Origin of the sequence: Natrialba sp. SSL1 (assembly GCF_001861355.1) — an archaeon.
GTDB lineage: Archaea > Halobacteriota > Halobacteria > Halobacteriales > Natrialbaceae > Natrialba.
Genome location: NZ_MASN01000035.1, coordinates 283,701 through 399,043, shown reverse-complemented (window position 1 = coordinate 399,043; position 115,343 = coordinate 283,701). Strand labels below are relative to the sequence as shown.

At 62.7% G+C, this 115,343-nt stretch carries 104 protein-coding genes and 1 tRNA gene (2 of these 105 cut by a window edge); 52 read left to right on the top strand and 53 right to left on the bottom strand.

The window, feature by feature from the left end; translation table 11 throughout:
• Positions 1-512: the 5' portion of an SCO family protein gene (locus BBD46_RS12865; RefSeq protein ID WP_071402085.1), read on the bottom strand. Its footprint begins 409 nt before the window's first position; the window shows 512 of its 921 coding nt (coding positions 1-512); the start codon lies at positions 510-512; its stop codon lies beyond the left edge, outside the window.
• 446 nt (positions 513-958) lie between these two features.
• Between BBD46_RS12865 and BBD46_RS22665 the strand changes: the two genes are divergently transcribed.
• From BBD46_RS22665 to BBD46_RS12850, 4 genes are all read left to right on the top strand, one after another.
• Positions 959-1,135, top strand: coding sequence for a hypothetical protein (locus BBD46_RS22665; RefSeq protein ID WP_171908196.1), 177 nt, complete (start codon positions 959-961; stop codon positions 1,133-1,135).
• Positions 1,136-1,341: 206 nt separating this feature from the next.
• Positions 1,342-3,165, top strand: a complete 1,824-nt coding sequence (locus tag BBD46_RS12860; protein WP_071402084.1) for an alpha,alpha-trehalose-phosphate synthase (UDP-forming) — start codon at positions 1,342-1,344, stop codon at positions 3,163-3,165.
• Positions 3,166-3,300: 135 nt separating this feature from the next.
• Entirely contained in the window at positions 3,301-4,305 is a 1,005-nt protein-coding gene (gene otsB / locus BBD46_RS12855) for a trehalose-phosphatase (RefSeq protein ID WP_071402083.1), read from the top strand.
• A 215-nt stretch (positions 4,306-4,520) separates the two neighbouring features.
• The gene (locus tag BBD46_RS12850) at positions 4,521-4,898 is read left to right on the top strand and encodes a winged helix-turn-helix domain-containing protein (protein WP_071402082.1); all 378 of its coding nucleotides are present in this window, start codon (positions 4,521-4,523) and stop codon (positions 4,896-4,898) included.
• A 115-nt stretch (positions 4,899-5,013) separates the two neighbouring features.
• Here BBD46_RS12850 and BBD46_RS21645 read toward each other — a convergent pair whose 3' ends face one another.
• The 3 genes from BBD46_RS21645 to BBD46_RS12840 all read right to left on the bottom strand — a co-directional run bounded on the left by BBD46_RS21645 (position 5,014) and on the right by BBD46_RS12840 (position 8,550).
• Entirely contained in the window at positions 5,014-5,301 is a 288-nt protein-coding gene (locus tag BBD46_RS21645; RefSeq protein ID WP_253184564.1) for a hypothetical protein, read from the bottom strand.
• A 361-nt stretch (positions 5,302-5,662) separates the two neighbouring features.
• Complete coding sequence (locus BBD46_RS12845; protein WP_071402081.1) at positions 5,663-7,960, bottom strand: bacterio-opsin activator domain-containing protein; 2,298 nt, start codon at positions 7,958-7,960, stop codon at positions 5,663-5,665.
• 338 nt (positions 7,961-8,298) lie between these two features.
• Positions 8,299-8,550: an MTH865 family protein gene (locus BBD46_RS12840; protein WP_006654449.1), complete on the bottom strand. Its 252-nt coding sequence runs from the start codon at positions 8,548-8,550 to the stop codon at positions 8,299-8,301.
• A gap of 208 nt (positions 8,551-8,758) precedes the next feature.
• Between BBD46_RS12840 and BBD46_RS12835 the strand changes: the two genes are divergently transcribed.
• Positions 8,759-9,154, top strand: a complete 396-nt coding sequence (locus BBD46_RS12835; protein ID WP_006168358.1) for a ribbon-helix-helix domain-containing protein — start codon at positions 8,759-8,761, stop codon at positions 9,152-9,154.
• A 29-nt stretch (positions 9,155-9,183) separates the two neighbouring features.
• On the opposite strand, the gene BBD46_RS12830 is transcribed toward BBD46_RS12835, so the two are convergent.
• From BBD46_RS12830 to BBD46_RS12815, 4 genes are all read right to left on the bottom strand, one after another.
• Positions 9,184-10,851: a cobyric acid synthase gene (locus tag BBD46_RS12830; protein ID WP_071402080.1), complete on the bottom strand. Its 1,668-nt coding sequence runs from the start codon at positions 10,849-10,851 to the stop codon at positions 9,184-9,186.
• Positions 10,852-10,982: 131 nt separating this feature from the next.
• On the bottom strand, positions 10,983-11,243 hold the full coding sequence (locus BBD46_RS12825; protein WP_071402079.1) for a hypothetical protein: 261 nt from the start codon (positions 11,241-11,243) through the stop codon (positions 10,983-10,985).
• 151 nt (positions 11,244-11,394) lie between these two features.
• A complete protein-coding gene (locus BBD46_RS12820) occupies positions 11,395-12,960 on the bottom strand; it encodes a hypothetical protein (protein ID WP_084777749.1) in 1,566 nt (521 codons plus the stop codon).
• Entirely contained in the window at positions 12,957-13,715 is a 759-nt protein-coding gene (locus BBD46_RS12815) for an ABC transporter ATP-binding protein (protein WP_071402078.1), read from the bottom strand. The genes BBD46_RS12820 and BBD46_RS12815 overlap by 4 nt, the downstream gene beginning before the upstream one ends.
• A 167-nt stretch (positions 13,716-13,882) precedes the next feature.
• On the opposite strand from BBD46_RS12815, the gene BBD46_RS12810 reads away from it, so the two are divergent.
• Positions 13,883-14,629: a hypothetical protein gene (locus tag BBD46_RS12810; RefSeq protein WP_071402077.1), complete on the top strand. Its 747-nt coding sequence runs from the start codon at positions 13,883-13,885 to the stop codon at positions 14,627-14,629.
• 20 nt (positions 14,630-14,649) lie between these two features.
• On the opposite strand, the gene BBD46_RS12805 is transcribed toward BBD46_RS12810, so the two are convergent.
• From BBD46_RS12805 to BBD46_RS12795, 3 genes are all read right to left on the bottom strand, one after another.
• Complete coding sequence (locus BBD46_RS12805; protein ID WP_071402076.1) at positions 14,650-15,369, bottom strand: cob(I)yrinic acid a,c-diamide adenosyltransferase; 720 nt, start codon at positions 15,367-15,369, stop codon at positions 14,650-14,652.
• A gap of 212 nt (positions 15,370-15,581) precedes the next feature.
• Positions 15,582-16,553: a transcription initiation factor IIB gene (locus tag BBD46_RS12800; protein WP_071402075.1), complete on the bottom strand. Its 972-nt coding sequence runs from the start codon at positions 16,551-16,553 to the stop codon at positions 15,582-15,584.
• 171 nt (positions 16,554-16,724) lie between these two features.
• The gene (locus BBD46_RS12795) at positions 16,725-17,483 is read right to left on the bottom strand and encodes an SDR family NAD(P)-dependent oxidoreductase (protein WP_071402074.1); all 759 of its coding nucleotides are present in this window, start codon (positions 17,481-17,483) and stop codon (positions 16,725-16,727) included.
• A 168-nt stretch (positions 17,484-17,651) separates the two neighbouring features.
• Between BBD46_RS12795 and BBD46_RS12790 the strand changes: the two genes are divergently transcribed.
• On the top strand, positions 17,652-18,041 hold the full coding sequence (locus BBD46_RS12790) for an STAS/SEC14 domain-containing protein (protein WP_071402073.1): 390 nt from the start codon (positions 17,652-17,654) through the stop codon (positions 18,039-18,041).
• Positions 18,042-18,092: 51 nt separating this feature from the next.
• Here BBD46_RS12790 and BBD46_RS12785 read toward each other — a convergent pair whose 3' ends face one another.
• The 5 genes from BBD46_RS12785 to BBD46_RS12765 all read right to left on the bottom strand — a co-directional run bounded on the left by BBD46_RS12785 (position 18,093) and on the right by BBD46_RS12765 (position 22,023).
• The gene (locus tag BBD46_RS12785) at positions 18,093-19,319 is read right to left on the bottom strand and encodes an FAD-dependent oxidoreductase (RefSeq protein ID WP_071402072.1); all 1,227 of its coding nucleotides are present in this window, start codon (positions 19,317-19,319) and stop codon (positions 18,093-18,095) included.
• 215 nt (positions 19,320-19,534) lie between these two features.
• Positions 19,535-20,068 carry a peptide-methionine (S)-S-oxide reductase MsrA gene (gene msrA / locus BBD46_RS12780; RefSeq protein WP_071402071.1) on the bottom strand — a complete coding sequence of 178 codons (534 nt, stop codon included), beginning with the start codon at positions 20,066-20,068 and terminating at the stop codon, positions 19,535-19,537.
• Between the two features lie 65 nt (positions 20,069-20,133).
• Entirely contained in the window at positions 20,134-20,796 is a 663-nt protein-coding gene (locus tag BBD46_RS12775; RefSeq protein ID WP_071402070.1) for a 2,5-diamino-6-(ribosylamino)-4(3H)-pyrimidinone 5'-phosphate reductase, read from the bottom strand.
• Between the two features lie 56 nt (positions 20,797-20,852).
• Positions 20,853-21,434 carry a hypothetical protein gene (locus BBD46_RS12770; RefSeq protein ID WP_253184563.1) on the bottom strand — a complete coding sequence of 194 codons (582 nt, stop codon included), beginning with the start codon at positions 21,432-21,434 and terminating at the stop codon, positions 20,853-20,855.
• Positions 21,435-21,522: 88 nt separating this feature from the next.
• Positions 21,523-22,023, bottom strand: a complete 501-nt coding sequence (locus BBD46_RS12765) for an Lrp/AsnC family transcriptional regulator (protein ID WP_071402069.1) — start codon at positions 22,021-22,023, stop codon at positions 21,523-21,525.
• Positions 22,024-22,288: 265 nt separating this feature from the next.
• Here BBD46_RS12765 and BBD46_RS12760 point away from each other — a divergent pair, with 265 nt between their 5' ends.
• The 9 genes from BBD46_RS12760 to BBD46_RS12720 all read left to right on the top strand — a co-directional run bounded on the left by BBD46_RS12760 (position 22,289) and on the right by BBD46_RS12720 (position 32,463).
• Positions 22,289-23,278, top strand: a complete 990-nt coding sequence (locus tag BBD46_RS12760; protein ID WP_071402068.1) for an ornithine cyclodeaminase family protein — start codon at positions 22,289-22,291, stop codon at positions 23,276-23,278.
• A 156-nt stretch (positions 23,279-23,434) separates the two neighbouring features.
• Complete coding sequence (locus BBD46_RS12755) at positions 23,435-24,751, top strand: Single-stranded DNA binding protein (protein WP_071402067.1); 1,317 nt, start codon at positions 23,435-23,437, stop codon at positions 24,749-24,751.
• Positions 24,748-26,544, top strand: a complete 1,797-nt coding sequence (locus BBD46_RS12750; protein ID WP_071402066.1) for a hypothetical protein — start codon at positions 24,748-24,750, stop codon at positions 26,542-26,544. Before BBD46_RS12755 ends, BBD46_RS12750 begins: the two co-directional genes overlap by 4 nt.
• 9 nt (positions 26,545-26,553) lie before the next feature.
• Positions 26,554-27,501 (top strand): metallophosphoesterase, encoded by a 948-nt coding sequence (locus tag BBD46_RS12745; protein WP_071402065.1) that lies wholly within the window; start codon positions 26,554-26,556, stop codon positions 27,499-27,501.
• 78 nt (positions 27,502-27,579) lie between these two features.
• Positions 27,580-27,882 carry a hypothetical protein gene (locus BBD46_RS12740; protein WP_071402064.1) on the top strand — a complete coding sequence of 101 codons (303 nt, stop codon included), beginning with the start codon at positions 27,580-27,582 and terminating at the stop codon, positions 27,880-27,882.
• A gap of 369 nt (positions 27,883-28,251) precedes the next feature.
• A complete protein-coding gene (locus tag BBD46_RS12735) occupies positions 28,252-29,364 on the top strand; it encodes a branched-chain amino acid ABC transporter permease (RefSeq protein WP_071402063.1) in 1,113 nt (370 codons plus the stop codon).
• Complete coding sequence (locus BBD46_RS12730) at positions 29,361-30,869, top strand: branched-chain amino acid ABC transporter permease (RefSeq protein WP_071402062.1); 1,509 nt, start codon at positions 29,361-29,363, stop codon at positions 30,867-30,869. The genes BBD46_RS12735 and BBD46_RS12730 overlap by 4 nt, the downstream gene beginning before the upstream one ends.
• Complete coding sequence (locus BBD46_RS12725; protein ID WP_071402061.1) at positions 30,866-31,759, top strand: ABC transporter ATP-binding protein; 894 nt, start codon at positions 30,866-30,868, stop codon at positions 31,757-31,759. The genes BBD46_RS12730 and BBD46_RS12725 overlap by 4 nt, the downstream gene beginning before the upstream one ends.
• Positions 31,759-32,463, top strand: a complete 705-nt coding sequence (locus BBD46_RS12720; protein ID WP_071402060.1) for an ABC transporter ATP-binding protein — start codon at positions 31,759-31,761, stop codon at positions 32,461-32,463. Before BBD46_RS12725 ends, BBD46_RS12720 begins: the two co-directional genes overlap by 1 nt.
• Before the next feature lie 253 nt (positions 32,464-32,716).
• Here BBD46_RS12720 and BBD46_RS12715 read toward each other — a convergent pair whose 3' ends face one another.
• Together BBD46_RS12715 and BBD46_RS12710 are read right to left on the bottom strand one after the other, a co-directional pair.
• A complete protein-coding gene (locus tag BBD46_RS12715) occupies positions 32,717-33,994 on the bottom strand; it encodes an ABC transporter substrate-binding protein (protein ID WP_071402059.1) in 1,278 nt (425 codons plus the stop codon).
• A 171-nt stretch (positions 33,995-34,165) separates the two neighbouring features.
• Positions 34,166-35,551, bottom strand: a complete 1,386-nt coding sequence (locus tag BBD46_RS12710; protein ID WP_071402058.1) for a sodium-dependent transporter — start codon at positions 35,549-35,551, stop codon at positions 34,166-34,168.
• A gap of 157 nt (positions 35,552-35,708) precedes the next feature.
• Here BBD46_RS12710 and BBD46_RS12705 point away from each other — a divergent pair, with 157 nt between their 5' ends.
• From BBD46_RS12705 to BBD46_RS12695, 3 genes are all read left to right on the top strand, one after another.
• On the top strand, positions 35,709-37,253 hold the full coding sequence (locus BBD46_RS12705; RefSeq protein ID WP_071402201.1) for an acyl-CoA carboxylase subunit beta: 1,545 nt from the start codon (positions 35,709-35,711) through the stop codon (positions 37,251-37,253).
• A 1-nt stretch (position 37,254) separates the two neighbouring features.
• The gene (locus tag BBD46_RS12700; protein WP_071402057.1) at positions 37,255-37,626 is read left to right on the top strand and encodes a hypothetical protein; all 372 of its coding nucleotides are present in this window, start codon (positions 37,255-37,257) and stop codon (positions 37,624-37,626) included.
• 117 nt (positions 37,627-37,743) lie between these two features.
• Positions 37,744-39,579, top strand: coding sequence for an acetyl-CoA carboxylase biotin carboxylase subunit (locus BBD46_RS12695; RefSeq protein ID WP_071402056.1), 1,836 nt, complete (start codon positions 37,744-37,746; stop codon positions 39,577-39,579).
• An 18-nt stretch (positions 39,580-39,597) separates the two neighbouring features.
• Here BBD46_RS12695 and BBD46_RS12690 read toward each other — a convergent pair whose 3' ends face one another.
• The 3 genes from BBD46_RS12690 to BBD46_RS12680 all read right to left on the bottom strand — a co-directional run bounded on the left by BBD46_RS12690 (position 39,598) and on the right by BBD46_RS12680 (position 41,831).
• The gene (locus tag BBD46_RS12690) at positions 39,598-40,065 is read right to left on the bottom strand and encodes a pterin cluster protein (RefSeq protein WP_071402055.1); all 468 of its coding nucleotides are present in this window, start codon (positions 40,063-40,065) and stop codon (positions 39,598-39,600) included.
• A gap of 144 nt (positions 40,066-40,209) precedes the next feature.
• Positions 40,210-40,833 carry a universal stress protein gene (locus BBD46_RS12685; protein ID WP_071402054.1) on the bottom strand — a complete coding sequence of 208 codons (624 nt, stop codon included), beginning with the start codon at positions 40,831-40,833 and terminating at the stop codon, positions 40,210-40,212.
• A gap of 98 nt (positions 40,834-40,931) precedes the next feature.
• Positions 40,932-41,831, bottom strand: coding sequence for a class I SAM-dependent methyltransferase (locus tag BBD46_RS12680; protein WP_071402053.1), 900 nt, complete (start codon positions 41,829-41,831; stop codon positions 40,932-40,934).
• A gap of 174 nt (positions 41,832-42,005) precedes the next feature.
• Here BBD46_RS12680 and BBD46_RS12675 point away from each other — a divergent pair, with 174 nt between their 5' ends.
• Both BBD46_RS12675 and BBD46_RS12670 read left to right on the top strand, forming a co-directional pair.
• Positions 42,006-43,631, top strand: coding sequence for a long-chain-fatty-acid--CoA ligase (locus tag BBD46_RS12675; RefSeq protein ID WP_071402052.1), 1,626 nt, complete (start codon positions 42,006-42,008; stop codon positions 43,629-43,631).
• Positions 43,628-44,443, top strand: coding sequence for an enoyl-CoA hydratase/isomerase family protein (locus tag BBD46_RS12670; RefSeq protein WP_071402051.1), 816 nt, complete (start codon positions 43,628-43,630; stop codon positions 44,441-44,443). Before BBD46_RS12675 ends, BBD46_RS12670 begins: the two co-directional genes overlap by 4 nt.
• 30 nt (positions 44,444-44,473) lie before the next feature.
• On the opposite strand, the gene BBD46_RS12665 is transcribed toward BBD46_RS12670, so the two are convergent.
• Positions 44,474-44,932: a dCTP deaminase gene (locus tag BBD46_RS12665; protein ID WP_071402050.1), complete on the bottom strand. Its 459-nt coding sequence runs from the start codon at positions 44,930-44,932 to the stop codon at positions 44,474-44,476.
• A 124-nt stretch (positions 44,933-45,056) separates the two neighbouring features.
• Between BBD46_RS12665 and BBD46_RS12660 the strand changes: the two genes are divergently transcribed.
• The gene (locus BBD46_RS12660; RefSeq protein ID WP_071402049.1) at positions 45,057-46,451 is read left to right on the top strand and encodes a M20 family metallo-hydrolase; all 1,395 of its coding nucleotides are present in this window, start codon (positions 45,057-45,059) and stop codon (positions 46,449-46,451) included.
• A 48-nt stretch (positions 46,452-46,499) separates the two neighbouring features.
• The gene (locus BBD46_RS12655; RefSeq protein ID WP_071402048.1) at positions 46,500-47,204 is read left to right on the top strand and encodes an O-methyltransferase; all 705 of its coding nucleotides are present in this window, start codon (positions 46,500-46,502) and stop codon (positions 47,202-47,204) included.
• On the opposite strand, the gene BBD46_RS12650 is transcribed toward BBD46_RS12655, so the two are convergent.
• A complete protein-coding gene (locus BBD46_RS12650; protein WP_071402047.1) occupies positions 47,189-47,647 on the bottom strand; it encodes a hypothetical protein in 459 nt (152 codons plus the stop codon). The genes BBD46_RS12655 and BBD46_RS12650 overlap by 16 nt on opposite strands.
• A gap of 122 nt (positions 47,648-47,769) precedes the next feature.
• Complete coding sequence (locus BBD46_RS12645; RefSeq protein WP_084777748.1) at positions 47,770-48,570, bottom strand: creatininase family protein; 801 nt, start codon at positions 48,568-48,570, stop codon at positions 47,770-47,772.
• A 136-nt stretch (positions 48,571-48,706) separates the two neighbouring features.
• Between BBD46_RS12645 and BBD46_RS12640 the strand changes: the two genes are divergently transcribed.
• From BBD46_RS12640 to BBD46_RS12630, 3 genes are all read left to right on the top strand, one after another.
• Positions 48,707-49,135 carry a CopG family ribbon-helix-helix protein gene (locus BBD46_RS12640; RefSeq protein WP_071402046.1) on the top strand — a complete coding sequence of 143 codons (429 nt, stop codon included), beginning with the start codon at positions 48,707-48,709 and terminating at the stop codon, positions 49,133-49,135.
• A gap of 89 nt (positions 49,136-49,224) precedes the next feature.
• Complete coding sequence (locus BBD46_RS12635; RefSeq protein ID WP_071402045.1) at positions 49,225-49,641, top strand: cupin domain-containing protein; 417 nt, start codon at positions 49,225-49,227, stop codon at positions 49,639-49,641.
• Between the two features lie 307 nt (positions 49,642-49,948).
• The gene (locus BBD46_RS12630) at positions 49,949-52,474 is read left to right on the top strand and encodes a PAS domain S-box protein (RefSeq protein ID WP_071402044.1); all 2,526 of its coding nucleotides are present in this window, start codon (positions 49,949-49,951) and stop codon (positions 52,472-52,474) included.
• Between the two features lie 140 nt (positions 52,475-52,614).
• On the opposite strand, the gene BBD46_RS12625 is transcribed toward BBD46_RS12630, so the two are convergent.
• On the bottom strand, positions 52,615-54,588 hold the full coding sequence (locus BBD46_RS12625; RefSeq protein ID WP_071402043.1) for a 3-hydroxyacyl-CoA dehydrogenase/enoyl-CoA hydratase family protein: 1,974 nt from the start codon (positions 54,586-54,588) through the stop codon (positions 52,615-52,617).
• A gap of 115 nt (positions 54,589-54,703) precedes the next feature.
• Here BBD46_RS12625 and BBD46_RS12620 point away from each other — a divergent pair, with 115 nt between their 5' ends.
• Both BBD46_RS12620 and BBD46_RS12615 read left to right on the top strand, forming a co-directional pair.
• Positions 54,704-55,855 (top strand): acyl-CoA dehydrogenase family protein, encoded by a 1,152-nt coding sequence (locus tag BBD46_RS12620; protein WP_006654492.1) that lies wholly within the window; start codon positions 54,704-54,706, stop codon positions 55,853-55,855.
• A 309-nt stretch (positions 55,856-56,164) separates the two neighbouring features.
• Positions 56,165-56,647 (top strand): hypothetical protein, encoded by a 483-nt coding sequence (locus BBD46_RS12615; protein ID WP_071402042.1) that lies wholly within the window; start codon positions 56,165-56,167, stop codon positions 56,645-56,647.
• 21 nt (positions 56,648-56,668) lie between these two features.
• Here the strand turns inward: BBD46_RS12615 and BBD46_RS12610 are convergent, their stop codons facing one another.
• The 3 genes from BBD46_RS12610 to BBD46_RS12600 form a co-directional block, all read right to left on the bottom strand.
• Positions 56,669-58,093: a uracil-xanthine permease family protein gene (locus BBD46_RS12610; RefSeq protein WP_071402041.1), complete on the bottom strand. Its 1,425-nt coding sequence runs from the start codon at positions 58,091-58,093 to the stop codon at positions 56,669-56,671.
• Positions 58,094-58,296: 203 nt separating this feature from the next.
• Complete coding sequence (gene hpt, locus BBD46_RS12605; protein WP_071402040.1) at positions 58,297-58,842, bottom strand: hypoxanthine/guanine phosphoribosyltransferase; 546 nt, start codon at positions 58,840-58,842, stop codon at positions 58,297-58,299.
• A gap of 101 nt (positions 58,843-58,943) precedes the next feature.
• Positions 58,944-59,561 carry a hypothetical protein gene (locus BBD46_RS12600; RefSeq protein WP_071402039.1) on the bottom strand — a complete coding sequence of 206 codons (618 nt, stop codon included), beginning with the start codon at positions 59,559-59,561 and terminating at the stop codon, positions 58,944-58,946.
• A gap of 59 nt (positions 59,562-59,620) precedes the next feature.
• On the opposite strand from BBD46_RS12600, the gene BBD46_RS12595 reads away from it, so the two are divergent.
• From BBD46_RS12595 to BBD46_RS12585, 3 genes are all read left to right on the top strand, one after another.
• Positions 59,621-60,409, top strand: a complete 789-nt coding sequence (locus tag BBD46_RS12595) for a helix-turn-helix domain-containing protein (protein ID WP_071402038.1) — start codon at positions 59,621-59,623, stop codon at positions 60,407-60,409.
• Between the two features lie 177 nt (positions 60,410-60,586).
• Positions 60,587-61,774, top strand: coding sequence for a M48 family metalloprotease (locus tag BBD46_RS12590; RefSeq protein ID WP_071402037.1), 1,188 nt, complete (start codon positions 60,587-60,589; stop codon positions 61,772-61,774).
• Between the two features lie 283 nt (positions 61,775-62,057).
• Complete coding sequence (locus BBD46_RS12585) at positions 62,058-64,643, top strand: heavy metal translocating P-type ATPase (protein WP_394326830.1); 2,586 nt, start codon at positions 62,058-62,060, stop codon at positions 64,641-64,643.
• Between the two features lie 102 nt (positions 64,644-64,745).
• Here BBD46_RS12585 and BBD46_RS12580 read toward each other — a convergent pair whose 3' ends face one another.
• Both BBD46_RS12580 and BBD46_RS12575 read right to left on the bottom strand, forming a co-directional pair.
• The gene (locus BBD46_RS12580; RefSeq protein ID WP_071402036.1) at positions 64,746-65,009 is read right to left on the bottom strand and encodes a hypothetical protein; all 264 of its coding nucleotides are present in this window, start codon (positions 65,007-65,009) and stop codon (positions 64,746-64,748) included.
• A gap of 63 nt (positions 65,010-65,072) precedes the next feature.
• Complete coding sequence (locus BBD46_RS12575) at positions 65,073-65,627, bottom strand: metal-dependent hydrolase (protein WP_071402035.1); 555 nt, start codon at positions 65,625-65,627, stop codon at positions 65,073-65,075.
• Between the two features lie 132 nt (positions 65,628-65,759).
• Here BBD46_RS12575 and BBD46_RS12570 point away from each other — a divergent pair, with 132 nt between their 5' ends.
• Positions 65,760-66,389, top strand: coding sequence for a DNA-3-methyladenine glycosylase family protein (locus tag BBD46_RS12570; protein ID WP_071402034.1), 630 nt, complete (start codon positions 65,760-65,762; stop codon positions 66,387-66,389).
• Between the two features lie 315 nt (positions 66,390-66,704).
• Positions 66,705-68,420, top strand: coding sequence for a hypothetical protein (locus tag BBD46_RS12565; RefSeq protein ID WP_071402033.1), 1,716 nt, complete (start codon positions 66,705-66,707; stop codon positions 68,418-68,420).
• 134 nt (positions 68,421-68,554) lie between these two features.
• Here the strand turns inward: BBD46_RS12565 and katG are convergent, their stop codons facing one another.
• The 4 genes from katG to BBD46_RS12545 form a co-directional block, all read right to left on the bottom strand.
• Complete coding sequence (gene katG, locus BBD46_RS12560) at positions 68,555-70,741, bottom strand: catalase/peroxidase HPI (RefSeq protein ID WP_256374981.1); 2,187 nt, start codon at positions 70,739-70,741, stop codon at positions 68,555-68,557.
• A gap of 216 nt (positions 70,742-70,957) precedes the next feature.
• A complete protein-coding gene (locus BBD46_RS12555) occupies positions 70,958-72,301 on the bottom strand; it encodes a RimK family alpha-L-glutamate ligase (protein WP_071402031.1) in 1,344 nt (447 codons plus the stop codon).
• A 274-nt stretch (positions 72,302-72,575) separates the two neighbouring features.
• Positions 72,576-74,048 carry a flippase gene (locus BBD46_RS12550; RefSeq protein WP_071402030.1) on the bottom strand — a complete coding sequence of 491 codons (1,473 nt, stop codon included), beginning with the start codon at positions 74,046-74,048 and terminating at the stop codon, positions 72,576-72,578.
• 368 nt (positions 74,049-74,416) lie between these two features.
• The gene (locus tag BBD46_RS12545; protein WP_071402029.1) at positions 74,417-75,166 is read right to left on the bottom strand and encodes a GNAT family N-acetyltransferase; all 750 of its coding nucleotides are present in this window, start codon (positions 75,164-75,166) and stop codon (positions 74,417-74,419) included.
• Positions 75,167-75,365: 199 nt separating this feature from the next.
• Between BBD46_RS12545 and BBD46_RS12540 the strand changes: the two genes are divergently transcribed.
• The 6 genes from BBD46_RS12540 (at position 75,366) to BBD46_RS12515 (ending at position 81,582) form a co-directional block, all read left to right on the top strand.
• Complete coding sequence (locus tag BBD46_RS12540; protein ID WP_071402028.1) at positions 75,366-76,523, top strand: succinylglutamate desuccinylase/aspartoacylase family protein; 1,158 nt, start codon at positions 75,366-75,368, stop codon at positions 76,521-76,523.
• A 138-nt stretch (positions 76,524-76,661) separates the two neighbouring features.
• On the top strand, positions 76,662-77,093 hold the full coding sequence (gene sdhC, locus BBD46_RS12535) for a succinate dehydrogenase, cytochrome b556 subunit (RefSeq protein WP_071402027.1): 432 nt from the start codon (positions 76,662-76,664) through the stop codon (positions 77,091-77,093).
• Positions 77,093-77,458 (top strand): succinate dehydrogenase, encoded by a 366-nt coding sequence (locus tag BBD46_RS12530; RefSeq protein ID WP_071402026.1) that lies wholly within the window; start codon positions 77,093-77,095, stop codon positions 77,456-77,458. Before sdhC ends, BBD46_RS12530 begins: the two co-directional genes overlap by 1 nt.
• Before the next feature lies 1 nt (position 77,459).
• The gene (locus BBD46_RS12525; RefSeq protein ID WP_071402025.1) at positions 77,460-78,338 is read left to right on the top strand and encodes a succinate dehydrogenase/fumarate reductase iron-sulfur subunit; all 879 of its coding nucleotides are present in this window, start codon (positions 77,460-77,462) and stop codon (positions 78,336-78,338) included.
• Position 78,339: 1 nt separating this feature from the next.
• Positions 78,340-80,172: an FAD-binding protein gene (locus tag BBD46_RS12520; protein WP_071402024.1), complete on the top strand. Its 1,833-nt coding sequence runs from the start codon at positions 78,340-78,342 to the stop codon at positions 80,170-80,172.
• A gap of 105 nt (positions 80,173-80,277) precedes the next feature.
• Positions 80,278-81,582 carry a 5'-deoxyadenosine deaminase gene (locus BBD46_RS12515; protein WP_071402023.1) on the top strand — a complete coding sequence of 435 codons (1,305 nt, stop codon included), beginning with the start codon at positions 80,278-80,280 and terminating at the stop codon, positions 81,580-81,582.
• An 86-nt stretch (positions 81,583-81,668) separates the two neighbouring features.
• On the opposite strand, the gene BBD46_RS12510 is transcribed toward BBD46_RS12515, so the two are convergent.
• Entirely contained in the window at positions 81,669-81,863 is a 195-nt protein-coding gene (locus BBD46_RS12510) for a XapX domain-containing protein (RefSeq protein WP_071402022.1), read from the bottom strand.
• 155 nt (positions 81,864-82,018) lie between these two features.
• Here BBD46_RS12510 and BBD46_RS12505 point away from each other — a divergent pair, with 155 nt between their 5' ends.
• Positions 82,019-82,243 (top strand): helix-turn-helix domain-containing protein, encoded by a 225-nt coding sequence (locus tag BBD46_RS12505; RefSeq protein ID WP_071402021.1) that lies wholly within the window; start codon positions 82,019-82,021, stop codon positions 82,241-82,243.
• A gap of 13 nt (positions 82,244-82,256) precedes the next feature.
• Here BBD46_RS12505 and BBD46_RS12500 read toward each other — a convergent pair whose 3' ends face one another.
• The 3 genes from BBD46_RS12500 to BBD46_RS12490 all read right to left on the bottom strand — a co-directional run bounded on the left by BBD46_RS12500 (position 82,257) and on the right by BBD46_RS12490 (position 84,957).
• Positions 82,257-83,132 carry an HD domain-containing protein gene (locus tag BBD46_RS12500; protein WP_253184562.1) on the bottom strand — a complete coding sequence of 292 codons (876 nt, stop codon included), beginning with the start codon at positions 83,130-83,132 and terminating at the stop codon, positions 82,257-82,259.
• Between the two features lie 79 nt (positions 83,133-83,211).
• On the bottom strand, positions 83,212-83,691 hold the full coding sequence (locus BBD46_RS12495) for a redoxin domain-containing protein (RefSeq protein ID WP_006654517.1): 480 nt from the start codon (positions 83,689-83,691) through the stop codon (positions 83,212-83,214).
• A 90-nt stretch (positions 83,692-83,781) separates the two neighbouring features.
• Positions 83,782-84,957, bottom strand: a complete 1,176-nt coding sequence (locus BBD46_RS12490; protein WP_071402020.1) for an acyl-CoA dehydrogenase family protein — start codon at positions 84,955-84,957, stop codon at positions 83,782-83,784.
• 341 nt (positions 84,958-85,298) lie between these two features.
• On the opposite strand from BBD46_RS12490, the gene tatA reads away from it, so the two are divergent.
• Positions 85,299-85,604 (top strand): twin-arginine translocase TatA/TatE family subunit, encoded by a 306-nt coding sequence (tatA, locus tag BBD46_RS12485; protein WP_071402019.1) that lies wholly within the window; start codon positions 85,299-85,301, stop codon positions 85,602-85,604.
• Positions 85,605-85,616: 12 nt separating this feature from the next.
• A tRNA-Arg gene (locus tag BBD46_RS12480) sits at positions 85,617-85,689 on the top strand.
• Between the two features lie 281 nt (positions 85,690-85,970).
• Here BBD46_RS12480 and BBD46_RS12475 read toward each other — a convergent pair.
• On the bottom strand, positions 85,971-86,759 hold the full coding sequence (locus BBD46_RS12475) for an SDR family NAD(P)-dependent oxidoreductase (RefSeq protein ID WP_071402018.1): 789 nt from the start codon (positions 86,757-86,759) through the stop codon (positions 85,971-85,973).
• Positions 86,760-86,999: 240 nt separating this feature from the next.
• Here BBD46_RS12475 and BBD46_RS12470 point away from each other — a divergent pair, with 240 nt between their 5' ends.
• From BBD46_RS12470 to BBD46_RS12440, 7 genes are read left to right on the top strand one after another with little or no spacing between them, the layout of a single operon-like run.
• Positions 87,000-91,274 (top strand): type II/IV secretion system ATPase subunit, encoded by a 4,275-nt coding sequence (locus BBD46_RS12470; protein ID WP_071402017.1) that lies wholly within the window; start codon positions 87,000-87,002, stop codon positions 91,272-91,274.
• Complete coding sequence (locus BBD46_RS12465) at positions 91,271-93,331, top strand: type II secretion system F family protein (RefSeq protein WP_071402016.1); 2,061 nt, start codon at positions 91,271-91,273, stop codon at positions 93,329-93,331. Before BBD46_RS12470 ends, BBD46_RS12465 begins: the two co-directional genes overlap by 4 nt.
• Position 93,332: 1 nt before the next feature.
• Entirely contained in the window at positions 93,333-93,869 is a 537-nt protein-coding gene (locus BBD46_RS12460) for a DUF7287 family protein (protein WP_071402015.1), read from the top strand.
• 2 nt (positions 93,870-93,871) lie between these two features.
• Positions 93,872-94,519 carry a DUF7288 family protein gene (locus BBD46_RS12455; RefSeq protein WP_071402014.1) on the top strand — a complete coding sequence of 216 codons (648 nt, stop codon included), beginning with the start codon at positions 93,872-93,874 and terminating at the stop codon, positions 94,517-94,519.
• Positions 94,513-95,358: a hypothetical protein gene (locus BBD46_RS12450; protein ID WP_071402013.1), complete on the top strand. Its 846-nt coding sequence runs from the start codon at positions 94,513-94,515 to the stop codon at positions 95,356-95,358. Before BBD46_RS12455 ends, BBD46_RS12450 begins: the two co-directional genes overlap by 7 nt.
• The gene (locus BBD46_RS12445; RefSeq protein ID WP_071402012.1) at positions 95,355-95,846 is read left to right on the top strand and encodes a DUF7266 family protein; all 492 of its coding nucleotides are present in this window, start codon (positions 95,355-95,357) and stop codon (positions 95,844-95,846) included. The genes BBD46_RS12450 and BBD46_RS12445 overlap by 4 nt, the downstream gene beginning before the upstream one ends.
• Positions 95,843-96,619, top strand: a complete 777-nt coding sequence (locus BBD46_RS12440; protein WP_071402011.1) for a DUF7289 family protein — start codon at positions 95,843-95,845, stop codon at positions 96,617-96,619. Before BBD46_RS12445 ends, BBD46_RS12440 begins: the two co-directional genes overlap by 4 nt.
• Before the next feature lie 58 nt (positions 96,620-96,677).
• Here BBD46_RS12440 and BBD46_RS12435 read toward each other — a convergent pair whose 3' ends face one another.
• From BBD46_RS12435 to BBD46_RS12395, 9 genes are all read right to left on the bottom strand, one after another.
• Complete coding sequence (locus BBD46_RS12435; protein WP_071402010.1) at positions 96,678-98,078, bottom strand: hypothetical protein; 1,401 nt, start codon at positions 98,076-98,078, stop codon at positions 96,678-96,680.
• A 164-nt stretch (positions 98,079-98,242) separates the two neighbouring features.
• On the bottom strand, positions 98,243-99,181 hold the full coding sequence (locus BBD46_RS12430) for a CheR family methyltransferase (RefSeq protein WP_394326829.1): 939 nt from the start codon (positions 99,179-99,181) through the stop codon (positions 98,243-98,245).
• 56 nt (positions 99,182-99,237) lie between these two features.
• The gene (locus BBD46_RS12425; RefSeq protein ID WP_071402008.1) at positions 99,238-99,759 is read right to left on the bottom strand and encodes a chemotaxis protein CheD; all 522 of its coding nucleotides are present in this window, start codon (positions 99,757-99,759) and stop codon (positions 99,238-99,240) included.
• Positions 99,756-101,024: a chemotaxis protein CheC gene (locus tag BBD46_RS12420; protein ID WP_071402007.1), complete on the bottom strand. Its 1,269-nt coding sequence runs from the start codon at positions 101,022-101,024 to the stop codon at positions 99,756-99,758. The genes BBD46_RS12425 and BBD46_RS12420 overlap by 4 nt, the downstream gene beginning before the upstream one ends.
• Positions 101,021-101,626, bottom strand: a complete 606-nt coding sequence (locus tag BBD46_RS12415) for a chemotaxis protein CheC (RefSeq protein WP_006167721.1) — start codon at positions 101,624-101,626, stop codon at positions 101,021-101,023. Before BBD46_RS12415 ends, BBD46_RS12420 begins: the two co-directional genes overlap by 4 nt.
• 160 nt (positions 101,627-101,786) lie before the next feature.
• Positions 101,787-106,211 (bottom strand): ATP-binding protein, encoded by a 4,425-nt coding sequence (locus BBD46_RS12410; protein ID WP_071402006.1) that lies wholly within the window; start codon positions 106,209-106,211, stop codon positions 101,787-101,789.
• On the bottom strand, positions 106,208-107,548 hold the full coding sequence (cheB, locus tag BBD46_RS12405; RefSeq protein ID WP_071402005.1) for a chemotaxis-specific protein-glutamate methyltransferase CheB: 1,341 nt from the start codon (positions 107,546-107,548) through the stop codon (positions 106,208-106,210). Before cheB ends, BBD46_RS12410 begins: the two co-directional genes overlap by 4 nt.
• Positions 107,545-107,907 (bottom strand): chemotaxis protein CheY, encoded by a 363-nt coding sequence (cheY, locus tag BBD46_RS12400; RefSeq protein ID WP_004214542.1) that lies wholly within the window; start codon positions 107,905-107,907, stop codon positions 107,545-107,547. The genes cheB and cheY overlap by 4 nt, the downstream gene beginning before the upstream one ends.
• A 142-nt stretch (positions 107,908-108,049) precedes the next feature.
• Positions 108,050-108,889, bottom strand: a complete 840-nt coding sequence (locus BBD46_RS12395; protein ID WP_071402004.1) for a chemotaxis protein CheW — start codon at positions 108,887-108,889, stop codon at positions 108,050-108,052.
• Between the two features lie 142 nt (positions 108,890-109,031).
• On the opposite strand from BBD46_RS12395, the gene BBD46_RS12390 reads away from it, so the two are divergent.
• Entirely contained in the window at positions 109,032-109,682 is a 651-nt protein-coding gene (locus BBD46_RS12390) for a chemotaxis protein CheW (RefSeq protein ID WP_253184561.1), read from the top strand.
• A 737-nt stretch (positions 109,683-110,419) separates the two neighbouring features.
• Here BBD46_RS12390 and BBD46_RS12380 read toward each other — a convergent pair.
• From BBD46_RS12380 to BBD46_RS12365, 4 genes are all read right to left on the bottom strand, one after another.
• Entirely contained in the window at positions 110,420-111,190 is a 771-nt protein-coding gene (locus BBD46_RS12380; RefSeq protein ID WP_071402002.1) for a DUF5803 family protein, read from the bottom strand.
• A gap of 12 nt (positions 111,191-111,202) precedes the next feature.
• Positions 111,203-111,898: a DUF2110 family protein gene (locus BBD46_RS12375; protein WP_071402001.1), complete on the bottom strand. Its 696-nt coding sequence runs from the start codon at positions 111,896-111,898 to the stop codon at positions 111,203-111,205.
• Positions 111,899-111,902: 4 nt separating this feature from the next.
• Positions 111,903-112,439, bottom strand: a complete 537-nt coding sequence (locus BBD46_RS12370) for a transcription factor (protein WP_012996787.1) — start codon at positions 112,437-112,439, stop codon at positions 111,903-111,905.
• Between the two features lie 129 nt (positions 112,440-112,568).
• Entirely contained in the window at positions 112,569-112,892 is a 324-nt protein-coding gene (locus BBD46_RS12365) for an amphi-Trp domain-containing protein (RefSeq protein ID WP_071402000.1), read from the bottom strand.
• A gap of 154 nt (positions 112,893-113,046) precedes the next feature.
• On the opposite strand from BBD46_RS12365, the gene BBD46_RS12360 reads away from it, so the two are divergent.
• On the top strand, positions 113,047-114,255 hold the full coding sequence (locus BBD46_RS12360; protein ID WP_071401999.1) for an alpha/beta hydrolase family protein: 1,209 nt from the start codon (positions 113,047-113,049) through the stop codon (positions 114,253-114,255).
• A gap of 75 nt (positions 114,256-114,330) precedes the next feature.
• Here BBD46_RS12360 and BBD46_RS12355 read toward each other — a convergent pair whose 3' ends face one another.
• Positions 114,331-114,909 (bottom strand): tRNA (cytidine(56)-2'-O)-methyltransferase, encoded by a 579-nt coding sequence (locus BBD46_RS12355; RefSeq protein WP_071401998.1) that lies wholly within the window; start codon positions 114,907-114,909, stop codon positions 114,331-114,333.
• Between the two features lie 156 nt (positions 114,910-115,065).
• On the opposite strand from BBD46_RS12355, the gene BBD46_RS12350 reads away from it, so the two are divergent.
• A protein-coding gene (locus BBD46_RS12350) for a cupin domain-containing protein (protein WP_071401997.1) crosses the window boundary here: on the top strand, positions 115,066-115,343 show its 5' portion. 199 nt of this gene lie beyond the right edge of the window; 278 of the gene's 477 nt are visible here — the first part of the coding sequence; it begins with the start codon at positions 115,066-115,068; the stop codon falls past the right edge of the window.

Here is a 115,343-nt window from a genome sequence, read left to right as displayed (position 1 = left end):
TCCGGCCGGAGGAAATGCCAGTTCCCCGCATCGAGGTCAGCACCCTGTTGGTGGCCATACTCCTCGAGTACGTCGGCGGTGTCGCGTTCGGGATCGAACGTCAGTCCGAGAAGACTAATGTCGTCGCTATACCCCTCCTCGGCGGCGTCTTCCTGGACGCGCCGCAGGCGCAAGAGCAGCGCGGGACAGGCGCCGTCCGGGCAGGACGTAAAGAAGAACGTGATCACGAACGCACGCTCGCCGACGAAATCCTCGGTCGAGATCGTCTCGCCAGTCACCGGGTCCGGAACCGAGATTGCTGGGAACCGGTCGCCGTAGACTGGGTGTGAGTACTGGCTCGGATCCCCCGGTAGCGTCTGGGCGTCGAGAACGGTCTGATCCGCGTACTCGCCGTGTACCACCTCTTGATCCTCGCCGCCGGTGACGTTCAACTCGTCGAGACAGCCGGCAAGACCCGAGAGGCCAGCAGCGCCCGCTGCCCCAAGCGAGCCGAGATACGTACGTCGCTCCATACCTGTCCCTGTGGACGGCGTGAGCAAAGGTTCGTTGGTTCTCCTCCCGAAAGGCAGCGGCGGTTTCCCGAACATATACGCTCGAACGACTGGTCGGCGGCTGTGCCTGAGTGATGGGTTCTATAGTCGCCACTGAGACTCAGTGCACACCCAATCGAACCGCCTCCGTGCGAGTGGCGTGTACACAGTTTCAGTTGTTACTCTCACAGCTGCTCTCTCGAATACGTCACCAGCGTCCACACCACTCACAATCACCACCGTCAGTCTGCAATTTCCGCGTGAAATTGCCCTGCACCTGCAGGACTGATGATGGTGTACTTGACACGGCTGTTCCAGCGTTCCGAGCGCGTAAACCACACCATATCCGGCAGAACAGTGACAAACGGTCGAAAACCGTCACGGTACGGCGGTGATAACTAACCCCCATCCAACAGTATCGGTGTGGCATGTCTCGATCAGAATCTTCGACCATGCCGATTGGCTGCCCGGAGTGCGATGCAACCATCACTGCCGCCGTTCCGCCAGGTCCCGGCCTCGTCGCCGACCGCGAACCAACCCGACTGCGCGGAACCGAGACTGCCTGTCGCAACTGCGGCCACGAACTCGAGTTGTACTTTTACTGAGCCAGTCGGCGACTGTACTCGAGTGGACTGGCTGCTATCGTGGTGTGGACTGAACGGTGTATGATAGCTAGTGGCGTTTATTACTGTAGTGGATGCTCAGCCCGTGTGGACGGTCATTTCAGGGGACACAGTATCGGGAGAGTATTAGGCTACCTGCGGCTGCAGGCCACGAATCAACCAGTGGCGACGCTGTTCTGTTTCAGCGAATGCGAGTTCCCGACGAGCAGTCGTCGACGCACACGTATAATCTTCGAGTTGACGGGTCTGGGCGAGATCACGACCGAGAACAAGCGACTGACGCTGCGTTCGAATTCGAATCTGTCTCTGCGTCCGAATCGGAATCCGAACCTGAGTCCGAAGCCAACTCCGAGCGCGATTCGGACGACGATTCGGAGTCCGAGAACGCGACAGCCACCGATTACACGACCACCGCACGCACGACGCAGTCCGCTAACACCGACTGTCCCGACTCTCTCATCGTTGTCTCGAACCGACAGCCGTACCGACACACGTACGACGATGAGCGGAGTGTCGGCGATGGACCGACCACCGAAACCGAAGATGACCACGGTACAGACACGACGGAGACGTCCGAAACGGCGGGATCCCCGGCTCCATCGATCTCCGTCGACGAACCCACCGGCGGGCTGACCGCCGGGATCGATCCAGTCCTGCAGGAGGCCAACGGCACCTGGATCGCCTGGGGCGACGGCGACGCCGACTTCGACGTCACGGACGAACGCGACTGCGTTCGCGTTCCGCCGGACGACGAGGCCTACACACTCCGACGCATCGACCTCTCTGAGGAGGCCGTCGATGCCTACTATCGCGGGTTCAGCAACCGCGTCCTCTGGCCGCTCTGTCACGGTTTCGCCGAACTCGTCGAAGAGCGCTCCGACGATCTCGAGTGGTATCGAACTGTCAACGAGCGCTTCGCCGCAGCGGTCGCCGACCACGCGAGCGAGGAGTCGGTCGTCTGGTTGCAAGACTACCACTTCGCGCTTGCACCTCGCATGATCCGCCAGGCGATTCCCGACTCGGCCAGCATCGCGCAGTTCTGGCACATTCCCTGGCCGTCGCCCACAACCTTCGACTACTGCCCCGCGGGCGAGGAGCTACTCGAGGGACTCCTCGGTAACGACCTGCTCGGCTTCCACGTCGAACGCTACGCGAACGCGTTTCTCGACTGTGTCCGCCGGTTTTTGCCGGACGCGACGGTCGACCACGAGCGGGGAACGGTCCAGCACAACGGCCAAACGACCCGCGTCGTCGCAACGGCGATGGGTGTCGACGCCGAATCGTACGATCAACAGGCCCGCGAGACCGACGCAGCGCAGTTACTCTCGCTGTTCGACCGCTACGACATCCCGCGCAACTCGGCGATCGGACTCGGTGTCGACCGACTCGACTACACGAAGGGAATCCCCGAGCGACTGACCGCACTCGAGCGGTTCTTCGTCGAGAACCCGAGCTGGCACGGCGATTTCACGTTCATCCAGAAGGCGACGCCGTCACGCACCGAGATTCCGGCCTACGCGCGCCACGGCGACCTCGTCCGTAGCGAAGTCGACCGGATCAACCGCCGGTTCGGTACCGACGACTGGCAACCGATCGTCTACACGGAGGAGTACGTCGAACACGATGACCTCTGTGCGCTGTATCGCCACGCCGACGTGATGATCGTCAGCCCGCTGATCGACGGCATGAATCTGGTCGCCCAGGAGTACGTCGCCGCGTGTGTCGACACTGACGGCGTGCTGCTATTGAGCGATCGTGCGGGCGCACACGAACGCCTGAGTTCCCACGCGGTGAGTATCGATCCGACCGACGTGAGCGGCTTCGCAACTGCGATCGATGACGCACTTTCGATGGCGCCACAGGAGCGAACCGCGCGGATGAACGCCCTCCGGTCGAGCGTCTTCGACGGCGATATCGACGACTGGATGGCGACGCAGTTCGACCTGTTGCGCCGCGTCCACGACGGCCCCGGCGCAGGTGTCGAGTCACGCGAACGACCCTCCCCGCTGTAACGATCCGTGTTTCACACCCTGCCCGCCAGCCCGTCGCTCGACGCTCCCGACAACTCGAGTGACGACCATATCGAACACTCCCGAGCACCAGCCCATCTCGAGCAGTATCAGCCATCAGTTTCGAGGTAGAGAGCTATGTCTAAGCAGTACTCCACGACGGAACCGACCACCGAGTATCACGACGACGAGCCACAGTCATCGGAAGGAACTGCCGCGCCATCGGTCCCATCCCCACTCACCGGCGAGCAGTTGCCCCACCTTCGCGCGACGCTCGCGGACGCCAGCCATCTGCTCGTCTGTCTCGACTTCGACGGCACGCTCGCGCCGATCGTCGACGAGCCAGATGCTGCGGCGCTGACGGCCGCGAACGACGCCGCGGTGGCGTCACTGGCCGCGGCAGCCCCCGTCACTACCGCAATCGTCAGCGGCCGCAGCCTCGCGGACGTTCGCACGCGCGTCGATGACCCGCGGATCTATGCGGGCAACCACGGCCTCGAACTCGCCTGGGGCGATTCGATCGGCATCCATCCCGCCGCCGCCGAGCGCGCGGCTCGCGTCGAGGCCGTCTGTGAAACCCTCGAGACGGTTCTCGAGCCGATCCCGAACGCACGCGTCGAAAACAAACGACTCACCGGCACCGTCCACGTCAGAACCGTTCCCACCGGCGCGCGCCCCGTCGTTCGCCGGCTCACTCGTACCGTCGTCGACCGATTCGGTGACGGCGGCCTCGAGCTCTCACCCGGCAAGCGTATCCTCGAAATCGGCCCGGCTGTCAACTGGGGCAAAGGCGACGCGGTCGACCTCATCCGCGACGAACTTCCCGAGGACACCGTCCCCGTCTACATCGGCGACGATGTCACCGACGAATCCGCCTTCCGTGCCGTCGAACCAGCCGGAATCGGGATTTGCGTCGGTGGCACCGACCCGTCCGCTGCCAGCTACCGCGTCGACTCGCCCGACGATGTCGCGCGGGTACTCGAGTGGCTCGGTGCGTCCGGGGTGTCACTCGTTGGGACCGGCAGCGACACTGCTGGCTACGGCGATCGGTCTCAGCGTACGGATGCAGAACTGCAATCCGACGACGACCGGAGCTTCGATGGGGTTCCGAAGCAGTGGTCGGCGTCGGTGGCGAATGACTAGGTGTGCTGGGGAACGGCATGGTGGAGTACCGCACGGCAAACCCCGCTGTGAGTGGGTGATTGTAATTCACACGCGGCGTTCGCTTCCCCTTTGTTACGAACGCTCGCCAGACCATATACACTTTCCGATTCAAATTACCGTTGGATTCACATGAGAGAGAGCCGAAAGTCTTAGTTACCAGTGGAAATCAAGGTATAGTACGAGAGTGACTGAGAGTGAAGCTACGCCAACCAACTGACTTCCTGATCCTCGAGGCACTCGAGGACAAGGGTCGAAACGTCGCGACGAACCTGGCTGCACACACCGGCAAGAGCCGAAAGAACATCAACACGAGACTGCCAGTCCTCGAGGATTACGGACTCGTCGAGAAGATCGGACCAGCAGAGCGCTCCGGCCTCTACGAGATCACGTCGATGGGCAAGGCAGCGCTGGTCTACCAGGATCAGTACGACGAGGTCGACGACTTCGAGGAACTGATCGAAGGACCAAGCGCCGGCGACATCGATGTCGAGGCAGAGTCGGACGCACAAGCTGCGTTCGTCCGTGGTGAGGACGACGACGTCGAGGGCGACCTCGAAGCCGACGACGAATAACTGGTTGCAGGGGGCTGTGGGGATCGGGGACTCACTCCCCGGTCACTGCTTTGCCGTCGTGATCCCGACAGCGGTTGCGACGGTTTTCGGTTTCTAACCGACTTCTAACCCACTCTCAGTCACGACCAGCACGGTCAGGAGAACCACGCCGGCGCGTATCCACGACACGCGTCGTGTCTCCCGCAACTCTGATTTCGGCCCATCGGGGCAGCGAATCGGGCTCGACAGCAGTCAGCAACAGCAGCGCCTCACCCGGCAGTTCCACGAGCCACCGTTCCGACCGGCGCTCGCGCAAACACAGTCGCCAGGGACCACTCTCGAGTTTCGCCCGGACTTGCTTCGCTGTGTAGTAGCGCCCGTTCGAGCCAGCGAGCACCGTTTCGAGCGGTGATGTGCCTACCACGGATTCCCACGCTCCGATCCCCGCTTCCGGTCGCCATCTCCCGGCTGTCCTCGCTTGGCCTCCCGTCGACAGCCGTCTCGTGCTCGTCGCTGTCCGTCTCCCGCAGGGTGCCAGCACCACATCAGCCGATCCCGTCCTACCCGACCCGACCGAGCCAGCCACGTCAGCGTCACCATCGATCGAATACAGTCCCGGTGTCTCCATCCCCGCTTGGGTTTACATGGGCGACCTTTATGAGATCATGAGTGTCTGTCTTTCCTGACTCACACGGCGAGTGTTGCGTTGGCACTGGTCACAGCGAACTCGCAACAGACCGCACGCAGACTGGACTCGAGTACTGCCGAGGCTGTCAGCCGGCCGGTCAGCGCTGTGTGTTTGCCCCACCGACATCGCTGACGTCACCGTTCTCGTCGACATCCGTGGCAGCGTTTCCTTCCGCAAAGAACTCCGAGAGAACCGTCTTGAGCGCCTTCCGGAGGTGCTGGTGCATCGTCGGCGGTGTCACACCCAGCGCTTCGGCGATATCTTCGCCCGTACTCGAGCGGGGCCACTCGAAAAAGCCGCCGAAGTACGCCAGACGGAGGGTCGTCAACTGCCGGTCCGTGAGTTCGCCCAGAATCCGGTTTCGACGCTCGACGGCGGTATGCACCGGCCGATCGACCTCGCGGCGAGCGGTTAGCTCCGTATTCTCGTAGACGACCGAGAGGGCCTCTGCAATGTCCCGGACATCGCCGTGCTGTGGCACCTCGACGACGCAGGTTCCGACGCCGTCCTCGACGCGGACGTCCCTGATCGTCGCCCCGTGATTCGCGAGCGTCCGCACACCCGATTTGGTCAGGCGAATCTCGATCGTACAGTGGTCGTGTCCGTTGTGGATGAGCCGACACGACTCCACCGACTCGTGGGCCTCGGCTTCGTCCATCACCGTCTCGCCGTCGAGCCCATCGATGCGGACGTACTGGATCGGCTGTCCGTCCGAGGTCGTCCCCGACCACTCGAGTACGCAGGTGCAGTCGTAGGTCGACGACAGATCGAACGAGAAGGTTTCGCCGCCGTCGATCTGGAACTCGAGTTCGACGACGGTGTCGGCGAACAGGAGCTGGCGGTTCTTGACGGCCATGATCGAGAACCCCATCGTTTCGCCGAGCAGTCTGAACTCCTCCTGTTCGGTGTCGGAGAACGCTTCGGCGCGGCTGGCGAGGACGGTCAGGACGCCGTAGGTCGTCTGTTCGTGGACGATCGGGACCGTTATCGCAGCGCGGACATCGTCGGCGTGGGCGGCTTCCTGCAACGGCTCGGGGAGGGGCTCCGTTTTGAGAATGTGGTTGACGGTGATGATTTCGCCGGTAACGCCTGTGTGTTCGGTTGGCCGTAGCGGACGGTCTGTGCTGTCGACATCGGCGTCGGCGCTCACCCCTTCGTAGATCATCGCCGGCGGCAGCGTGCCCGCATCGTCCTCCAACTTGCGAATCTCGTCGAGGTAGGTTGTTGCCTCGCCCGCCCCTGTGCGGTAGGTGAACTCACCGGCTCCCGTCCGCTCGGCGATCCAACAACCACAGTACAGCTCCGAGTCGACGAGTTCCGCACAGACCTCCCGTTCGATCGCGTCGCGCGTCGGTGCGTCGACCAGCGTCTCGATCACCTGGCGGACGACCGCATTGATCCGGTTGAGCGTCTCGAGTTGGGACTGGCGCGCCCGGAGTTCGGCTTCGCGCTGTGCTCGCTCCGTAATGTCCCGGGCGAGCCAGATCACCGCCCGCTTCCCGTTGATTCGCTCGTCGATCGGCACGACTCGCGCCTCAAAGAGTCGTTCCCCGTCAGTCGTCTCAACAGCGTACTCGACCGTCTGAACGTCTTCGGTCTCGATGGCGTGATTCAGACACTCAGCAAGCGATGCCGCAGTCTCCTCGGGGAAGATGTCGTCCAGTGAGGTGCCAATGAGGTCTGTCGCCGACGACGTGTACAGTTCCGCAGAGACTGGCCGAAGCTTCGCTTCCAGGTAGACGCCGTCCTCGTCGATCACGAACGCCTCGTCGGGGAGCTCGTTGGCGATGATTCTGTGGTACTCGTCGTTGGGTGTCGAGAGGGCTGGTTTGGCAACCGTCTCGAGTACCCGGTCGAGCACATCGTCATCGGCCGGGACGTACTGCTCGACGTCCTGGCGAAGCGCCGTTGCCGCGAGTTCCTCGCTCCCCTCCTGTGGCGCAACAACACACGGTGCGGTCTCGAGTGCGGAATGCCGGTGGCCATCGACCCAGCCGATGGCCGTCTCGAGTGCAGTCGGTTCGTCGACATCGATGACGACGGCGTCAATGGTGTCTGGCAGACCGTTTGCCGTGCCGCCATCGGTGCACTCGAGCTCCGTGAGCGTCCGTTCGACGATTGTCAGGTGATCGGGCTCGATTTCGAGCGGAGTGGTGGCGTCGGAGTTGGGACTGGTGTCAGTGGTTGAGTTGGCCTCGGTATCGGTGGCTGGGTCTGCTGCAGTGTCAGTTGCAGTGTCAGATGTGGCATCAGTTGCAGTATCAGATGGAGCGCCAGACGCAGTGTCAGTGTCGGAATCGACGGTCGCTTCCGAAAGCGCGACAGACAGCCGGTGCTGTTTGTCCGCCGACTCTGTGACACAGATGAGTGCGTATCGCTGCTTCGATCCGTCCATCTCACTCCGATTTTCACTCTCGACGCGATTGCCACTCCGTACCCGATACCACCGCCGCCACGTCGTTCTTTCTACCTAACGCTGCGATATGCAATAAAACGTGGGGGTCAGCGCTACGCTCGGCGCGTCTCCGCCAGTCCGAGAGAACGGGGCGTCTGCCGCGAGAGACTCTCCCACCCGTGACAGGCTTCCGGGCGGGGTAGTCAGACGGAACGGGAGACGGATACTCGGTCCGGGGTCCGTCTCTGCCCACTCCTGACCCCGTACGTCTCCGCTGTGGTAGCCGTTTCAAACACCCCGGTGTGAGTTGGTGGCGCTTTGGCCACACGTACCGCGTCTTACAGTTCGCCCTGGTCTTTGAGGTCGTCGATGATGTCGTCGACGAACGTCTCCGCGTCGTCGTACGGGAAGTCCCCGCCAGACGTCTTCGTGTTCAGCTCCATTGCGGTCATCGAGAAGTCGCCCGACTCGAACTTCGTTCCCGGGCCGTTCGGGAGCGCGGGGACGAGGTCCATTGGACTCGAGATGGGGTAGTCGGCACCTTCGAACGCGTCGATCATCTGCTCACGGATTTCGTCTTCGTTTGCCATTGCGTCTCCCTGTTGCGTCCGATAAATAATAAATTTGTAGGTAGTTGCGTTCAACCCCCGGAGACTGAGAGTGCCGTTCGGCGTCGACTCTTGGACTCTCTTTAGAGCGATAGACATTCTCTTTCACTCTGAATCGGGGGTTATCACCGTCCGGTCGAGAAACACGTTCCCGAAACAGTAATTATGCCTCAGCGTGCACGTTGCGGACATGGCGAAAGATACCGTCAGGTACCCGGACGAGGTCGTCGACGAGATCGACGAACTCGTCGACGACGGTATGTTCGAGAGCAAATCCGAGTTCTATCGGTTCTCCGCGGAGTACGTCCTCACGCTGGTCGATCCCGACCACGACGTCAAGACGTTCAACTTCGACGAGATCAAATCCGAACTCGATATCAGCGATGCAGACCACGCGAAGGCCCTCGGCACGGACGGCGGCACGTTCTTCTTAGACGCCGTGATTACCGTCCGGAAACAGGGCCTGCGCGGCAACTACGAGGCTGCAGAGCGCTTCATCGATACACACTACGATCCAACCGATCAGGAGTGTATTATCCTCGAGGAACTGCTCGGAACGTACCGCGACGGGGCGAATAGCGCGTAACCGCTACCTCAATTCTCGGCTCCGGTCCGCTAGCTCGTCGCACCAGCGGCCAGCCGTTCGACTACCTCCGCATCGACGTTCTCCCGTAGCAACGACGCCGCTCGGTCGAACGGCGTCTGTCCATCCCGTCCACCAGCACGGTCAGTCTGTGACTCAGCCCTGCTCACCGGTGGCCACTCGAGTCCCGCCTCTCTCGCAGCGGCCTCGAGAAACGCCGTCCGAACTCCCTCGTTGTCGAATAACCCGTGAAGGTAGGTTCCGAGCACCAGCCCGCGTGCCGCGCTCGACTCACCGAGCGGTCTCGGAACGGACTCGTGCTCGAGTATCCGCGTTCGCCCAGCGTGGATTTCGTAGCCCGATGCGGTGCCGTCCGCGCCGGCGAGCAGGGGGCTCGCCGCGCCGTCGACGGGGACGGTCGTCTGTTCGAGCTGTTTCGTCTCGTCGAAGCGGGTTTCGACGGGGAGGAGACCGAGTCCCGAGATGGTGTCGCGCTGGCCGGTCCCCTCTAGTGCAGCGTTCGTGAGCCGCTCGCCGAGCAGCTGGTAGCCGCCACAGATGCCGACGATCGGGCCGTCGAACGAGCGCAGCGCGTCGGAGAGGCCGGCGGCGTGGAGCGCACGACAGTCGTCGACGGTGTTTTTCGTGCCGGGGATGACAACGGCGTCGGCATCGATGTCGTGATCGGCGTTGACGTCGGTGCTCGCGTCCGCATCGTCGACCGGCAGGTAGACCACCGAAACGCCCGGTTCCGCGGCGAGCGCCTCGAGATCGGTCGCGTTCGAAATTCGCGGAAGTCGCGGCACCGCGATCCGGAGGCGCTGTTCGGCGGGGACGCCGTCGTCATCGCCGCGTACCCCCTGCGAATCCGTATCCGGGAGGCCAACGCTGTCCTCTTCGGGTAATCCGGGATCGTCGTACGGCAGTATACCCAGGATCGGGACGCCGGTTCGGGACTCGATCTCAGTGATGCCGGACTCGAGTAGCGACGGGTCACCGCGGAACTTTGTGATGAGTGCACCGGTGACGCGTTCGCGGATATCGTCGGGGAGGAGTTCGATCGTGCCGTAGAGGCTGGCGAACGCGCCGCCGCGTTCGATGTCGACGAGCAGGATGATCTCTGCGTCGGCGAAGCGGGCCGTTTCGACGTTCGCAAGGTCACGGTCGTGGAGGTTGATCTCGGCGATGCTGCCCGCGCCTTCGGCGACGATTACGTCGTGGTCGGCGGCCAGTCGTTGGTAGGACTCTTCGGCGGCGGCGCGGGCGTCGTCCCAGTAGTCTTCGTAGTAGCTGCCTGCGGGGACGTGCTCGCGGGCCTCGCCCTGGATAACGAGTTGACTCTCGCCGTCGCCGCGCGGTTTCAGCAGGACGGGGTTGACGTCCGTCGTCGGCGTCAGTCGAGCCGCGCGGGCCTGGGTGAACTGGGAGACGCCGATTTCGCCCCACTGGTCGGCGGTTTCCGGCGCTGTTCTGTCACCAGCCGGACGCGATTTCTGGTCCTGCCTCTGCCCCTGACCTTGCCCTTCTTTTCCACCCGCGCCAGCCGCCCGCACGACGACCCGCGCGTTGTTGCTCATGTTCTGGGCTTTGAACGGCGCGACGGAGACACCACGGTCGGCGAGCAGGCGACAGAGGCCCGCGACGACGGTTGATTTGCCGACGTGACTGGCAGTTCCGGCGACGAGAAGCGTCCGCGTCATTCACACCCACGTGTTCCGGCGTGGGCTATCGACCTGTCGGTTCCAGCCGATTTATCGGTGCCGGCTGGTTTGTTGCCGGAATCGGCTCACCTGCCAGCATGGGCTGGCCCGACGGCTCTCACCGTGAACGGTCACCCGTCGTCCTCGTCGTCGCTGTTGCTCTCCTCGGTAGTACCGTCTTCCCCACCGCTCCCGCGAACCTCGAGTGTCTCCTCGCTCCCGAATACGACCGTCTCCTCGGGATGTGGTTCGATGTGACTCAGAATTTCGTGGGGAACATAGCCGATGTTGTACCCCTCCTCGTTGTGCAGGACGATCCCCTGCTCGTACTCGCGAAAGTCATAGCAGTTGATCTCCTCGTACGCGTTGCCCGGTTTGTAGACGACTTTCATATCTCATCCCTCTCCGTCCGGTCGGTTTTCCGCACTCCTTGCAGATGAAAGGGAGTTCTCCCTGTCCGATCGGTTCTCGTGTTGATGGGACAGGATGCCAACGAAGTGCTGAATCAGCGCATATAAGGACTGTTCCCCCTCATCTGGTCTCTTACTCGTGGCGATACTCAGCATCCCACTTCGGCCCCGCACGACTCGAGAGCACCGCGCCAATCGCACCGAACCCGATCCCGATACCGGCAAGCGCGAGCGCAATGTCCAGCGTCGGCGGCACGACGACGAAGCCAGCGACCAGCGCCGGAACGAGCGCGACCGCGGCACCGACGGTGAACAGCCCGAACCGGACCGAATCGAAGAGGAACTCGTTCGGGTCGAAGCCGGCGATGTAGACCGTGAGCCCGTAGTAGTACAGTCCGAAGCCAGCGAGCAATAACGCGCCGACGAGCGCATCGATGAGCGCTGCCTCGAACCAGAGCACTGCGGCGAGGTAGGGCACGGCCACCGCCGGCGCGCCGACGAGAACGAACGCCGTCCGCTTGGCCCGGAACACGTCCGCGATCGTCACCGGATACGCGAGGTAGGACTCGAGTGCGTCGAACTGCGTGAGCCAGTTGTAGGTGGTAAACGCCGAGAGGCCGAGCACGCCACCGAAGAAGATGCCGGGCGCGGGTTCGATCCCGGTAATCTCGTGGACGACGCCGACGAGTGCAGCGACGAGTGCGAGCAGGATGCCGGCGGAGACGAACGGCTTCCAGACGCCGCCGGCGGAGCGCGAGAGGTCGAGCAGTGTCTTGACGACCAGCGGATCGTTCACACCGGTTGCACCAGGGACGGTGTCGCCGAGTCTGCGAAGCCGCGCGAACTGGTCGGCTGCCGTTCGGGTCGGCTTCCCGTACGTCGGATCGTACACTGCAAGCGACGCGGCGGCGACGAGTGCGGTTGCACCCGCGAGCCCAGCGCCTGCCGGGAGCGACGCGGACTGTGGAACGACCAGCGTTTGAGCCGCCGCGAGCGTCGCCGACGCGGAGCCGAGGACGCCGCTTACGAGGGCGACGACGGCGACGAGAGCCAGAAGCGTCCACGTCGGAACGCCACGCGTTCGCAACGCGATCAGCGCGACTGTCACGGTCATCCCGGCGGCGAAGACGAGCGAGAGCGAGAGCCACAGCGTGGCGACGTCGACCGGTGTCGTCGCCGACACACCCTCGAGAGGAATCGCCGCGGTCGCCATCGGCAGGACGAAGACGACGGCGTAGAACAGCGCGTCCTTCACGAGAAAGATACCGAGCAGTCGTCGCCGCGAGAGCGGGAGCGTCGCGGCCGTGCCGAGGACGAGCGAGAGGCCGCCGAAGACGTTCTCGAGCATGCTCGAGCCCGCGAAGCCGGCGGTGCCGCTGTAGAGTCCGAAGCCGAGCGCGAGGACGTGGAGACCAAGCACGACCGTCGAGGCAGCGGTTCCCGTCTCCACGAGTGCAACCGTCGCGCCGGCGGCGAGCACGGCGATCAGCAGCGGGAAGGAGAGAAAGCGCCCGCCGCCGAACAGTTGGGTGTGTAGCCGCCACTCTTCGCGCAGCAGTGCGGCGAACAGCAGCCGGTTCGTCCCGTCGCCGACGAGGCTCGAGCCGCCGCGCTGAGGGCCGGTGCGACCTTGCTGGTAGCCGGAACTCCCTCGCTGGCCCTGTGCAGGTGACGGCGTGTCAGTACCGGCCCCGCTCATGTCTGAATCGCGTCCCGCTCGAGTGATGGGAGATCACGCGCGTTCGCGTCGTCGACGTGGTTAAGGAACGTCTCGAGGAGGTCGTCGCTCGTCTCGTCCGCAATCGAGCGTTCGGCGACGATTTTGCCGTCGGCGACGATGCCGACGCGGGTGCAGATGTCCGCCGCGACGTCGATGTTGTGCGTCGAGACGAAGACGGCGTTGTCCGCTGCGGCGTAGCTCGTGAGGAACTGCTTGACCTGCTCCTGGACGAGCGGGTCCAGATTCGCCAGCGGTTCGTCGATGAGCACCAGCTCCGGCTCGTGGATGAACGCCTGGGCGATCATCACCTTCTGTTGCTGGCCCCGTGAGAGGTCGGTGTGGAGCGTCTCGAGTTTGCTCCCGAAGCCGAGTCGTTCTGCCCAGCGGTCGATGCCGTCCGCGACGGTTTCCTTGTCGAGGTCGCGCACGTCGCCGACGAACTCGAGATACTCCCGTGGCGTGAGAAAGCTCGGCGGCGTCGCCTGTTCGGGGAGGATGCCGACGCGCGTTCGCGTTTCGATCGGCGCTGTCGTCGGATCGGTTCCGAGCACGTCGATCGTGCCCTCGTCGGGGACGATCTGGCCGGTCAGCGAGCGGATCGTGGTCGTCTTCCCGGCACCGTTGGGGCCGAGAAAGCCGAACAGTTCCCCGCGCTCGACGTCGAGGGACATGCCGTCGACAGCCCGAACGTCGCCGTACGACTTGCGCAACTCGTCGACTCGAAGGACTCCCATCAGTATCAGCTGACCGATCGTTCACAGTGGTTGGTAATAACTGTGCTGGCACCAGTTTCTGTCATACTGGTTTGGTTTTGTGCTATCGCTCCCAGGCGGAGACGTCGGGGTTTTGTACGCTGTATGTGATCCCGAAATTACTTGGTAATGCATACTATTCGTCATGTATGACTGTTCGGTGGTCCATCCTCCTCCTTCTCGGTATCAGTCTCGCGCTCGTCGGCGTCGGACTGTCTGACAGCGCCTATGCCTCACCGTACGAGGATCCGAGCGAGTACCCACACTACGTCGCACCCGAATCGACGGCGACGTTCGAGACGTACGTCGCCGACGCCGACCGAGACGAACCGATCCCCGTCGACGAACTCTCCCCACAGGCCCAGGAGTTCATCGAGCGGACACTCGAGGAGGGGACCAACAGCGGGGCAACACAGGGGGGGGTTCCCTACTGGGAACCGAACGTCTGTACGAATGTCGTGATCTACTGCGCCGACGGCTACGAAGCGCCCCCATCCTCGTTCGAGTATCATGACGCCGAAAACGGGACGGTTCTGGTCGAAGACGGCAACGAGGCGTTCCTCTTGCTGACGTACGACGCGTCACAGGACTCCGGAACACCGTGGCACTTCGCTGACTGGTTCGAGGGCGTCGTTCCAGCGCTGACGCTGTTTCTTCCGGCGCTCGGTCTCGGCGCGTTCGCTGTGAGAACGCAACCCTCGACACGAACGACCGTCCGTGTCTCCGGGTTCGGAATGGGTCTCCTACTGCTGGCTCTCGGGACGCCGTATTTCGTCATGGCAGGGGTGAGCCGGACAGCCCTCGTTCTCGCTGGAATCCTCGGATCGGTCGTCTTCCTCGCATTCCTCGGGCGGCTTGTCCGTCGCTCTGCTGGCTCGAGTCCGACTAGCGGGTGAGGTGCACACCGACAATTCAGCTAGAACTCCGTCCCGCGACGAGCCCGCTGGCCGTCCTCGATCGGATGCTTCTGCTTGCGAACGTTCGTCATCAAATCCACTCGCTCGGCCAGATACGTCGGCTCCTCGTGACCACCGGAGAGGACCAACTCGAGTCCGTCCGGTTTCGCATCCAGTAATTCGTGCACGTCGGCTTCACTGATCAGGCCGCGCTCGGCGGCGTAGAGCACCTCGTCCAGAATCAGCATGTGCACGCCGTCGGTCGGGTCGCCCTCGAGTGCAAGTGGTGCGCTGAGGTCGGCCTCGCCTGCCGCGTCGATGACCTCGCGGGCGCGCTCGAGTCCGGCCTGTGCTTCGGCTTCGTGCTGGGCCTCGTCGCTGCCGTCGGCCATCCCGTGCCAGCCGTAGTGACCCAGATTCTCGTAGCTGATCCCCGGCAGGGCGTCGATCGCGTTGTACTCGCCGCGGACCGCGTCGACGCTCGAGGCGCCCCCCTTCATGAACTGGAGGACGTGCACGCGGTAGCCGTGGCCCGCAGCGCGCATCCCCATCCCGAGGGTCGCCGTCGTCTTCCCCTTGCCGTCGCCCCACCAGATCTGTACGAGTCCGAACTCCTCGGGAGCCGCAGGGTCGATCCGCTCGGCCTCAGGTGTCCGTCCCTGGCCGGGGGTGTTCTCGAGTACCGATTCGCTTGGCGACTGCTCCTCGCTCATACGCCAGTCGTCGGCGCGGGTGTACATGTAGTTACTCCTCGAATTGCAAGCGCCGGGTGAACTCGTGGGCACCGTGGCAGCTCCCATCACAACCAAACCCGTCTTGAAGCTTCGATCCTACCGTGTTTGCAGTCATCTGTCACTCGGTCGCCCGGCCTCTGGGCGGACGTTGCGGACGAGTTCTAACGCTTCAAATCTCGAGAGGAGGGGGCTCTCAAACCAGTCGCTACCGAGTCGGATCACTCGATTCCCATCGCCTCCATCTGTTCCTGATATCGATTTCGAATGGTGACTTCGGTGACCTGGGCAACGTCCGCGACTTCCCGTTGCGTTTTCTTTTCGCTGCAAAGCAACGAGGCGGCGTAAATCGCGGCAGCCGCGTACCCCGTCGGAGATTTTCCGGACAGTAGCCCCTTCTCCGTGGTGACCTGGATTATCTCCTTGGTTTTTAGCTGCACTGCCTCGCTCAACTCGAGTTCGGAACAGAACCGGGGGACGTACTCCTGTGGATCGACGGGCCTCATCTCCAGCCCGAGGCTTTCGGAGACGTATCGGTACGTCCGGCCGATCTCTTTCCGTTCGACCCGCGACACCTCGGCGACCTCCGCTAGGCTCCGTGGAATCCCCTCTTTACGGCAGGCAGCGTAGAGACACCCCGTGGCAACGCCCTCGATCGAACGACCGCGGATCAGGTCCTCGGAGAGAGTGCGTCGGTAGATGACGCTCGCGACCTCGCGTACCGAGCGAGGAACGCCGAGCGCACTCGCCATCCGATCGATTTCGCTGAGGGCGAACTGGAGGTTTCGCTCGCCGGCGTCTTTCGTTCGAATACGCTCTTGCCACTTTCGGAGTCGGCGTATCTGATTACGTTTTTCGGGGGAAAGTGAGCGCCCGTAGGCGTCCTTATTCTTCCAGTCGATTTGCGTGGTGAGCCCCTTGTCGTGCATCGTCTTGGTCGTCGGCGAGCCAACACGAGACTTGTTCTGTCGTTCGGAGTGGTTGAACGCTCGCCATTCTGGGCCGTGGTCGATGTTCGTCTCTTCGACGATCAGACCACAGTCCTTACAGACGAGTTCCCCCTGATCGTCACTCTTGATGAGCGTGGCTGATTCGCATTCCGAACAGATTCGTTCCCGGTCTCCCTCCGATTCCCGTGCGTTCTCTTCCGATTGAGGATCACGCTCGCGCTGACGAGTGAGATTAGCTACCACGTTTACTACTCGTGCCACACTGACTTAAGCCCCTGATGTCCCACAACATTTCACGACTGGTCTCACGGATTGCAGACCGACTCGACAGGTGGCCTGTCCGGTGTGATTTCGCCAGTACGAGTCGCGATTAGGTTTCCGCGGAAGAAGATGATCACCCGACGCTACCCACCGTTACTGCGCGAGGTAGCCGCCTTCCACGGGGAGCGTCACGCCGGTGACGCGCGAGGAGAGGTCCGAGCCGAGAAAGAGCACGGCGTTCGCGATTTCCTTGGGCTCTGCGAGACCCGGCATCGGTTCGGTTTCCTCGAACTGTTCCTCCATGTCGGGGTGTTCCTCGATTGTTCGCTCGATCATCTCGGTGCGGACGATGCCGGGTGCGACTGCGTTCGCGCGGATGCCCTCTTCTGCGTACTCGATGGCCGCGTACCGGGTGAGCTGGCCGACTGCGGCCTTCGCCGCGCCGTAGCCACTGTACTGGGGCACGGCGACCTCGCCGCCGATGGAGGAGGCGCTGATGATCGAGCCGCCGCCGTCCTCGAGCATCGCCTTGATGCCGTACTTCATCCCGTACCAGACGCCCTTCAGGTTGACATCGATAACCTGCTCGAAGGCGTCGTTCTCGTAGTCGTCGAGTCGTGCAACTGGCCCCTCGATCGCGGCGTTGTTGAACAGCACATCGAGGCCGCCGTACTCGTCGACAGCGGTGTCAATCATCGCCTGGGCGTCGTCGGGGTTCGAAACGTCTGCCTCGACAAACGTCGCCTCACCGCCATTGTCTGTAATCGTCTCGACGGTCGCTCGTCCGCCCTCAACGTCCACGTCGGCGACGACGACGGACGCGCCGTGGTCGGCGAACGTCGTTGCCGTCGTTCGTCCGATTCCGGAGCCAGCGCCTGTGATGACTGCAACGCGGTCGTCAACGAGAGTCATTGGCTGTTAATTCACACTATCGACAAATAGGTGTTTGGGGCATCGTGGTAATCGACGACAAGACACGCTACAGTCATCCAAGGGCCAAGGTACAGATTCACATTCAACTACCACTTCTGTTATAATTGGCAAGAATTCTTATTTACAACGTTTATCATTACTTCTGTAATGGCATACTACGAACGCGATCATCTGACGATCGAGTGGGACAGCGACCTCGAGACCGTTCTCATGAACTGGCAGGCATTCGCGAAGGAAGACGACTACCGGGACGGCCTCGACGCCGGCCTCGACCTCGCGATCGAGCACGGTGCGGAAAACTGGCTCGCCGACCTCCGGGATCTGGGGACAGTGACCCAGGACGACCGCGACTGGACGCACGACGACTGGCATCCGCGTGCGTTCGAGTCCTCGCTCCAGAACATGGCGATCGTCCAGCCCGCAAGCGTCGTCAGCAACATGTCCGTCGAGGAAATGGTCACCGAAGTCGGCGAAAACACGACCTCACGCATCTTCGACAACCGAGACGACGCACGCGAGTGGCTGCGTAACCAGTAACCAGTAATCCAGGTCTTCGGGAACAAGCGCGTCCGACTACTTGCTCACTCCTCACCCATCCTGGCCGACCAGATCAGCATCTGTCGGTCCACGGCCGCCGAACTCGTCGACGAACGTATCGAGTTTGCTCGCCGACGACGCACCGATCAGTTCTCGCTCGGCTGTCGTACTCGAGTCCCCCACCCCAAGCCGATCCGCAACCAGATCGGAAACGGACTCGGCCATCCGCCGGTACGTGGTGAGTTTGCCGCCGACGATACTGACGAAGTTGGCGACGCCGTCCTCGGCGTGATCGAGCTGGACAAATCCGCGCGAGATGCCACGACCGCCGTGAGCCGCTTCGTCGGGTTCGTATAGTGGGCGGACACCCCACCACGACCGAACCCGCGGAGCGTCGGCCACGGCGGGGAGCATCGTCGCACACTCGCGGATCGTTCGCTCGATTTCTTGCTCGTCGCGTTCGAACTCATCGGGATCGTCGACCGGGACGCTCGTTGTCCCGAGCACGACCTCGTCGTCGTGGGGGACGATAATATCGCCGTCCGCTGGATCCCGACAGCGATTGAGCACCGGCTCGAGTCCCGCGTGCTCGACCGAGACCATCACACCTCGCGTCGGGCGCATTTCGACGGTTACGCCGGCCATCTCTGCGACTGTGCCAGCGTGTGGCCCCGTCGCGTTGACGACGTATTCGGGTTCGACGACGGTCTCCGCAGCGCCGCCAAGCGAAACTGAGTTGATGCGTTCGTTCTCGAGTACCATCGACTCCACCGGTGCGTGTGTCAGAATACGAGCGCCGTGTTCGCGGGCGTCCGCGGCAGTAGCCGCGACCAGCCGCGAGGGGAGGACGACGGCGTCCGGCACCCACATCGCGCGTTCGACAGCTGCGTCGAGTCCGGGGACCGCCTCCCGCGCGTCGTCGCCGTCGACGACATCGACCGGAATGCCAAGTTCCTCGCAGGCCGCGCGTTTCTCGTCGAAGTACGCCGGGTCGTCGCCGGCCACTTGCACGAAGAGACCGCGAGTCTCTCGGATGCACTCGCCCGCAATCTCCCGCAGGATTCGGTTCTCCTCGAGGCACTCGAGTGCACCCTCGGCGTCGGCTTCGGCGTAGCGAGCGCCGCTGTGAAGGAGGCCGTGTGAGCGCCCGGAGGTGCCGGCCGAGAGGCCGTCGCGCTCGGCGAGCGTGATGTCGATGCCACGAAGGGCGAGGTCGCGGGCGATTCCGGTGCCGGTTGCGCCGCCGCCGATGACGAGGACGTCGGTTGTGATGGTCATTGCGTATACCAGAGTGTCTCTGCAGGTTTCAGAGGTGGTGTACTGCGCCGTGTTGCGCCGTGTTGCGCCGTGCTGTTCCGTGGCTGTGACAGTGTACGAATCGGTCGGTGCCGTACGGGCTGTCTAAATTGCTAACGCCGTCGAAACCGTCGAAGCTGTCGAAGCTGTGAGAGCTATCGCCGCTCTCACAACACCAGCCCCGCGCTCCGTGTTCGCTACTGCGTCGCCGTCGCATCCGCCCCGAACTGCTCGCGCACTTTCTCGACCTTCGGTGCCGCGTGCATCGAACAATACGCGTCGTTCGGGTTCTTCTCGAAGTAATCCTGATGGTACTCCTCGGCCTCGTAGAACGTCTCGAGCGGCTCGATTTCGGTGACGATCCCCTCGTACAGCCCTTCGTCCTCGAGTGCCGCCGCAAACGCCTCGGCCGTCTCGAGTTGGTCCTCGTCGTGAGCGTAGATCGCAGAGCGGTACTGCGAGCCGATATCCGGCCCCTCCCGGTCCTTCGTCGTCGGGTTGTGAATCGTAAAGAAAACTTCGAGCAGGTCCTCGTAGGCGATCTGGTCCGGGTCGTACTCGAGTTGGACGACTTCTGCGTGACCAGTTTCGCCGGAGCAGACTGCCTCGTAGGTGGGGTTCTCGGTGTGGCCGCCGGCGTAGCCGGAGGTGACGGACTCGATGCCGTCGAGGGCCTTGAACGCGGCTTCGACACACCAGAAGCAACCGCCGCCGAACGTAGCTCGTTCCATGCGCTGGGGTACGTGATGCGTGAGGAAAGGTGTGACGGGACGGGGACTGCGATGCGAGCAGCTCCCTACTCCACTACATGCCACGTCAGCAACACACCGCCGTCGAGGCGCTCGACCTCGGCCAACTCGAGTTCGGGAAAGTGCTCGACGAAGCCGTCGCCGTCGGCCAGCGTCGGCGCGTCACGCCCGCCGATCACTTTGGGGCCAACGAACACCGAAAGGTCGTCGACCAGGCCCGCCTCGAACAGCGAGAAGATGAGCTCGCCGCCGCCCTCGACCATCACCCGTTCTATGCCCTGTTCCTGCAGCGCGGCGAACGCCCGCAGGAGGTCGACCCGCTCGTCGCCCGCAGTGATGAGGTCGGCGTGCTCGGCGAGCGCCGCTCGCTGCTCGACGGGCGCTGCGTCACTCACGCAGACGTAGGTCGTCGCGGCGGCGTCGAGGACTTCGGCATCCGCTGGCGTGCGTGCACTCGAGTCCACGACGACGCGAGCGGGGTTCGCTGGCTCGCCGTTGGTTCGGCGCTCGTCACGAAGATTCTCGTCCTTGACGGTGAGGTGGGGGTCGTCCGCGAGAACGGTGCCGACGCCGACGACGACGGCGTCGCTGTCGGCGCGGAGTCGGTCGACGCGCTCGAAGTCTGCGTCACCGCTGATGGCGATCTGTTCGCGCCGGCGCGAGGAGAGTTTCCCGTCCGCGCTCATGGCGGCGTTGACGACGACGTGCATACGTCCGCTGTGGCGGGGATCCCCAAGAAGATGGTGTGTTTCGGCCGACAGGGAGCTCAGTCGTTGTACGCTTCTTCGAACACTTCCTCGTTGTCTCGTCCATCGACGACAGTTATCTCGACCGCAGTCAGGTGAGCGTCGTCGACAGAGACTCGAACGAGTCCTGCCGGAAACATCGGTGCCTGGTCGCCTTCTTCTGCGTTGTCCCCGATTGCTCTCACCGTCCCAGCGAGCGTATCTGCAGACAGCGTTAGATTCTCCACCTCGATTTCAGACTGGTTGGTCAGTGGCCATTCCGTCACGACGTAGATCAGGAGTTCGGACTCGAAGTCAGTCGCGTCGATGAACGCTTCGTTCGTCGAACGGCGATCAGCGATCGGACCCAGATCCAGTGGTACGCTACGATATGCCTCCTTCGATGACTCGTACAGTTCTACTGCCCCAACCGAGGACTCGGTATCGAAGCGAAGAGCGGGGGAATGCGTAGCGAGCACTGCCCCCAGCTGGTGGGTATCATAGCCGACATCGCTTCCAGCCGTGGCTGAGCCTTCATTGTTGGAAGAGCCACCCTGTAGACAGCCGACTGTCGCGAACGGCAGAGACGCACCGATTGTAGTGAGAATATGGCGACGCTTCATAGGGGTTTTTTACACAGTAGTATACATGAACGTTGGCACCACTCAAAACAGTATTTCAGCTTGGAGCGATTCAGTGAGTGGAAACAGCCTACCGCTCCTGATCGAGTAGCTCGTCTACCAGCGTTTCCATCGAGTACTGCTGCAGCGGTTCGTGGCCGTCCCGGAGCGTGCTGATCGTAAACGTCGATTTCGTGCGCACAACGCCATCCATCGACTCGAACTCGCTCACCAGCGACTCGACCATCGACCGATCCGAGAGCTGGGAGATGGCGATGAAGTCCGTATCCCCGGCTGCGAAGTAGACCTGCGTCACGCCGTCGATCTCGAGGAGGCGGTCGCCCACGTCTTCGCGATAGCCCTCACCGTGTTCGGCGATGACCTCGACGATGAAGGTGATCGGAAAGCCCAGTGCGGCCATGTCGATGTCGTAGTGGTCGTTTCGGATGATGCCCCGCTCCTGGAGGGAGTCGATTCGGTAGTGTACCGTCGAGAGCGGAACATCCGTCAGCTCGGCGATGCGCTCGGGGCTGCGCGTTTCCTCGTCCGCGATGGCCTTCAGAATACGGAGATCCTTCTTGTCGACGTCCATACGCGGTCCTCGCCGTCCAGCCCCACAAGCACTCCGGTTGTGTTAGAGTATTCTCTAACTGGCTGCTGGCAGCCATTTCTGCAAGCTGTCTGCATTCCATACATCTGGCGGGGCTCGCGGACGCTCGGAGGATTTACGCGGTCTGTTGTTCTTGCAGTATCCTTCAATGACGGATCGATAGAAGGGCGTAGAGTTGAATCTATGTCCAACTATCTCAGATATCGTAGAAAGAAAGACTAAGTGGTGGCCGTGTCTTCGGTACTCCATGGCAGACGCACCCACGGGAACCCGAATTATCGACAGCGACGCAGTCACCGAACTCGTCAATCACGAGGAAGCGATCGACGCCGTCGAAGCGGCGTTTCAGGCCCACGCGACGGACGACGCACAGATGCCGGCGAAGTCCTACATCGACATCCCCGAAGAGAACGGCGACTTCCGTTCTATGCCGGCCGCCGTCGGCGAGGGTGCCGGCGTAAAGTGGGTCAACGTCCACCCGGACAACCCCGAGCGCTTCGGACTCCCGACCGTCATGGGACTCGTCGTCTACAGCGACCCGGCCTCCGGCTACCCGCTCGCCGTCATCGACGGCACGAACCTTACCCGCATCCGCACCGGTGCCGCAGCCGGCGTCGCGACGGATCACCTCGCTCGCGAGGACGCGGAGACGCTCGGCCTGCTCGGTGCCGGTCAGCAGTCTCACACCCAGCTTGCGGCGATTGCGGCCGTACGAGACCTCTCGGAGGTCGTCGTCGCCGACCTCGACGACGAGGCCATCGAACGGTTCATCGAGGCGGAATCCGACCGAGACCTCACCGTTCGCGGCGGCTCCCCCGAGGAGGTCGCCGGCTGTGACGTTATCTCGACGACGACCCCATCCCGCGAGCCGATCCTCCGCGAGGAGTGGGTCGAGCCAGGAACGCACATCAACGCGATGGGCGCTGACGCCGAGGGCAAGCAGGAGCTGGCAACTGACCTGCTTCTCTCGGCCGACGTCGTCATCGACGACTGGGAGCAGTGCTCTCACTCCGGCGAGATCAACGTCCCAACCGCTGCAGGCGACTTCGAGCGCGACGACGTCTACGGCCTCCTCGGCGACCTCGTCGACAGCGAGCAGGGTCGCCCGGACGCTGAAGCGGTCACCATCTTCGACTCCACCGGTCTTGCGATTCAGGACACCGCAGTCGGCTCCGTCGTCTACGAGGCCGCAGTCGCGGACGATGTCGGGACAGTTACCCAGATCGTCGACCAGTAACGTTCCTCGGCCCGTCGACACTACCCTGTCTCTCAGTACCACTAGACGTTTCCTCAGCAGCTACTGCCCCACTTCGACACCCGCTCTCGGGTGCCACTACACCACTTTCACCCCGCTGCGGGAACGCTTTTGAAGCCCCCACACGAAAGACAAGTGATGGAACTCGACGATCATGCCGAGGATCTCGCCTCCGACCTCGGTGTTGACAAAGAGGAGGTCAAATCCGACCTGCAGAACCTCGTGGAGTACAGCGTTCCGATCGACGAAGCCACCCAGAGCCTTCGCCGCAAGTATGGCGATGGCTCGAGTGGTGGGGGCGGCGCGCCCTCGAGTAAGAACATCGGCGAGATCACACCCGACGATGGCAACGTCACGGTCACTGGCATGGTGCTGACCGCTGGCAAGCGCTCGATTCGCTACCAGGGCTCCGACCACGTCATCGTGGAGGGCGAACTCGCCGACGAAACCGGCACGATCGATTACACCGCCTGGGAGGACTTCAGCCTCTCGGCGGGCGACACGATCACCGCCGGAAACGCCGGCGTCCGCGAGTGGGACGGCGAACCCGAACTCAACCTCGGCGAGAGCACCTCGCTCTCGTTCGTCGACGATCCGATCGAGATCGACGCGACGATCGGCGGTAACGCAACCCTTGCCGACCTGCAGACCGGCGACCGCGCCGTCTCCGTCGAGGTCGCCGTGGTCGAGTGCGAACGCCGAACGATCGACGGCCGCGACGGCGAGACGGAAATCCTGAGCGGTGTTTTCGGCGACGAGAGCGGTCGACTGCCGTTCACGAACTGGGACCCCGCCCCCGAAATCGAGGAGGGAGGTCCAGTCCGAATCGAGAACGCCTACGTCCAGGAGTTCCGTGGGGTTCCCGAGGTCAACGTCTCGGAGTTCTCAATCGTGAGCGCGATCGACCGCGAAATCGACGTCGGCGCTGACACCACCTCGATGGATGTCGGCGAGGCTGTCCACACGGGCGGCATCTACGATGTCGAGGTCGCTGGCAACGTGATCGAAGTGCGCGACGGCTCCGGGCTGATTCAGCGCTGTCCGGAGTGCTACCGCGTTATCCAGAAGGGCCAATGTCGGACTCACGGCGACGTCGACGGCATCGACGACCTTCGCGTGAAGGCGATCCTCGACGACGGGACGGGCTCCGTAACGGTCGTCCTTGACGAAGAAATTACCGAGGACGTCTACGGCGGGACGCTAGATGATGCACTTGAGCAGGCCCGCGAGGCGATGGACCAGTCGGTCGTCGCCGACACGATTCGTGACAACATCGTCGGCCACGAGTACACCGTCCGCGGCCACCTCTCGGTCGACGAGTACGGTGCGAATCTGGACGCAGAGCAGTTCGGCGAGAGTGACGACGATCCGCAGGTGCGCGCCAGCACGTTCCTCTCGGCTATCGAGAGCGGGACAGACGATGGTGTCGCCGCAGACGAGGAGGTGGACGCATGAGCGCGAACGGGTCCGATGATGACGAGATTCCGGGGCGAGAGATTGCCTACCGGCTCTTCGCGGCGGAGTACGACGATGCCGAGTTCTCCTACGCTGAAAGCGACGAAGAGCGCGCACCGAACTACGTCGTGTCTCCCACCGGCGCACGGCTCAACCGCATGTTCGCCGTCGGGACGCTCACCGAGATTACCTCGGTCAACGACGAGATGCTTCGCGCCCGAATCGTCGACCCGACCGGCGCGTTCGTCGTCTACGCCGGCCAGTACCAGCCCGAAGCGCTGGCAGTTCTCGAACAGCTCGCCCCACCCGCGTTCATCGCGGTCTCGGGCAAGGCCCGAACGTTCGAACCCGAGGACGGCGACCGTGTCTACACCTCTATCCGACCGGAGAGCATCGCCGAAGTCGACGCCGCGACCCGCGACCGATGGGTCGTCAGTACAGCTGAGCAGACGCTCGACCGGATCGGTACCTACGCCGAGGCTGCGACGGTCGATGCCCACGGCGACGCGCTGACGGACGCACTTCAGGAGGCCGGCGTCGAGTCCGGGCTCGCAGCCGGCATCCCGCTCGCACAGGACCACTACGGCACGACGCCGGGCTACCTCGCGGCGCTTCGCGACTGTGCTACTGAAGCGGTCGAGGTCGTCGCAGACGAGCGCGACGAGGTCAGCGGCTTTGCAGCCCGGCCCGGCGAGATGGGCAGTGACGACACGACGTTCGACGCGCTCGCCTCGTTCGCGGCTGTCGGCGATCAGGACCTCGACCTCGAGGCTCACGCACCCACGGCTGCAGCCGAGACGGGAGCACCGGACGAGGCTGGCGAGCAGGACGCCGAACCAGAACCGATCGCAGCAACGGCCGACGCGGGCGACGAAACCGCAGCCGCTGCAGGCACCGCGACGACGAGCGAGCCGGAGACCGCTGCCGTCGAGTTCGACGAGTCCGAGGGTGACTCGAGTACGAGTCCTGCCGACGCCGAGGACGAGTCTGGAACTGCGGTCGAGGCCGAGACCGAATCCGAACCAGTAGCCGAGACGGAATCCGAGCTCGACGACGGTTCCGAATCTGAATCGGAACCTGAATCCGGGTCTGAGTCCGAGCCAGAGCCCGAGGTGGAGACCGAAGCTGCGGCTGACTCGGACGACGCCCTCGGCGACTTCGATGGCGGCGACTCCGGCATGTACGAGATGGACGAGGAGGAACGCGAGCAGATCGAAGACGAGTTCGGCACCGAGTTCACGACGGGTGCCGAGGTCGACGACCCTGGCGAGGCAGATATCGACGTGCCGTCGGAGTCAGATGCGGACGACGCGAGCGACGAGTCGGAACCAGCGTCGGATGAGTCGCCAACTGGCGAGGCATCGACCGATGCAGACGACGAACTCGGCGAGCCGCCAGCGTCGACGGTTGGCGATGACGCAGGCGCAGACGAGGAGGCCGCGGATACTGGCGAAGACGCAGCAGATCCCGATGCGAATGACGAGACAGACGAGACTGTCGAGCCTGACGAAACAGCGGACGCCGAGTCCGACGCCGACCAGACTGAATCGGACAGCGACGACGCGGCCGACGAACAGGCGGACGACCCTGCCGAAGACGTCGACCTGCAGGAGTACGTCGTCGACACCATGCAGGAGCTCGACGACGGTTCCGGCGCTGACCGCACTGAACTCGTCGACACCGTCGCCGCCGACACCGGGGCGTCTGCGGAAGACGTCGAAGACGCCATTCAGGACGCACTCATGGGCGGCCAGTGCTACGAACCGGACGACGAGACACTGAAAGCGATCTAACCGACTCCGATGCCTGCTCCCCGCTCCGGTCCCGGTCCCGGTTCCGATTCTGGTTCCGGCACCTCCACCGGCCCACACGTCGAACCAGTGCCCGGCGAACCCGCCGCGATTGCGACGCTCGACCGCGGATACGGGGACCAGTCAGAGCCGCCGCAGACACCCGAACGCGCCCTCTTCATCGCGGACTACCACGCCGGCTACGAGGCCGGTCTCCGCTACGAACGCGGCGTCGACGTCCCAAGCAACGCCGCCGAGCGTCGCGAGCGCCTCTTCTCCCTCATCGAACGCACCAGCCCCGACCACCTCGTCGTTCTCGGCGACCTCATGCACTCCATCGGCGACCCCGGCGGTGCAGAACGCGGTGAGCTCGAGTACCTCTTCGAATCCGAGCCACTGCAGTCACTGGACGTGACGGTGGTCAAGGGGAATCACGATGGGGCGATCGAGACGTGGCTGGGTGGAGATGCGGATGCGTCGGCAGCACCGGCACCGGTACCGGAACCGACACCGTCGCCGACCTCACTCACTATTGTCCCCGGCGACGGAATCGCACTCGGTGACGGCTCGGTCGGCGTCTGCCACGGCCACACCTGGCCAGCACGGGAGGTACTCGAGTCCGATGTGCTCTGTCTCGGACATGAACATCCGTGCGTGCGCGTTGAGGACGAGGTTGGCGGGAGTCGCGTCGAGCGAGTCTGGTTGCGTGGGCGGGCAGATCCGGCGGTGTTTCGAGAGCATCCGGGACTCGATCGTGACGCGTTGCCAGTGTGGGTGACGGATGACGATGCTGAAGCGCCGCAACTGATCGTGGTGCCGGCGTTCAACGAGCTAGTCGGGGGGACCTGGGTGAACAGTGCGGGCCAGTCGTTTCTGTCGCCGTTCCTGCCTGATGGTGTCGTCGACGGTGAGGCGTATCTGCTCGATGGGACACGACTCGGGCCGTACGACGCTGTGTGACGACTGTGACGGGACGGCAGCGACAGCGCATGCGTGCGCAGGCCCCAGTCCCATCAGCCGATTTGGCGAAGGCTGACTATGCCACTCCAGACATACAGGCTTGCGGTCACCGAGATGGACGGCGAGGAGCGTGGACTCGACGCGACGGTCTACGACGAGGACGAAGCGATCGTTGCGTCCACGCGTGTTGCCGCCGCCGAGTACGATTTCGAACCGTCGTCGCAGGATATCTCCGAGGCAGAGACCGCATTCACGGCGGACGTCACGACGATTGACCTGCAGTTCGTCCACGATGGCGCGACGCTCGTTTTTCGAGTCCTTGGTGATCGAGACGAGGTTGCAACGGTCCGACTCGCTGACGAAACGGAGGAAGCCGCGTAGGCGGGGTTGGGATCGGGGTCGGGTCCGGTCGGCGTTTTGGACCGACGATAGGACCAGTATCAGGACCTGGAACAGGAACAGGAACAAGATCGCGCCTATCGATTGGGGACGGCCTTGGAGCTGAGTAGTCTCGTCCGTCGTCGCTGTGTCTCCGCAACTCTGCATCCGGTTGGCGGCATTGTACCGGAAGGATACGCTGTCCGGCGCTCGTGTTTCGTCCCGCAGCGAGCATTTCTGTCCATCTCTGTGCCGAGCCGAACATACAAAATTTAAATACCCTAACAGCATCGACTGATAGCACGCGTCGGATGGTGCACCATAACATATATCATGGTATCATGGGAAACACTGCCATAACGGAGGGTATGAATGTCGACTGTAGATGACGTCGTTACACGGGGAAGGAGTCTGTCAACGGAGCAGCTTTTGCTGATCGCCGTTGGCATCGGTGTCGTACTCCTGGTGGGAGATCTCATCCTCGGCGTCCTTGACGGCTCGTATAGCATCTCACGCATCGGCAGATACGTGACGGAAGGAGTCCTCTACGGACTGATTATGGGGCTTGCAGGTATCGGACTTTCGATGACCTACAGCATCCTCAACTTCGCGAACTTCGCCCACGGTGACACCATCACCGCGGGCGCGTTCATCGGCTGGGGCGGTACCTACCTCATCGCAGGCTGGGGTGCGGCGAGCCTCGGTCACTTGGCGCTTGTCGGCCCGCAGCGAGGCCTTGGCGGCCCACAACTGGGGATCTCGATCACCTCGACACCGGTCGCGATCTTCGCCGGGCTCTTGCTCGCCGGGGTCGGCACCGCGCTGTTCGCAGTGTTGATCGACCGCCTCGCGTACAAGCCGATGCGCGGGGCCGGCGGCATCCCGCTGTTGATCACCAGTATCGGTGTCGCGTTCGCGCTCCGATATCTCATCACGTTCGTCTACTCGAGTCAGTCCCGCGGGACGACGGCGAGCGTGCCCTCGGCTGACCTGTTGCTCGTCGACGGCTACGTGTCGCTCGACGCCCACGACGGGACGCTGATCGCGGCGGCCGTGGTGTTGATGCTCGGTGTGCACCTGATGCTCCAGCGGACGAAACTCGGGAAGGCGATGCGAGCGATGTCCGACAACAAGGATCTGGCGCTCGTGACGGGGATTCCGACCGAGCGCGTGATCCGCTGGACCTGGATGATCGGCGGCGGACTCGCCGGCAGTGCGGGCTATCTGATGGTGCTGTGGACGGGGACGATCGACTGGCAGTTCGGCTGGCTGCTCCTGTTGTTGATCTTCGCTGCGGTGATCCTCGGCGGGATCGGCTCGATCTACGGTGCGATCGTCGGCGGCCTCGTCATCGGTATCAGCATGCACATGTCGATGATCTGGCTCCCCGGCGGTGACTTTACGACCATCACGGCGTTCCTGATGATGATCCTGGTCCTGCTGATCAGGCCATCCGGGCTCTTTGGAGGGAAGACGACAGCATGAGTTCGACAGCAAACGCAGAGAGACGCACGCAACTGGAATCGCTGTGGGAACACGACGCGGTCAAGATCATCGCCGTCATCGGCGCGATCTACATCGTCTACGCCCTGATTGGACTGATCCTCGGCTACTCGCTCGACGGGATCGTCAACACACTTCGGCGGATGACGTACCTGATCGCGGTCTACGGAATGGTGACGCTCGCGTTGAACCTCCACTGGGGGTACACCGGCCTGTTCAACATCGGCGTTGCCGGCTTCATGGCAATCGGGCTGTACGTCACCATGATACTGGCAAAGCCGGCCGATCCGGGCGGAGCAGCCCAGTACGCCGGCCTCGGGTTGCCGATGCCGATTGCAATCATCGGCGGCGTTGTCGCGGCCGGGTTGGCCGGGCTCGTCGTCGCACTGCCCGCGTTGCGGTTGCGCGCTGACTACTTCGCAATCACGACGATCGCGTTCGCGGAGATCGTCCGTCTGGGAATCACGTCAGACGCGCTCCAGCAGTTTACGATCCTCGGCGCAGAACTCGGGACTGGTGGCGGACGCGGACTCATCCGGAACTACGACGATCCGATGAACGTCATCTTCCAACTGGAGATCTTCTCCTCGTTCGTCGACCTGACGAACAGCCTGTTTGGCTTCGGGCCGACGCAGGCACGCGCACTCGCGTACTCCATCGTGCTCGTGCTCGTACTCGCCGGCATCTACTGGCTCATCCAGCGGACGAGCCGGTCGCCGTTCGGCCGCGTGCTGAAAGCGATCCGCGAGGACGAGGAGGCAGCCCAGTCGCTCGGAAAGGACACGAACATGTTCAAAATCAAGGTGTTCGTGCTCGGCTGTGCGCTGATGGGACTTGCCGGCATTCTCTGGCGATTCCGCCGAACTGGAGTGACACCCGAGGCGTTCCGCCCGCACGTCACCTTCTACATCTGGATTGCGCTGATCATCGGCGGTGCCGGATCAAACACCGGAAGCATCCTCGGTTCGGGCCTGTTCGTGGCCGTCCTCTTCGAGGGACCACAGTACCTCCGCCGAGTGATCGACCACCTCGTGGCAATCGGCGACGCACCGAACACGTTTGCGGGTGCTGTCGGCCCGCTACTCTCTGCGAATCCGGTTCCGCTGGTCCGGTACACCTTCGCCGAGTTCCTGACGCTACAGTTCGTCATCATGGGGGTTGCGTTGATTCTCCTGATGCAACGTCGGCCGGACGGGTTACTTGGCCATCGTGAGGAAACAGCGGCCGCTATCCCGCTTGGGGCACGCCCGAGCGCGGCTGGCGGCGGGAGTGGTGGCGATGGCAGCGGTGGCAGCGGCTCCAGTGGCGGATTCGCCCACAGCCAACCCCGCGACCAGCACGATGGCTCCGACCAGCAGACTGACGGTGGTGTCGACGCTGACGGAACCGGGACGCAGGCCGGCACCAGTGAGAATAGTGACTCTCGTGTTAGCAGTGACAGCACCGATCAACCCGATGACTCAGCTACCGACGGTGAGACACAATGAGTGATAGCTCGACCGACGTCCAGTCGACCGAAACGGACACCGCAACTGACACGGCAGACACGTCACCCGACGCCCCCACCGACGCAGACGCCGTCGCACCGTCCGCAGTCGACCGCACCGGCGAAATCGAACTCGCCGTCGACGGTCTCGTCAAACGCTTCGGCGGCATTACCGCAGTCGATGGCGCGTCCTTCGAAGTCGAATCCGGCTCGATTACCGGCCTCATCGGCCCCAACGGCGCCGGCAAGTCGACCACGTTCCACTGCATCACCGGCATCCACCAGCCGGACGAAGGCACCGTCGCGTTTCAGGGGCAGGATATCACCGGCATCGCCCCCTACGAGTGCGCCGACTACGGTCTCGTCCGTACCTTCCAGATCGCTCGCGAGATGGCGAACATGACCGTCCTCGAGAATCTCATGCTCCCGGCGAAACACCAGCAGGGCGAGGCCCTCTGGCGCTCCGTCATGCCTCTCGCCAGACGCGAGGTCGAAGCACAGGAACGCGAGCTCCTAGAGCGCGTCTGGGACACGCTCGAATTCTTCGAGATCGAGCACATTGCGGAGGAGAAGGCGGGCAACCTCTCGGGTGGCCAGCGAAAGCTCCTCGAGCTGGCGCGAGCGCTGATGACCGAACCGGAGATGTTGCTTCTCGACGAGCCGTTTGCGGGGGTTAATCCGACGCTCGAACAGAAGCTACTCGAGCACATCCACGAGTTGCGAGCGGACGGCTACACGTTCTTGATCGTCGAACACGATATGGATCTGATCATGGAACACTGCGAGCACGTGATCGTTATGCACCAGGGATCGGTGCTGGCGGAGGGCGTGCCCGGACAGGTGACGTCGAACGAGCAGGTGATCGAGGCCTACCTCGGAGGTGAGGTCTGATGGCGATGCTCTCCGTCGATGGACTTGACGCGGGATACGGTGATCTGCAGATCCTGAGCGACGTGGATCTCGAAGTCGAGCAAGACGAGTATGTCGTCATCGTCGGCCCGAACGGGGCCGGCAAGTCGACGGCGATGAAGTCGGTCTTCGGGTTGACGACGTACATGGGCGGTGCCGTCGAGTTCAGCGGCGAGGACATCACGGGTCGCTCACCGGACGAGATCATTCACAAGGGAATCGGCTACGTGCCCCAGACGGAGAACGTCTTTCCGTCGCTGACGGTACAGGAGAACCTCGAGATGGGGGCGTACATTCTCGATGAGGTGCCCGAGGAGGCGCTGCAGGATGTCTTCGATCAGTTCCCGATTCTGCGCGAGCGCCGTGACCAGAAGGCGGGGTCGATGAGCGGCGGGCAACAGCAGATGGTTGCGATGGGCCGCGCACTCATGCTCGATCCGGATCTGTTATTGCTCGACGAACCGAGTGCCGGGTTGGCTCCCGATTTGGTTGACGAGATGTTCGATCACGTCGACGCGATCAACGACGCCGGAACGGCGGTGCTCGTCGTCGAGCAGAACGCGAAGGAAGCACTTCGCCGCTGTGATCGGGGCTACGTACTCGTGCAGGGACAGAACCGATACGTCGACGACGGTGATGCACTGTTACACGACGAGGAGGTTCGCCAGCAGTTCCTCGGTGGCTGAGCCGTCGACCTCGGCACGATATCGATTTTTTGCTGTGGCGTGGCTTTTGTGAGTGTTTGCTGTGGCGTGACTTGCGTGAGCAGTTGTTGTAGCGTGGCTTGCACGAGACTCTGCTGTGGTGTGATGTACGTGACTGAGGTGACGTACGGTATGGCGCAGACGACCGGTCCGTCGCGCCTGCTCCTCCCCTGTTCCCTGCTGCAAAAATGGTCGGCGTGATGAATCGCTGTGTCGACGCTACCCAACCGATCGACTACTCGGCGAGCGCGGACTCGAGTTCGCCGGTGTACGATCCCTGTTCGGCTTCGAACGAGACCGTGTTGAGTTCCTCACCGCCCTGATCGTCGACGAACGAGTCGATGAACTGTTCCGAGAGCTGCTGGCCGTAGTCGTTGTTGACGTACAGCGTCGCAGCGGTTTCGCCATCGAGTCGGTCGGCGGCCACTTCGGCCATGACCTGTCCCTGCAGGAGGTCACTCGGTGCGGTCCGGAAGAAGTAGCCGTCGTCTTCGACGTTCGACAGCGAGAGTGCCGTACTCGCGGGTGAGCACTGGACGACGTTCGCGCTGCTGGTTTCGCCGACGAGCGGGACGGAGTTCCCGGACGATGCGGCGCCGATGATGGCCGGGTAACCGGCGTCGATGAGTGCGCCACCGTTTGAGATCGTCGCGTCCTCGTCGGTTTCGGTGTCCTCGATTGCGAGGTCGATTTCGAAGCCTGTACCCTCGAACTGGTCGGCTGCGAGTTCGCCGGCCTGAATCATCGGACTGCCGAGTTCACCGAGGTCACCCGTCTCCGGCAGCAACATCGCGACCATCACTTCGCGGTCCGTCCCACCTGGTGAGTCGTCTGCCATCTCGCCGTCCGGGTCGTCGCCCTCGAAGGCAATCGTATCGATCGTCTCGGTGCCGCCGTCCTCGAACTCCCAGACGTCATACCCTGCGTCCGCGGGGTCGCCGACCTCGTCGAAGTTGACACCGCTCGAGGCACCCTGATAGGAGATTTCCTCGCCATCGGCAGCGGCCTCGGCGGCTTCCTGTAGGTCACCGGGTCCGTACTCGTCGCCGCCGGGGTTTGCGACGCGGCGCATCTGGTCGCGGATCGCCTCACCGTCGTTGTCGCCAGCGGCGATGTTCGCGAGGATACAGACGGCGACTGCGTCGAACGTGTGGGAGTTGAACACCCCTGGTGAGGAGTCGTACTCGTCCTCGTACATCTCCTCGAAGGCGGCCTCGTTCGGCCCCTCCGACGCCGGTGCGGTCCCGAGGACGTTGTCCATGTCGTTGCCGACCTCTCCCGGCAAATCGCCGTCCTGGAGGCCGTCCGGAACGATAATGTCGGTCCCATCGTCGAAGTTCGAGTAGTAGTCACGGAAGATCTGAATACCACTCTCGGGGTAGCCGATGATGTTTAGCACATCCGGCCCGCCCTCTGTAACTTCCTCTTCATCGCCGATACAGCCGGCAAATCCTGCAATACCTGCTGCACCAATACCACTGAGCACCCGTCTTCGGTTGAGTTCCCGAACCATGGTACATGATCACAGCCATCATATAAAAGAGTTTAGGTGGTCGACACGATGAGTCTCCGCTGCCGGCGGGTGGTTTCACGCGGTCGTGACTCGGCCGGTGCTCTCCGCCACCTGGAGCAGTGTCATCCAACCGGTCAACAAAAAAGTCGTCAGCGAACTGTTATTGCGCTGCTACAGGTTTTCTTCGATCCACCAACCGAGCTGTCCCTCTTCCATTCCAGTGAGGAAGTCGACGTACTCGACGATACCCAGGTACAGCGAGACGACCAGTACGATGACGATCGGGATCCGAAGTGCCCAGATCCAGACGACTCCGAGCGTCCCGAGGTCGCCAATCCCCTTCTCGAGTTCGTCGACCGCAACCTGCGGGGCGATCCAGCCGACGAGAATCGTCAGCACGAGCGCGCCGAAGACGAGCAGGATTGCGTCGGCGAAGTAGTCGAGGAGGTCGAGGAAGATCAGGTCGAAGGTGACCGGCACACCAAGGAGGTAGATGAGGCCACCCATTCCGACTGCTGCCTTCCACCGATCGACGCCAATCTCGTCAATCGCGTAGGAGGTGACGACCTCGAGCAGCGAGATTGCACTCGAGATGGCTGCGATTGCGACCGTCGCGAAGAAGATGAGGCCGAGGAACTGGCCGCCATCGATATCGGCGAACGCCTGGGTCATCGCGACGAAGATTTCGCCGGGGCCACCAGAGCCTGGTTCGGTCAGGTCACCCGCCCACATGATGGGGAAGACGACGAGACCGGTGAGGAACGCGATCCCGGTGTCGAAGCCAATGATTGCAGTGCCGTCCTTTGCGAGGTTTCGGTCCTCGCCCAGGTAGGATGCGTAGGTGATCATCACACCCATCCCGAGCGAGAGTGTGAAGAACGCCTGTCCGGCGGCGGCCGGCAGGAGTTCGGTCCAGTTTGCGGCGATGACGCTGAAGTCGGGCGAGAGGTAGTACTCGTAGCCACCGGTTGCTTCGGGGAGGGTGAACGCCCAGATGGCGAGACCGACTAGCAGGAGGATGATCGCGGGGACCATCACCTTCACGGCGAGTTCGATACCCCGGCGGATACCGAGGGCGACGATGCCGACCGTAATCGCCATGAAGACGGTGTGCAGGATGAAGGCGTCGAGTCCGGTCGACAGCGCGCCGAACATGATCTCCGGATCGCCCTCGTAGGCTGCGATGTGGCTGGCGTAGTCACCGCGGAGGCCCTCGATTGCGTACCGGATGAACCAGCCACCGATGACGCTGTAGTACGAGAGGATGATGAAACCGGTTGCGATGAAGATGCCACCGACGTACTTCCAGGCGTCGCCACCGTATGCCCTGAGTGCGCCGACCGGATTCCGATCAGTGTGACGGCCGACGACGAACTCGGCCAGGATTGCGGGGAATCCGACCAGTGCAACGAACAGCAGGTACACCAGTAAGAACGCTGCACCGCCGCCTTCGCCTGTGACGAACGGGAATCGCCAGATGTTACCAAGGCCAACTGCGCTACCGACGGCAGCGAGAATAAACCCTGTTCTCGTTGCCCATGTCTCACGTTGTGCCATGACTACGCTGTTTAAATAGGACTTATATATAACTTTCCGTGGCTGTCCTTATTCATCACTGAATTGTCTATTAATCGTGATGGAGTTACGGAATCCTTTTCCTATTGGTCCTCGCACAACGGCGTATGAATCTGAGCGGGGTGTTTCCTGCATGACGATGGACGAGCGGATCGACGAACTCGAGGAGTTGCGCGAGGAGGCACGCCTCGGCGGTGGCGAAGCACGGATCGAGAAGCAACACGATAAAGGGAAGATGACCGCTCGCGAGCGGATCGACTACTTCCTCGACGAGGGGACGTTCACCGAATTCGATCAGCTTCGGACCCACCAGACTCGCCAGTTCGGCATGGACGAAAAGAAGATCCGGGGCGACGGCGTCGTCACCGGCTACGGCGAGGTAAACGGCCGAACCGTCTTCGTCTTCGCACACGACTTCACCGTCTTCGGCGGCTCGCTCGGCGAGGTTTTCGCCGAGAAGGTCTGTAAGGTTATGGACATGGCGATGGAGGTCGGTGCACCCGTCATCGGGCTCAACGACTCCGCCGGCGCTCGCATTCAGGAGGGTGTCAAGAGCCTCGCCGGCTACACCGAAATCTTCCGCCGGAATCAGGAAGCGAGCGGTGTCATTCCCCAGGTTTCCGCGACAATGGGGCCGTGTGCCGGCGGTGCAGTGTACTCGCCCGCAATTACGGACTTCATCTTCATGGTGAAGGACACGAGCCATATGTACATCACCGGACCCGGGGTCACCAAGACCGTCACCGGCGAGGACGTCACCCACGAGGAGCTCGGTGGGGCGATGACCCACGCCGACAAGACCGGCGTCGCCCAGTTCGCCTGCGAGTCGGAAGAACAGGCACTGGACGATATCAAGCGGCTTCTGTCCTACCTCCCACAGAACAACGTCGAGGATCCGCCGCGGGTCGACCCGTGGGACGATCCGGACCGACGTGACGACGCGCTGACCTCGATCGTGCCGGACAACCCGCAGAAGCCCTACGACATGACGAACGTGATCGACTCGGTCGTCGACGAGGGCTCGTTCTTCGAAGTTGCCGAAAACTTCGCGCAGAATATCGTCGTCGGCTTCGGCCGTCTCGACGGCCGCTCCGTCGGCCTCGTTGCGAATCAGCCACGAGTTAACGCCGGCACGCTCACCGTCGACGCCTCGATGAAGGGATCGCGGTTCGTCCGCTTCTGTGATTCGTTCAACATCCCGATCGTCACCTTCGTCGACGTGCCCGGCTACATGCCCGGAACGGAACAGGAACACCGCGGGATCATCCGCCACGGCGCGAAACTCCTCTACGCGTACGCGGAAGCCACCGTTCCCCTCCTAACGGTGATCACTCGGAAGGCATACGGCGGTGCCTACTGTGTCATGGCCTCGAAGAACCTCGGCGCGGACGTCAACTACGCCTGGCCGACTGCCGAAATCGCCGTCATGGGGCCGAAGGGTGCAGTCAACATCCTCTACCGCGAGGAACTCGCCGAGGCTGAGAACCCCGACGAACTCCGCGAGGAACTCATCGACGAGTACCGCGAGGAGTTCGCGAACCCCTACACCGCGACGGACAAGGGCTTCCTCGACGACGTGATCGTCCCAACCGAAACCCGTCCGCGACTGATCGCCGACCTCGAGATGCTCGAAACCAAGCGCGAACAGAACCCGGACAAGAAACACGGCAACATTCCGCTCTAGCATGACCGCACAGCACTCCGACGCCGAAACGGGCGACGCCGTCGCACAGGCCCCGGCGGAGGACGGCTCGTCCGAAACCGGTACCCCGTCACCGTCAGCGAACGACGGCTCCCTTCCGTCCGGCGTCGAACTCGAGTTACCTGCCGATGCGGACGACGAGGAGGCGGCGGCCATCGTCGCTGCAATCGGGGCACACCTCCACGATCAGGCGCGAGCAGCCGCTGCAGCGGCGGCCCAGACCGAGGAGACGTGGGATGGCAAGCGCTGGTCGTTCGCGGGCCGTGTACGGGCCCAGCAGGGCGACGACGTTCGCGTTCCGAAGTCGGCACCGACGGATGCGTGGACGGCAGCGGGTCGGACGGATCGGTTCTGAGTACGGCTGCCCGCGACACACACACACACATCTTCACGCGCATTTCGGCGACGGCGAACTGATTCTCGCCTCGTTGCGAAAAAGTAAGGTAGTGCCCCCGCAACCGTTCCCACAGGAATGTTCAGGAAGGTTCTCGTGGCGAACCGCGGCGAGATCGCCGTTCGCGTGATGCGGGCGTGCGAGGAGTTGAACGTCGGGACTGTTGCGATCTACTCTGAGGCTGACAAGGACTCGGGACACGTCCGGTACGCCGACGAGGCGTACAACGTCGGTCCCGCTCGCGCGGCGGATTCGTATCTCGATCACGAGGCCGTCATCGAGGCTGCACAGAAAGCAGACGCCGACGCGATCCACCCCGGCTACGGTTTCCTCGCGGAGAACGCGGAGTTCGCGAGCAAGGTCGAGGCAGCCGAGGGGATCACCTGGATCGGCCCGTCCAGCGACGCCATGGAATCGCTCGGCGAGAAGACGAAGGCCCGCCAGATCATGGACGAGGCGGCGGTACCGATCGTTCCCGGAACCACGGACCCCGTCACCGACCCCGAGGAGGTCGCGGCCTTCGGAGAAGAACACGGCTACCCGATCGCCATCAAGGCCGAAGGTGGCGGCGGTGGCCGCGGGATGAAGGTTGTCGGGGACGAAAGCGAGATCGAAGACCAACTCGAGAGCGCAAAGCGCGAGGGCGAGGCCTACTTCGACAACGACTCTGTCTATCTGGAGCGCTACCTCGAACAGCCCCGCCACATCGAGATCCAGATTCTCGCGGACGAACACGGCAACGTCCGCCACCTCGGTGAGCGCGACTGTTCGCTCCAGCGCCGCCACCAGAAGGTCATCGAGGAAGGCCCATCCGCAGCCCTCTCCGACGAGCTGCGCGAGGAGATCGGCGAGGCCGCCCGCCGCGGGGTCGCCGCTGCGGACTACACCAACGCCGGCACCGTCGAGTTCCTCGTCGAGGAAGAATCCGGACGCGGCCCCGACGAGCCCCTCGGTCCCGATGCGAACTTCTACTTCCTCGAGGTCAACACGCGAATCCAGGTCGAGCACACGGTCACCGAGGAAATCACGGGCATCGACATCGTCAAACGCCAGATTCAGATCGCGGCGGGCGAGGAAGTCGACTTCGCACAGGAGGCGGTCGACATCGACGGCCACGCGATGGAGTTCCGAATCAACGCCGAGAACGCGGCCGAGGACTTCGCCCCCGCGACCGGCGGCACACTCGAGACGTACGATCCACCGGGCGGCGTCGGCGTCCGAATGGACGACGCGCTCCGGCAGGGTGACGAGCTCGTCACCGATTACGACTCGATGATTGCAAAGCTGATCGTCTGGGGCGAGGACCGCGATGAGTGTATCGACCGCTCGCTGCGTGCCCTGAGTGAGTATGAGATCGAGGGGATTCCGACGATTATCCCGTTCCACCGGCTGATGCTGACCGACGAGGAGTTCGTCGCGAGCACGCACACGACGAAGTACCTCGACGACGAACTCGACGAGAGTCGGATCGAGGAGGCCCAGGAGCAGTGGGGCGGCGACACCGGCAGCGGTGCCAGCGACGACGAGGAATCCGTCGAACGCGAGTTCACCGTCGAGGTCAACGGCAAGCGCTTCGAGGTCGAACTCGAGGAGCACGGCGCGCCGGCGGTTCCGGTCGGTGACATCGAAGCAAGCGGCGCGTCCGGCCCGCCACAGCCGGCTGGCGGCGACAGCGGCGGTGACGACGAGATCGCCGGCGACGGCGAGACCGTCGACGCTGAAATGCAGGGGACGATTCTGGATGTTGCCGTCGAGGAGGGCGACGAGGTCGCAGCGGGAGACGTGCTAGTCGTCCTCGAGGCGATGAAGATGGAGAACGATATCGTGGCCTCCCGCGGCGGCACCGTCACCGAGATTGCCGTCGAGGAAGAACAGAGCGTTGACATGGGCGATACGCTGGTCGTTCTGGAATAACGCCGAGCGCCAGCGCGCTCAGCAGCAGAACATGAACGGATAGACCAGCGCGACTCGGTCGCCGTTTTCGAGTTCCGTATCGAACCCCGCGTCGTGTTCGTTGAACCGACCGTTGATACAGACCCGCGCGTAGGGCCGCGTCTGCTCGCCTTCGGGATTCTTTCGCCAGGTGCCCGGCAACTCGTCGGGGACCGGTGCCCAACCGCGTGCGGTGGCGTCGGCTTCTGTTTCGGCGATCAGCATCGGCTCGAGGTCGTGTGCTTCGAACTCGTCGAAGAACGACTCGAGGAACTCGCGGAGTCGCGTTCCCTGGAAGGTGTACTCGAGTTCGTGTGTTCCAAGAGCGGTTCTGACGTGGCCGGTGCAGCGGACGGTGACGGTGGTCGTCTCCGTGCCAGCCCTTGTATCCGACTCTGGGCCATCATCGACTGGCGGTGAACTGGGACTGGCACTGGCACTGTCGTCAGTGGGCGCGTCGGCAGTCATACTCGAGTACAGGCCGTCAGGAACAAAGCAACTGTATCCGAACGTGTTCGGCCGCTGTTCGAATCCGTTTCGGGAGGAGAGTTAGTCTGTGCGATATTCGCTGGATATGGTGGCAGTGGCAGTCCCAGCCCCTCGAACACGCAGCTACGGCGCTGGCTCCGTAACGGTCCGGACGTCACCCGAAACGGCGTCGACGCTGAGTCGAACGGGGTCGTCCGTCTCCGGCGTTTCGAACTGGAAGTACCAGGCCGCACTGGTTCGACGGGGCTCGGCGGCGAGTTCGTCGACGACGTAGCCCTCCTCAGTAGCCTGTTCGCGTGCGCGTGCTTCGGCGTCCTCGACATCCGTTAGCTGCATTTCATCGGTCGCGCGAACCGTCACAATCGGCATCTCCGCCATGCGGACGACTCGCTCCGTGACGCTGCCGACGAGTACCCGGTCGAGTCCCGTTCGGCCCTGGGTGCCCATGACGATCATGTCGACATCGTGCTCGTCGGCGTACTCGAGTATGACCTCGTGTGGAACGCCGTTCTCGACTGCGGTTGTCGCCTCGATGCCGGCGTGTGCGGCTTCGGCAGCGACGTGGTCGACCGCGTGGTGCGCCGTCGGCGTTGCTTCCTCGCTCTCGAGCGTGCCGAGCGGTCCTTCGGGGACGACCGAGAGTGCGTGGACCCGTGCGTCGAACTGTTCGGCGATGGTGAGTCCGTGTGCGATCGAGCGGCGAGTTCCGTCGCTCCCGTCAGTTGGGATGAGGACGTCCTGATACATTGCTCTGGATAGGTGTCGTTGGGCGTACTGACGTAAAAACAATCGTTCCGCTGCTGGCGTCAGTCTTGGGTGTGACGCTGGCGTCGGTATTGTCACTCTCAGGCTCGACCGACGGCGAGCATGTGAATCGAGAGATCCGCGACGATCGGATCGTCGTTGGTTCGCGCCACGACGTCCGTGAGTGCCTGGCGCTCGTCGTCGGTTAGCTCACCGCCAACTTGCTGGATGTGATCCGCGTGAAATGGCGAGGCAAGTCCTTCCAGCCCGCGGACGGTCTCGACCTGGATCCCCGCTGTTGCGAGCAGGGACTCGAGTTCGTCCCGACGAAAGAAGTGCGTCGCGGTGAACTCGTTCTCGTAGCCGTGGCGCTTGAGGAGCGCCGAATCGTAGTCGCCGTGCTTGAGAAGATTCGGCAACGCTGCGACGTTGTGTCCCGACAGGAGATAGAGCTGGACGGCACCGAGGAGTCCCATGACGGAGACGACGACCTGTGCGTTTGGCTTCGCCACGCGGCGCAGTTCCCGAACGGCCTGTACTCGGTCACCCTCGTCCAGCAGGTGCGACAGCGGTCCGCCGAGACAGCACACCGCGTCGAACGTGTTTGCTGGCAACCCGAGGTCGGTGATCGATCCCTGAACGGGTGAGACGGTGGACACAGTGTCAACGCTAGCAGCAGTATCAGCATCGACACCGCTATCGCCGTCGCCATCGATGTCAGCGTCGCCGAACCGATCAACCGCGACCGATAGCTGGCCGCGACTGAGGTCAAGCAGCGTCACGTCGTGCCCTCGCGCTGCGAGCCACCGGCTGTATCTTCCCGCACCACCGCCGGCGTCGAGCACCCGCCCGGACGACGGCAGGGTCGACGCGAGCGTGTCGACAGTCTCGCTGAACTCGAGTGCTCCATCGATTCCTGTCGCGAGTCGATCCCACTCGTCAGTCCCGTACTCGTCGTAGAACGCCTGCGTTTCCTCGATCGTGTCCCTCAAATCCGCCATTACGACTCGACATTTTTGCCGATTGAAATAAGCGTGGCTGTGGGACGTTGACAATCACCGATCGGGTGAGGGCTGGCTCTAGCACTGCTGTCGATTACGTCGGAAGGGAGCCGTGCATACAGTTTAAACAATGTAAATATTTTTTATGCCACGCGACAACGTATCGCTCGGTACATGACAAATCTCGTCACGAACGTCGCGGCGGCCGTCGAGGAGCACGGATCGAACACCGCCATCGGCTTTCAGGGGGACGACACCAGCTACGAGGAGTTCTGGGCACAGACCGGGGCGTTCGCGACCGCACTCGAGTCCCGCGGCGTGGGCGAGGGTGATCGGGTTGCGCTCTACCTGCCGAACGTGCCGCCGTTCCTGATCGGCTTCCACGGGACGCTGCGCGCCGGCGGCGTCGTCGTGCCGATGAATCCGCAGTACAAGGCCCGCGAGATCAGCCACCTGCTGGGCGACAGCGAGGCGAAGGTGGTCGTCACGCTGGCCGATCTCGTGCCGTTCGTCACGGAGGTACGGGACGAAACGAGCGTCGAGCACATCGTCAGCGTGGGTGGTGACGCCGAGGGCGCAACTGAGTTCACGTCGTTCCTTGAGCGCGGCGCGCCGGATATCGTTGCCCGGGAGGACGACGACGTGGCGGTCCAGCCCTATACGTCTGGGACGACGGGCCAGCCGAAAGGCGTCCAGCTCACCCACGGCAACCTCGCCTCGAACGCGAAGGCGTCGGCAGAGCTGATCCCGGACGGAATCCGTCCGGACGACAAGCAACTGGGCGTTCTCCCGCTGTTTCACATCTACGGGATGACCGTCACGATGAACGGGGCGCTGTTCAACGGCGCGGGTTACTATCCGATGCCCGAGTGGGACGCGCAGGAGGCCGTCTCGCTCGTCGCAGACGAAGGAATCACGATCTTCCACGGCGTGCCGGCGATGTACAACGACGTGATCAACCAGCCCAACGCAGAGGAGTTCGACTTCTCTTCGGTTCGTCTCTGTGGGGTCGGCGGTTCCGGCATCCCGACCGAAGTGCTGCGCCGCTTCGAGGAACTCTACGAGCCTGACGTCTACGAGGGGTACGGGCTCACGGAGACGGCTCCGATCACGCACTTCAACAGTCCGATCGAGGGCCGACGCGTCGGCAGCATCGGGAAGACGGTTCCCGGCGTCGACTCCATGGTCGTCGACCGCGATTTCGAGGAGGTGGACCCTGTCAAGGAAGGCCCAGTCGACGAAGACGAGGTTGACCTAACGGAGATTACGGGCGAGATCGTCGTCGCCGGGCCGAACGTGATGAAGGGCTACTACGGCCTGCCCGAGGCCAACGAGGAGGCGTTTACCGAAGCGGACGGGCGAACCTGGTTCCACACCGGCGACGTCGGCTACCAGGACGAGGACGGCTTCTTCTACGTCGTCGACCGCGAAAAGCACATGATCGTCACCGGCGGCTACAACGTCTACCCGCGCGAGGTCGAGGAGTTGCTCTTCGAGCACGAGGACGTGGCCGACGCCGCCATCGCGGGCATTCCGGACGACCGGCGCGGCGAGACGGTGAAGGCATTCGTCGTGCCAACGCCCAACGCTGAGGCGACCCCCGAAGAACTCAAGCAGTACTGCCTGACCAATCTCGCGGAGTACAAACACCCACGCGAGGTCGAGTTCGTCGAGGAACTACCACGAACGACGACCGGGAAGGTCCAGAAGTTCAAGCTCCGTGAACGCGAGGAGGACGCTGAAGCGGCTGATGGAGACGCCGACGACGATGCCGACGCGAAGACGGAGGCCGAGGAATGACTCTCGGCGACGCCGTCCATCTCGACTCCAGCGACGACGGCCACGTCGCGACGATCACGCTCGATCAGCCCGACCGCCGCAACGCGCTCTCCCGCGAAATCAACGCAGGAATCACCGAGGCGCTCGACGCGATCGAAGACGACGAGTCCTACGCGGACGCCCGCTGTGTCGTCATCGAGGGCTCGGGCGGTTCGTTCTCCGCCGGCGGCGACATCGAGGCGATGATCGAAGGACTGGAGGGAGACATGCCACTCGACGAGCGCGTGCGGGCACTCGAGCGCCGGACGAATCAGCTCATGGCGCGACTCGTCTCGTTCCCGCTGCCGACGATCGCGCTAGTCGACGGCCCGGCTGTCGGTGCCGGGGCGAACCTGGCCATCGCGTGTGACATGCAACTCGCGACCGCAGACGCCGCCTTCGGCTTCGTCTTCCGGCAGGTCGGGCTGAGTATCGACGCCGGCACCTCGTACCTGCTCCCGCGAATCGTCGGCGAAAACGTCGCCCAGGAACTCGTCCTGACCGGAGACATCATCGGCGCGGATCACGCCGCCGACCTCGGGCTGGTCAACCACGTCTATCCGAGCGACGAGTTCGACGAGCGCGCCGAGGAGTTCGTCGAGAAGATCGTCTCCGGGCCACCGGTCGCGATGCGCCACATGAAACGGCTCATCGGCGAGGGACTGGACAAGTCACTTGAGCAGGCGCTGACCGACGAGGCGACGGCACAGGGAATCGTCTTCCAGACCGACGACCACGCAGAGGGTGTGAGCGCCTTCTTCGAGGATCGAGAGCCGGAGTACGAGGGGCGCTAACCGACGCCCCCCTCGTTCGCTGCACGATCGTTACCGAACCAGCGTCGAAACGCGCGCGTTCTCCTTTATTTGTATCCCACCATCGGCGACCGACAGCGGTACCAGCGGCAGGTGCGAGCGAACCTGCACCGTCGGATGGGAGCCACCGCGGGCCAGCAACTCGTTTCGCGGCTGCAGTTGGAGCGGTTCGTCGAGGTCCCCCAGAAACTCGTTGTGCTGGACGACGTACTGACCGCCGTCGAGGTCCCACCAGCCGAACTCGTCGTCCGGCGCTCGCAGTTCCGTCGGTACCGGCTCGAGATCTGCGTCTTCGAGTTCGTCGCCGCCGAAATCGAGCTGCCCGGGGCCGGCGACTTCGTAGATTGCGCTCACCGTCAGATCGACACCGCCGTCGTGGATCTGCGTCGGCTCGTGCACCAGGTTCTCGACGGCCGAAGCGAGCGATTCGTCTGCAGTCGAATCGGCGTCTGGATCGGAGTCGAGTGACATCTCGGGGAAGACTGACCGCAGAGACGAGCAAAAAGATGGCGCTCCAGTCAGTCGAGTCGCCCGAGTAGGTGCAAACCGCGCCGGCGGCTGAACTTGTATCACCCTGGACTCGAAACGACGTGCTATGAACGTGAGTCAGGAACGGTTGCGAGCCGACATCGAGGCGAACGCGGCGTTCGGTGCACTCGAGTACGACGATTCGGACACACCGAACGAGGATGGCGACGGGGGGCAGGGACAAGAACAGGCACAGGAACAGACACAGCCACAGCGACAGACACACGGCCGAACCGTCCTCACCGGAACCGAGGCAAACCGGCGGGCCAGAGATCATCTCGTCTCCCGACTCGAGGACGCCGGACTCGCAGTCGAGATAGACGCCGTCGGCAACATCACCGGCACATGGACGCCGGAGAGCGCAGACCCCGACGCCGCCCCCGTCGCGGCCGGGAGCCACCTCGACTCCGTTCCCGAGGGCGGTATCTTCGACGGCCCGCTCGGTGTCTACGCCGCACTCGAGTCCGTCCGCGCGCTGCAGGACGCCGAGGCCGAGCCGGAGCGGCCGATCACCGTCGTCTGCTTTACTGAGGAAGAAGGAACCCGCTTCGGTGGCGGGCTGCTTGGCTCGTCGGTTGCGACCGGCCAGCTCGCAGTCGAGGAGGCGCTGTCGGCAACGGACGACGACGGCGTGGAGTTGGGCGACGCACTCGAGAACATCGGCTACCGCGGCGAGGGTGTACTCGACCCCGCTGACTGGGACTCGTTCCTCGAACTGCACGTCGAGCAAGACACCCGACTCGAGGACGCAGGCGTTCCCGTCGGCGTCGTCTCGACGATCACTGGCATCGCCCACGTCACTGCAACGTTCACCGGCGAGACGAACCACGCGGGGACGACGGGAATGGCCGAGCGGGCGGACGCGTTCACAGCTGCCAGCGAGTTCGCGCTGGCACTCGAGGAGGCCGGGACGGAGGCGGCGCTCGCGGGTGTGAGTGAGGGTGCCAGCGATGGCGACGCTGACGCTGACGGTATAGACGAACCCATAGGAGGCACAGCAGTCGCGACCGTCGGTAAATGCAACGTCACCCCGAACGCGACGAACGTCGTCCCCGGCCGCGTCGAACTCGGGGTCGACATCCGCGACGTCGACGGCGAGACGATGGCCGGCCTGCTCGAGCGAGCGGAACGGGTGCTGGCCCGAATCGAAGCCGAACGGCCGGTCGAGACCACCTTCGAACTCGAACTCGACGTTGCACCCGCGCCGATGAGCGAGCGCTGTCGGGATGCACTCGAGTCCGGCGCAGATGCCACGACAGTTGAGTCGCGCACCCTGCACTCGGGCGCGGCCCACGACGCGATGTGCGTCTCTCGGGTGACCGATGCCGGGATGCTCTTTGCGCCGTCTCGGAACGGGCTCTCGCACACGCCACTCGAGTGGACGGACTGGGACGACTGCGCGACGGCGACGCGGGTGCTCGCCGATGCGATCGGACGGCTCGCCGGCGAAGCGTCGGACTGAGTGCACCGCGCCCCGACCTTGATATGGGCTCGGCGGGAGGGGTCAGCTATGGTCGACGTTCTCGCAGACGAGATCAGTCGCTTCGTTCGTGCGGTCGGTCCCGAACCGGACGAGACGCTGGCGGAGATGGACCGCTTCGCCGAGGAACAGGGGTTTCCACACGTCGGGCCGGAGGTCGGCGCGTTCCTTCGGTTCGTTTCCCGTCTGAGCGACGCCGAGCGCATTTTCGAGTTCGGCTCGGGCTACGGGTATTCCGCCTACTGGTTCGCCGACGCGCTCCCGGCCGATGGCAGCGGCGAGATCGTCCTCACCGAGGTCGACGAGGACGAACTCGAACAGGCCCGCGAGTACATGGCTGCGGGCGGTTATGACAGCCTCGCGCGGTACGAACTCGGCGACGCAGTCGAGACGGCCGAACGGTACGACGGCCCGTTCGACGTGGTGTTGATCGACATCCAGAAACACCAGTACGAGGACGCCTTCGAGGCGATTCGATCGAAGGTACCGGTCGGTGGCGTCATCGTCGCCGACAACGCCATCTCGGCGAGCGTTATCGAATTCGAGAACCTACTCGATATGGTCGAGGCCACACAGGCTGGCGACGACGCGGCACGGCGCGTCATCGAAGCGGAGAGCAACGAACACACACGTGGTATCGCCGACTATCTCGACCGCGTCTCGGCAGATCCGGCGTTCGAGACGGTCGTTATCCCGCTCGGAGAAGGAATCGCAATGAGCTACCGCGTCGAGTAATCCGAGGTGTCGCCCTCGAGCACCTGTTCTTCTGGCGTGTCGGCACTGACCGTTGCCCCGTACTCTCGGAAGCCGAGGAACGTCGTTGCCGCACAGGCGGTTAGCAGGGTTGCCCAGGTGAGCACCGTGAGTCCGAGCGCGACCGCGCCGTCCGGCCCGGGCGTTACTGCGCTGACGGACCCTAGGCCGACGAGGTGCGTCGCGGAGACGGCGAGGAAGGAACTCCAGAGTACGAGTGCGTTCGTGGCGAGCGATCGGCGCGAAACCCGGTTCGCATAGCGTGCACCGGTGTAGACGCCGACGATGGCGAGCACCGTCGCTCCGAGTGTGAGACCAAGTTCGTCGGCGGTCGCCCCGGCAGCGCCCGCGACGCCAAAGCAGGCAAACGATACGGCGAGCAGGTGTCGATCCGAACGGAGTGTTGTCGGAATCACGTCGTGCACCGCGTTGCTGGGACGTATATCCGGCCGAATATATAGCTGTTGGCTCGGGTACGTGTTCGTGACGGACCGCGCGGGTATCATATCCCACACCGCCAGCAATCCCTCGCTGTCGCCCGTCGCCGTTACACTCCCTCTCGACCGCTCCCAGGCTGCGGATCGACGTGTGACTCGGGCATGAGATCCGCGAACGGCTGGTCGTCGAGCCACTCGAGTAGCGCCACCAGTTGCTCGGTCGCGGCGTCGAATAGCTGCTCCCCGATTTCGGGTGTGGCGTCGGTCTGGTCGCCGAAGACGCCGTTGGGGCTGTTTTCGATGGCGTCGTAGAACGTCGTTGCGCCGTGGACACGTGCGGCGTCGCCGTCGAAATCGACGCCGCCGTCGCGGGCCGCCTCGAGTTGATCTCCGCGGACGAGTTCGTTCGCGATGTGCATGATCATCGCCGTTTCCTTGGGGCCGCCGTGGGGGCCGGGGGTCTCGAAGACGTCCTCGATCAGGCCGGGGATGGATTCGTCCCACATCCATTCGATGGCGTAGGCGGTCTCGTCCTCGTGGAGTCGCCGCCCAACCTCCCGAAGGTGTGCGACGTTGCCGCCGTGGGCGTTGACGTAGACGATGCGGTCGATACCGTGGTAGGTGAGGTTTCGTGAGAGACTCTCGACGTAGTCGCGAAAGACAGGCGCGTCGACCCACATCGTGCCGTGAAACTGCCGGTGGTGGGAACTGACGCCGATCGAAATCGGTGGGGTGCAGAGATAGCCGGTCCGCTCCGTTGCAGCGCGCGCCAGCGCCTCGGCGATCATGTGGTCCGTTCCTTCGGGCAGGTGTGGGCCGTGTTGCTCGGTCGAACCGAGCGGGACGACTGCGAGCGACTCCGACTCGACGTAGTCGGCGAGGTCGGGCCAGGTCTGGGCTGGGAGATACATTCGATAGTGGGGTATCGCACCGAATCCGCAAAACAGTGCCTGCTGCAATGCAGTTTCAGCAAGAACTCGTTCAGGTCGAGCGACGGCGCTCCGCGCGATGATAAACCTTAATAGATTTCTGCCGCTGAGTTATTATATGGCAGTCGTCAGCGTCTCGATGCCGGACGAACTTCTCGATCGACTCGATCAGTTTGCAGACGAACACGGCTACACCGGCCGCAGCGAAGTCGTCCGGGAAGCCTCCCGTAACCTCCTCGGCGAGTTCGAAGACACCCGTCTCGAGGATCGCGAACTCATGGCGATCGTCACGGTCCTCTTCGACTACGAGACGACCGCCGTCGAAGAGCGCATGATGCACCTGCGCCACGAGCACGAGGGCCTCGTCGCGTCGAACTTCCACAGCCACGTCGGCGACCACTACTGTATGGAACTGTTCGTTCTCGAGGGTGAACTCGAGGAAATCTCCACCTTCGTCGGGAAGATCCGCGCAACCAAGGACGCACTGACGGTCGACTACTCGGTGACACCGGTCGACAGTTTCGACCCGCTCAGTCAGGATCACTGAGACCTGAATCGGCCACGGACGACGGTGAACTCGAGTCCGACGTTGCACTGAACGCGTACCTTTACTGTGATCCGCGCCAAGAGTCAGCCATGTCCTACCGGAAGGTGAACTACGAGGAGGTCGATCAGGTCTCGAGTGCGATGCACGTCCTGAGCGACCCACTCGAGACGGAGCAGGTTGGGGTGACGGTCGCCCGCTGCGATCCGGACTGGAAGAGCAAGCCCCACGATCATACGGACAACGACCACGAGGAGGTCTACGTCCTCATCGAGGGTGAGGCGACGGTCGTCGTCGACGACGATCCGGTCGCGATGGAGGCCGGCGACGCGCTGTGGATCCCGCCCGAATCCACGCGGCAGATCCGCAACGGTGACACCGAGAGCGCGTTCGTTCTCGTAAGCGCGCCGAGTCTGCGGGACGACGACGGTGACGGCAACGGCGACAGCGACGGCGACGGTAATGGGAGCGGGAACGGCGACTGGCTGCTCTCCGGATTCGCCGGCTAGAGCAGCGCCAGCACCAGAACCACACTAACTGCACTAACTTCACTAATCGCACTAATCACACTCACCGCCGACGGTCACCAACCGATGGCAGAACTATCCAGATACTGAAAGCCGTGTTCGCACGTGATATGATGCGCGAGTTGAGACAGCGAGTTGCTCTCCCTGTTGGGTCTGCTGGCCCTGTTGAGCCTGTTGAGCCTGTAGGGTCGACTGGGGCTGGTAGGTCTGCGTGGCCCGCTTGGTCTACTGGACTCAAACAGTCTATTGCAGCCATCTACATCCCGCTACCAGCCATGAGTGGCCCACGATGAGTCGCGCACACATTCTTTGCGTCAGCCGCGATCCATCGACGCGAGCAGCGCTCACACTCGCGTTCACCGACGCCCCTGCAAGCGTCAGCGTCGTCCCGAACCCCGAACTGGTTCTCGACCAACTCGAGTCCGGCCGAGATCGGGCCCTCCCTCGGAAGAAGGGTGGGAACGACGCACAGCCGGATACTGGGCGGGATGGCGAGCAGGCCGGCCACGAGCACCACGAACGCCATGCCCACCACGCGCACCGCGAACGCACCGACGCGATCATCATCGACATCGACACCATCGACTCGGTGTCGGCGTTTGTAGCCGAAATCGAGAGCGCCGTGTCCGAACCACCCTCGGTGTTCGCCTACTGGGGAGAGAGTGGGACTGAAAGTGATGTCGGGAACGAAAGCACTGGTGAGGAGACTGCAGCCAGCGGTGAGCGTTCCGACGAGACGTCCGCCGACTCCAACGCTCTCGTCTCTGGGGACACTGATCCCGAATCGTCCCAGCCGGTACTCGCCGAGCTCTCGATTCCGGACACGCCGAAAACTGCGGGCGGAACACGGGACCGTTCGACCCAACACACCACTCGGGAAACGAACACACTGAGAGAAGCTGGCGACATCGCCGCAACTGTTCTGTCGAGCGTCGATGCCGAAGCGCCGAACGGCGGGGTTGGGTTCCCCGAACTCGAACGGACTGGCGGTAGAGCCGTCACCGGAACCGACGACGATGGCGACGCAGTCGACGTGTCCCACCCCGAACTCGTCGCGACCGTTCGGCGTGAGCTGGCCGACACGACCGCACCACAGACCGTCGAGCGAGTGCTCCGAACCGTGTTCACGGAGCGCGACGCGTTCGTTTTCGCCTGGGTTGGCGAGTACGACCGTGGCGAACATTCGGTCGTCCCCTGGGCGACAGATCCGGAGGCGACCGAGTGGCCCATCCACCGCACGTTCCGCATCGGGAGCGGTGTGAATCCCCTGCTCGAGCGAGCACTGTACTCCCAGCGCCTCCAGACGCAGGATCTCGCCTCCCAGCCTGACCTGACAATCACGGGCGGCGCGTTCACCCCTGCACCGTTTCACGACCGGGCGCGCGAGCACGGTGCCCGGTCGATCGCCGTCGCGCCGCTGGCGACGGAGTCAGATCGGTACGGCGTCCTCGTCGTCTACGCACCGACGCCGTTCACAGCCGGCACCCGCCGGACAGTTCGCGCCGTCGCCGACGTGGCCTCGCACGTCCTCGAAACGATCGCGATTCGCGGGCAACTCGAGCAACAGGAGCGAACGCTGCACCGGTACGAACGCCTCGTGAAGACCGCGGGTGACGGCATCTTCGTTCTCGACGGCTCGGGCCACGTGATGACCGTGAACGACGCGTTCGTCGAGATGACGGGCTACAGCCGCGAGTGGCTCCTCGGCGAGCACATCTCCTTGCTCTTCGACGACCAGACGATCGAACACGCCACGGAGACGGTCCAATCACTCATCGAGGCCGATGGCCGCTCGGCGACGATCGAAGTGCCACTGGAGACGAAAGACGGCTCGTACGTCACCTGCGAGGCACAGATTGCTGTCCTCGATCGCACCGATAGTGGCGGAAACGGCAGTGGCAGCAACAGGAGCACTGACATCGACACCGACATCGACACCAACACTGACGCTGAGACCAACACTAACACCGGCACCGACATCGACACCAACACCGACACCGGAAGCCAGTTCGGCGGTACCGTCGGCGTTCTCCGCGACATCACCGAGCGCAAACGAAACGAGCGCCGCCTGCGCAAACAGAACGAGCGCCTCGACGCCTTCGCCCGCATCGTCAGTCACGACCTGCGCAACCCGCTCGGTATCGCCCAGGGCTATCTCGACCTCATCGACGAAACCGGCTCACTCGAGCACCTCCCAACGGCCCAGCGCAGCCTCGATCGCATGGAGGCGATCATCCACGACGTCCTCGCCATCGCCCGCGACGGCACGTGGGCGAGCGACACCGAACGCGTCGACCTCGACACCGTGGCCAGCGAGGCCTGGGAGCACGTTTCCACCGGAGAGGCCACACTCACACTGACCGGGACAACAACGTTCATGGCGGACCGCTCGCGGCTCCTGCGCGTCTTCGAGAACCTGTTTCGGAACGCGATCGAACACGGCTCTGCCGACGAGGAGGTCGATGAACTGGCCGTTCGGGTGGGGGTACTCGAGTCCAAGTCCGAACCCGAGTCCGAGTCCGAGCCTGGCGACCAGCAACGGACTCCGATCACGGACGGCGACAGCGGAGACGGCCAGCAGGTGGGCGAGGCGTGTGGCTTTTTCGTCGCGGACAACGGGACCGGATTACCGGATGATCTGGCGGCAGACGATGACCTATTCGACCCGTCGATTTCGTCCGAAACGGACAGTCTGGGAATTGGCCTCTGGATCGTTCGAGAGGTGGCGACGGGCCACGACTGGCAGGTGCGTGCGTGTGAGAGCGAGGCTGGTGGCGCACGATTCGAGTTCGTAACTGCGAACGCCGAGCAGTAGTACTGTTGCAGACAGCAACGGCCCGGGCAGTACAGTCGTCAAAAATACCGCGTCGGTCGCTGGCCCTGTCCGCTGACCACGATCTGGATCTGGTGCTGTGTTCCGGTCCAGTTTCGGTCCAGTTCAGCTCCGGGTCGCTCTTACTTCCCTTCGAACTCTGGCTCGCCGTCACCCATGAACGCCGTAATACCCTCCATCAGGTCGTCCGTCGCCATCAGGTGACCGAACGCGGAGGCCTCGTACTCGAGTCCCGCCTCGGTGTCGTCGCGGCCCGCGAGCATCGCGCGCTTGGTGAACTTCTGGGCGATCGGTGGGCCGCCGGCGAGTTTCGCGGCGAGATCGAATGCGGCGTCCTCGAGGTCGTCGTTCTTGACGACGTCGTTGACGAAGCCGTAGTCTTCCATCACGTCGGCCTCGTAGCGCTCTGCGGTGAAGATGATCTCCTTTGCGCGGCCCTCGCCGACGATCTGGGAGAGGCGCTGCGTGCCGCCCCAGCCGGGGATCAGGCCGAGGTTGAGTTCGGGCTGGCCGAACTCCGAGCGCTCGCTTGCAACGCGCAGGTCGGCACAGGTTGCGAGTTCCATCCCGCCGCCGAGACAGAAGCCGTCGATACCGGCGACGACCGGCAGGTCACAGGACTCGAGTTCGCCGAAGGTGGACTGACCGTTCTTCGAGAGTTCGATCGCGCCGAGGGAGTCCGCGCCGCCGGCGGCCATGCTCTGGACGTCGGCACCGGCCGAGAAGGCCTTCTCGCCCTCGCCGGTGATGAGAATCGCGCGGACCTCGTCGTCCTCTTCGAGCAGGTCGATGGCCTCGGAGAGTTCGGCGAGCAGGTCGTCGCTGATCGTGTTCATGCGGTGTGGTCGGTCGAGGACGATGTGGCCGACCATCTCGCCGGGGTACTCGACGCGGATGGCGTCGAAGTCGACGCCGTCCTCGTCCTCCTCACTCTCGTAGAAGCCGCCCTCGTCGGCGCGCTCTGCGAGGAAGTCAGCCGGCGCGTATCGCTCGTGACCGGTCTCGTCGTAGGCCTCCTCGAGCGTCTCGAGGAGAGTGTCGAGGCCGTACTCGTCGACCAGTTTGACCGGACCGTCCGGGAAGCCAGCACCGAGCTGCACTGCCTCGTCGATCGAGGCCGGCGGTGCGACGTCGTTGCCGATCAGCTTCGCAGCCTCGTTGGCCATCGTCGCGAGCAGGCGTTCCTTGACGAACTCCGACTGCTCGTCGGTCGGAATCTCGGCGCCGGGGCCGTCCTCGTAGTCGTAGAAGCCCTTGCCCGTCTTCTTGCCGAGCTCTTCGTTCTCCACCTTCTCCTCGAGCAGCGGCGCTGGCTCGTAGGCCTCACCGAGCACGTCGTGCATGTACTCGAGTACGTGGAAGCTCACGTCGTTGCCGACCTGGTCGCCGAGTTCGAAGCTGCCCATCGGGAGGCCCATGTCGTACTTCGTGGTCGAGTCGACCTCCGAGATGGTTGCCTCGTCCTCGCTGACGAGCCAGGAGGCTTCGTTCATCAGCGGGACGAGGATGCGGTTGACGATGAAGCCGGGCGAGTCCTTGTGGACGCGCACTGGCGTTTTGCCGAAGTCGTCGGCGAGTTCCTCGATGACGTCGAGCGTGTCGTCGGCGCTCTCCGCACCCGAAATAACTTCGACGAGCTGCATGCGGACCGGCGGGTTGAAGAAGTGCATGCCACAGAACTGCTCGGGGCGCTCGGTCACGTCGGCGAGGTCCGTGATCGAGAGGCTCGAGGTGTTCGTCGCGAAGATGGTGTGGTCGGGGGCGTGCTCCTCGACCTCACCGTAGACATCCTTCTTGATCTCCATCTTCTCCGGGACGGCCTCGATGACGACGTCGGCGTTGCCGACGGCTTCCTCGACATCAACGATTGGCGTGACGCGCTCGAGCGCGGCATCGGCTTCGTCCTGGCTGAGCTGGTCCTTTTCGGCGAGCTTGTTGAGCGACCACTCGATCTGTTCGTAGCCGTTCTGGACGAATTCTTCCTTGATGTCGCGCAGTGCGACGTCGTAGCCAGCCATCGCGGCGACCTCCGCGATGCCGTGTCCCATGTTCCCTGCACCGAGAACTGCGACGGTGTTGATATCTTCCAGTTCCATGGATCAGTGTGCAATGGGAACCCGTTTGAACGTTTCCCTCTTCGCGGAAGGAAACTCTCTTTGAGTTTACAGCCGGTTACAAAGCTCTTTATCGCTCGGATAGTAACGATCGTCCATGGAATTCGGTCTCTCCGAAGAGCAACAACAGATCCGCGAGGAGGTACAGCGGTTCGCCGAGAACGAAATCGTTCCCGTCGCCGAGGAGTACGACACCGAGGAGAAGTACCCACACGACGTCATCGACAAGGCCGCCGAGATGGGGTTGACCGGCTCGTACATCCCGATCGACTACGGTGGTGCCGGCTACTCCATCCTCGACACCGCGATCATCACCGAGGAACTGTTCTCCTACGACCCGGGTATCGCGCTGTCGATCGTCTCGACCTCCTTCGGCTGTGAGGCGATCATGAACTTCGGCACCGAAGACCAGAAGGAGCGCTTCCTTGAACCCGTCGCGATGGGCGAGAAGATCTCCGGTGCAGCAATCTCCGAGCCCGACACCGGCTCCGACGTCTCCTCCGTCTCGACGCGCGCCGAGAAGGACGGCGACGAGTGGGTGATCAACGGCAACAAGATGTGGATCACCAACGGCACCGTCGGCGACTTCTTCGTCGTCCTCTGTAAGACCAACCCCGACGCACAGGGCCGCTACAACGGCTTCAGCCAGATCGTCGTCGAGTCCGACCGCGACGGCTTCTCCGCCGAGAAGATCACCGGCAAACTGGGCATCCGTGCCTCCGACACCGCCGAACTCGTCTTCGACGACGTCCGCGTCCCCGAGGAAAACCTCGTCGGTACCAAGGACGCCGCGTTCATGCAGCAGATGCAGTTCTTCGACGAAACCCGTACCGCCGTCGCCGCACAGGGCGTCGGCATCGCGAAGGGTGCCACGCGCGCTGCACTCGAGTACGCACAGGACCGCGAGCAGTTCGGGCAGTCGATTTCGGAGTTCCAGGCCATCCAGCACAAGCTCGCCGAGATGGCGACGGACACCGAGGCAGCCCGCAACCTGACGTACAAGGCAGCCTGGAACGTCGATCAAGGCAACGACATCACGAAGCTGGCCTCGATGGCGAAGGAGTACGCCTCCCGTATCGCCGTCGACGTTGCTGACGAGGCCGTCCAGATTCACGGCGGCGCTGGCTACGTCAACGACTTCCCGGTCGAGCGACTCTACCGCGACGCGAAGATTACCCAGATCTACGAGGGTACCTCGGAGATTCAGAAGAACGTTATCGCGCGCGAGATGCTCGGCAAGGGCTTCTAAGCGACCGCCCGACAGGACCGCTGCGTCAGCGGATTTCACCACGCTGCTTTTTTGGAGACGACCCACACAGGAACAAGAGCGGGAGCGACAGCGTGGCCACTCGCAGTTTGTGCCGTCCAGTAGTCGTTACACAGCCGTCGCGTTCGTGTAGTCGTCTCCAGTGAACGGAATCGAGTTACCGTCATTGGGACGCAGTCGGGAAATCGACCTCTCTCCCTTGTACAACGGTTCCGGTTGCGTTAGGACTGCGAGTAGCCATCTACTTTCAACCCACACAAGACACATATAAAATGACTCTGTAGCGTTAGTATGCGCCGCAGAGCCCTCCTTGCCAGCACCGTTCCAGTCGTTGGCGGTGGCTGCCTTAGTCGAGTCCCCACGTCTCGATTCGCATCGCACCCGACACCGACCGAACTCACGGCTTCCGCCCTGAATCGCATCGACGAAGACGAGTCTGAAGAGGTTCCAGACACGGACGAGCCACCCACCACTTCCTTTGACGAAGCTGAGTCGACGGCACAACTCGTCGGGACTGTTTCGTACGCGTCGACCACCTGCGGGGACATCAGCCTCTCGAGTGCGCAGTACGACGCCGACGAGGCGATGTGTACCGTTCGCGTCGTGGGAACGCGCAATGCGCCCAGCACTGAGCAGGAGTGTACCGCCGATATTGCGGTGGGATCGTATCGAGTTACACTCGAGTTCGATGACGGCGTTCCGGAGCGTATCGAAGCGATCGAGTCCGGTCCGGATGGAACGCAGGAGACCGAAGAAACTTATTCCAGGGTGTAACGGAACGCAATCGGGGCCGAATTAGTCGTCCCCTGGGTTCGGCGCAGTAGGGTTCGAACTATCGCTGTCTTCATCCTCATCCTCGAGTGCCGCCGCGTCGAACAGCGGACTCTGCTCACCGGGGACGATAGTGTTGAGAATCAGTGCCGAGAGCGCGGTCAGGATCACCGGTTCGCCGAAGAACGTCTGGGCCGCGTTCGGAAGCCCGCTGATAGCTTCGGGGGTCGTCGCGATCCCGAGTCCGAGGCCGAGCGAGACGGCGACGATGACCATGTTGCGGCGGTTGAGTTCGGTGTGCAGGACGATCAGCCGGAAGCCGCTGGCGGCGACCATGCCGACCATCAGGAGGACCGCGCCGCCGAAGACGGCGCTCGGGATGGTCGTAACCAGGGCACCGGTTACCGGGCTGAGGCCGAGTATCGCGAGAATCACGCCGCTGATACCGACGACGTGGCGGCTCATCACACCTGTGAAGGTGACGATACCGACGTTCTGGGAAAAGGAGGTCACCGGGAACGTGCCGAAGATCGAGCCGAGCGAACTCAGCGAGCCGTCGTTGAACAGCGCGCCGCGGAACTCGCGGTCATCAGGGTTGCGCCCCTCTGCGGCGGTGACGCCGGACATGTCACCCACGGTCTCCATCGCGGAGACCAGGAAGAGGAACGCGAAGACGAGGATAGCGATCGGTTCGAACTCGAACCCGAAGTGGGTCGGCGACGGGAACGCGATTGCATCCGCGCTCCCCACCGACGAGAAGTCGACGAGTCCGAAGCCGTAGACGAGATCCAGTGCGAGCGCGGCGGCGTAGCCAATGGCGATCGACGCGAGGATACTCAGCAGTCGAGTAACCCCACGCGTCAGCATGTTGAGGCCGACTGCGATGGCCAGTACGAGCGCTGCCAGACCGATGTGGTGCACAGCGCCGAACTCGCCGGCCTCCTGTGCTGCGGAGCCGCCGGCAGCGTAGTCCATCCCCGTCGGAATTAGATACAGTCCGATAATCACGACGACGAGTCCGGTCACGAGCGGCGGGAAGAAGGGTTTGATGCGCTTGAACTGCCAGCCAATGAGGCCCTCGACGACGAATCCGGTGACGAGAATCGCCCCGAAGACAGTAGCCATCCCGAACTCGATGCCGATCGTCGTCGCCGCGCCGACGAACGTGAAACTCGAGCCCATGACGATCGGCAGTTTCGCGCCGATCGGACCGATCGTGTACGCCTGGATTATCGTTGCCAGTCCGGAAAAGAGCAACACCATCTGGACGATGTAGGCCGTGTCGGCCCCATCGAGTCCGACGTTGCCGGCGACGATGTACGCCACCGCCGTCGCCGGCACGATCATCACCGCCACGTGTTGCAACCCGAGCAGGATCGACTTCGCCATCGGTGGCTTCTCGTCGAGGCCGTACTCGAGTTCGATGCCGTCCCCTGGATCGTTCGTCATCTATGACTGGGGTCTGATGATCGAGGCGTAAAAAATTTCGTATATGCGCTCAGAACTGCGCCTGGCTTGCACCAGAATATGCACTGTTGTGTATAGAATTAGGTTCCGTGGAACGCAGCATGTGCACAGCACACGCTCATCAGTTCGTGGCAGGGGAGTGAGCGCGCTTCGTACTCGAGTCCGATTCGGTTACAAAATCGCGATCAGTGAACGACGACCTCGCCGTCTTCGACCGTAATGTCGATGAGGCTCGTCGCGTCGAACTCGGTGTCGTCGAGGGCGGAGGGGCCGACTTTTCGCATGACGACGACGATGTCTGAGATATCAGCGCCGATGTCGTCCAGAGCGGTACAGATCGAGGCCAGGGTGCCGCCGGTCGAGAGCATGTCGTCGATGATGACGACGCGGTCGCCGGGTTCGACGTCGTTAATGTACATCTCCGATTCGGAGTAGCCGGTCTCCTGGTGGAGCGAGACCTCGCCCTCGAGGCCGTACTCGCGCTTGCGGATGACGACGAGCGGGATGTCCGTCTGGAGCGAGACGGCGGTTGCGAGGTGGATCCCCATCGCTTCGGGGGCGACGATTTTGTCGACGTTCAGATCGGCGGTTTGCATGACTTCGACGACGACCTCGCGCAGCAGTGCGGGGTCGAGCATCGGGACGCCGTTGCTGATTGGGTGGACGAGGTACTCGTAGCCGTCCTTGTCGATGATCGGCGCGTCGTCGAGCGACTCGAGGAGTCGGTCCATGGGGTGGGTTGGGTCAATCGTGGCAAAAGGGGTTCGTTCTCGGTTCTGGTTGAGAGCGGTTCGCTCGAATGGCTGGTGGTCAGGGGTATCGGGGTCTCCGGCTATCCGTCGTGATCCGAGTCGGTGTCGCCATTGTCGCTGTCTGAATCGGTGTCACCGTTCGCGCGGTCTGGGTCGCTGTCTGAGTTGGTGTCTGAGTCGGTGTCACCGTCGTCGGCATCCGAATCGCTATCTGAATCAGTATCACCGTTGCCACCGTTCGAGTCGCTATCAGAATCTGCGTCGCTGTCGCTATCCGTATCGGTATCGCCATTGGTACTCGAGTCGGCGTCCGAATCTCGCCCGCCTGGCGGGTGCAGCAGCGCAGTTTCCGGGTCGGCTGGCTCCGCCTCAGTCACAGTCTCAGTCTCTGTCACAGGGGTGGTGTCGAGTTCGGTACGTGCTCTGGAATCGGTTCTCCTCTTCTCGCCGTGGTCGCTCTCAGCTGCGGTTGCACGTTCGCGAATCTGATCCGGTACCAGCAGATACAATGCGACCGGCGGGACGACGTAGCTGGCGACCGCGAGCGCGGCAAACCACGGGTCGAGAAAGACGAGGAGGCCGAAGATCGCGAGTCCCGCTGCAGCGGCCGCGTGCGCAGCTGTTTTCGTGTACTGGCGGTAGAACGCCCAGAAATTACCGAGCGCCGTCGCCGTGCGCGAGCCTGCTGTCTGCCCCATGCGAACCGTACGCGACCGAGCGGGAAACCATTTGTCGCGCGAGCCCCTACACACAGCCGATGAGAGAGTTCGTCTTCGCCCTGGAGTACGAACCGGGTACCAACCCGGTCGCCGACGTTCTCGCGGACCACCCCGACGCGTCGGTCCGTTCCCTGTCGTGTCACGTCAGCGCCGACAGCCTCTGGCGCGTCGACCTCGCGACCGGCTCCGAGACCGCCCTCGCCGAACTGGAGGCCGCCTACGAGACGGCGGACTACTTCGCCGACTGTCTCGTGAAGGACGACTGCGGCGCGGACTGTGAGGTCCAGGTCCTCGACCGCTCGAGTGATACCCTCGTCGTCTACACCTACTGGGACCGAACCGATGTCTGCACGTCGGTCCCCCACGTCGCCCGCGAACACCTTGGTGACGGGATGCTGTTCGAGACCTACCGCGAGGGTCGGCGCTACCGCTGGCGGATCGTCCTCGCGAGCGATGCACCGATCCACGCGTTCTTCGACGCACTCGGCGAAGAGGTCGGCGAGTGTACCGGCATGGAGATGCTCCGACTGACGGAGCTCGATCCGGAACACGGCGGGAACGGCGCGGCTGCCGGTGCCGAAACCGGCGGTGTCGCCAACGGCGCTCTCGCTGACTCCCTCCCGACGGAACAGCGAGAGGCCCTGCAGGCGGCGGTCGACCGCGGCTACTACGAGACACCCCGCCGGATCGACCTCTCGGAACTCGCCGAGCAACTCGACGTTCCGCGCTCGACGCTCTCCTATCGACTCCGTCGAGCTGAGGCGACGCTTGCAACGACGTTCGTCAGCGAGGCAGACTCGATCGAGCAGTTAGCTGCTGGCCTCTAATCTGCGGTCCCTGGCGTTTTCAGCTACTCGCCAGCCCGTTCTGGCAACACCTGGCTAGAGTCCGGTGTAGCTGTGGGACTCGAGTACAGCTGCGAGAAAGAACGTGTGAGAGAAGGCGATCTCTCGCGCTACTGACCAGTCCACAACACTGTTACTGTTGCCAACCAATTCTCAAACGTGCCGCTGACACCGAACCGACGACTACAGATGCGCATCGCTGGTGCACTTGCGCTGGTGATCGCTGTCAATGGCGTTCTCCTCGCGGCGCTGGCCTGGAGTGCCGTCGCCATCCTCGGGGCGGGTGGCTGGTCGGTGTCGTTCGATGGTGGACTGCCTGTGGCGGTCGCACTCGTCCTTGTGAGTGCCGTGGCTCTCGTCGCGATGCAGGCCCGCTACGGCACGCGAACCGTCGTCTCGGGGCTCGACATGACCGAAATAGAGGGCGATGGTCCCCGAACCGTCGGCGGACGCGTTCGACGACTGGCCGCACAGGCGGACGTCCCGCTCCCGTCGGTCGCTGTCGCCGACCGGGACGAACCCGCCTGCCTGACCGTCGGCACCCAGCGCTCGCCGACGATCGTGGTCACTACAGGGCTGCTCGACCAACTCGACGACGACGAACTCGACGCCGCGCTCGCACACGAGATTGCCCACATTGCAAACCGTGACCTCCCGGTCGTCACGGCCGTCGCCGCAGCGGTCGCGATCGGTGACCGACTGCTCGAGCGCGAACAGAAACTCCGCGGTGTACTCGAGGGAGTGGTAGTAATCGCTATTTTCACGGGAATCGGCGCTATCCTTTTTGCGATTCCAATTCTCGTGCTCGCGGTGGTATTCTTGCTCGTGAGCGCCGTTGCGCGCGTGGTGCTCGCGATGAACGCGATCGCGCTCGGGCTGTTTTCGAAGGCGCGCGAGTACGCTGCCGACCGTGGCGCGAGTCAGCTCACCGGCGATCCAGCCGCGGTCGCGAGCGCACTTGCGGTGCTCGACGAGGAGTGTACCATTCCAACGCAGGACGCGAGACTGCACGCGAGCGCGACGCTTGGGATCGTTCCCCAGCCGCTGTCGTTCGAGCGTTCAGCCGACGGTGATGACGATGATGACGCGGAGGAACACTGGTTCGATCGCTGGTTCGTCAGCCAGTTCCAGCTGGAGACAGTTGACGCAGACGACTCGGATGAGAGCGAATCACCGGGATACATCGACCGACAGGTGGGACGAATCAAGGCGTGGCTTCGGCGAACGATCGTGTCCCCGATTCGGTCCGGCGTTCGGCGGGTGCTCACGTGGCGACCGCCGACTCACCCGTCGACCGAGTCACGGATCGAGCGCTTGCAGGCGGACGACCGTCGGTATCGCCGATAGCAACCGTTTGCTTTCCGTCAGCGGCTGTGTCTCACAGCTTACTCCGCTGTGACAAATGCGTAGTTGGCGTTTCCCGACTCCCGAGTTGGCGCACGCCAAATAACCTGTATGCTATCCCAGCCAGTAGACACTGGTAATGAGAGATTCCACCCCCGGTGTGCCGCCCGATTCGGCGGATTCGGCGGGCTCGACGGATGCGACGGATGCGGATCAGTGTGCGGATGACTGCTGCTCGGACGAGTACTCGAGTACCACACGCACACTCGAGTTACGGGTCCCCGAGATGGACTGTCCCTCCTGTGCGGGCAAGGTGACGAACAGCGTCGAGCGACTCGATGGTATCGACGACCTCAACGCGCAGGTGACGAGCGGCCGGCTGCTGGTGTCCTACGACGAGGCAGCGACGAGCGAGTCGGAGATTCGAGATCGCGTTCGTGCGGCGGGGTACGAGGTCGTCGACGAGCGTGACGACAACGACAACGCCGGTACCGCATCGGCAGGCGAGCACTCGTTCTCGGTCCCCGAAATGGACTGCGCCTCGTGTGCATCCAAGGTCGAGAACGCACTCGAGTCCGCCGACGGCGTGAGCGAAATCGAGACGCAGCCCACGTCGGGCCGTGTCACCGTCTCGACCGACAGCGACACTGATACCGCAACCGTCGTCGCCGCCATCCAATCAGCCGGCTACGACGCCACGCCCATCGACGACGGTAGCAAACGGATGGGCGACAAACAGGCCGTCTGGAAGAGCCGCCGCGCCGTCGGCACCGCGATCGGTGGCGTCCTCGTCACGGTCGGGATGGTACTCGAGTTCGTCCTCCCGGCACTCGATCCGGCGCTCGGGACCGTCGCGGGTCGGACCTACGAACTCTCGCACCTGCTGTTCATCGCGGCCGTCGTGGTCGCGGGGACGCCGATTATCCGGAACGGCTACTACTCGGCGCGCAATCGGAGTCTGGACATCGATTTCCTGATGAGCGCCGGTATCCTCGCCAGCGTCGCGGCGCACCACCCGTTCGAGGGGGCGATGCTCGCGGTGCTCTTCTCGGTTGCAGAGCTGTTGGAGCGCTTCTCGATGGACCGTGCGCGTGACTCCTTGCGAGAACTGATGGACCTCTCGCCGGAGACGGCGACGGTCCGCCGTGAGGACGGCACCGAGGAGACGATGCCTGCGGACGAACTCGAGGTCGGCGACGTGGTCGTCGTTCGACCCGGTGAGAAGATCCCGGCCGACGGCGTCGTCCGCGAGGGCGAGAGCGCGATCGACCAGTCTCCCATCACCGGCGAGAGCGTCCCAGTCGACAAGACGGCGGGCGATGAGGTCTTCGCCGGAACGATTCCCGAGTCCGGCTACCTCGAGATCGACGTCGAGAGCGAGGCCGATGAATCGACTATCGCCCGCATCGTCCGGATCGTCGAGGATGCAGAGCGCGAGCAGACCAAACGCGAGCAGTTCGTCGACCGCTTTGCGAACGTCTACACGCCGATCGTCGTCGTGCTCGCGCTTACCGTCGCAGTTGCCCCGCCGCTCGTTGCCGGTGCGTCCTGGAACACCTGGTTCCTGCGCGGACTCACGCTGCTGGTCATTGCCTGTCCCTGCGCGTTCGTCATCTCGACGCCGGTCAGCGTCGTCTCAGGAATCACGAGCGCGGCTCGCAACGGCGTGCTGATCAAGGGCGGCCGTCACCTCGAGGCGACTGGCGAGAGCAACGTCCTGGCGGTCGACAAGACCGGGACGCTGACCCAGGGCGACCTTTCGGTGACGGACGTGATCCCGCTTGAGGGCGCGACCGAGGAAGACGTGCTCCGCCGTGCTGGCGCAGTCGAGCGACGCAGCGAACACCCAATTGGCCAGTCGATCGTCGGCTACGCCGAGGAGCAGGGCATCGCAGTCGACGATCGCGACGTTTCGGCGTTCGAGGCGCTGACCGGCAAGGGCGTCCGCGCGGATCTCGACGGCGAGACCCACTACGTCGGGAAGCCGGACCTCTTCGACGGCCTGGCGGATCTGGAACACGTTCACGCGACGACCGACGGCGGTATCAACGTTGCCGGCGCGACGAGTCCGCAGGGACAGCAACAGCGCCAGTGCGAGCGCGAGAACTGTCTCGACGTGCTCGAAGATGTCGTTCCTAAACTGGAGGCGGAAGGCAAGACGATCGTCGTCGTCGGCACCGAAGACGGCCCGATCGGCGTTATCGCCGTCGCGGATCAGGTCCGCCCGGAGGCCGCCTGGGCCGTCTCACAGCTGCAAGATCAGGGCGTGCGCGTCGTGATGCTGACCGGCGACAACGAGGGCACCGCCCGCGCAATCGCAGACGAGGTCGGTATCGACGAGTTCCACGCGGAGTTGCTCCCCGAGGAGAAACTCGAGTGGATCGAGCGACTCGAGCGAGAGGCCGACGGAAGCGAGGACGGCGTGACCGGCGGCGACGGTACCGGCCACGTCGCCATGGTCGGCGACGGCATCAACGACGCGCCTGCAATGGCGACCGCGACCGTCGGCATCGCCATGGGCGCGGCCGGCACGGACACTGCACTCGAGACGGCCGACGTGGCGCTGATGGGCGACGACCTCACGCGCCTGCCCTACCTCTACGAACTCTCGGGGAAGGCAAACGGCGTCATCCGGCAGAATATCTGGTCGAGTCTGGCCGTGAAGGCGGTGCTCGCGGCCGGGGCACCGGTCGGCATCGTCACGGTGATCCACGCGGTCGTCATCGGCGACATGGGGATGAGCCTCGGCGTGACGGGGAACGCGATGCGCTTGGCGAACGTGGAGCCGGAGACGCCGGCTGACCCGGAGTTAGAATCGCCGGCTAGATCCGCTGATTCCGCAGGTTCCGTAAGTCCCACTGGCTCCCGCTGATCCTACTGGCCCTGCGATCGAAGGAAACACGGTAGCCGAGTGACGTTGGTTCGGGTATACCGTTGGTTTGGCCATACCGTTGGTCCGGGTCACTCGAGTACGTCACTCCCGCGACCTGTTCCTGACCCATCGAACGAGTCCAATCGTGCCGAACACAGCGAGAACGAGCCACATCCCGATGATGAGTACAGCGAGGACCTGAACGACGACGGCTCGGGGATGCTCGACGGACGAGTCCAGCACCGCGAGTTCGATGCCGACCCACTGGATGACGGTGACTCCCCCGACGACGAGACAGAGTACGAGCAGCCGGTCCCGGAAGAACTCGCGGCTCAGGTAGTACTCCAGGTAGTCGTCTTTGTCCATGCGCGTTCGGTCCCTCGTCTCGATGGACACGGCCGGGGAGAAAGGATCTTTCTCTTGTGTTGCTCACTCGCCGCGGACGGCCCCAACGATCGGTTCCGTTCCCGGATAGCCGTCGGCCCGCCAGAGCGCGATCCCGGCAACGAGGATCACCGCCTCGAGCCACAGCGTCGTGACTGTTATCTCGAGTGCCGGCACGGTTCCGAGCGGTTTCGTCCCCGTGTACTCGGGCATCGGCGTGAGCGGCCAGAGCAGAAACCCGAGCTCGTGGAAATCACCCGAGAGCACGTGCCACGGAATATCCGTCGCGATGTGTGAGAAATAGCCGATGGCGAAGGCAATCCCGAGCGTTTGCTGGCCCCGTACTCGAGAGACGAGCCAGACGGCGGCGACGACCGGAATCGCAAACAGTAGTGAGTGCCCGATCGTTCGTCCGACGTCGACGAGGCCGGCGAGCCAGATCGGCTTATCGAGCAGGTCGGGGAGCGCCGCGCCTGCAATGACGACGAGCGCCGCCGTCTCGGTTGGGATACGTCCGGTACGCCAGCGCGTGTACAGCGCGTAGCAGATGTACCCCACTGCGAGGTGAACGACGGGTTGCACGAGTGGTGAGTACGACATTGGAGGCGAAAAATGTCGGCGTGGCCATGACGTGGTGGTGTTCCGATCAGCGCTGGCTCGGGCCAAACCAGAGCTACCCGGCCCGAACCGAGACTCCTTTCCCCTCTCAGACCCGTATTACGGTACTTTCGTATGATAGACGAGGCCGAACCCGTACTCCGAGAGGACCCGGTCATGGACCGATTGGTCGACACACACGATCCCTACGTCGAACCCGACTGGACCGAGTACGAGCGTCTCTGTATCTCGATCATCAATCAACAGCTCTCGACCGCGAGCGCGGCGGCCGTCCGCGAACGCGTCTTCGACGCCCTCGAGGATGAGGTTACACCCGAGACCGTCCTCGCGGCGAACGACCAGGCGCTCCGTGACGCCGGTCTCTCCAGAAGCAAAGTCAACTATATTCGCAACGCTGCTCACGCCTTTCAGGAACAGGACTTCACGCGAGCAGGGCTGGCCGACGTCGACAACGACGAGGTCGTCGACCGACTGACCGAAATCAAGGGCATCGGCGAGTGGACCGCCCGAATGTACCTCCTGTTCGTCCTGGAGCGACCCGATATTCTGCCACTCGGTGACCTCGCCGTTCGGCGCGGGATCGAACAGCTATACAGCAACGGCGACGAACTGACGCGAGCCGAAATGCGCGACATCGCCGAGGACTGGCGGCCCTACCGCAGCGTCGCAACCCGCTACATCTGGGCCGAGTACGAGGCGGACTCGAGTATCGACCTCGCCAACGTGGACGCACGTAACGACTGAGTGATCCTGGAATGATCGTTGGGGAGAGCCTGCGAACCGAATCGCTGGCCGATTGGTAATCCGTGACTGTCTGTGCTCTCCGGAAAGCCAGTGGCCACGTTCGGCAGTGGTGAGTTGTGATGCGTTGACTTCGTCGCGTTCTGACTGTCATCCGCTCGTCACTCGATGGTGTAACGCAGACAGCAGCCCAATCCGTGATTACGTTTCAGTCGGTGGACTCGAGTCCCCCGCCTGTTCCGTTAGGGGTGGAAATCAACGACTGATTCGCAGAGACGGCCCCGCCGACTAAAGTACGGCTCGGGTGCAGATGGGCCTATGTCCGAGGAGGAACCCAGCAACGACCCGACCGAGACGATGGACGTGGACGAGCGTCGAGCGGGCGGCCGCGATGCACACCGTCGGATGACGACGGATCCGGACCACATCCGCGAGTGGGCGGAGTCACGCGATGCTGTTCCGGTGTCGACACACGGCGGCGAGGGCCACGGTCACTCGTTCGTTCGACAGGACGAACTCGGTGAAGAGCATGAGGAGCAATCCTGGGACGAGTTTACGGAGACGTTCAGAAACGAGGATCTGGTGTTTGTCTACGAGGAGTACGAGCGGGCTGAAGCTGGAATGGGGGATGAGATGGAGATGGAACGCGAGGCTGATGCCGACATGGCCGACATGGAGGCAGACGCTGACACGGCAAGCATGGAGGCCGACGCTGACGTGGCAAACATGGACGCCGACCGAGCGGGAGCAGGCGGCGGCGATGCCGGGCGCAGCCGCGACCTCGGAACCTTCGAACTTATCGAGCGCACCGAGGCCTTCGACCGCGCCGAGATCGGTTCCAGCGACCTTGAAGACCAACTCCGCCAGGGTGAACGCGTCACCACCGAACTCGTCGAAACACAGGTCATCGAACGCGAAATCACCGAACGCGACACACTCGAGAGCCAGGTCGTCGACACCGAACTCGTCCAACGCCACGTCGTCGACTCGGAACTGGTTGACCGAGACGTGGTCGACATCGAATTCGTCGACGCCGATTACATCGAGGTCACGACCGACGAAACACGGTTCGAGACCATCGAAGAGATCGAACGCTACACCGTCGAGAGCCGCGTCGTCGACGTCGACATCGACCACAGCGAGGCAATCTCACGGGATGAAATCGAGACGGACGTGGCACTCGAGTCCGTCCAGCAGTCGATACTCGAGAGCGACATCGTCCGAACGGATGTCGAAGCCGAGGAGGTGATCGAGCAGGAGGTGATCGAGAGCCAACGCGGTGAGGGCGACACGGTTCGGAGTGATCTGATCGAGCGCCGCACAGTCGAAGAGCAGGTCGACGAGCGGACGCTGATGCGGTTTACACTCGAGGACAGCGAGATCATCGAGTCGGAGTTGGTCAGCAGCGAGTTGCTGGAGGGTGAGATCATCGATAGCGAGGAGTACGAGACGATGCGAGCAGGGCAAGAGACGAGGACGGAGACGAGCGGGATGGAGGGTGGGGGTGTCGAAGCGAAGCAGGGCGGGATGAATGACATGGGCGAGGCAGGCGAGACGAGTGAAGTGGGCATGGGTGAAACGGGCGAGATGGCAGAGACGGGAACGACCGACTCGAGTGACGAGGCGATGGCGGGCGATGAGGAGATGACCGCAGGCGACGAGATGGCGGCAGACGACGAAATGATGGCAGACGACGAAATGGCCGCAACCGAAGGAGACACCGAACCCGTGTCGGGTGTTGCCGGCGGTGAGGCTGCGGCTGATGACAGCGAGCGGCCGACCGTCGGCGAGGAGGCAGCAGCGACCGTGACGACGGACGACCAGGGGAAGAACGTCGTCGACGAGACGGGCAACCAGATCGGGATTATCTCGGCCGTCGAGGAGGGGACGGCGTACGTCGATCCGGAGCCGGGGCTCACCGATCGACTCAGAGCGCGTCTCGACTGGGGCTCACACAGCAGCGACGAGTATCCTGTCGAACCCTCGCAAATAAAAGCAGTTACCGACGACGAAATCGTCGTCAGAAGCGAGTAGCGAGGGGGACGGGCCCAGCACCCCGCAATCTCGTAGTTCCTGTTCGTGGCCGTTGAGGACCGCCTGAAACGGCGGTGACGGACAGTCTACGGCGATGGACAGTCTGCGGTGAGTGGCTGCCGCGCAGACTGTAATTATTCGAGATCGAAGCGGTCTGCCTGCATCACCTTGCTCCAGGTGTCGACGAAGTCCTGCACGAACTTCTCCTCGGCGTCAGCGGACGCGTAGACGTCCGCAATGGAGCGCAGCCGGGAGTTCGAGCCGAAGATCAGGTCCGCACGGGTCGCGGTCCACTCGACGTCGCCCGTCTCGCGGTTGCGCAGTTCGAAGACCTGATCGGTCTTGGAGTCGACGTCCGTTTCCCAGCCCATGATGTCCTGAGAGTCATCGGACGCTTCCCACTCGTAGTCCATGTCGAGCAGGTTCACGAAGAAGTCGTTCGTCAGCGTCTCCGGCTCGTCGGTGAGGACACCGAGTCCGGAATCCTGGTAGGTTACGTCCAGCGCGCGCAGGCCGCCGACGAGCACCGTCATCTCGGGTGCCGTCAGGTCCAGCAGGTCTGCCTTGTCGACCAGCAGCTCTTCCTGAGACTCGTCGGCCTCGTCGCTGTAGTAGTTCCGGAACCCGTCGGCTGCGGGCTTGAGCGCCTCGAAGGAGTCGACGTCGGTCTGCTCCTGGGATGCGTCGGTTCGGCCGGGTTCGAACGGCACTTCGACCTCGTAGCCGGCGTCTGCGGCAGCCTGTTCGACGGCCGCGTTGCCGCCCAGCACGATCAGGTCCGCGAGCGAGACGCGTACGTCGTCGGAGCGAGAGCCGTTGAACTCCTCCTGGATCGTCTCGTAGGTTTCGAGTGCTGACTCGAGTGCCTCGGGCTCGTTGACCTCCCAGCTCCGCTGAGGCTCGAGCCGGATGCGAGCGCCGTTGGCACCGCCGCGCTTGTCGCTGTCGCGGTAGGTCGAGGCGGCGGCCCAGGCGGTCTTGACGAGCTGTGAGACCGACAGCTCGGAGTCGAGGAGTTCGGCTTTGAGCTCCGCAATCTCCTCGTCGCCGATCAGGTCGTAGTCGGCGTCTGGAATCGGGTCCTGCCAGAGCATCTCTTCGTCCGGCACTTCCGGACCGAGGAGGCGCTCCGTTGGGCCCATGTCGCGGTGGAGCAGCTTGTACCAGGCCTTCGCGAACGCTTCCTGGAACGCCCGTGGGTTCTCCTGGAAGTTCTCGAGAATCTCACGGAATTCGGGGTCACGCTTGAGCGCGACGTCCGTCGTGAGCATCATCACGTCCTCTTTCTCGTCTGGATCTTCCGCACCCGGTGCAGCCTCGTCGAGTTCGCCGTTCTGGGTAGTCCACTGCCAGGCACCGCCGGGACCCTTCTGGGGCCACCACTTGTAGTCGAGCAGGTTGTCGATGTAGCTCGTGTCCCACTGCGTCGGCGTGGTGTTCCACGGGCCCTCGATACCGCTGGTGATCGTGTCTGCGCCCTTGCCCGAGCCGTGACTGCTCTCCCAACCGAGACCCTGCTGGTCGATCGGGGCTGCTTCTGGCTCCGGTCCGACGTGCTCGTCCGGATCGTCGGCACCGTGGACCTTCCCGAACGTGTGACCGCCAGCGATCAGCGCAGCGGTCTCCTCGTCGCTCATGGCCATCAGGCCGAACGACTCACGAATCCGCTCTGCAGACGCCTTTGGGTCCGGCTCGCCGTCTGGTCCCTCCGGGTTCACGTAGATCAGGCCCATGACGGTTGCGGCGAGGGTCCCCTCGAGTTCACCCTCCTCGTTGAAGCGCTCGGATGCCTCCCACTCGTCCTCTGGACCCCAGTCGACGGCCTCGTCGGGCTGGTACTCGTCCGTCCGTCCGCCGGCGAAGCCGTACGTCTCGAATCCCATGGACTCGAGTGCGACGTTGCCGGCGAGGACGATCAGGTCGCCCCACGAGAGCTTGCGTCCGTACTTCTGCTTGACGGGCCAGAGCAGTCGGCGGGCCTTGTCGAGGTTCGCGTTGTCGGGCCAGCTGTTGAGTGGCGCAAAGCGCTGTCGACCGCCGGACGCGCCACCGCGCCCGTCGCTGGTGCGGTACGTGCCAGCGCTGTGCCAGGCCATCCGGATAAAGAGCGGTCCGTAGTGGCCGTAGTCGGCGGGCCACCAGTCCTGAGAGTCGGTCATGACGTCCTCGATGTCCGCCTTTACCGCCTCGTAGTCGAGGCTCTCGAACGCCTCGGCGTAGTCGAAGTCCTCGTCCATCGGGCTGGACGTGGGGACGTTCTGGTCGAGGATATCGAGATTCAACCGGTTTGGCCACCAGTCTTGGTTTGACTTAGTCATCATCGGACAGTTGCTACTTTTGCCTATTAAGATTTCCTACTCCGGTGATGAAGTCTTTTCTCCATCCCAAACAATTTTGTTGACTTGAGAAATATTGAGGTGTGTCTCGTCAGTACTTCCCGCCGGTGAAGTACGACGGTGCGGAACTGAACCTCGTTACTGAGGGGCGTGTTTTGGCAGTGCGAGGACCCCGTGCTGGTTGGCCAGCGCCGCGTATCCTTACTCCTCTTCCTCGGGGCGGTCTTCGGCATCTCGATCCGCGCGCCGACCAACGTCGACCCGGTAGTTCGAGAGGATGTCCCGACCGAGCAGGACGGGGTAATCCATGTGGTCCCGATCCTCGATACTCGCGGTCACGGTGTGTTGATTGCCGCCAACACCGACGACGACGTCGACGACCGGACGGCTACGCGCCGTCTTCCGGCTGCCGGATTTGACGCGCGTGATCGATTTAATTGGGCCGGCGCCGATCTCCGCTGCGAGCCCGGTATCGATACTCGTTCTGGTCGCACCAGTGTCCGATTTGGCCAGCACAGACGTCGATCCGCTCGTTCCGGAGAGGACGACTTCCTCAGTGTAGCCGACGACGGTTGGCTCTGTTTCCGTCACGGTTCGAGCGACCGGTTGGGCCGTCGGTGTCGAATCGTCGAGTCGCGTCGAAAGCTCCTGCACGCGGCCCTCGTCGACGCTTCCGCCCGCCCGCTCGATTGCGAGCTTGGCAATGTGCGGTGCCGGGCTGATCTCGGTCGCCTCGTAGAGCCCCTTGAAGCCGGCTGTCGGATTCACCTCGAGGACGAACCAGCCCTCATCGCTCTCGACGAGGTCGACGCCGGCGTAGTCCAGCCCGATGGCGTCGGCTGCTCGTGTCGCCAGTTCCCGGGCATCCGGCGGCAGATCGTCGGTCGCATCCTCGACGCTGCCACCGAGAGCGACGTTCGTCCGCCAGTCGTTGTCCGGCGCGTAGCGGTACATCGCGCCGATGATATCGCCGTCGACGACGTAAATTCGCACGTCGCGGTGGCGCTCGTCGTCGCGGTCGATGAGTTCCTGCAGGAAGGCGTAGCGATTGCCAACCTTGGCGTTGATCGGATCCTCCGGGCCGACCTTCCACGTTCCGCCGCCGTGGGTGCCAATCGCCGTCTTGTAGACCGCCTCCTCGCCGTACTGGTTGCGAACCGCGTTCAGCTCGTCGCTGCTGAGTGCGAGGACAACGTCCGGCGTCCGCACGTCGGCCATCGCGAGCGTCGTCGCCGTCGAGAGCTTGTGCATCGCCGTCAGCACCGTCGCCGGCTCGTTGAGCATCGGGACGACGCGAGCGAACGTGTTCGCGAGTCCAAGCTCCTCGGCTGGCTGTTCGGTGTTCGAGAGCAACATCCGATTGGCGATCACGTCGACGTCCGGCTCAAGTACCACCTGCCCATCGGCGACGCTGATCGACGTATTTTCCTGTCGTAACCACTCTGTCTCGTGGCCGAGGTCCTCGACTGCGTTGAGTATCGCTTTCGTCTCCTTACTTGTATGAAGGCTCAGTACCCCGACAGTGACGGGATCGGCAACGGCCATAGGACCCCCACACCGACCGGAGGGAAAAGTATTGGTTCGCCGTGAGACGACAGGTCACAGTCTCGACTGACAGGATTTCCGGCGAGGAACGATGATTACTGTCTGACAGTGCCCATCAGCGTATCGACAGACAACGGACAAGAGAGTCACTCAATCTAACGTATCCTTTCTGCCTCGGTGCTTCCTTCAGAGGGACTCCTGTCAGTCATCTCCGACCCAACCGCGAGCCGTCCTGCGGTCGGACCGATAAATCGTTCCAGCAACTCGTCTCCGATCACGTAATCACCGCTCGCACTTCGTTCGGGTCCACGAGTCCGCTCACGACAGCCAGCACCGCCCACGTGAACCCGCCGAGACCGACCGCGGCAAAGAGCATGAACAGGTTCGAGACCAGCGGCGTGACCAGCAAGACCGCGACCGCCATCACGCCCGTAATCCCACAGATCATCGCGATCGAACGACCGAGCGACTCGAGTCGAAGCGAGAGTTCGGAGTGGACGATATAGAGGTTCACCGCGACGTACACCGTGTGCGTGATGACTGTTGCAATCGCTGCCCCGATGACGCCGATCAGCGGGATGAGGAGGATGTTCAGGCCGAAGTTCGCGATCGAGGTCCCGCCCTTCGCGATCGCTCGGGATCGCGCGCGGCCGAGGTAATCCAGACTGTCGCTGGTCAGGTTCGTAATCGCCTGCAACACGATGAAGCCCGCGAGGATCTGCAGAACCGGGACGGAACCAGCGTAATCGCCCCCGAAGATCATCGTAATGAACGGCTCTGCGACGAGTATCAGCCCGACTGCGGCAGGAATGTACAGCAACATCGTCTGCACGAGCGATGTCTCGTAAATTTCGCGCGCCTGCTCGAGTTGGTCCGCCGCCTTCTGCTCGCCGAAGTTCGGCGAGATCGTAAAGCCGAGCGCCTCCGCCGGCGCGAGCACGAAATCCGTGATCTGCTTGCCCAGCGTGTAGAACGCGACCGCCGCCGGCGTCAGGAAGACACCCACCAGCACGGTGTCAATCTGCTTGTCGATCACGTTCGCACTCCGGGTCGCCGTCAGCGGCACGCTGTACTCGAGTAGCCGGCGCGAAAGCCCGGACTCGTACTCGTCGGCGGGTTCGTACTGGCGGTAGAACCGCTCGTAGAGGATGGTGATGCCGACCGCGGCGGCGATGGTGTAGCCGACGATGTAGCCAAAGAGCGCGCCGAGTGCGCCGAAGCCGGCGAGGACGAGTGCGATGACGAAGACGAGACGGGCAACGCCGGAAATCGCCTGAATAGCGGCGCTGTAGCCGAGTTTGTTGAATCCCTGGAAGGCGATCTGCGAGAAGCCGTTGAAGGAGTTGACGACGATGTAGATGACGCCGACTGCGAGGAATGGGGCTGCCGAGGTGTCGCCAAGCAGTGCTGCAATTTCTTCGTGGAAGAGAAAGAGCGTGGAGCCGACGACGCTAATGACGATCAGCTTGTAGGCGATGGTCGTCCGCAGGAGATACGGGATCTGGCCGGGATCTTTCTCGTTGTATTCGGAGATGTATCGCGCAGTCGACTTGCCGAGACCGACGTCGGCGAGCAGTTGGACGACGGCGAGAATGCCGATGACCCAGTAGAGCGTCCCGTAGCCGTCGGGGTCGAGAAGGAAGCGAGCGAGAACGAACATCAACAGCGCACTCGAGACCATGTAGATGGCCCGAGAGACGAGCGTTGCCTTGAACCCGCGGACGATGTGGTCCTGTGTCGTACTCATGTGTGAGGTGGAATGGGGTGGAGGGGGATAGCGCAGGGGCTGACGGGGTGTGCTGTGAGTCGTGCTGTCGGGTATCTTCGACTGGCAGCGTCGTCGGCCGAACGCCAGAGCGAGCCGCCTACGCCGTGCTACTCGCTCGAAAGTGAGCGTCCCCAATTGTAATGCACAGTCAACAGCTGTATGGTCGGCGTACCGCACGTCTCCCCGCAGCGAAACGACTGTCTAGCGCGTCCAGCGTCTCAGTCTACACCCACAGTCACAGTCAGCTTTCTCCGTCCTACTCCAACCCGCTGCAGAAATACTGGCCTGGCGACACCGATTCCCAACTCGCTATTCAGATTTTGCTCCTTCTACCAACCTACTACGCGTTAGAGGTACGACGCATCCCACCGCGTCGCCTTCCGCCGATTCCCACAGACGTTACACTCGATCCGACCCATCGCATCCATCGCGTTCTCGAGTGAGTCGCAGTTGCCACAGAACCAGCCGTACTGTGAGTCTCGCTCCTGGCTCTCGTAGGCCACGTAGAACGGCGACTGCGAGCCACGGGTCGCCTCGCCGTAGTTGACGTAGATCGTCTCGCCGTCGACCTCGAGTTCGTCAAGCGTCGCCCACTCCTCGTCGCCGATCTCCTGTTCGACGTAGACGTTCTCGGTGTATGTTTCCTCGCCGATTTCAACCTCGCGCTGGCCTGCCTGCTCGAATCCCTGCTCTGCGTAGAACTCGTTGCCGCGCTCATTGTCCGCGAGCACGAAGCACTGAATCTGGTCTGCACCCTCATCGAGGAGGCGCTCGCGGGTTCTGACGAGCAGCCGCACACCGAGACCGCTGCCGCGCGCGTCCGGAGCGACGTGGAGCCAGAGGATGCGGCCGGTACCGTGTTGCTGGCCGACGAGGTCGCTCTGGGAGAAGGCGACGACCTCGTCGTCCTCCTCGACGACAAGGACGAGCGAGTGATCGGACCGAAGTTCCTCGTCGAACCCCTCGCCGTACCACTGCTCGATCGCGTCGTCGATCACGTCAGCATCGAGAAAGTCAGTATACGTCGAGTTGAGTGAGTTCGCTGCGATATCGCGGATCGTCTCGACGTCGTCGGTGGTCGCTTCACGGAGTTCCATGCGCTGGTGTAACATGACCTCGTATAAAACGTATGCCCACGGGACGACGCTTGCCGCTGCCTCGTCTGCTGTCGTGGTGTCGTGATCTGGCAGTACGACTCCCGTTCGTCGGGTATCGTGGCTGCGGGTCGACAACTGATTGACGAAGTCGATCGAAACCGAAACGAAGATTCACGGTGCTGCCTGTCGAGGAAGTCCTATGAGCGGAGAGATCCCGACCGACGAGTCGTCACAGGAAGAGACGGCGACAGCGTCGGCCGGTTCATCGGCCGCGAGCGAGGCGAGTGACGCCAGTGCAGACGCGACGACTACCGAGGGTACGGCGGGCGCAGAGCCGTTCACCTACGACGGCGGCAGCATCGCACCCGGCGAGTCCGCGAACATCCGCTACGGCATCAGCGAGACGTATCTGGGTGACCCGGTCAGAATCCCGGTGACGATAATCAACGGCGAGCGGCCGGGTCCCACGGTCTTTCTCTCGGCGGCGGCCCACGGCGACGAACTCAACGGTATCGAGGTCGTCCGCGAGGTCGCACACGACTGGGATCACTCGAAGCTCCACGGGACCCTCGTTTGCCTGCCGGTGATGAACGTCCCCGGATTCCTCGCACAGGAGCGGTATCTACCGATCTACGACCGGGACCTGAACCGGTCGTTCCCCGGACGGCAGGGCTCGACGAGTGCACGCCGGATGGCACACCGCATCTTCACGAACTTCATCGAACCCTGCGACGTTGGCGTGGACTTTCATACGTCGACGCGCGGTCGGACGAACATGCTCCACGTCCGGGCGAACATGAACGACGAAACGGTGCGCCGCGTCGCACACGCGTTCAGTTCGAACGTCATCATCGGTGGTGAGGGCCCCTCCGGTACTCTCCGGCGAGAAGCGACGGAGGCCGGCGTTCCGACGATCACCGTCGAGATGGGGGAAGCCCACCGGTTCCAGCGGCGGCTAATCGACCGCGCGCTGACCGGCGTCGCGAGCGTCCTCGCCGAGTTCGGCTGCCACCGCGACTCCGCCGTCCACTGGCCCGGCTGGCGCGTCGTCATCGACAGCGACGACGAGAAAACCTGGCTTCGGGCCGACGCAGGCGGCATCGTCGACATGAAACACGGCCGCGGCGCGCTCGTCGAGGACGGCGAAATCATCTGTACGATCACGAACCCGTTCAAAGAAGAGGACGACATCGTCGAAGTGGCGGCTCCGTTCACCGGGCTGATCGTCGGGGTACTCGAGAACCCCGTCGTCTATCCCGGGAATCCGCTCTGCCATCTGGTCGGGCTAAAACACGAAACGCGCGTGGCCCTGGAACGCGAACGCGGGACGGAGCGCTCGCGCTCGGAGTTGCGGTGAGTGGGTGTACTCGAGTCGCTCTGGGACGCAAGTCGGATGAGTCCGTGCCGACAGATCGCGAGGCTGTGACCGAACGGGGCAATGAGAGCGATAAAAGTAACTTCTATACCCCCACGGTCTAACCGTCTAGTTGAGCGTATGAGTCAGTCTTACAATCGCGGCCTCATCGAGGACTTCGGCCGCTGGAAGGAGTTCTCGGCCGGCATGTGGGCGTGGATCTTCCACAAGTTCACCGGGTGGATGTTGATCGGCTATCTGTTCACCCACATCGCCGTGCTGAGTAGCGCCATCGCAGCGGCGGACGGTCAAACGATGATGCTCGCCGGAGAGCAAGTCGATGCATACACCGGGACGCTGCAGGGACTCGAGAGTCTCTTCATCGTTCGGGTGCTCGAAGTCGGACTACTGGCAGTCGCCGTCTTCCACATTCTGAACGGCGTTCGGCTGCTGATGGTCGATCTCGGGGTTGGCCTCACTGCACAGGATAAGAGTTTCTACGCCTCGCTCGTCCTGACGGGCGTTATCACCGTCGCGAGCGTCCCGACCTTCATGGCTGGGGTGGGACTCTAATGGCAGAACGCTACTCTTCGTTCACGCCCGGCGGGACCGCCTGGTTCCTCCAGCGTGTGACGGCAGCGTTCCTGATCGTAGTGCTTGCTTTCCACTTCTTCCTCTTGCACTTCGTCAACCACGCATCCGAAATCACGTTCGCAGGGACACAGGCCCGCATGGAGGACGTTGGCTACTTCCTGACGATGGTGTTGTTCCTCATCGCCGGCGCGTTCCACGGCGTCAACGGGGTCTACAACGCCCTCGTCAACCAGGGCCTCAGCGGAACCCCAAAGAAGGTAGTGCTCGCAGTCCTAGTGATCGCAGCCGGACTACTCATCGTCCAGGGTGTCTGGGTCGCCCTAGTCATGCGGGGGATGATCTAATATGAGTACACAACAACAGGAGCCGGAGAGTCAGGAATCGCCCCAGGACCCCGAGATGAAGGGGACCGAGTCGCCACAGCAGCGGCGACTCAAGGAAAAACAGGAGGGAATGGTCGACGAACACGCAGAGGACGAGGCCGAAGCGGCCGGCGAGACGGTCCACATCAAGGTCTTCCGCTACGACCCTGAAGTCGCGGACAAACAGGAACCGCGCTTCGACGACTTTCACGTTCCCTTCGAGAAGGGGATGACGGTCCTCGACGCGGTCATGTACGCCCGCGACGAGTTCGACTCCTCGCTTACGTTCCGCCACTCCTGTCGGCAGGCGGTCTGTGGCTCCGACGCCTTCTTCGTCAACGGCTCGCAGATGCTCGGCTGCAAGACGCAGCTTTCGGAACTCGAGCAGCCGGTTCGCATCGAGCCGCTGCCACATCAGGAGGTCGTCAAGGACCTGGTCGTCGACATGGACCACTTCTACGACCAGATGCACGCCGTCGAGCCGTACTTCCAGGACGAGGAGACGCCGGACGCGAGCGACCTGGAGGAGCAGCGCCAGACGCCAGAAAATCGTGAGAAGATCAAGATGTCCTCGCGGTGTATCTGGTGTGGTGCCTGTATGTCCTCGTGTAACATCGCTGCGGGCGACAACGAGTATCTCGGCCCGGCCGCGATCAACAAGGCATACAAGTTCGCGATGGACGACCGCGAGAGCGAGGAGATCAAAGAGCACCGACTCCGCATCCTGGAGCAAGAACACGGTGTCTGGCGCTGCCAGACCCAGTTCTCCTGCACCGAGGTGTGTCCGAAGGACATCCCGCTCACCGAGCACATTCAGGAGCTCAAGCGGGAAGCGGTCAAGAAGAACCTGAAGTTCTGGTAATATGTACGAACACGACGTTCTCGTGGTCGGCGCCGGCGGCGCCGGCCTCCGCGCCGCGATCGCAGCGCACGAGGCGGGCGCCGACACGGCGATCGTCTCGAAACTCCACCCCGTCCGCAGCCACACCGGTGCGGCGGAGGGCGGCATCAACGCCGCCCTGCAGGAGGGCGACGACTGGGAACTGCACGCCTACGACACGATGAAGGGCTCCGACTACCTGGCCGACGCGCCGGCAGTCGAGACCCTCGCCCAGGACGCCCCCGAAGACACGATGCGCCTCGAGCACTGGGGAATGCCGTTCTCCCGCGAGGAGGACGGTCGCGTCTCCCAGCGCCCGTTCGGTGGTCTCTCCTACCCGCGAACCACCTACGCCGGCGCGGAGACCGGTCACCACCTGCTGCACACGATGTACGAGCAGGTCGTCAAGCGCGGCATCCAGGTCTACGACGAGTGGTACGTGATGAACCTCGCGACGACCGACGAGGCAGATCCAAACGACCGCCAGTGTGAGGGTATCGTCGCCTACGACGTCCAGTCCGGTAACGTGGAAGGCTTCAAGGCCAACCAGGGCGTCATCCTCGCGACCGGCGGCCCCGGACAGGCGTTCGACCACACCACCAACGCCGTCTCCTGTACCGGCGACGGTCACGCGATGGCCTACCGCGCGGGTGCACCACTCGAGGACATGGAGTTCATCCAGTTCCACCCGACCTCGCTCCCCTCCACGGGGGTCCTGATCTCCGAGGGTGTCCGTGGCGAAGGTGGCATCCTCTACAACAACGAGGGCGAGCGCTTCATGTTCGAGTACGGCTACGCGAACAACTCCGGCGAACTCGCCTCGCGCGACGTCGTCGCCCGCGCCGAACTCGACGAGGTCGCCGAAGGCCGCGGTGTTGAGGACGAGTACGTCCACCTCGACATGCGCCACCTCGGCGAGGACCGCATTCTCGACCGCCTGGAGAACATTCTCCACCTGGCGGAGGACTTCGAGGGCGTCGACGGCCTCGTCGAGCCAATGCCGGTCAAGCCCGGCCAGCACTACGCGATGGGCGGCATCGAGGTCGACGAGAACGGCCAGACCTGTATCGACGGCCTCTACGCGGCCGGCGAGTGTGCCTGCGTCTCCGTCCACGGTGGCAACCGCCTCGGCGGGAACGCACTGCCCGAACTCATCGTCTTCGGCAAGCGCGCCGGCGCTCACGCCGCTGGCGACGACCTCGGCGAGCCCGAGATTCGAACCGGCTACGGTGACGATGTCGAGGACGACGATACCGAGCTTCCGGTCGCACCCGGTGCGTCCGGTCTCGACTCGGCCGATAGCGTTGCCGCGGACGGCGGCGTTGCCGCAGAGACGGGCGCACTCGAGCAGGCCGTCGAACGCGAACGCGCTCGCGTCGAGCGGCTGATGGACAAGGACAGCGGCGTCCAGCACGCCGAGATCCGCTCGAAGCTCCAGAAGGCGATGACCGACTACGTCAACGTCTTCCGCAACGAGGAAGGCATCACGAAGGCGCTGAAGCTCATCCGCGAGTGCCGCGAGGAGTACCAGGATGTCTACGTCGACGACCCATCGAAGACGTTCAACACGGACCTCCAGCAGACGATCGAGACGCGCAACCTGATCGATGTCGCCGAGACCATCGCACTCGGCGCACTCGTGCGCAACGAGTTCCGCGGTGCCCACTGGCGTCAGGAGAATCAGGTGCGTGACGACGAGAACTGGCTCAAGCACACGCTCGTCTCGTGGGACGACGGCGAGCCGTCGATCTTCTACCGCCCGGTGATCCTCGAAGGCGAGGAGAAAACCTACGAGCCGAAGGTTCGTAGTTACTGACTCCCACTCGACGTTTCGCGTCTCGTCTCTGTTTTCCCAAAATACAACTCGGACGTTCCACAGATCACCAGAGCTAAGGCACCACCCCCGCTACCCTGTGGCGGTATGTTGCTGTCGGGAACCGTCGTCGCCGATGCGGACACCGTCATCGCCGACGGTGCCGTCGTCGTTGTCGACGACGAAATCGCCGCCGTCGGTGATCGTTCGACCTGTCTCGAGGAGTACCCGGACCACGAGCACCACTCCTGTGACGTGCTCGCCCCCGGCACCGTCGGCGGCCACGTCCACTCCGTCCAGAGCCTCGGGCGCGGCATCGCCGACGACACGGAGCTACTCGAGTGGCTCTCCGACTACGTCCTTCCCATGGAGGCCTCGCTCTCTGCTGACGGCATGCGCGTCGCGGCGGAGTTGGGCTATCTCGAACTGATCGAGAGCGGGACGACGACCTGTATCGATCACCTCTCGGTGGCACACGCCGACGAGGCGTTCGAAGCCGCACAGGAACTCGGTATTCGCGGTCGCCTCGGGAAGGTGCTGATGGACAAGGAGTCGCCGCCGGGGCTACTCGAGGAGACGGACGAGGCCCTGGCCGAGAGCGAGCGGCTCATCCAGGAGTACCACGGCGCGGCAGACGGCCGGATTCGCTACGCGGTCACACCTCGATTCGCCGTGAGCTGCACCGAGGAGTGTCTGCGCGGCTCGCGCGAGCTCGCAGATGCCTACGAGGGAGTGACGATCCACACGCACGCGAGCGAGAATCGCGGCGAGATTGCGGCCGTCGAGGAAGAAACTGGCCAACGGAACATCCACTGGCTGGACGAGGTCGGCCTCACGGGCGAGGACGTGGTGCTTGCCCACTGTGTCTGGACGGACGAGGACGAGCGCGAGGTGCTTGCCGAGACAGGTACCAACGTGACCTACTGCCCGTCGTCGAATATGAAGCTCGCGAGCGGGGTCGCGCCGGTGCTCGACTACCTGGACCGGGGGATCAACGTCGCGCTGGGGAACGACGGGCCGCCGTGTAACAACACGCTCGATCCGTTTACGGAGATGCGCCAGGCGAGCCTGCTCCAGAAGGTCGACCACCTCGATTCGGAGGCGCTGCCGGCCGATACGGTGTTCGAGATGGCAACGGTCAACGGGGCGCAGGCGGCCGGTTTCGAGCGCGTCGGCAAACTCCGCGAGGGATGGAAGGCGGATATTATCGGCCTCGAGACCGATATCACCCGCGCAACGCCGTTACACGATGTCCTCTCGCATCTCACGTTCGCGGCCCACGGCGACGACGTGCAGTTCACGATGGTCGACGGCGAGGTGCTCATGCGCGAGGGCGAAGTGCTCGTCGCCGATGCCGACGATATTCGGGCACGAGCACGCGAATTTGCGGCTGAACTCGACGTTGCTCCCTGAATCGAGGACGGCAACAGTTATCCGGTACGATCGAACCGGCCGCTCGTTTTGACGAACAGGGTATTCGACAGTCGACGTGACTATCGTCAGAACCCGAGCGAATCCAGAACATCGAGGCTCAATCCGGCCGCCTGTACGAGTTTGTAGCCCAGAAAGAGCCCCACGATTCCCATGAGACCGGGGAGTTCAGGCGGTGCCGGAATTGGTACGTCGACGAGCGCGAAGAACGCGCCGGTGAGTGCGCCGGTCAGCAGTCCCAAGACGATGAGCTGCAGGTCCATATCGGTGTGAATGCGGGCAGCGCCAAAAGAACGCTGACTCGAATCGACACCGCCACTCGAGTACCATCTGGTTCGAACGCACCGCGTTCCGGCCTTCGTATTTCGACAGTTGACGATACTCAGTTTTAATATCGTCGAAGATAGCAGTCTGTCGTATGCAACTCGACGGACAGTCACAGACGGATGTCACGGTTCCCGACGAGTTCGACTCGGCGCAGGCAAAGGTCGTCTACCTCTATCTGCACGTCTGGCCGGACTCGACGGCGGACGATCTCTGCGGTGCGCTCGGAATCAACAAGGGAACGGTGCTTTCGATCGTTCGGACGCTTCGAAAACAGGGCTACGTCGAGCGTGTCGACGGACGGTATCGACTCTCCTGAGCAGCGACAGCGCCTACAGCTCGATCCGTTCGACCAACTGCTCGTGATTCTCGTTCGTATTGACCGCGACGATCCGAACGTGATCCTCGAGTCCCGAATCGCGAAGCTTCGCCTTTAGCAGGTTGTCCACCTGGTAGACACCCGCGGCGTTGGTCATCGCAATTTCGACCATTACGGGACTGCTCTCTCCCTCGTAGAGCGAGACGCGTTTGATCGCCTGACTCGAGAGCGTGTTGATCCCGCGACCGCCGTGCTCGTAGGGAATGCGCGAGCGCCCGCTTTCCATATCCAGTGCGTCGGAGACGCGGATGACGCCGGCCTCGGTCGTCAGCGGCGTCTCGGCCGTGTGGTGACAGAGAATTGCGTGGAGCACTTCACCTTTGACGCGGACCTGATCAGCGAGATCGTAGAAGTCCGGCAACACGCGGTCGAGAATGTCCGCAGCGAGGGGAATCGAATAGTAGACGTGCTCGTCGCGGTGGACCACGTGGCCCACGTCGTGCAGCGTCGCCGCGAGCGCGATGATCACCGACTCGTCCTCCTCGGCGAGTCCCTGCTGGCGCGCACCGTTGAAATCGACGTTCCCCGCCTTCAACAGATCGTACAGACAGAGCGCCCGGTTGCGAACGATCTCGATGTGCTTCTCGCCGTGATCGTTGTAGCGCATCCGGTCGACAGCGTTGACGTTCTGGGCCTCGAGATAGGTCTGAATCTCCTCGTCAGCGTCGATGTACTCGAGTACGGCGTTCAGTTTTTCGTCTGGAAAGTTGTGGTCGCCGTCGGGGTTGTAGATTCGACTGCCGTTGTCGTTTCCGGTGTCGGTATCGCTGCCGGTGCCGGCACCGTTCTCGTGGCTCTCGTCACTGTCCTGACTCGGAGCATCAGTCATACCGTTCACGTCGGGTGCGGGCTAAAAAAGCGCTGCGCCGGGAGCCGGCGTGGTGAAACGGACCGTCGGTTCGAACTCCTTACGCTGCCGCTTCGACCGCGTCCTCGACCTCTGCGTACTCTGGCTCGACGCCAGGGTCGTCGCTGACCCACGAGTACGTAATTTCGCCGTCGGAATCGACGACGAACACGGAGCGCTTGGCGACGCCGTAGACACCGAGGTCCTCGAAGTCCATCTCGACGTCGTAGGCCTCGATGATCTCCTTGTTGAAGTCGCTGATCAGGCCGAAGTCGAGGTCGTTCTGGTCGCGGAACTCGTTGAGCGTGAACGGCGAGTCGCGGCTGACGCCGTAGACCGTCGCGTCGACGTCCTCGAACGCGGCGAGGCGGTCCTGAAACGTGCACATCTCGTCGGTGCAGACGCCGGTGAACGCGGCAGGGAAGAACGCGAGGACGACCGGTGCATCCTCGGAGAGCGCGTCCGAGAGGCTGAACTCGTCGACGTCGCCGTTTGCGAGCGGTGCCGTGAAGTCGGGTGCGGAATCGCCAGTTGCTGGCATCGCCTGCATCTTACGTCCAAGCGGGAAAGACAGTTTCGTTCGCGGATCAGTCGTCGTCGGGTAATGTCGCAGGTTCCGACACAGGAGGAGTCAGTAGGACTTCGGCAACCCAAGCACGTGCTCCGCGATGTAGTTCTTCACCATCTCGTTCGAAATCGGCGCGATGACGTTGATCATCGTCTCGCGCCAGTAGCGCTCTACGTCGTATTCGCTCGCGTAGCCCATCCCGCCGTGGACGCGAACCGCGCGCTCGCAGGCCTCGAGTGCGTCCTCGCTCGCCCGGAGTTTCACCGCGTTCGCCTCCGCGCCGCAGTCGCGGTCGTTGTCGTAGAGCCAGGCCGCCTTGCGGACCATCAACTCGTCCTGTTCCAGTTTCGACCACGAGTCCGCGAGCGGGTGCTGGATGCCCTGATAGCTCCCGATTTCGTTCCCGAAGACGACGCGATCGTCCGCGTAGGCCGCGGCCTTCTCGAGTGCGACCTGGCCGATGCCGACGGCGTTCGCGGCGAGGGCGATTCGTTCTGTATTCGCGAACCGCAGCAGGTAGCGAAAACCCTTGCCCTCCTCGCCGATGCGGTCCTCGATGGGGATCTCGAACTCGTCGAACCAGACTTCGTTCGAGTCGGAGGCACCGCGGCCGGCTTTCGGGATTTCAGTGACCTCAATGCTCGCCGTATCGCGGTCGAACTCGGTGAAGAAGAGCGTGAGACCGCCGAAGCGGTCGGCTTCTTCTCGCGGCTTCGTTCGGGCGAGTAGCATGATCACGTCGGCCTCCTGTGCCTTCGAGGTCCAGATTTTCTGCCCGGAGACGCTGTAGACGCCTGCCTCATCGTCGCGTTCGGCGGTCGTCTCGATCCGCGAGGTGTCCGTTCCCGCGTTCGGTTCGGTGACGCCGGTACAGACCTGCACGTCGCCGGCCGCGATTGTCGGGAGGTAGCGCTCCTTGTGCGCCTCGTCGCCGAACGCGACGAGCGGTTCGGAGCTAAACGTGTGGTGGGCGGTGATCGACGTGCCGGCCATCGCAGCGCCCGAGCGTGCGATTTCCTGCTGGACCAGCGCGGCTTCCTGAACCCCATATCCCTGGCCGCCGTACGCTTCGGGAATCGTTAGCCCACACCAGCCGTGTTCCGCAAAGGTCTCGAAGAACGACTCGGGGTACTCGTGGTTCAGGTCGCGCTCGCGCCAGTAGTCGTCGCCGAACTCGGCACAGAGGTCGCGAATCTCCGAGCGGATGAGTTGCTGTTCGTCTGTGAGATCGAAGTCCATGGATAGATTCTCTCGTGTCGTATGGTAAGTGTATTCCAGCCATGGGTGGGTTGCTGCCGAGGTATCGTCGCCCCGATACAGACTCGACGACCCACCGCGGCCTCCACCGTCACCGAGCGACGATAGACACGATTCGCAACCTGTTACGCTCGGCCGACCCCAGATCCGTCTCGAATGAGAACTCGTACTGGAAGCATACAGCACGGAACGGGCTGCTGTCGGCGAAATATCACAATCACTCCCGTGGACGAATGCATCCGGTACGTGAACTGTCGTCCGCACTTCGGTAACTGAGCGGTCCAAAAAGGTTATAATTGCCAGCGGGTAAGCCACGCATAGAGATGGTAGTCGAAATCGCACCGCTGTTCATCCCTGGTGCACCCGGGGGTCCGGAACTATTGATCATCCTTTTCATCGCCATTCTGCTGTTCGGGGCGAACAAGATCCCGAAGCTGGCACGGTCGACCGGCGAGGCCATGGGCGAGTTCCAGAAGGGGCGTGAAAAGGTCGAAACAGAACTCGAGGAGATGCGCGACGGGGACTTCGAGGGCGACCTCGACGAGGAAGACGACGAGTTCGTCGACACCGAACCGGTGACGTCCGAAGAGGACGAGACCGAGACCGAAACGGAAACGAGCACGAACTAACGGTTTTTCCCGGGGCGTGTGGCCTAGCGGAGAGGGCAGAAGGTTCCTAACCTTCTGATCGTGGGTTCGAATCCCGCCACGCCCGTTCGCACGGAGCGGACGCGACGAGCGAACGGGCACGGGATTCGAACGAGAGAAGACGCACACAGCGGAGCGAGCACGTCTTCGCGTTGTTCAAATCCCGCTGCGTCTTCTCTCACCCACGTATTACGTCTCGTACGCATCACTTCAACAGCAACGACAGCAGTGCCGCCCGGCAAACCGGGACTCGAGTACACCCCAATTTCCGATTCGTTTTTGGTTGCTGTCTGCCCCGGTCGTGAGTTGTCGTACTACTTCTGGCCGTCTACTTCGCGCACGAGACCGTCACCGAGCCGTCCACCCGCCGTCGACCGCCAGACACGACCCAGTCACGTAGCTCGCCGCGTCGCTCGCCAGAAACACCACCGGCCCGGCGATCTCGGCTGGCTCTGCAAAGCGCTCGAGTGGCGTCCGATCGAGAATCGACTGACGGAGTCGGTCGTTGGACTCGAGTTCCTCGGTTAGCTCGGTCGAGACGTACCCCGGTGCAACAGCATTCACCCGGACGTCGGGTGCCCAGTCGAGCGCGACGCTCTTGGTGAGGCCGACGAGGCCGTGTTTGGAGGCGACGTAGGGGTGTTGGCGCGGGAGGCCGACCAGTCCGCCGACGCTGGCGACGTTGACGACAGCGCCGCCGCCGTTGTCGTGGAGGTGTTGCGCTGCTGCGGTCGTCACCTCGTAGGCACCGCTGAGATTGACCGCGAGCGTTCGGTCGAAGTGCTCGGTCGCGACGTCTTCCGGCCGACCGAGCGCATCGTCCGGGTTGAAGCCGGCGTTGTTGACGACGGCGTCGAGGCTACCGAACTCTTCGACGGTGCGGTCGATCGCGTCCGCGACGGCATCCGGGTCCGTAACGTCCGCCGGGACCGCAAGCGCCTCACCGCCGTCGGCTTCGATCTCGGCGACGACCGACTCGAGTTCGTCGGTCGAGCGGGCGACGGGAACGACGGTAGCGCCGGCGGCTGCGAGTTCGCAGGTGATCGCGCGGCCGATGCCGCGACCGCCGCCGGTGACCAGTGCAACCGTGTCCTCGAGTGTGAACGCAGTCGGTGGCGTCGTCGGAGTCGTGCTCATCGTAGCGAGTAAACGCACCGTGTGGCAGCCACATTAACGTACGCTCGGCAGTGGGTGGAACCCAGGACCCGTCGGACTGTCTGATCTGTCTGCTTTCGAATATGAACCGCTATCAGTAGTCACGGTACGTGCCACCAGACCACCAGACGGCAGCACGTGTCGATGAACTGACTTTCCGAGTTATCAGATATGGTAATGAGCGGATGAATTTTTTGAAGGGTGACTGAGAGGGACGGTGTAATGGCTATTGACGAAGCCGACCAACCGGATGCTGATGGCGCGTCGACGGGTGAGGCGTCGGCATCTGGGTCGGGGGATGCAGGCTCCCACGAGTCGGACGCCGGTTCGGGATCCGGCGTCCGTGTCGGCGAGTATACGTGGGCGGATTTTATGGAGGAGTATGGGTACAGGGACGAGGTCGAAACGGTGTATTCGGGCCTCGAACGCGACGACGAGACCACGGACCAGCTCGGACTCGACACCGACGAGGAACCTGAACCGGCGGTGCCGACGGATACGGACTTCGTGGACGTCTCGTTCGACCCCGAACCGTATCTCGGCTACACGCCGGACGACCTCCGGGACCGAGTCATTCCGATGGCCGGGTCGAACTACGACGCACTCGAGGAGCCGTTCCTCGAGTACGTCGACCCGGAGACGACGCCGGTCGTCAAGGACGTCTGGACCTGGGAGCACTACAAGTGGGAGTATTACTACGAAGACGACGGCACTCGTCCGCGCGATAGCGACGGCGAGATCGTTCGCCACGATGAGGAGGAGGCCCTCGGCTTCGATCCGGACACACTCGAGGACCGCCTCTCGATCGCCGACGACATCGCGATGGAACTCGACGACGTCGTCGAGGAGCGGACGGTCAACATTCAGGACGACATCGACGAGGACGAGTTCTTCTCCACCGCAGACGGGAACACGACCGTCAGCAACCGCTACGACCTCGAGAAGACGGTCCCGATGGAGAAGAAGACCCATTTCCGCGAAATCGAGCGCTACTGGGTGAACAAACCCTACGCCTTCGTCGTCATCTTCCACTCCGAGAAGGAAAACGAGAAGAAGTACTACATGGTCGAACCGCACCTGAACGAGATCGAACTCGAGTTGCAGGACTTTCTCTCGGGCAAACTCAGGAAGGCGATCAAGTACTCGGACGACGGCGTCAAGGAGAAAGCGGACGAGGACGGCCGACGGATCGTTATCGAGGACGAGACGCGCCAGCTGTTAAAGCGGTATGACCTCTTCGAGAAAACCTCGGGGAGCAACAAAGCGGGAATCATCGAAACGATTCAGACGCTGCTGGACGACGAGGACGAAGCCGACGAGGACGACGGACCGGCCCAACTCGAGGGAATCGAGGTACGCCCGGAGCCGATCATCCTCGCGGAGGATCCCGACACGCTGAACGAGTATCAGGTCGAGAAGCTCCTCTACTTCCTCAAGCGCAACTTTATCGGCTACGAGCGGATCGACGGGATCAAACACGACATCAACGTCGAGGACATTTCCGTCGACGGCTACAACTCGCCGGTCTTCGTCTATCACTCCGAGTACGAACAGATCATCTCGAACATCTACCACGGGGAGGACGAACTCGACGATTTCGTCGTCAAACTGGCCCAGCGATCCGGGAAGGGGATCAGTAAACGACTGCCGCAGGTGGACGCGACGCTACCCGACGGCTCGCGTGCCCAGCTCACGCTCGGCCAGGAGGTCTCCGATCACGGGACGAACTACACCATCCGTCAGTTCAAGGACGTCCCGTTCACGCCGATCGACCTCATCAACTGGAACACCTTCAGCTTGGACGAGATGGCGTTCCTCTGGCTCGCCATCGAGAACCACAAGAGCCTGATCTTCGCCGGTGGTACCGCGTCCGGGAAGACGACCTCGCTGAACGCGGTTTCGCTGTTCATCCCGAGCAGCGCGAAGATCGTCTCCATCGAGGACACCCGCGAGGTCGAACTGCCACAGCGAAACTGGATCGCGAGCGTCACCCGGCCGTCGTTCGCCGACGACGAGCAGGGTGACGTCGACGAGTTCGACCTGCTCGAAGCCGCGCTCCGACAGCGCCCAGACTACATCGTGATGGGTGAGATCCGTGGTGAGGAGGGTCGAACGCTGTTCCAGGTCATGTCGACGGGTCACACCACCTACACGACGTTCCACGCGGACTCCGTCGACGAGGTCCTGAAACGATTCACGACGGACCCGATCAACGTCTCGAAGACGATGTTCACCGCACTCGACCTGGTCTCCATCCAGACCCAGACGCGGGTGCAGGGTCGGAAGGTCCGCCGGAACAAGTCGCTCACCGAGATCAACCACTACGAGGCCGAACACGACGAAATCAACGTCCAGGACGTCTATCAGTGGCAGGCAGAGACGGACGAGTTCCTCAAGATGGGTGACTCGAACACTCTAGAGGAGATCCAGTTCGACCGCGGGTGGAGCACTGAAAAACTCGAGAACGAACTGTTCAAGCGCGAGGTCATTCTCGCCTACCTGATCAAGAACGGGCTCAACACCTACGCCGAGGTCGCGGCGACGGTGCAAGCGTTCATCAACGACCCGGACACGATTTTGACGCTCATCGCGAACGGACAACTCGAGGACAGCCTCGAGGACCTCCGCGAGATGGAAAGTGTCCTGATCGACGTCGACCAGGAGAAAGAGGAACTCGTCCCCCGCCCGGACGCGACGAGCGAGACGTACAACCTCTCGATGGATCTGCTCGAACGGGCCGAAGAGTCGCTGTTCGAAGAGTACCGTGGCAAGGTCCCGAGCGGCCTCGCGAGCGCACTCGGTGAGACCGAGAGCGAGGAGCCGATCGAGGTCGAGAACGGAGACGACGAGTTCGACTTCGCGGGAGACATCGACGACGGCCTCGCGGACGAGTGGACGTTCGGCGACGGGACAGCAGAGTTCGCGACGACGGCAGGCACCGCGACCGCCGGTGCGGACGACGACGAACCGGACTGGTTCGACGACTCCGACGACAGCGGGTTCGGTATTGAGGCGACTGCCGCCGAAACCGGAGCGAGTTCGGGGTCAGATCCTGCCGCTGGCTCCGCGTCCGGTCCAGCCGCCGACGCGACAGCGACCACGGATACCGAACCACTGAGTGCCGAGGCATCAGCGGAGGGACCGACTGGTGGCACAACCGACGTACCCGACACCGCCGACGACTTTGGGTCGGGCGAGCCGCCAGCGTGGAACGTCGACGAGTCGGCCGGCGACGACAGCATCTTCGACGATTCAGCGGCCGACGCTTCCCAGCAGTCGACAGCAGCGGACCATCAGTCGTCGGCCTCGGGGGCTCCGGCCGGGGCTGGGGCCGGGGCCGGGGCCGGGACCGGGACGAAAGGTGAATCGAACGACGATGTCACGGTGTTCCCATCGGACAATCCCGATGACAGCGACTTTGGCGGCCTCTTCGATGACATGGGTGAGACACTCGATGAACTCGAGTCCACCGCCGCGACATCGTCGGAAGCCAACGGCGACGAAGAGCGTGTGTCGACGGCCGACGGCGATGCGATGTTCTCGGGTGACGAACTCGAGGATGTCTTCGATCCGGATCCCGAGCCGGTCGCGGACGATGGTGAGGGGGATGTGCCGGAATCGTCGGAGCCGTCGGAGCCGTCGGAATCATCAGAATCACCGGCAGAACCCGAGGAGACGGACGTAAAGCCAATCGACGACGGAACAGAGACGACGACAGAGACAGCGGAGTCGACACCAGCCCCAGCACCGGAAACCACGGACGAAGCCGAGACAACTGAGGCACCAGACGCCAGCCCTGAGGACGAGGGCTCTGCCGACGGTAATACTGACCCTGCTGATACGTCGCAGTCGTCGGACGACGGACCGTCCGTTCCTGACAGCGCTGTTCCATCGATCGAACTTGGGTCTGGAACCCCCGTCGACGAGCGTGGGCCAGGGACCGGAGCTGGTCCCGGTGCAGGTCCCGGAACCGGTCCAGCAGACGAGACAACGGCTGACGATGCGAATGTCGGCGACGACGGGGTCACAGACGAAGGCGAAGGCGAGGGCGAAGACGAAAATGAAGACGAAAATGAAGACGAAAATGAAGACGAAGACGAAGGCGATCAGGCCGAGGAGAACGTGATGTCGTTCGACGAGGCCGATATTGCCGTCGATGATGGGGATGCTGGTGCAGCCGATGGGAACACGACCGGCGAGGAGTCGAACTCGATCTTCGGCGACCAGTCCGACCCGGTCTTTGCTGGGGACGATCCGGATACAGGCGCACACGCTGCGCAGGATGACCCAGACGGTGGCTCACTCTTCGATGATGCGGAGAGCGGACCGAAATCCAGTATCTTTGCGGACGACGGCGACGGCGACGGCGAGGATGTGAGCGACGAACCTGACGACGGTGCGAGCTCCGAGCGCACTGCCGGCAGCGACACTGACACTGAGAGCACCGACGATACCACTACAAGCACCGATACGACTCCGACGGAGACCGACGAATGAGCCTCAAAACCGATAGCAACGGCCCCTCTACCACCGGCAGCGTCGGTGGCGGTTCCGATCTCCTCGGAGAGACGTTCTACCCGCTCTATGCCCTGCTGTTCAATGAGGACAGCCAGTTCGTCAAGGACGTTGAGACGAAACTCTCCCAGGCCCGGATGACCGATACGGTCGAGATGTACCTCTCACGGTCGCTCGGCATCGGCTTCATCAGCGGCCTCGCACTCTGGCTGATCGGACTGACGCTTGGCTATCTCCTGTTTGCGACTGGGGTGATCGCCGTCGACGTGATCATCGGCTTCCCCGTCGGCAACGAGACACTGCTCGCAGTCATCGAAGCACTGCGAATTCCGGCCCTGATCTTCGTCACCGGGCTCATATTCGGGACGATCGGCTTCGCACTCGGCTTTGGCTCGCTGGTCGCGATCCCCTACTCACGTGCCTCTGCACGAAAGCGCGAGATCAACATGTTGCTCACCGACTCCGTCTCGTTCATGTACGCGCTGTCGGTCGGCGGCCTGAACCAACTCGAGATCATCGAGGCGATGGCCCAGGCGGACGACACCTACGGCGAGGTCGCAAAGGAGTTCCAGAGCATCGTCAAGGAAACAGAGTACTTCGACGTCGACTACCGAACTGCGATCCGAAATCAGGCTGTCGAGACGCCGAGCGACGAACTCTCACAGTTCCTGACGGACATGCTCTCGATCGTCAACAGCGGCGGAGACATGGAGAGCTTCCTCGAGGACAAGAAAGAAAAACACATGCGGACCGCCAAGCAGGAACAGGAAATTACCCTCGAAACACTCGAACTCTTCGGCGAGATGTACATGACGCTCTCGCTGTTCCCACTCCTGTTGATCATCATCATGGTCGTCATGCAGATGATCCCGCAGGCGGAGGTCACCAACGAGATGCTGTATATGACCGTCTACGGGCTGATTCCGCTCACGGGGATCGGCTTCCTCGTCCTCGTTTCGACGGTCAAACACGACGAACCGGGCGATGGCTTCCTCTCGAACACGACCGGCGACAAGCACGTCCAGAGCGAGTCCGAACGAGGCCTGCTCAACCTCGGCCTCGTCGAGCAGTTCACCGGCGAGCACAGCGTCTTCGACCGCATCAAGAACCGCGAGGGGACCCACGAAACGCTCGAGGTGCTCAAGCGTCCGCATATCTTCTTCCGGGACAATCCGCTGTTCACCCTCGCAGTGACGGTCCCGACCGCGCTCGTTGTCGTGACGACCGCGATGATGACCGGCGCAGCACCACTCTCCTGGAGTGCATTGCTCGATAACGTCATCTGGGGAACGGTGCTCTACGTCTACATCCCGTTCTATATCATCGCGATCCCGCTCTCGATCTTCCGCGAGTGGAACGTTCGCCACCGCAACACCGTCGTCAAGACGCTCTCGGAGGACCTCCGGAAGCTCTCGAGTGCGAACGACACGGGGCTGACCCTACTCGAGTCGTTCCAATCCGTGGCCGATACGACGAACGGTAAACTGGCCCGCGAGTTCGAGTTGATGCACACGAAGGTCAACTACGGAACGAGTCTGAAGGCAGCACTCATCGAGTTCAACAACAAGTACCACATTCCGCGACTCGCACGGACGACTCGCCTCATTACGGAAGCACAGGAGGCGTCTAATCAGATCACCGACGTGCTCCGAACCGCTGCGAGCGCGAGTGAGAATCACGACGATATCGAGCGCGAGCGCAAGTCGCGAACTCGGATGCAGGTCGTCATCATCATCATGACGTTCCTGACGGTGCTCGCCGTGATCGCGATTCTCAAGACCCAGTTCATCGACACGATGGCGGGGCTGGAAGCAGGCGGTGGCGATGCTGGTGCAGACAGCGAACTCGCCCAGGCAGACCTGAGTGACAACATCAATATCGACATGCTCTCAGCGTTGTTCTTCCACGCAGTGACGCTGCAGGGGATCATCTCCGGGTTCATCTGTGGCTACATCCGAGACGCCGACGTACTGAGCGGGCTCAAGTACGCGATCATCCTCGCGACGATCGCGCTTCTCGGCTGGACGCTGGTGGCCTAATATGCGCGACGAACGCACGATTTCAGTTGGGACACCGGACTGGGAGCGCGGACAGACGACCCAGGATTTTGCTGTCGGTATTGGTATCTTTATCCTGGCGATTGCGTTCGTCTTCTCGTTTCTCCCGTCGCTGATCACGCCGTTCGACTCGCCGGCTGGTGGTGCAGAAACGGCACAGGCGGATCGGATTGCGGATCAGGTCGTTGCGAATCTGTCTGATGGCGCGCAGGCGAACGAAATCATCGATGACGAGTTCGACGACCGATACACGAGCGGAACGGAACTGAGTAAGCAAATCGGACTCCGTGCAAACGAGGATGAAGAGATTGTCTACGACAATGTGAACATCAGTATTGAAAGACTGAATCCGCAGGGCGAGGACGGCCGCTACGTGAATACGGACGAACTCGCCGCTGGAGACGCGTACGACGACCAATCGGCGGCGAGTGCGGCACGAATCGTCACCGTCATCGAGGAGGATGGAACGCCTGTCGATGACTGTGACTCCGCTTGCAGGCTCGTTGTGAGGACGTGGTGACAATGGATCGAGAACGCACACACAGAACGGAAACGGAGCGACATACCGACCGCGGTCAGGCCTACACACTCGAGGGCTTCATCGGTGCGATGATCGTCCTGATGGCGGTGCTCTTTGCACTCCAGTCGATCGTCATCACACCAACGTCGGGTGGACTGGCCGACCGCTCGGTCCAGTCGCAAGTTCAACAGGAAGCTCAGGATGCGCTCGTGGTCAGCGACCACCACGACAATCTGTCGGCACTCGTTCGCCACTGGGGAGATGGCGAGTCGTTCGGTGACCTGAACGGTTCGACAGCCCCCGGTGATGGCCACGACTACGACACGTTCAGTCAGAATGACCTTGAGAACGCGTCCGTCCTCGGGCAGGTGTTGAACGACCGGTTTGCAGATCAGGGCTGGAACTACAATCTCGAGTTCCACTACACTGATGGAAGCGAGTTCGATCACAAAACGGCGGTGTACCAGGGAAGCCCGCCGTCGGATGCGATCACTGCGAGCTACATGGTGACGCTATATGAGGATCAGTACGTCAAACCAGATGAGGAGGAGACACTCGAGTCGTACGATGACGAACCAATGATCCCACGCGCAACGAGCGACGAGGATCCTGTCTACAACGTCGTGGAGGTGCGACTGGTCGTATGGTAGGCGATTCTACTCGCCCGCCTCGGGAAACTGACGAACCACAACGCGACCGCGGCCAAGTCATCCTCATCGGTGCGATCGCACTCGCGTTCATCATCCTCGGCATCGTCGTCGTCTTCAACGGCGTGCTCTACACCGAGACGATCTCCTCGAGTGCAACCAGTCAGAGCGCTGCCGATGCAGCGGTGACACAGCACGAACTCGAGAAGAGCATCGCGGGGATCGTACATCGATCCAATATTGGTACCTTTGATGGAGATTACGATGATCATGTCGATACTCTGTCTGGCAAACACCAACAGGTAACAGCAAACAGTGGGCCAGTTATTACAGGCATAGACCTTGATTCAGCGGAAGGTAGGGCAACGAGTTCCGTTGGAGAACCTATCGAAGATTTTGATGATCTAAATAATAGGAATCTCTCCGACGGAGCAGACGATATTCAAGTCGGCCATTTCATCCTCGAAGTCGAACCAGATAGTTCCGGTGAGTTGACAGTCGAGAGTCCGGAATCTGCCGTTACGATTAGCGACGGAGAAGGTATTGTCGGATCAGAGTTGACCCGTATTGATCTCGTCGCGGGCACAGTAAACGGTGTACCCCACCCAGATGTTCCTCGTGTCTTTGACCCAGGAGAGAGTTATGATGAAGTAATTGTTGAGTACGATGACGAAATTGAAGGGACATACGAAATCGTTACTAAAGGTAACAATCTTGATGGCGGACTCAACAAAACAGAGGACGATGGAGCGTGGGCAGTTGAGGCAACTATCACGTACGAATCAAACGGAATCTCCTTCGGTCAAAAGTCCACGTTCCCCGTTTATGGAGGTGACTCATGATTTCCAATCACGAGTCCAGTGGAAGTAATCGAGACCGTGGGATGTCCATTGCCGTCACGCACGTCCTCACCATCGGGATCACGACAATCCTGATCGCGATGTTGCTCACCAGCGCTGGCGGACTACTCGAGACGGAGACCGATCGCTCCGCGGAGCGATCACTCGAGACGATCGGTGAACGAATCGCTGGCGAGGTCGAGAGTGCGGACCAGCTCGCCGACGAGGACGACCCGGACGTAACGATTACGGCAGCCCATCCACGGACCGTGGCGAACTCCGGCTATACGGTTGCGTTGCGTGAGAACTGCGAAGCGCCGTTACTCGATGGTGAGACAGACTGTGTCGAACTGACGGCGAGTAACGCCGACACCGTGGTTCACGTTCCGTTCACAACGGATCGAGACATCAATGGGAACGAGGTCGCTGGCGGAACGATCGAAATCGAGGTTGACGACGATGGGATCAGACTCACTGGAGGGAACCGATGAAGCGAACTGAACAGCCACCGGGACGCTTCAGTGGTGACAATCGTGGTGTCTCCGAGGTCATCGCGTTCGTCCTCGTCTTCGGGATCATCCTCTCGTCGGTCGCACTGCTCTCGATGACTGGCTTCCAGGCGATGGAAGACTACCAGGAAAACGAGCAGCTACAAAATGCTGAGCGGGCGATGGACGCGCTCGCGGAGAACTACAACGACGTGTTGCAACACAGCGCGATCGAAGAGCGCTACGCTGAACTGTCCCTCCGAGAGGGGACGGTGTCGACCGGTAGTGATGGAACGGAGCTCACTATAACGATTGAACGATCGGACGGAACCAGTGATATCGTCAAACACGACTTCGACATCGGTGGAGACAGTACGGACTCCTTCAACCTCGGCGAGTTCGCCTACACTACTGGTTCGGATACCATCGCATACGACGGCGGGGCTGTCGTTCGAGAGAGCGACTACGGCAGTGCCGTCGTCAGGCACCCACACCTAAAGTGTAGTGACGACCGTGCTATTATTTCACTTGTGACGATCGACGCCGACGAGCGGTCGATTCAGAGCAGTGACGGTCTTGGCTTCACGATGTCAGTTGATAATCGAACGACAGAGTTGTACGATGAGGACATTGACAACGTCTCAGTTTCTGCCGGCTCATCACCAGCACAGACTGCCTGGGAGGATCACATCCTCGAGCGGGGTCATTGGGACGAGGGTGAGTGCACTGCAGCCGAAGTCCTCGTAACAGTTGTGGAAGTCTCCATCGAGTACTGAGTACTAACTACTGACAACCAATTGACCGGTATACAGTCCAATTCCTTGCCACACCGTACTACTCTGACTCCGTTTTCCACGCGCCCGTCAACATCGCTCGTAACCCTGCTCGCTTCGTGAGCGCCTCGACTCGAGTACCATGCACGTCGAGCGTGCCAGCCGTTTCGAGGTAGAGTCCGTTCGAGAGTTGGCGTGGCTCGGCCATAGGTGTGCCATCGGCGGTGTGAGGGGTGTCGTTCAGGATCGTTGTTGACGGGGTACTCGAGTTGGTGCTGTCGCTCGGTGCACCGTTGCTTGAGTGCCCGGTATCTGTACCCTGTTCGGGGTCTACGTCCGCCGGACTCCAGGGGACCGAAATCCCGCTGAGGCCGCGTTCGAACAGATATTCCGTAGCCTGCACGAGCGCTTCTTGGGAGTGGGAGTGGCCGATCGCACCGATCGACCCGCGGTCGTTGAAAAAGCGGACGACGTAGGAGTCGGTTGCTGCGTCGTCGGTGGTGTCCGTCGTCGCGTCAGTGTTGTCGTCTCCATCTGCTGCATCCTCAGATACCGGCATCTCGCCCGTTCCGTGTGCGACCTCACCCTCATCACCCACAGAATCACGGTGGTCGACCCCATCGTCCGGAACCGACGCTGTCTCGCGTTCCGTATTCGGTCCACTGTCCGACGTTGGCGCTGGTTCTGTGTCGCTCCCTTTTCTCTCCCCCACGTCTTCTGCGGTCGCTCCATCGCTACCGACGGCGGTCTCGTCGGTCGTCGACTCCGTAAACTGGAGCGACACATCCTCGTGAACATCGGGAGCATCGCCTGGGAGTTGCATCCCGTCATCGGATCCGAACGAGACGAGCAGTTGATCCACGAATCGCGCCGTCGCCGACTCGAGTGCCGCCGCGCTCGCTGCCTCCCCGGTCGCGTCGGTGAGCGTCGCGACGATTTCGTCGATCAGTTGCGGGCGCTCGAGTGCAAGCTGTCTCGCGACGGCCTGCCGACTGGTCGGATCGAGGCGCTGGCCGACTGCGGCACGCGTGAAGTGGTCGATCGACTCCTCGTGGGTAAGGAGGTCGTCAAGCGAGCAAGCGAGGCGGTCGATAGTGCCCGCGCCCGTTGCCGTTCCGGCGAGAAAGAGGAACTGCCGGCCGTTCGTGTAGAGCGCCCGGTCGATCCCACTCCAGGCCATGGCTTCGAGCAGGGAGCGCGCTCGGTCCTTCTGGAGTGTCTCGGTTGCGGGCTCGACGGCCACGAGGAGGGCGGGGACGCCATCGACAGTGAAGACGTACTCGAGTGCCGTCTCGTCGACTGTCGTCTCAGCCGTACACGAGTCGGCGTGGACGTCCCAGCCGAGCGTCTCGAGGAAGGGATCGACGAGCCAGGTGCGCGTCGCCGGGCGCACAGCCGGTAGAGCGGACTCGACCACGGAGCGTGATCGAGCGACGAACGTGCGAAGCGCAGCGCCGGTCATGTGACAGCGGTACTCGGCGAAGGGTCATGTAACGCTCGGCTGACTTTCAGGGGGCGAAGACGGACGATGGTCGCCGGCTCATCGCTCGTTGGGAGGTGTCGCTCGCTGGGCTGTTGCTGTGTGTTACTCGAGTGTAACCGTGCTGGCAGAAGCGTTTCCGTCGGCTATGAGTTGTCGCACTGGTAGATTCGGCGACGTGCGTCGCGGACCTCGAAAGCCGATTTGAGTGACGGTGGAATCGTCTCCGCCTTGCCGATGACGAGGAAACCGTCGTCGGTGAGCGAACGGGCGATGGTCTGCAATATCGGGCGCTTGAACTCGTTATCGATGTAGATAAACAGGTTTCGGCAGACGACGAGGTCGAAGTTGGCGGTCGATTTCGGCTCGCCGTTGATGAGGTCGTGACGTTCGAACGTCACTGACTGACGAATGTCGGCCCCGAGTTCGTAGGTTCGTCCCTGGTGTTCGACGTACTGCTCGTATCCCTCGTCGTACGCCTCGAGAAACGAGAGCTGCTCGTCCAGGTCGACGGTTCGGGGTTCCTCGTAGACGCCGTTTCGAGCGGTCTCGAGTGCTGGCTCACTGATGTCGGTGCCGAGGATTTCGACGGCGTCCGCATCGATTTTGGGGTCGAGTTGGGCGAGTAACGACAGCGAGTACGGTTCGCGACCGTCTGCACAGGCTGCACTCCAGATTCGGAGCGGCTGGTCGGTGTGCTGCCGACGAGCGCTGCAGTGGCGCAGAATCTGGCGGATGCCGTCCCAGACCTCGGGGTTTCTGAAAAAGCCGGTGACGTTGATGCTGAAGGACTCGAGAAGGGATTCCTGCTCGTCGGAATCGCTGTGAAGCAGGTCGGCGTACTCGGTGTAGGAATCAGTCTGTGTCCGGCGCATTCGCGAGGAGATGCGCCGATCGAGGTAGCTGTCGTTGTAGTGGCTCGTCGCGAAGTTGAGTTCGGCTTCGACGAACGCAAGGAGTTCGTCAAAGGCGTCTGCATCCGTCTCTGCGGCGGTATCTGAGTCGGAGTTTGGGCTTGAGTCAGAGCCGGTGTCTGAGTCTGTGTCTGAGTCTGAACCCGAGTCCAGGTCCAAATCCAAATCCAATTCCGATTCCGATTCAGTATCCCGTTCGCTATCAGGTGTTGACTCCGACTGGCCGCTCACAGCTCCGTCACTTCCTGCGTGCCATCTTCGTTCGAACTCTTCACCATGAGCGCTCCCGTTCCGGGGGTGAACTCGACTGTTCGACCACGGTCACCACCCAGATCGGTGGCGACCAGCGGCACGCCAAGCTTCTCGAGTTCGGCCTTGGCTGCAGCGATGTTTCGCTGGCCGACGCCGTCGCCGAAGCTGTCGAACTCGAACATGTCGCTGCCGCCGGCGAGTTTGGCTTCGACGGACGTGTAGCTCGCGCCGCGCTCGACCATGCGCCGGAGGAGTGCACGGATGGCGGTATCGGCGTACTTGCCCGGTTTTCGGTCGCTGTTCTCGGCTGCGTCGCCGTCGGGGAGCATCGTGTGGGCAAGACCGCCGATTTCCGTTTCGGGATCGTAGAGGGCAATTGCGACACAGGAGCCAAGTCCGTAGGATTTGAGTGTATCGTCGCCGTCGCTGACGGTCAGTTCGGAGATACCGACCTGGACCGGCGTCGGCGCGCCCGGTTCTGTTCCGTAGGTCTTCATGTGTCTGTAACGTCCTGGAATTCGGCGGTCGTCGGTGCCTGTTCGATACGGTCAACGTCGAGATCGTTCAGCGCGCGTTCGAGGTCCGACTCGTCCGGAATCGCGTAGATCTCACAGTCGAACTCCTGGCCGTCGGCGACGATAACCGTGTCGAAGACGAACGCGAACTCCTGTTCCTCGCCGAGTTGGATCACGACGGGATCGACCGCTGCAGCGCCGATATCGTGGATGAACTCCGGTGTCGAGTGGTCGATCGTCGTATCCAGCACGTTGGCCCAGCCGTCGAGGAAGCCGCTGGCCATGATGTTGCCCAGTTCCTTGATCGCACTCTGTCCCATCTGGCCGAAGCCGTCTTCATCGACCTCCATCGGAACCATCGCGTCGACGATTTCGTTCGCCGATTCCTCGTCAAAGAGGAACAGCAAGTACCCACTCGGAAGGCCGTCGAACTCGAAGGCGACACCGACGAGTCGTTCGTCGGGTACCTGCTCTGGAATCGTCTCGAGTGAGACGAAGTTGAGCCGGCGAATCTCGACGCTCGTCTCGATGCCGGTCAGCGTCGTGGCGGTCTTTGCGACCTCCTCTGCGCCGCGTTCGGCCATACGGTCGAAGCCGTCGAGTTTGTCGTACTCGATGCCGTCGCTGGCCCGAAGCTGTTCGAGCAGCGACGCCATCGACTCACGTTCGGGGAAGAGGTAGTGGCTGAACCCGACCTGGGTCTCGATCGTCTCGATCTGGCTCTGGAAGAGCAGCGCGAGGTCGTCACCGGCCGGCGCTTCCTCGACGTCGTCGAAGAAGGTCTCGGCCGAGTGACCCTCGATGAACTCGGGCGTCGACACGTCGATCACCGTCTCGAGGACGTCCGCCCAGCCGTCGATAAAGCCGTTGTTCATGATGTTGCCGACCTCGGTGGCCGCGCTCTTGGTCATCTCGTCGAACTCCTCGAGTTCGCCGTCGTCAGTGGTGACGGCGGCGTCGGTCGCCGACTCCTCCAGAAGCGTTTCGACGATTCGAAGCGCGTTCTCGCGTTCGAAGACGATGACGGAGTAGCCATCGATCGCGCCGGTGAGCTCGACCCGAACGCCGACTTTCGCGGTCGAGTCCTCGAAGTCACGGCGGATCTCCCGGCCGCGCATGAAGTTGAGCTTCGTGACGCCGGCACGGGTTTCGACGTCAGTCATGTGTGTCAACCGCCCTGCTGCGAGGCCGGTACCCTCTCGGGCCATCCGGTAAAACGTCCCGAGTGCGTTGACGTCGAGTTTCATGCTGGTTGCACGTCGATTCCGTTGACCAGTTCGACGAACTCTTCGAGATCCGGGAAGGCGTAAATCTCGGCCTCGATCTGGTAGCTCGGAACCGTGAGGTCCGAGTCGAAGAACAGGGCGAGATCGTCGTTCCCGAGTCCCGCGGTTCGCGTAACGATTTCCTCACCGGGCGCGTAGACGAGCTGTGGGGCCGCCGTGTCGATCATGCGTCCCATCACGTCCGCCCAGCCGTCGATGAAGCCACTCGCCATCATGTTCCCCATCTCCTCGACGGCGCTACGGGCCATCTTCCCGGAGACGTCGGACATGTCGTCGACGACATCGTTGAGCATGATCGCGGTGATTTTCTTCGCACTCTCCTCGGGGAAGAGGATGAGAATGTGCCCGTGAGGCGGATTGAGTAAGCGGACCCGAACTCCCACTCGCTTGCCGGGCTCGAGCTGGGAGTCGAGGTCGTCCACGTCGATGAAGTTCGTCTTCATCACCTCCATCTGGGCGTCCTCCCCGGTCAGTTTGGTCATGTTGTCGGCAACGCCGTTCGTCCCGACCTTTGCCATTTCATTGATGAAACTCAGTTTCCGAATGTCGACCATCAGCGTCATGAATTCCTCCGTCGATCTATGTCTACGTCCACATCTGCACCTGCGTCTGCGTCTGTATCTGTCTCTGTCGCTGTACTTGCAGCTGCGTCTGTCTCGGCACCTGCATCTACGTCTGCATCCGCAGCCAGTTGTCCGTGTCTCGATACCATTTCGTTCACAGTCATAGCGTCGTCACATCCAGGATATTCACGATCTTTCCACGGCCACGAACCGTCGCACCGCTCAGCCCGGGCAGATTCGCCATGAACCCCTCGAAGGGTTTGACGACAACTTCCTGCTGGCCGTGTACGGCATCACAGCGGAGTGCGATCGGTCGCACATCCTCTCGAATCCGGACGACCATCCCGTGTGCGGGCGTCCGAAGCTCTTGTTCGTCGCTGTCGAACGTACTCGAGTTCGGCGTTCCGTCGTTGGACTCCGATTCCGATTCCGATTCCGATTCGAGTACGTTGTCGAGATCGAGGACCGGTGTACCGGTGCCGGCGTTGGTTCCGGTGTCGGTGTCGCTGTCGGTGTCGCTGCCGACACTCGACTCCGCACCATCGGCTGTCTCGTCAGCCGTATCGGATGCGTCAGCACGGTGTGAGCCGCCCGCGGCGTCCGCAGTTGCGTCCGAAGCCACATCGGTGACCACTGCGGAGTCGGTGTCGGCGGCACGTGCTTCGTCGTCGCGAAGCACCGGGTCGCCGTCTGCGGTCTCGACCAGTTCGACCGGGACGATGTCCGAGACGGCTTTCGTGGGAATGCCGTACTCTTCGCCACCGCTTTCGACGAAGAGCACGTCGTCGATCGCGATCGAGACGGGGACCGTCATCGTCACGGTCGTTCCCTCACCTGGTTCGCTGTCGATTTCGACCGTTCCGTCCAGGTCTTCGATCGTTCGCTTGACGACGTCCATCCCGACACCGCGGCCGCTGACGTCGGTAACCTCGCTCGCGGTCGACAGCCCGGGATGGAAGATGAGTTCGGTGACGTCCTCGTCGGTGAGGTCGGCGGCGTCGGCTTCCGAGAGCACGTCAGCGTCGACTGCCTCGGATCGGAGCCGTTCGGGATCGAGACCGCTGCCGTCGTCCGAAACCGAGATCGTCACTCGGTCGCGTTCCCGTTCGGCCGTTACCTCGACCGTTCCCTCTTCGGGTTTGTCGGAATCTGTCCGTTCCGACGGCGATTCGATACCGTGGTCGACCGCGTTTCGCACGAGGTGGATCAGCGGATCACGCAGCTGGTCGAGAATACTCCGGTCGAGTTCGACGTCTTCGCCGGTCATCTCGAAGGCGACCGTTTTCTCCTGCTCGCGTGCGATGTCACGGACAACCCGCGGCAGTCGGTTTGCGACCGTCCGCAGTGGAACGAGACGGACGTCCATCACCGTCTCCTGAAGGTCCGTCGTTAGCGATTCGAGATCGTCGAGTTCGGCTGTGATCGCGCCGGCGTCCGCCACCGCCTCAGCGAACTCACCGGATTCGACCTCGTGACGGAGGCGGACGCGACTCGTCACCAGCCCCTCAACGAGCGTCAGCAACTCGTCGATCTGCTCGACATCGACGCGGACGGACTGGGTTTCGTCACCCTCGCGTTCGGTCTCCGGACGTGCTGCTGTCTCCGGGACCGTGATGTCGGGAATCTCGAGATCCGGTTCCTCGACCACCGGCCCGCTATCGGCTTCGGTGCCGAACCCGGACGACGCGTCGACAGTGGCGTCGGCTTCGGACTCGGCTGTGTCCGTTTCGTCGAACCCATCGGGACTCGAGTACTCCTCGCCGAGGGACCCACGCTGTGGTTCGGTGTTGATGTTGGCAGCGTCGTCACCGAAGTCGATATCGAGGTCTGCGAACGCGTCATCCTCGGGGGTGTCGTCTCCGGCAGCCGAATCGCTCTCCCAGTCGTCGAACGAGTCGGGTTCGGAGAAGTTGCCTTCGTCAGCGTCTACGTCGCTCGTGAACGAGTCAGCGTCTGCTGCATCCGCTCTGTCGCTATCGCTGTCGCCGAAGGTGACATCCTCCTGTGGCGATGGGTTGAACGCCGTGTCCGCGGTCGCGAACTCGCTGTCGTCAGCCGCCGTTGTGAACTGGTCGTCAGCTGTGTCCGTTTCGTCATCAGCGGACGTGTTCGTGACGTCATCGGCAGCCACTTTCGCGTTCGCGTTCACGTTTGCGTTTGCGTCCGCGTCATCGTCGTCCGCTACGTCCACGGACACCTCGCCAGTCGACTCCGCCGGCTCGAACTCGGTATCGAGGCCGGAATCGGTGCTGGAGTCGACAGCAAAGTCGGATTCGCTGTCGATGTCGACGCCGAAGTCGGACTCACTGCTGGAGTCACCGTCGAGTTCGGCGTCAAGGGCGGAATCCGTCTCGTCTTCGACTGCCTCGCCGAGTCCGTCATCCACAGTCTCGGAGTCCGCTGGCGGTACTGACTCGTCGGCGTCGGTAACCGGGACCGACGCCTCGTCCATCGGTTCGTCGGTCGTATCCGCAGCCCCAAACACGTCAGCAGCGTCGGCTGCTGTGTCACTCGCGTGGTCGAACGGCGTCGTACTCGAGTCCGCGTCAGTATCGGTGTCGGCATCTTCGAACCAGGATACGACGTCGTCGGATCCCGGGTCGTCGTCTGCGGCTGCGGTTGTCGTTGTGGTCGCGTTCGTTGAGTCGGAAGCGGTTCCCGAGTCGGACGCTGTGTCGTCGCTGTCGTCCGTTTCGGTCTGGCCGTCGTCGACGTCGATGCCGAAGTCAAACGCGCTGTCGTCGGGTGATTCGATCGGCTCCGATACGTCGGAGCCGTTGGGGGTCACTTCCGAACTCTCGTCAGCAGCAATTGTTTCGTTCGACTCGTCTGCACCGGTGTCAACTGACTCGGTATCCTCGACTTCTGTATCGGTATCGGTCTCAGTAACGGTATCTGACGGCTCATCCGCACTGCTACCGGTCTCAGTCACCGTATCCACATCCGAATCTGTATCCGCATCGATTCCGGAATCGACGTGCTCGCCTGTTTCGGCCGCACCTGCCGTCGCAGATTCGTCGGCAGACGCCTCATCAGCGGTCACATCGACGGCGGACGCTGTCTCTTCGGGTACGGACTCGTTGACCAGCAAGTCGTCGAGTTCCTCGTCTGAAACCGCCGTAGCGGTATCGGTCTGGGGGTCGGTCCCGGGCTCGAGTTCCGATTCGGACTCGGGCTCGGACCCAGACTCGGGCTCAGGTTCCACACCATCAACCGACTCCGAACCCGAACCCGCTCCAGCATCAGCCAGGAACGGCTCGTCCGGGTCCGCTGCGTCCCCGAGGAGTTCGTCCATGCTGACTTCGTCTTCCTGATCGAACTCGTCGAACTCGAGTTCGTCGAGTTCGTCCTGGAGTTCGTCGAAGCCGACGGTGTCAACCTCGGATTTGAGTTCGGCGAAAACGGCCTCTGCGTCGTCGACTTCGTCGTCCGGTGAGCCGGGATCAACTGCCGGTGCCGGCGACTCCGCTCCCGCCGTCTCGGGCGAGTCATCGACTGCGTCCGTCTCGGCGTCGCCGGCGGGTTCGGCCGCACTGTTGCCACCAGCGTCGATCGAACCTGTGGCGTCCGCCAGGTTTTCGTCCTCGAAGTCGGCATCTGCGTCGGCGAGCAGGTCGTCGAACGAGCCAGCCTCGCCCATGTCGTCGAAGACGTCGAGGTCGCTGTCGTCGACTTCTTCGACCTTCTCATCGAGGTCGTCGAACTCCGTGAACTCGTCGAGCAGGTCGTCGACCTCGAGGTCCTGTGCTTCGTCCGCGCTCAGATCACTCCCCGGAGCGGGTTCCGGTTCGGGGCCGTCGCCGGTCGCGACGGCGGCGAATTCCTCGGAGACGTCGACGAGTTCGAACTCGGCAACCTCGCCAACCGGGTCGAGCCCCGACGCGATCGCCCCCTCACCGACCGCGCTGCCGAAGATTGCATCGAACGTCGCACCGTACGCGCCGTCCGCGATCGTCTGGCGGTCCGGTACAGTGCCGATCAGATCGAACGCGTCGATGAGCGCTTCGACGACCAGCAAGCCGTTGTCGAGCTCGTCGTGGCCGTGTGGGCCGCGTCCGTCGCCCGCCGCGTCAGTATCGACCTCGATACGCGCAAAGTAGGCGTTGTGGTTGGCGTCGGTCGGCGGCTCGAATCGCGAGAGCACGTCCTCGATCTCACCCTGTGACGGTTCGGTGAGGCCAACCGTTGCGTCCGCGTCACCGGCGTCGGCAGCGGACTCGAGTTGCGCTCGGAGCGCGTCGATAGTCGGCTGGGGGTCGGTCTGGATCTCGCCCTCGAGTGCGACCTCTTCGATCAGCTTCTCGAGTTCGTCGACGCCGTCGAAGATGGTGTCCATCAGTTCGGGCGTGACCTCGAGTCTGTCGCGGCGGACGGCATCCAGCACGTCCTCGATCGCGTGGGCGAGATCGCTCGCGGACTCGAGTCCCGCCGCGCCGCAGTTGCCTTTGAGCGTGTGGGCGATGCGGAAGATGTTCTCCATGGCTTCCGCGTCGTCGGGCGAGCGCTCGAGTGTCAGGAGCGCGTTGTTCAGTTCCGTAATGCGGTCTTCGCTCTCACGAACGAAGTCGGTCCAGTACTCTGTCATCGGGTATCACTGGCGGTGTCGCCACCATTGCCGTCGGTCGATTCTGCAAACGTGTCGACGATCGTCGGGACGATCGCATCGTCCGGAGCGACGGTCTCGACACGACCCGTTTCGATTGCCTGACAGGGGATTCCAAAGACGGGGCTGGTCGCCTCGTTCTGGGCGATCGTATAGCCCCCAGCGTCGGCGATTGCCTCGATGCCGGCCGCACCGTCACTGCCCATCCCTGTAAGGACGACCCCACAGAGCGGGCCGGTGACGTGTGTTGCCGCGGTTTCCATCGTCTCGTCGATTGCCGGCCGAAGTCCGTGACGACGGGGACCATCGTCGAGGCTGACCTCGAGTGTGGTCCCGACGCCCTCGTCGCGGCCATCGCTGGCAGACGAGTCGGCTGCGGCGGCGTCGGTCACCTGCATGTGGAATCCACCCGGGGCGACGAGTGCCTCGCCGGGTCCGACGCGGTCGCCGTCTGTCGCCTCGCGAACCGCGTACTCGCTGTGTGAGTCGAGCCGTGTCGCGAAGCGACCCGTGAACTCGGGTGGCATATGCTGGACGATCAGCACCGTCGCCTCGAGCGTCCGAGGCAACTGCGCGAACAGCCGCTCTGCGATCTTCGGGCCCCCCGTCGACGCGCCGATAACGACGACCGGTGCCGTTGTCGAGCCGAGCTCGTCTGGCACCGTCCGATCATCGTCAGCGGGAGCCGACTTCGACCAGTTCCGTGTCTCCGCACCCGGGTTCGAACTCGGCCCCTGTGTCGATGCGGTCGTACCGGTCGGCCCGGCCGTTCCACTTCGTGCAGTTTTCGTCGACCCGGCTGCGGAGCCTGATCCGGACCCCGTCCCCACCGGCGTCGTCGCTGCCGCCGATGAGTCCGTCGCCGACTCGAGTGCAGACGACGTTGCGTACGCACTCGCCGATGCTCGTGCAAGAGCGAGCGCAGAAATATCGGCGTCTGCGAGTTCGTCGACCGCCTCGACGACGTCATCGGCGAGGTGGGCGATGTTTCGCGACCCCGAGCCGTCGGGTTTCGGGAGGAACTCGATCGCCCCGCGCTCGAGTGCATCGAGCGTGGCGTCGGTTCCCTCGTCCGTGTAGGCGCTTAGCATGAGAATGAGCGTTGGGTTCTGCGCCATAATCCGTTCGACGGCTTCGATGCCGTTCATTTCGGGCATCTCGACGTCCATCGTCACGACGGCAGGGTCGAACTCGGCTGCGGCGTCGACCGCTTCGACACCGTCGGTTGCCGTTTCGACCTCGTAGCCGGCCTCGGTGAGCGCGTTGCCGATGACTGTTCGCATGAATCTGGAGTCGTCGACAACGAGTACTCGCGTCATGCCGCAATGACGTCTGTGAGCGCCTTCCTGACGCTTGGCTCTTCGAACGGTTTCGTGACGTAGCCGTCGGCCCCGGCCTTGACGGCCAGTTTCATCTTCTCTCGCTGCCCGACACTTGTACACATGATGACACGTGCGTCGGGATCGATTTTCTTGATGGCCGCGGTGGCCTTGATCCCGTTACACTTGGGCATCACGATGTCCATCATCACGATGTCGGGATCGTGTTCCTTGTACAGTTTGACTGCTTCAGCACCGTTAGACGCCTCGCCGATAATGCGGTGATCCTGCTCGAGGATCTGACGAAGGAGATTCCGCATAAAATGTGAGTCGTCTACGATGAGCACCCCTGTCGACATTCACTAGTACACCACATTCTCGTACCGATACAACTACCATAAATGCTGTCTCTCGATTATCAGTCGTGATAAGTGATACGTGCGGCGAGAATCGCGTCGATACTGGCCGTGTCTCGCTCTCAGGAGACAGGGTGGAACGGCCTCAGGAGTCGAGCACGGAAACCCGGCTTTCGACCTGTCCAGAGGCGAGCAACATTGCCTCGACGTCGATAACTGGCGTCGCCTCGACGACGGGTCGGGATGACATAGCGCCAGCAGCGTCTCCAGACACTGTCACTTCGTTTTCAGGTTCGCCGTCTCCGGTCGACGCTGCATCAGCCGTCGACGCCGCATCGACTGCCTCGATGACGGCACCACTGGAGCGCTCAAGACCGGTCGTTGGTGCCTGTTCGTCGCCTGATTCATCGACGCTGCCCCCAGCGCGGCCATCGCGGCCAGCGCGTGGCGACCCATCGCGTCCTGCCCCTGCTGGCGACCCAGCGTCACCCGTTCGTTCTTGCTTGACGAGCGCGCTCACCAGCGGGTGCTCGAGTGCATCACCATCGAAGACGCTGTCGTCGATCGATTCGTCGTCGAACACGTCGCTTTCCGGGAGTGCGTCGACGCCGTAGACGTCGTTGACGTGGATCGCAGCGGCCTGTTCGTCAGCGCCGCGGTCGAAGACGAGAAGCTGTTCGCGGTCGCCATCTGAGTGGTCTGTCGGGAAGTGAACGGTCGGATCGATGACGGCCGTGATCTCGCCACGGAGATCAGTCACCCCCTCGATCGCAGCCGGCGAGCGTGGCACTTGCGTCATATCCGTCGGTAGCTCGGTCGTCGTCCGAACGTCGTTAACCGGTACGGCGAGACGGTGCGTACCGACGCTGAAGAAGACGAACCGAACGCGGTCTTCCTCCTCGCGCTCCGAGCGCGACTGTCGCGTCCGCTTGTCTTCCTTGTTGATGTCGATCCCGAGTACTTTCTCGGGCAACTCCGGGGCCATGGTCCTGTTCGTGTATTCCAGTCCAGCGATAAAACGTTGACTCCTGTGTTTGTTCACGGTACTGATGACTCGACAGCAGACGCGACACCCACGCCGGGCGACGCAAAGTACTTATTATCGCCACGAAGTGTGCTAAAACAGGATGACGTCGGCCGTGGACGAAGACAACGAGGCAGACGCAACGAGAGACGCAGCCGAAGATAGAGACGGAAACGGAAACGAACGCAAAACCACCCCCTCCAACAACGAACGCAACACTCCCCACGAGACCGCCAACCACGAACACGCTACCACTGAACAGTCCGGTGGCGACAGCACCATCGATATCGACACCGATGTCGATCCAACGAGTCCCCTGCGCGTCCTTACGTTCGACCTCGGCACATCGCAGTACTGCGTCCGCGCCGACGCCGTCGCCACCGTTCTCCCAATTGCCGACGCCGCCGGACTCGACTCGAGTACCGACCCGTGGAACGCCGGTATCGTCACCGCCGACGGGACGCGGATTCGCGTCGTCGATCTCCATTCGATTTTCGAGGGAACGACCCGCGATCCGGCCAGTCTCGACGATCCGCTCTTGCTCGTCTTCGCCGAAACCGACGCGGACGAGGTCCACTACGGCTGGCTCGTCGACGACGTCGATGTGACGCGGACGATTCGACTCGAGGACATTGCGGCGACGCAAACGACGACACAGTTCGTCGTCGGCCGACTCGAACTCGACGCCGAGCGCGGCGTCGATGATGACGACACTGATATCGTCGTCCTCGACGACACCGCACTACACCGCTGAGCTGCTGGCTAGATCCGCACTGAAACGGACCCGACGCGTTCGCTCTGAGATTGTCGAGAGCGTCGCGTCTCCAGTGTGGTACTCGAGTACCGACTACAGAAACGGAGGAGAACTCGAGAGTATGTGTGTGCTGGTGACGGCAGGGTACAGTGACGAGCAGGGTGTCTCGCTAGATAACTCCGTGGGCGATAGAGAGGTGCAGAACTAATTGACTGAAGCACATCCAGTTCTTGGATCGATATACTCCTCGTGGATTCTGAAGCCAATAGCGTCTCCTTCGCTGGGTGTGCAATCTAACGTAAAATCAGTCGTTTCTGCTAGGCCAGCGTCAGTCTCAATTGTCGCCGTCAGTTCCATCCCTTCCGATAGCCTCTCGAGTTTCATCGTCGTACGTGCTGATGGGTTCAACCCGTCCTGATCCTCCGAAGGCAAATCAAGGGTTTGCTGGTAGAGTTCCCCATCAGAATCGGAAACGGCTACATCTACTTCGATTGGGTCGTTTGTGTGGTTGATAACGCTCACCCGGAACAGATGCGCATCAGTTCGGAACGAGCAGCCAGCGAGGAGACCTACCGCAGGAAGCAGAGACTGCAGTATTGTTCGCCGATTAGCCTCCATATATCAAACATCTATCGGAAATACAAACTACTTTTGTTCTCAGATGAGTTGTGAAGCACCAGTACCCCCTTTCGACTGCGCACAGTTGCTTCCGGATCTATGACAACGTACTAAGACGGCTACTTGAGCCCCGGCGGCGGCCCATCGTCGTCATCCTCGATTTCCACGTCGAGCCCGAGTTCCTCGCGTTGTTCTTGTAACTGCTGGACCTGCCGGTAGTAGTAAGCGACGCCGATGCCGCCGACGACGACGACCACACCGACGAGGCCGATGAACAGCGACACGCCGCCGGCGCTGTAGTAGCGCAGCGAAATCGTGCCGTCCGCGTGGTCCCAGTACAGTCGCTCCTGGTCGTCGACAACCTCGCGGTCGTAGCCGCTCGGGCTGGCGTCACCGAACAGGAAGTTCGACGTGCGCTCACCCTCCGGAAGCGTCACCTCGTACGAGCCAGTGACGTACGTCGGCAGCTGGAACGTGCTCCCACCTGTCGGACCGGAGAACGCGAGCGTCCCGTTTCCGTCCGGGACGGAAAGGTCGGTACTCGAGCGGTCCTGATCGACATTGAGTTCGGAGCCGGTGACTTCGGTGCCGTTCGGGTACCAGTAGCGGACGCTGTGGATGTCAAGGGGCTCCTCGCTGTAGAACGTTGACTGGGAGAACGAGAAGTCCTCGGTGCCGTTCAGGTCGTACACAGCCCGGTACTCGCCGCTGCTCAGGATGCCACCCTCCTCGATGTCGATCCTGACGTCGGCCTCGCTGTCGCGGAGGTCGTCGTACTCCTGCTCGCGGTCGAGTTCGTCGTCCGAAATCCCGGTGAAGAACATGGTACAGCCTGCCAGACCGATGAGCAGGACGACCGCAACTGCGCCGAGAACGAGCCGTCTGTTCATGATGGTGGCTGGTTAGGGGACGACACAGCGGAGTTCGGCTGGCAGGTACTGCCCGACGCTTGCGAGCAGCCCTGGCGGATCGGTGTTCTCGGTGCAGATGACGCTCTGCTCCAGCAGACCCAGGCGCTCGACCGTGACGTAGTCCTGGGCGTGGCCGGCGCGGTTGAGCGTCGCACGAACTTCGGCGCGGGTTGCGCTGTTGACGTTGAGGCGGCCGTCACCGCGCGTCCACTCGTAGAGGCGGTCGCGTTCCTCGTCTGCGAGCCGCGAAGGTTCGTCTTCCTCGGCGTCAGCATCGCCACCACCGCCGTAGACGAACCGCATCGGCAGATGCTGCACCAGTCCGTAGCGCTCGCGGATCTGCGTCGGCGACCCCGGACCCAGTCCGAGTTCGTCCGCCGGAATGCGAACCGGCTGGCCGGCATCGAGCACGATCCCGTCCTCGTCCCACGAATCGAGCGTCCCGATGTAGGTCTCGCCGGCTTCGAGATCAGGGACGATCTCGCCGAACTCCTCGCGGAGAACGTTTCGCGCGACGGTGGCGTCGTCACCCTCGATGGTGACCGACGGGAAGTCGTCGTGGCGCACCCCGAGGTCGAACTCGACCTCGAGATCGCCGATTTCGTTGTTCACAAGCGAGCGCAGGGAGTCAAGCGATCGCTCGCGGGCGTCGCCCTCGACGTACAGTTTGGTTGCGAGTACGACCATCTATTCAGGCATCCACATCCACGTCGGCATCGAGATTCAGTTCGCTCTCGAGTGCCGCGAGTCGGTCCTCCATCGACGTGACGAGTCGGTCATTGTCCATGGACTCGAGTGGCGAGCCACACTCGGGACACTCGAAGCCGAAGTCCATCGCTTCGCCGAACTCGAAGCGGATCGAACAGATCTCACAGAGGTAGAACTCGTGATTTCGCTCGTACTCCTGGCGCTGTTCGAGTGCGTCGTGAAGCCGGTACATCTCCTCTTCTAGGTTCTCGGGGATGTTGTCGTACTCGAAGGTCCAGAGGTACGTCAACCAGCCCGAGTCCTCGTCGCGCAGCCGTCGGTAGCTGGCGAGGTCGTTCTCGTACAGGATAAACAGCGCGCGCCGAACGTCGTTCAACTCGAGATCCAGCTCCTCCGCGAGCTCCTCGTCGGTCACTTCCCCGTCCGGTGGTGCCGCCGCGACGGGCATCCCCTTGGGACCGACCAGCTCGTGCAAGTACTTCTGGATGACTGGATCCTCGAGCAGGTCCTCAAAAGCCATTACCTATGCGTAACGCCATGTGGCCATTAAGTCTTTTGAGGGACGGCGCTCGTTCGGTGGGTTTCTCACTCGGTGGCTGCAGTGTCGCCGACGGTTGTGATCTGTTCACCAGTCCGGACCACAACCGCGCTATAGCACGCCGTCGTCCTGCTCTTCTCGCTCTTCGTCCGGCCGCTGATCCCGTTCCTGCTCGATGTCCGCGCCCGCGTCCGCTGTCGCCACTTCCCATCCCAGCGTGATCGTAACCTCCTCGCGCTCGCCGCCGAGCATCGGCGAGCGCTCCTCGACTTCGATCCCGTACTCGAGTCGGTCGTCGGGAGAGAGTGTCAGGAGCTTGTTGCCCACGCGGATGTCGGCGGTGTCTGGACCGTCGAGTTCGGCGGCAATCGCCTCCAGGAGGTCGGCAGCCTCCGAGCGAGACACGTCGTCGTCGTAGGTCGTCGTTTCACCCATATCGACTCTTCCACCGAATGGACACAAATAGGTTGGCTGGGAAGCAGCAGGGCGCGTTCACGGCCTCTCTCGGTGGGTCGGTAGGGGAAGCACCGCGGGGCTCGTCGGTCCCGTTGCAGGACGGCTTTATCGTGTTCGTCGTCGTTCGACTCCCATGACCACGGCAGTTTCGAGCTTCGAGAGCGACGAATTCACCGCACAACTCGAGCGCACACTGGGCAAGGTCTACTACGGCTGTGCCGATGTCGGTGAGTGTCTCACGACGGCGGACCGAATCGAGGACGACAACTACGAAAGCTGGTACGACGAGTGGTTCGCGACCGCCGACGCGGTCGAAGATATCGCCCGCCAGTCGCGCGAACGGGGCCACGGCGTGAGCGCTCGCGAGGCGTTCCTACGGGCGACCGAGTACTACCGCTCGGCGTACTTCTTCCGCAGACACGACCTCGCCGATCCGGACTTGCACGAGGCCTGGAAACGCCAGCGCGACTGTTTCCGGGCCGCAATGGCGCTCGCCGACCACACCTGCGAGGTCGTCGACATCCCGTTCGAGAGGACGGTACTCGAGTCCTACGTCCTCGCGCCGGACGACTCGGGGACCACTCGCCCGACCGTGATCGGTTTTCCAGGCTACGATTCCCCGGTCGAGGAGTCGTACGCGATGCTTGCGCGGGCCGCCCTCACTCGCGGCTACAACTGCCTGCTGTTCGAGGGGCCGGGACAGGGTGGGACGCTGTACGAGAAGCGGCTATTCTTCCGGCCGGACTACGAGGCCGTCGTTACACCGGTCGTCGACGTTGCTGTTGGTCGTGCTGACGTCGATGAGAGCCGACTCGCGCTGGTCGGCCGAAGTTTCGGCGGCTACCTCGCGCCGCGGGCGGCGACCGCGGAGCACCGCCTCGCTGCGCTCGCTGCCGATCCCGCAATCTACGACCTCGGCACGCTCGTGTTGCAACTGGTCCCCGAGGAGCTTCGGACACCGGTACTCGAGGGCGACCCCGATGCCGACGACGCGCTCGACGAACAACTCGCAGACCCGCACGCGCTGGAGTACTTCGGCTCGCGAATGGCAGCCCACGGGCTCGATTCGCTCGGCGCGTACGTCCGCGAGCTACAGGAGTATACGTACGAATCGGAGATTGGATCGATCAACTGTCCGACGTTCGTCGCGGACAACGAGTCGGATCGGCTAGCGGTCCAGTCTCACGACCTTGCAACCCGCCTCACGGTACCGACGGAGTACACGAAATTCACCGACGCGGAGGGTGCAGGCGGCCACTGCGAGGGGATGGGACAGTCGGTGTTCCACCAGCGACTGTTCGACTGGCTGGACGAGACGCTCGGCCGTCCGGGTTCGGCGTGAGCCAACAACCGGGATGGCGTGAGCCGACGGTTGCGTTCAGCGTGAGCCATCGAACCAGACGATGGCGGGTATCCGTTACGAATCGGTCTTTGCGTCGCCGTCTGACTCCGCCGAAACCACCCGCTTTCCAGTCTCCATCGGCACCACCCGCTGCTCGGCGTCTTCCCAGTCGGACTCGAGTGCCGCGCCCTCGAAGAGCCGGTCCAGAAAGACCGCGAGGCCGGCGACCTCGGAGTGGGGCTGGTTGGTAACGCCGACGTTCCAGTCTGCCTCCTCGTAGACGTCGAACGAGACTTTCTCGGAGCCGACGACGACGAGGACGGACTCGCCGTCGCGGTGGCGCTCACGGATCTCGCCCTCGACATCCTGGACGCGCTCGCCGTACATCGTCAGGTGGACGACCTGTCCCTCCCAGTTCCGGATGATGGCTTTCGGCGAGTCGGTCAGGTCGACCTCGAACGGGCCGCCGAAGCGGTCCGTGATGTCGGCGACGGTGTCGCGCGACTGGCCGGCGTTGTCCGGAATCCAGACGCGGTCGGCCCCGAGCGCCCGTGCCGTCAGGCCCACGTGAGTCGTCATCCGTTCGTCACGGCCGGGTCGGTGGCCGAGGCGGAGAACGGCAACCTCGGCACCGGCCGCAGCGTCGTCGTGCATGCTCGCATACAGTCTCGCGGCGGGTTAGGGGGTTTCGCTTTCGAGACGCCGACTCCGGTCATCCTGATCCGCCGGCTGTTCCGCGTTGCACGTCTCGCCCACCAAATGGCACGCGTTCACACAGTCTTCTTTACCCACGCCCGTGTCAGTCGGGTCATGGAGTCAGTCAACACGGATGCACTCGAGTGGCGCGAGTACGACCACGGAGATGCGACCTTCCGACGAAAGCAGCTCTCGAGTGCGGTCGGCGCGAGTGACATCGGGTGTAGTCTCTACGAGCTACCGGCCGGGAAGCAGTCGTGGCCGTATCACTACCATACGGCGAACGAGGAGGCGCTGTACGTGCTCGCAGGGACGGGGCTCCTCCGCTGCGCTGACGGTGAGGAGCCCCTGACCGCAGGCGATTACGTCACTCTTCCCGCCGACGAGCGCGG

Coding starts and splice junctions, on each gene's coding strand:
- BBD46_RS12610 (WP_071402041.1), bottom strand. CDS start 58,093: ATGACGAACGATCCAGGGGACGGCATCGAACTCGAGTACGGCCTCGAC.
- BBD46_RS12770 (WP_253184563.1), bottom strand. CDS start 21,434: ATGAAGCGTCGCCATATTCTCACTACAATCGGTGCGTCTCTGCCGTTC.
- msrA (WP_071402071.1), bottom strand. CDS start 20,068: ATGGAACGAGCTACGTTCGGCGGCGGTTGCTTCTGGTGTGTCGAAGCC.
- BBD46_RS12520 (WP_071402024.1), top strand. CDS start 78,340: ATGTACGAACACGACGTTCTCGTGGTCGGCGCCGGCGGCGCCGGCCTC.
- BBD46_RS12730 (WP_071402062.1), top strand. CDS start 29,361: ATGAGTTCGACAGCAAACGCAGAGAGACGCACGCAACTGGAATCGCTG.
- BBD46_RS12745 (WP_071402065.1), top strand. CDS start 26,554: ATGCCTGCTCCCCGCTCCGGTCCCGGTCCCGGTTCCGATTCTGGTTCC.
- BBD46_RS12420 (WP_071402007.1), bottom strand. CDS start 101,024: ATGAAACTCGACGTCAACGCACTCGGGACGTTTTACCGGATGGCCCGA.
- BBD46_RS12700 (WP_071402057.1), top strand. CDS start 37,255: ATGACCGCACAGCACTCCGACGCCGAAACGGGCGACGCCGTCGCACAG.
- BBD46_RS12840 (WP_006654449.1), bottom strand. CDS start 8,550: ATGGCAAACGAAGACGAAATCCGTGAGCAGATGATCGACGCGTTCGAA.
- BBD46_RS12705 (WP_071402201.1), top strand. CDS start 35,709: ATGGACGAGCGGATCGACGAACTCGAGGAGTTGCGCGAGGAGGCACGC.
- BBD46_RS12475 (WP_071402018.1), bottom strand. CDS start 86,759: ATGAGCACGACTCCGACGACGCCACCGACTGCGTTCACACTCGAGGAC.
- BBD46_RS12660 (WP_071402049.1), top strand. CDS start 45,057: ATGAACGTGAGTCAGGAACGGTTGCGAGCCGACATCGAGGCGAACGCG.
- BBD46_RS12765 (WP_071402069.1), bottom strand. CDS start 22,023: ATGGACGTCGACAAGAAGGATCTCCGTATTCTGAAGGCCATCGCGGAC.
- BBD46_RS12655 (WP_071402048.1), top strand. CDS start 46,500: ATGGTCGACGTTCTCGCAGACGAGATCAGTCGCTTCGTTCGTGCGGTC.
- BBD46_RS12630 (WP_071402044.1), top strand. CDS start 49,949: ATGAGTCGCGCACACATTCTTTGCGTCAGCCGCGATCCATCGACGCGA.
- BBD46_RS12760 (WP_071402068.1), top strand. CDS start 22,289: ATGGCAGACGCACCCACGGGAACCCGAATTATCGACAGCGACGCAGTC.
- BBD46_RS12835 (WP_006168358.1), top strand. CDS start 8,759: ATGGCGAAAGATACCGTCAGGTACCCGGACGAGGTCGTCGACGAGATC.
- BBD46_RS12710 (WP_071402058.1), bottom strand. CDS start 35,551: ATGGCACAACGTGAGACATGGGCAACGAGAACAGGGTTTATTCTCGCT.
- BBD46_RS12750 (WP_071402066.1), top strand. CDS start 24,748: ATGAGCGCGAACGGGTCCGATGATGACGAGATTCCGGGGCGAGAGATT.
- BBD46_RS12455 (WP_071402014.1), top strand. CDS start 93,872: ATGGATCGAGAACGCACACACAGAACGGAAACGGAGCGACATACCGAC.
- BBD46_RS12450 (WP_071402013.1), top strand. CDS start 94,513: ATGGTAGGCGATTCTACTCGCCCGCCTCGGGAAACTGACGAACCACAA.
- BBD46_RS12415 (WP_006167721.1), bottom strand. CDS start 101,626: ATGACGCTGATGGTCGACATTCGGAAACTGAGTTTCATCAATGAAATG.
- BBD46_RS12740 (WP_071402064.1), top strand. CDS start 27,580: ATGCCACTCCAGACATACAGGCTTGCGGTCACCGAGATGGACGGCGAG.
- BBD46_RS12550 (WP_071402030.1), bottom strand. CDS start 74,048: ATGAGTACGACACAGGACCACATCGTCCGCGGGTTCAAGGCAACGCTC.
- BBD46_RS12845 (WP_071402081.1), bottom strand. CDS start 7,960: ATGGACGGATCGAAGCAGCGATACGCACTCATCTGTGTCACAGAGTCG.
- BBD46_RS12510 (WP_071402022.1), bottom strand. CDS start 81,863: ATGGACCTGCAGCTCATCGTCTTGGGACTGCTGACCGGCGCACTCACC.
- BBD46_RS12860 (WP_071402084.1), top strand. CDS start 1,342: ATGCGAGTTCCCGACGAGCAGTCGTCGACGCACACGTATAATCTTCGA.
- hpt (WP_071402040.1), bottom strand. CDS start 58,842: ATGGACCGACTCCTCGAGTCGCTCGACGACGCGCCGATCATCGACAAG.
- otsB (WP_071402083.1), top strand. CDS start 3,301: ATGTCTAAGCAGTACTCCACGACGGAACCGACCACCGAGTATCACGAC.
- BBD46_RS12525 (WP_071402025.1), top strand. CDS start 77,460: ATGAGTACACAACAACAGGAGCCGGAGAGTCAGGAATCGCCCCAGGAC.
- BBD46_RS12640 (WP_071402046.1), top strand. CDS start 48,707: ATGGCAGTCGTCAGCGTCTCGATGCCGGACGAACTTCTCGATCGACTC.
- BBD46_RS12530 (WP_071402026.1), top strand. CDS start 77,093: ATGGCAGAACGCTACTCTTCGTTCACGCCCGGCGGGACCGCCTGGTTC.
- BBD46_RS12715 (WP_071402059.1), bottom strand. CDS start 33,994: ATGGTTCGGGAACTCAACCGAAGACGGGTGCTCAGTGGTATTGGTGCA.
- BBD46_RS12370 (WP_012996787.1), bottom strand. CDS start 112,439: ATGGCTTTTGAGGACCTGCTCGAGGATCCAGTCATCCAGAAGTACTTG.
- BBD46_RS12795 (WP_071402074.1), bottom strand. CDS start 17,483: ATGACTCTCGTTGACGACCGCGTTGCAGTCATCACAGGCGCTGGCTCC.
- BBD46_RS12685 (WP_071402054.1), bottom strand. CDS start 40,833: ATGTATCAGGACGTCCTCATCCCAACTGACGGGAGCGACGGAACTCGC.
- BBD46_RS12425 (WP_071402008.1), bottom strand. CDS start 99,759: ATGAAGACCTACGGAACAGAACCGGGCGCGCCGACGCCGGTCCAGGTC.
- BBD46_RS12820 (WP_084777749.1), bottom strand. CDS start 12,960: ATGAGCGGGGCCGGTACTGACACGCCGTCACCTGCACAGGGCCAGCGA.
- BBD46_RS12575 (WP_071402035.1), bottom strand. CDS start 65,627: ATGTCGTACTCACCACTCGTGCAACCCGTCGTTCACCTCGCAGTGGGG.
- cheB (WP_071402005.1), bottom strand. CDS start 107,548: ATGACGCGAGTACTCGTTGTCGACGACTCCAGATTCATGCGAACAGTC.
- BBD46_RS12375 (WP_071402001.1), bottom strand. CDS start 111,898: ATGGTCGTACTCGCAACCAAACTGTACGTCGAGGGCGACGCCCGCGAG.
- BBD46_RS12460 (WP_071402015.1), top strand. CDS start 93,333: ATGCGCGACGAACGCACGATTTCAGTTGGGACACCGGACTGGGAGCGC.
- BBD46_RS12675 (WP_071402052.1), top strand. CDS start 42,006: ATGACAAATCTCGTCACGAACGTCGCGGCGGCCGTCGAGGAGCACGGA.
- BBD46_RS22665 (WP_171908196.1), top strand. CDS start 959: ATGTCTCGATCAGAATCTTCGACCATGCCGATTGGCTGCCCGGAGTGC.
- BBD46_RS12805 (WP_071402076.1), bottom strand. CDS start 15,369: ATGTACACCCGCGCCGACGACTGGCGTATGAGCGAGGAGCAGTCGCCA.
- BBD46_RS12625 (WP_071402043.1), bottom strand. CDS start 54,588: ATGGAACTGGAAGATATCAACACCGTCGCAGTTCTCGGTGCAGGGAAC.
- BBD46_RS12360 (WP_071401999.1), top strand. CDS start 113,047: ATGACCACGGCAGTTTCGAGCTTCGAGAGCGACGAATTCACCGCACAA.
- BBD46_RS12500 (WP_253184562.1), bottom strand. CDS start 83,132: ATGACTGATGCTCCGAGTCAGGACAGTGACGAGAGCCACGAGAACGGT.
- BBD46_RS12755 (WP_071402067.1), top strand. CDS start 23,435: ATGGAACTCGACGATCATGCCGAGGATCTCGCCTCCGACCTCGGTGTT.
- BBD46_RS12645 (WP_084777748.1), bottom strand. CDS start 48,570: ATGTATCTCCCAGCCCAGACCTGGCCCGACCTCGCCGACTACGTCGAG.
- BBD46_RS12365 (WP_071402000.1), bottom strand. CDS start 112,892: ATGGGTGAAACGACGACCTACGACGACGACGTGTCTCGCTCGGAGGCT.
- BBD46_RS12695 (WP_071402056.1), top strand. CDS start 37,744: ATGTTCAGGAAGGTTCTCGTGGCGAACCGCGGCGAGATCGCCGTTCGC.
- BBD46_RS12440 (WP_071402011.1), top strand. CDS start 95,843: ATGAAGCGAACTGAACAGCCACCGGGACGCTTCAGTGGTGACAATCGT.
- BBD46_RS12690 (WP_071402055.1), bottom strand. CDS start 40,065: ATGACTGCCGACGCGCCCACTGACGACAGTGCCAGTGCCAGTCCCAGT.
- katG (WP_256374981.1), bottom strand. CDS start 70,741: ATGATGACTAAGTCAAACCAAGACTGGTGGCCAAACCGGTTGAATCTC.
- BBD46_RS12725 (WP_071402061.1), top strand. CDS start 30,866: ATGAGTGATAGCTCGACCGACGTCCAGTCGACCGAAACGGACACCGCA.
- tatA (WP_071402019.1), top strand. CDS start 85,299: ATGGTAGTCGAAATCGCACCGCTGTTCATCCCTGGTGCACCCGGGGGT.
- BBD46_RS12355 (WP_071401998.1), bottom strand. CDS start 114,909: ATGCACGACGACGCTGCGGCCGGTGCCGAGGTTGCCGTTCTCCGCCTC.
- BBD46_RS12825 (WP_071402079.1), bottom strand. CDS start 11,243: ATGAAAGTCGTCTACAAACCGGGCAACGCGTACGAGGAGATCAACTGC.
- BBD46_RS12545 (WP_071402029.1), bottom strand. CDS start 75,166: ATGGAACTCCGTGAAGCGACCACCGACGACGTCGAGACGATCCGCGAT.
- BBD46_RS12785 (WP_071402072.1), bottom strand. CDS start 19,319: ATGACCATCACAACCGACGTCCTCGTCATCGGCGGCGGCGCAACCGGC.
- BBD46_RS12495 (WP_006654517.1), bottom strand. CDS start 83,691: ATGCCAGCAACTGGCGATTCCGCACCCGACTTCACGGCACCGCTCGCA.
- BBD46_RS12555 (WP_071402031.1), bottom strand. CDS start 72,301: ATGGCCGTTGCCGATCCCGTCACTGTCGGGGTACTGAGCCTTCATACA.
- BBD46_RS12735 (WP_071402063.1), top strand. CDS start 28,252: ATGTCGACTGTAGATGACGTCGTTACACGGGGAAGGAGTCTGTCAACG.
- BBD46_RS12540 (WP_071402028.1), top strand. CDS start 75,366: ATGAGCGGAGAGATCCCGACCGACGAGTCGTCACAGGAAGAGACGGCG.
- BBD46_RS12620 (WP_006654492.1), top strand. CDS start 54,704: ATGGAATTCGGTCTCTCCGAAGAGCAACAACAGATCCGCGAGGAGGTA.
- BBD46_RS12410 (WP_071402006.1), bottom strand. CDS start 106,211: ATGACAGAGTACTGGACCGACTTCGTTCGTGAGAGCGAAGACCGCATT.
- cheY (WP_004214542.1), bottom strand. CDS start 107,907: ATGTCGACAGGGGTGCTCATCGTAGACGACTCACATTTTATGCGGAAT.
- BBD46_RS12390 (WP_253184561.1), top strand. CDS start 109,032: ATGACGTCGGCCGTGGACGAAGACAACGAGGCAGACGCAACGAGAGAC.
- BBD46_RS12635 (WP_071402045.1), top strand. CDS start 49,225: ATGTCCTACCGGAAGGTGAACTACGAGGAGGTCGATCAGGTCTCGAGT.
- BBD46_RS12790 (WP_071402073.1), top strand. CDS start 17,652: ATGGCATACTACGAACGCGATCATCTGACGATCGAGTGGGACAGCGAC.
- BBD46_RS12490 (WP_071402020.1), bottom strand. CDS start 84,957: ATGGACTTCGATCTCACAGACGAACAGCAACTCATCCGCTCGGAGATT.
- BBD46_RS12665 (WP_071402050.1), bottom strand. CDS start 44,932: ATGTCACTCGACTCCGATCCAGACGCCGATTCGACTGCAGACGAATCG.
- BBD46_RS12515 (WP_071402023.1), top strand. CDS start 80,278: ATGTTGCTGTCGGGAACCGTCGTCGCCGATGCGGACACCGTCATCGCC.
- BBD46_RS12470 (WP_071402017.1), top strand. CDS start 87,000: ATGGCTATTGACGAAGCCGACCAACCGGATGCTGATGGCGCGTCGACG.
- BBD46_RS12565 (WP_071402033.1), top strand. CDS start 66,705: ATGTCCGAGGAGGAACCCAGCAACGACCCGACCGAGACGATGGACGTG.
- BBD46_RS12585 (WP_394326830.1), top strand. CDS start 62,058: ATGGACTGTCCCTCCTGTGCGGGCAAGGTGACGAACAGCGTCGAGCGA.
- BBD46_RS12775 (WP_071402070.1), bottom strand. CDS start 20,796: ATGCACGTCGTCGTCAACGCCGCCATGAGCGCGGACGGGAAACTCTCC.
- BBD46_RS12670 (WP_071402051.1), top strand. CDS start 43,628: ATGACTCTCGGCGACGCCGTCCATCTCGACTCCAGCGACGACGGCCAC.
- BBD46_RS12830 (WP_071402080.1), bottom strand. CDS start 10,851: ATGACGCGGACGCTTCTCGTCGCCGGAACTGCCAGTCACGTCGGCAAA.
- BBD46_RS12815 (WP_071402078.1), bottom strand. CDS start 13,715: ATGGGAGTCCTTCGAGTCGACGAGTTGCGCAAGTCGTACGGCGACGTT.
- BBD46_RS12580 (WP_071402036.1), bottom strand. CDS start 65,009: ATGGACAAAGACGACTACCTGGAGTACTACCTGAGCCGCGAGTTCTTC.
- BBD46_RS12380 (WP_071402002.1), bottom strand. CDS start 111,190: ATGAACAGACGGCTCGTTCTCGGCGCAGTTGCGGTCGTCCTGCTCATC.
- BBD46_RS12810 (WP_071402077.1), top strand. CDS start 13,883: ATGACTGTTCGGTGGTCCATCCTCCTCCTTCTCGGTATCAGTCTCGCG.
- BBD46_RS12720 (WP_071402060.1), top strand. CDS start 31,759: ATGGCGATGCTCTCCGTCGATGGACTTGACGCGGGATACGGTGATCTG.
- BBD46_RS12680 (WP_071402053.1), bottom strand. CDS start 41,831: ATGGCGGATTTGAGGGACACGATCGAGGAAACGCAGGCGTTCTACGAC.
- sdhC (WP_071402027.1), top strand. CDS start 76,662: ATGAGTCAGTCTTACAATCGCGGCCTCATCGAGGACTTCGGCCGCTGG.
- BBD46_RS12395 (WP_071402004.1), bottom strand. CDS start 108,889: ATGGCCCCGGAGTTGCCCGAGAAAGTACTCGGGATCGACATCAACAAG.
- BBD46_RS12505 (WP_071402021.1), top strand. CDS start 82,019: ATGCAACTCGACGGACAGTCACAGACGGATGTCACGGTTCCCGACGAG.
- BBD46_RS12435 (WP_071402010.1), bottom strand. CDS start 98,078: ATGACCGGCGCTGCGCTTCGCACGTTCGTCGCTCGATCACGCTCCGTG.
- BBD46_RS12445 (WP_071402012.1), top strand. CDS start 95,355: ATGATTTCCAATCACGAGTCCAGTGGAAGTAATCGAGACCGTGGGATG.
- BBD46_RS12600 (WP_071402039.1), bottom strand. CDS start 59,561: ATGGGGCAGACAGCAGGCTCGCGCACGGCGACGGCGCTCGGTAATTTC.
- BBD46_RS12615 (WP_071402042.1), top strand. CDS start 56,165: ATGCGCCGCAGAGCCCTCCTTGCCAGCACCGTTCCAGTCGTTGGCGGT.
- BBD46_RS12465 (WP_071402016.1), top strand. CDS start 91,271: ATGAGCCTCAAAACCGATAGCAACGGCCCCTCTACCACCGGCAGCGTC.
- BBD46_RS12595 (WP_071402038.1), top strand. CDS start 59,621: ATGAGAGAGTTCGTCTTCGCCCTGGAGTACGAACCGGGTACCAACCCG.
- BBD46_RS12570 (WP_071402034.1), top strand. CDS start 65,760: ATGATAGACGAGGCCGAACCCGTACTCCGAGAGGACCCGGTCATGGAC.